Annotated in this window: 76 protein-coding genes, 2 tRNA genes and 1 pseudogene; 32 read left to right on the forward strand and 47 right to left on the reverse strand. The window is 71.3% G+C overall.

Translation table 11 applies throughout. The features are described from left to right. Nucleotides 1-262 precede the first annotated feature (262 nt). Genes AB0J66_RS14735 through AB0J66_RS14745 form a run of 3 tightly spaced genes read left to right on the forward strand, consistent with a single transcriptional unit; the run spans nucleotide 263 to nucleotide 4,552 of the window. Nucleotides 263-2,968, forward strand: a complete 2,706-nt coding sequence (locus tag AB0J66_RS14735) for an AAA family ATPase (protein ID WP_364659934.1) — start codon at nucleotides 263-265, stop codon at nucleotides 2,966-2,968. Nucleotides 2,969-3,020: 52 nt separating this feature from the next. Further along, nucleotides 3,021-3,812, forward strand: a complete 792-nt coding sequence (locus AB0J66_RS14740; RefSeq protein ID WP_364659936.1) for an alpha/beta hydrolase — start codon at nucleotides 3,021-3,023, stop codon at nucleotides 3,810-3,812. Next, the gene (locus tag AB0J66_RS14745) at nucleotides 3,809-4,552 is read left to right on the forward strand and encodes an MBL fold metallo-hydrolase (protein ID WP_364659938.1); all 744 of its coding nucleotides are present in this window, start codon (nucleotides 3,809-3,811) and stop codon (nucleotides 4,550-4,552) included. The genes AB0J66_RS14740 and AB0J66_RS14745 overlap by 4 nt, the downstream gene beginning before the upstream one ends. On the opposite strand, the gene AB0J66_RS14750 is transcribed toward AB0J66_RS14745, so the two are convergent. The 8 genes from AB0J66_RS14750 to AB0J66_RS14785 all read right to left on the reverse strand — a co-directional run bounded on the left by AB0J66_RS14750 (nucleotide 4,501) and on the right by AB0J66_RS14785 (nucleotide 10,301). After that, nucleotides 4,501-5,199, reverse strand: coding sequence for an MBL fold metallo-hydrolase (locus AB0J66_RS14750; RefSeq protein WP_364659940.1), 699 nt, complete (start codon nucleotides 5,197-5,199; stop codon nucleotides 4,501-4,503). The two genes, AB0J66_RS14745 and AB0J66_RS14750, sit on opposite strands and share 52 nt — an antisense overlap. 1,100 nt (nucleotides 5,200-6,299) lie before the next feature. After that, nucleotides 6,300-6,372: transfer RNA gene (locus tag AB0J66_RS14755), tRNA-Glu, on the reverse strand. Nucleotides 6,373-6,470: 98 nt separating this feature from the next. Further along, nucleotides 6,471-6,542 (reverse strand) — tRNA-Gln (locus tag AB0J66_RS14760). A gap of 87 nt (nucleotides 6,543-6,629) precedes the next feature. Beyond that, nucleotides 6,630-7,433 carry an NAD(P)H-binding protein gene (locus AB0J66_RS14765; protein WP_364659942.1) on the reverse strand — a complete coding sequence of 268 codons (804 nt, stop codon included), beginning with the start codon at nucleotides 7,431-7,433 and terminating at the stop codon, nucleotides 6,630-6,632. 26 nt (nucleotides 7,434-7,459) lie between these two features. Further along, a complete protein-coding gene (locus AB0J66_RS14770; RefSeq protein WP_364659944.1) occupies nucleotides 7,460-8,251 on the reverse strand; it encodes a fumarylacetoacetate hydrolase family protein in 792 nt (263 codons plus the stop codon). Between the two features lie 40 nt (nucleotides 8,252-8,291). Further along, nucleotides 8,292-8,513 carry a helix-turn-helix transcriptional regulator gene (locus tag AB0J66_RS14775; RefSeq protein WP_364660259.1) on the reverse strand — a complete coding sequence of 74 codons (222 nt, stop codon included), beginning with the start codon at nucleotides 8,511-8,513 and terminating at the stop codon, nucleotides 8,292-8,294. Nucleotides 8,514-8,550: 37 nt separating this feature from the next. After that, nucleotides 8,551-9,393 (reverse strand): ABC transporter permease, encoded by an 843-nt coding sequence (locus AB0J66_RS14780; protein WP_364659946.1) that lies wholly within the window; start codon nucleotides 9,391-9,393, stop codon nucleotides 8,551-8,553. Then, nucleotides 9,390-10,301 (reverse strand): ABC transporter ATP-binding protein, encoded by a 912-nt coding sequence (locus AB0J66_RS14785; RefSeq protein ID WP_364659948.1) that lies wholly within the window; start codon nucleotides 10,299-10,301, stop codon nucleotides 9,390-9,392. Before AB0J66_RS14785 ends, AB0J66_RS14780 begins: the two co-directional genes overlap by 4 nt. Nucleotides 10,302-10,475: 174 nt before the next feature. Here AB0J66_RS14785 and AB0J66_RS14790 point away from each other — a divergent pair, with 174 nt between their 5' ends. Next, nucleotides 10,476-11,417 (forward strand): 3-methyladenine DNA glycosylase, encoded by a 942-nt coding sequence (locus tag AB0J66_RS14790; protein ID WP_364659950.1) that lies wholly within the window; start codon nucleotides 10,476-10,478, stop codon nucleotides 11,415-11,417. Here AB0J66_RS14790 and AB0J66_RS14795 read toward each other — a convergent pair. Further along, nucleotides 11,404-11,673, reverse strand: coding sequence for a hypothetical protein (locus AB0J66_RS14795; RefSeq protein WP_364659952.1), 270 nt, complete (start codon nucleotides 11,671-11,673; stop codon nucleotides 11,404-11,406). The genes AB0J66_RS14790 and AB0J66_RS14795 overlap by 14 nt on opposite strands. Before the next feature lie 114 nt (nucleotides 11,674-11,787). Between AB0J66_RS14795 and AB0J66_RS14800 the strand changes: the two genes are divergently transcribed. Beyond that, the gene (locus AB0J66_RS14800; protein ID WP_364659954.1) at nucleotides 11,788-12,042 is read left to right on the forward strand and encodes a helix-turn-helix transcriptional regulator; all 255 of its coding nucleotides are present in this window, start codon (nucleotides 11,788-11,790) and stop codon (nucleotides 12,040-12,042) included. On the opposite strand, the gene AB0J66_RS14805 is transcribed toward AB0J66_RS14800, so the two are convergent. Then, complete coding sequence (locus tag AB0J66_RS14805; protein WP_364659956.1) at nucleotides 12,035-12,223, reverse strand: hypothetical protein; 189 nt, start codon at nucleotides 12,221-12,223, stop codon at nucleotides 12,035-12,037. The two genes, AB0J66_RS14800 and AB0J66_RS14805, sit on opposite strands and share 8 nt — an antisense overlap. Nucleotides 12,224-12,248: 25 nt before the next feature. Next, the gene (gene arfB, locus AB0J66_RS14810) at nucleotides 12,249-12,677 is read right to left on the reverse strand and encodes an alternative ribosome rescue aminoacyl-tRNA hydrolase ArfB (RefSeq protein ID WP_364659958.1); all 429 of its coding nucleotides are present in this window, start codon (nucleotides 12,675-12,677) and stop codon (nucleotides 12,249-12,251) included. 84 nt (nucleotides 12,678-12,761) lie between these two features. Here arfB and AB0J66_RS14815 point away from each other — a divergent pair, with 84 nt between their 5' ends. From AB0J66_RS14815 to thrS, 6 genes are all read left to right on the forward strand, one after another. Then, nucleotides 12,762-14,069 carry a pitrilysin family protein gene (locus tag AB0J66_RS14815; RefSeq protein ID WP_364659960.1) on the forward strand — a complete coding sequence of 436 codons (1,308 nt, stop codon included), beginning with the start codon at nucleotides 12,762-12,764 and terminating at the stop codon, nucleotides 14,067-14,069. After that, nucleotides 14,066-15,412 carry a pitrilysin family protein gene (locus tag AB0J66_RS14820; RefSeq protein WP_364659961.1) on the forward strand — a complete coding sequence of 449 codons (1,347 nt, stop codon included), beginning with the start codon at nucleotides 14,066-14,068 and terminating at the stop codon, nucleotides 15,410-15,412. Before AB0J66_RS14815 ends, AB0J66_RS14820 begins: the two co-directional genes overlap by 4 nt. A gap of 83 nt (nucleotides 15,413-15,495) precedes the next feature. Further along, nucleotides 15,496-16,503 (forward strand): endonuclease/exonuclease/phosphatase family protein, encoded by a 1,008-nt coding sequence (locus AB0J66_RS14825; protein WP_364659963.1) that lies wholly within the window; start codon nucleotides 15,496-15,498, stop codon nucleotides 16,501-16,503. A gap of 38 nt (nucleotides 16,504-16,541) precedes the next feature. Continuing rightward, nucleotides 16,542-17,480, forward strand: coding sequence for an endonuclease/exonuclease/phosphatase family protein (locus tag AB0J66_RS14830; protein ID WP_364659965.1), 939 nt, complete (start codon nucleotides 16,542-16,544; stop codon nucleotides 17,478-17,480). After that, nucleotides 17,480-18,028 (forward strand): GNAT family N-acetyltransferase, encoded by a 549-nt coding sequence (locus AB0J66_RS14835; RefSeq protein ID WP_364659967.1) that lies wholly within the window; start codon nucleotides 17,480-17,482, stop codon nucleotides 18,026-18,028. The genes AB0J66_RS14830 and AB0J66_RS14835 overlap by 1 nt, the downstream gene beginning before the upstream one ends. Nucleotides 18,029-18,169: 141 nt before the next feature. Continuing rightward, a complete protein-coding gene (thrS, locus tag AB0J66_RS14840; RefSeq protein WP_364660261.1) occupies nucleotides 18,170-19,369 on the forward strand; it encodes a threonine--tRNA ligase in 1,200 nt (399 codons plus the stop codon). Here thrS and AB0J66_RS14845 read toward each other — a convergent pair. Beyond that, a complete protein-coding gene (locus AB0J66_RS14845; RefSeq protein WP_364659969.1) occupies nucleotides 19,335-19,706 on the reverse strand; it encodes a RidA family protein in 372 nt (123 codons plus the stop codon). The genes thrS and AB0J66_RS14845 overlap by 35 nt on opposite strands. Beyond that, nucleotides 19,703-21,280, reverse strand: coding sequence for a citramalate synthase (gene cimA / locus AB0J66_RS14850; RefSeq protein ID WP_364659971.1), 1,578 nt, complete (start codon nucleotides 21,278-21,280; stop codon nucleotides 19,703-19,705). The genes AB0J66_RS14845 and cimA overlap by 4 nt, the downstream gene beginning before the upstream one ends. Before the next feature lie 229 nt (nucleotides 21,281-21,509). Between cimA and AB0J66_RS14855 the strand changes: the two genes are divergently transcribed. After that, a complete protein-coding gene (locus AB0J66_RS14855) occupies nucleotides 21,510-22,253 on the forward strand; it encodes a tyrosine-protein phosphatase (protein ID WP_364659973.1) in 744 nt (247 codons plus the stop codon). Here AB0J66_RS14855 and AB0J66_RS14860 read toward each other — a convergent pair. After that, nucleotides 22,243-22,623 (reverse strand): nuclear transport factor 2 family protein, encoded by a 381-nt coding sequence (locus tag AB0J66_RS14860; RefSeq protein ID WP_364659975.1) that lies wholly within the window; start codon nucleotides 22,621-22,623, stop codon nucleotides 22,243-22,245. The genes AB0J66_RS14855 and AB0J66_RS14860 overlap by 11 nt on opposite strands. An 81-nt stretch (nucleotides 22,624-22,704) precedes the next feature. Between AB0J66_RS14860 and AB0J66_RS14865 the strand changes: the two genes are divergently transcribed. After that, a complete protein-coding gene (locus tag AB0J66_RS14865) occupies nucleotides 22,705-23,457 on the forward strand; it encodes a helix-turn-helix transcriptional regulator (RefSeq protein WP_364659977.1) in 753 nt (250 codons plus the stop codon). Between the two features lie 22 nt (nucleotides 23,458-23,479). Here AB0J66_RS14865 and AB0J66_RS14870 read toward each other — a convergent pair whose 3' ends face one another. Together AB0J66_RS14870 and AB0J66_RS14875 are read right to left on the reverse strand one after the other, a co-directional pair. After that, nucleotides 23,480-24,577 carry a branched-chain amino acid aminotransferase gene (locus AB0J66_RS14870; RefSeq protein ID WP_364659979.1) on the reverse strand — a complete coding sequence of 366 codons (1,098 nt, stop codon included), beginning with the start codon at nucleotides 24,575-24,577 and terminating at the stop codon, nucleotides 23,480-23,482. A 139-nt stretch (nucleotides 24,578-24,716) separates the two neighbouring features. Further along, nucleotides 24,717-25,748 carry a 3-isopropylmalate dehydrogenase gene (locus AB0J66_RS14875; protein ID WP_364659981.1) on the reverse strand — a complete coding sequence of 344 codons (1,032 nt, stop codon included), beginning with the start codon at nucleotides 25,746-25,748 and terminating at the stop codon, nucleotides 24,717-24,719. A gap of 373 nt (nucleotides 25,749-26,121) precedes the next feature. On the opposite strand from AB0J66_RS14875, the gene AB0J66_RS14880 reads away from it, so the two are divergent. After that, complete coding sequence (locus tag AB0J66_RS14880; RefSeq protein ID WP_364659983.1) at nucleotides 26,122-26,484, forward strand: hypothetical protein; 363 nt, start codon at nucleotides 26,122-26,124, stop codon at nucleotides 26,482-26,484. On the opposite strand, the gene serA is transcribed toward AB0J66_RS14880, so the two are convergent. From serA to AB0J66_RS14910, 6 genes are all read right to left on the reverse strand, one after another. After that, a complete protein-coding gene (gene serA / locus AB0J66_RS14885; RefSeq protein ID WP_364659985.1) occupies nucleotides 26,471-28,075 on the reverse strand; it encodes a phosphoglycerate dehydrogenase in 1,605 nt (534 codons plus the stop codon). The genes AB0J66_RS14880 and serA overlap by 14 nt on opposite strands. Before the next feature lie 45 nt (nucleotides 28,076-28,120). After that, a complete protein-coding gene (gene mpgS, locus AB0J66_RS14890; RefSeq protein WP_364659987.1) occupies nucleotides 28,121-29,332 on the reverse strand; it encodes a mannosyl-3-phosphoglycerate synthase in 1,212 nt (403 codons plus the stop codon). A 123-nt stretch (nucleotides 29,333-29,455) separates the two neighbouring features. Continuing rightward, nucleotides 29,456-30,469, reverse strand: a complete 1,014-nt coding sequence (gene ilvC / locus AB0J66_RS14895) for a ketol-acid reductoisomerase (protein ID WP_364659989.1) — start codon at nucleotides 30,467-30,469, stop codon at nucleotides 29,456-29,458. 20 nt (nucleotides 30,470-30,489) lie between these two features. Further along, nucleotides 30,490-31,005, reverse strand: coding sequence for an acetolactate synthase small subunit (gene ilvN / locus AB0J66_RS14900; protein WP_097318253.1), 516 nt, complete (start codon nucleotides 31,003-31,005; stop codon nucleotides 30,490-30,492). Then, nucleotides 31,005-32,834 carry an acetolactate synthase large subunit gene (locus AB0J66_RS14905; RefSeq protein WP_364659991.1) on the reverse strand — a complete coding sequence of 610 codons (1,830 nt, stop codon included), beginning with the start codon at nucleotides 32,832-32,834 and terminating at the stop codon, nucleotides 31,005-31,007. Before AB0J66_RS14905 ends, ilvN begins: the two co-directional genes overlap by 1 nt. A 203-nt stretch (nucleotides 32,835-33,037) precedes the next feature. After that, nucleotides 33,038-35,140, reverse strand: a complete 2,103-nt coding sequence (locus tag AB0J66_RS14910) for a bifunctional diguanylate cyclase/phosphodiesterase (protein WP_364660263.1) — start codon at nucleotides 35,138-35,140, stop codon at nucleotides 33,038-33,040. Between the two features lie 311 nt (nucleotides 35,141-35,451). On the opposite strand from AB0J66_RS14910, the gene ilvD reads away from it, so the two are divergent. Then, on the forward strand, nucleotides 35,452-37,299 hold the full coding sequence (gene ilvD, locus AB0J66_RS14915) for a dihydroxy-acid dehydratase (protein ID WP_364659993.1): 1,848 nt from the start codon (nucleotides 35,452-35,454) through the stop codon (nucleotides 37,297-37,299). Nucleotides 37,300-37,428: 129 nt separating this feature from the next. Here the strand turns inward: ilvD and AB0J66_RS14920 are convergent, their stop codons facing one another. Both AB0J66_RS14920 and AB0J66_RS14925 read right to left on the reverse strand, forming a co-directional pair. Beyond that, complete coding sequence (locus tag AB0J66_RS14920; RefSeq protein WP_364659995.1) at nucleotides 37,429-40,350, reverse strand: MFS transporter; 2,922 nt, start codon at nucleotides 40,348-40,350, stop codon at nucleotides 37,429-37,431. A gap of 39 nt (nucleotides 40,351-40,389) precedes the next feature. Beyond that, entirely contained in the window at nucleotides 40,390-41,403 is a 1,014-nt protein-coding gene (locus AB0J66_RS14925; RefSeq protein WP_364659997.1) for a LacI family DNA-binding transcriptional regulator, read from the reverse strand. Nucleotides 41,404-41,703: 300 nt separating this feature from the next. Between AB0J66_RS14925 and AB0J66_RS14930 the strand changes: the two genes are divergently transcribed. From AB0J66_RS14930 to AB0J66_RS14945, 4 genes are read left to right on the forward strand one after another with little or no spacing between them, the layout of a single operon-like run. After that, nucleotides 41,704-42,990 carry an ABC transporter substrate-binding protein gene (locus AB0J66_RS14930; protein ID WP_364659999.1) on the forward strand — a complete coding sequence of 429 codons (1,287 nt, stop codon included), beginning with the start codon at nucleotides 41,704-41,706 and terminating at the stop codon, nucleotides 42,988-42,990. Nucleotides 42,991-43,045: 55 nt separating this feature from the next. Continuing rightward, nucleotides 43,046-44,029: a sugar ABC transporter permease gene (locus AB0J66_RS14935; protein WP_364660001.1), complete on the forward strand. Its 984-nt coding sequence runs from the start codon at nucleotides 43,046-43,048 to the stop codon at nucleotides 44,027-44,029. Further along, nucleotides 44,026-44,886 carry a carbohydrate ABC transporter permease gene (locus tag AB0J66_RS14940; RefSeq protein ID WP_364660003.1) on the forward strand — a complete coding sequence of 287 codons (861 nt, stop codon included), beginning with the start codon at nucleotides 44,026-44,028 and terminating at the stop codon, nucleotides 44,884-44,886. Before AB0J66_RS14935 ends, AB0J66_RS14940 begins: the two co-directional genes overlap by 4 nt. Nucleotides 44,887-44,905: 19 nt before the next feature. Then, nucleotides 44,906-47,365 (forward strand): glycoside hydrolase family 2 protein, encoded by a 2,460-nt coding sequence (locus tag AB0J66_RS14945; protein ID WP_364660005.1) that lies wholly within the window; start codon nucleotides 44,906-44,908, stop codon nucleotides 47,363-47,365. A gap of 345 nt (nucleotides 47,366-47,710) precedes the next feature. On the opposite strand, the gene AB0J66_RS14950 is transcribed toward AB0J66_RS14945, so the two are convergent. The 3 genes from AB0J66_RS14950 to AB0J66_RS14960 form a co-directional block, all read right to left on the reverse strand. Beyond that, nucleotides 47,711-50,338 (reverse strand): EAL domain-containing protein, encoded by a 2,628-nt coding sequence (locus AB0J66_RS14950; protein WP_364660265.1) that lies wholly within the window; start codon nucleotides 50,336-50,338, stop codon nucleotides 47,711-47,713. Nucleotides 50,339-50,438: 100 nt separating this feature from the next. After that, nucleotides 50,439-50,723, reverse strand: coding sequence for a MoaD/ThiS family protein (locus AB0J66_RS14955; RefSeq protein WP_364660007.1), 285 nt, complete (start codon nucleotides 50,721-50,723; stop codon nucleotides 50,439-50,441). Beyond that, nucleotides 50,723-51,784, reverse strand: a complete 1,062-nt coding sequence (locus tag AB0J66_RS14960) for an exo-alpha-sialidase (RefSeq protein ID WP_364660008.1) — start codon at nucleotides 51,782-51,784, stop codon at nucleotides 50,723-50,725. Before AB0J66_RS14960 ends, AB0J66_RS14955 begins: the two co-directional genes overlap by 1 nt. A 64-nt stretch (nucleotides 51,785-51,848) precedes the next feature. On the opposite strand from AB0J66_RS14960, the gene AB0J66_RS14965 reads away from it, so the two are divergent. Genes AB0J66_RS14965 through AB0J66_RS14975 form a run of 3 tightly spaced genes read left to right on the forward strand, consistent with a single transcriptional unit; the run spans nucleotide 51,849 to nucleotide 55,122 of the window. Further along, complete coding sequence (locus AB0J66_RS14965) at nucleotides 51,849-52,223, forward strand: PH domain-containing protein (RefSeq protein WP_364660010.1); 375 nt, start codon at nucleotides 51,849-51,851, stop codon at nucleotides 52,221-52,223. Nucleotides 52,224-52,271: 48 nt separating this feature from the next. Further along, nucleotides 52,272-53,453 carry a PQQ-dependent sugar dehydrogenase gene (locus AB0J66_RS14970; RefSeq protein ID WP_364660012.1) on the forward strand — a complete coding sequence of 394 codons (1,182 nt, stop codon included), beginning with the start codon at nucleotides 52,272-52,274 and terminating at the stop codon, nucleotides 53,451-53,453. A gap of 46 nt (nucleotides 53,454-53,499) precedes the next feature. Next, nucleotides 53,500-55,122: a metallophosphoesterase gene (locus AB0J66_RS14975; protein ID WP_364660014.1), complete on the forward strand. Its 1,623-nt coding sequence runs from the start codon at nucleotides 53,500-53,502 to the stop codon at nucleotides 55,120-55,122. A 27-nt stretch (nucleotides 55,123-55,149) separates the two neighbouring features. Here the strand turns inward: AB0J66_RS14975 and AB0J66_RS14980 are convergent, their stop codons facing one another. The 11 genes and pseudogenes from AB0J66_RS14980 to AB0J66_RS15030 form a co-directional block, all read right to left on the reverse strand. Then, nucleotides 55,150-56,271, reverse strand: coding sequence for an acyl-CoA dehydrogenase family protein (locus tag AB0J66_RS14980; RefSeq protein ID WP_364660016.1), 1,122 nt, complete (start codon nucleotides 56,269-56,271; stop codon nucleotides 55,150-55,152). 288 nt (nucleotides 56,272-56,559) lie between these two features. After that, nucleotides 56,560-58,059, reverse strand: a complete 1,500-nt coding sequence (gene gatB / locus AB0J66_RS14985) for an Asp-tRNA(Asn)/Glu-tRNA(Gln) amidotransferase subunit GatB (protein WP_364660018.1) — start codon at nucleotides 58,057-58,059, stop codon at nucleotides 56,560-56,562. A 14-nt stretch (nucleotides 58,060-58,073) separates the two neighbouring features. Next, entirely contained in the window at nucleotides 58,074-59,537 is a 1,464-nt protein-coding gene (gene gatA, locus AB0J66_RS14990; RefSeq protein ID WP_364660020.1) for an Asp-tRNA(Asn)/Glu-tRNA(Gln) amidotransferase subunit GatA, read from the reverse strand. Between the two features lie 2 nt (nucleotides 59,538-59,539). After that, nucleotides 59,540-59,839, reverse strand: coding sequence for an Asp-tRNA(Asn)/Glu-tRNA(Gln) amidotransferase subunit GatC (gene gatC / locus AB0J66_RS14995; protein WP_364660022.1), 300 nt, complete (start codon nucleotides 59,837-59,839; stop codon nucleotides 59,540-59,542). 64 nt (nucleotides 59,840-59,903) lie between these two features. Continuing rightward, nucleotides 59,904-61,763, reverse strand: a complete 1,860-nt coding sequence (locus tag AB0J66_RS15000) for an EAL domain-containing protein (RefSeq protein WP_364660267.1) — start codon at nucleotides 61,761-61,763, stop codon at nucleotides 59,904-59,906. Between the two features lie 695 nt (nucleotides 61,764-62,458). Further along, a complete protein-coding gene (gene ligA, locus AB0J66_RS15005) occupies nucleotides 62,459-64,765 on the reverse strand; it encodes an NAD-dependent DNA ligase LigA (protein ID WP_364660269.1) in 2,307 nt (768 codons plus the stop codon). 128 nt (nucleotides 64,766-64,893) lie between these two features. Continuing rightward, a complete protein-coding gene (locus AB0J66_RS15010; protein ID WP_364660024.1) occupies nucleotides 64,894-65,907 on the reverse strand; it encodes a methionine synthase in 1,014 nt (337 codons plus the stop codon). Nucleotides 65,908-66,130: 223 nt separating this feature from the next. Continuing rightward, a pseudogene (mnmA, locus tag AB0J66_RS15015) lies at nucleotides 66,131-67,195 on the reverse strand (tRNA 2-thiouridine(34) synthase MnmA); the annotation flags it as partial. Between the two features lie 411 nt (nucleotides 67,196-67,606). After that, entirely contained in the window at nucleotides 67,607-68,782 is a 1,176-nt protein-coding gene (locus tag AB0J66_RS15020; RefSeq protein WP_364660026.1) for a cysteine desulfurase family protein, read from the reverse strand. 70 nt (nucleotides 68,783-68,852) lie between these two features. Then, nucleotides 68,853-69,779 carry an electron transfer flavoprotein subunit alpha/FixB family protein gene (locus tag AB0J66_RS15025; RefSeq protein ID WP_364660028.1) on the reverse strand — a complete coding sequence of 309 codons (927 nt, stop codon included), beginning with the start codon at nucleotides 69,777-69,779 and terminating at the stop codon, nucleotides 68,853-68,855. A gap of 12 nt (nucleotides 69,780-69,791) precedes the next feature. After that, on the reverse strand, nucleotides 69,792-70,571 hold the full coding sequence (locus tag AB0J66_RS15030) for an electron transfer flavoprotein subunit beta/FixA family protein (protein ID WP_364660030.1): 780 nt from the start codon (nucleotides 70,569-70,571) through the stop codon (nucleotides 69,792-69,794). A 346-nt stretch (nucleotides 70,572-70,917) separates the two neighbouring features. On the opposite strand from AB0J66_RS15030, the gene AB0J66_RS15035 reads away from it, so the two are divergent. The 3 genes from AB0J66_RS15035 (at nucleotide 70,918) to AB0J66_RS15045 (ending at nucleotide 72,088) form a co-directional block, all read left to right on the forward strand. Next, nucleotides 70,918-71,307 carry a DUF202 domain-containing protein gene (locus tag AB0J66_RS15035; RefSeq protein WP_364660271.1) on the forward strand — a complete coding sequence of 130 codons (390 nt, stop codon included), beginning with the start codon at nucleotides 70,918-70,920 and terminating at the stop codon, nucleotides 71,305-71,307. Nucleotides 71,308-71,320: 13 nt separating this feature from the next. Continuing rightward, nucleotides 71,321-71,623 (forward strand): DUF202 domain-containing protein, encoded by a 303-nt coding sequence (locus tag AB0J66_RS15040; RefSeq protein WP_364660032.1) that lies wholly within the window; start codon nucleotides 71,321-71,323, stop codon nucleotides 71,621-71,623. 123 nt (nucleotides 71,624-71,746) lie between these two features. Then, nucleotides 71,747-72,088, forward strand: a complete 342-nt coding sequence (locus tag AB0J66_RS15045; RefSeq protein WP_364660034.1) for a PLDc N-terminal domain-containing protein — start codon at nucleotides 71,747-71,749, stop codon at nucleotides 72,086-72,088. A 1-nt stretch (nucleotide 72,089) separates the two neighbouring features. On the opposite strand, the gene AB0J66_RS15050 is transcribed toward AB0J66_RS15045, so the two are convergent. From AB0J66_RS15050 to AB0J66_RS15065, 4 genes are read right to left on the reverse strand one after another with little or no spacing between them, the layout of a single operon-like run. Further along, entirely contained in the window at nucleotides 72,090-73,712 is a 1,623-nt protein-coding gene (locus tag AB0J66_RS15050; RefSeq protein ID WP_364660036.1) for an acetolactate synthase, read from the reverse strand. A gap of 21 nt (nucleotides 73,713-73,733) precedes the next feature. Continuing rightward, the gene (locus tag AB0J66_RS15055) at nucleotides 73,734-75,389 is read right to left on the reverse strand and encodes an Hsp70 family protein (protein WP_364660038.1); all 1,656 of its coding nucleotides are present in this window, start codon (nucleotides 75,387-75,389) and stop codon (nucleotides 73,734-73,736) included. Nucleotides 75,390-75,415: 26 nt separating this feature from the next. Then, nucleotides 75,416-76,027: a hypothetical protein gene (locus AB0J66_RS15060; protein ID WP_364660040.1), complete on the reverse strand. Its 612-nt coding sequence runs from the start codon at nucleotides 76,025-76,027 to the stop codon at nucleotides 75,416-75,418. A 40-nt stretch (nucleotides 76,028-76,067) separates the two neighbouring features. Next, nucleotides 76,068-76,841 (reverse strand): enoyl-CoA hydratase-related protein, encoded by a 774-nt coding sequence (locus AB0J66_RS15065; protein WP_364660041.1) that lies wholly within the window; start codon nucleotides 76,839-76,841, stop codon nucleotides 76,068-76,070. 57 nt (nucleotides 76,842-76,898) lie between these two features. On the opposite strand from AB0J66_RS15065, the gene AB0J66_RS15070 reads away from it, so the two are divergent. Genes AB0J66_RS15070 through AB0J66_RS15085 form a run of 4 tightly spaced genes read left to right on the forward strand, consistent with a single transcriptional unit; the run spans nucleotide 76,899 to nucleotide 79,179 of the window. Continuing rightward, complete coding sequence (locus tag AB0J66_RS15070) at nucleotides 76,899-77,366, forward strand: DUF6232 family protein (RefSeq protein WP_364660042.1); 468 nt, start codon at nucleotides 76,899-76,901, stop codon at nucleotides 77,364-77,366. Then, nucleotides 77,363-77,719 (forward strand): hypothetical protein, encoded by a 357-nt coding sequence (locus AB0J66_RS15075; RefSeq protein WP_364660044.1) that lies wholly within the window; start codon nucleotides 77,363-77,365, stop codon nucleotides 77,717-77,719. Before AB0J66_RS15070 ends, AB0J66_RS15075 begins: the two co-directional genes overlap by 4 nt. Nucleotides 77,720-77,758: 39 nt before the next feature. Continuing rightward, nucleotides 77,759-78,292 carry a PAS domain-containing protein gene (locus AB0J66_RS15080; RefSeq protein ID WP_364660046.1) on the forward strand — a complete coding sequence of 178 codons (534 nt, stop codon included), beginning with the start codon at nucleotides 77,759-77,761 and terminating at the stop codon, nucleotides 78,290-78,292. After that, entirely contained in the window at nucleotides 78,292-79,179 is an 888-nt protein-coding gene (locus AB0J66_RS15085) for a methyl-accepting chemotaxis protein (protein ID WP_364660048.1), read from the forward strand. The genes AB0J66_RS15080 and AB0J66_RS15085 overlap by 1 nt, the downstream gene beginning before the upstream one ends. Here the strand turns inward: AB0J66_RS15085 and AB0J66_RS15090 are convergent. From AB0J66_RS15090 to AB0J66_RS15100, 3 genes are all read right to left on the reverse strand, one after another. After that, entirely contained in the window at nucleotides 79,176-80,069 is an 894-nt protein-coding gene (locus AB0J66_RS15090; protein ID WP_364660273.1) for a ribokinase, read from the reverse strand. The genes AB0J66_RS15085 and AB0J66_RS15090 overlap by 4 nt on opposite strands. Continuing rightward, nucleotides 80,069-80,878 (reverse strand): ABC transporter ATP-binding protein, encoded by an 810-nt coding sequence (locus tag AB0J66_RS15095; RefSeq protein WP_364660050.1) that lies wholly within the window; start codon nucleotides 80,876-80,878, stop codon nucleotides 80,069-80,071. Before AB0J66_RS15095 ends, AB0J66_RS15090 begins: the two co-directional genes overlap by 1 nt. 108 nt (nucleotides 80,879-80,986) lie before the next feature. Next, entirely contained in the window at nucleotides 80,987-82,177 is a 1,191-nt protein-coding gene (locus AB0J66_RS15100; protein ID WP_364660052.1) for an ROK family transcriptional regulator, read from the reverse strand. Between the two features lie 779 nt (nucleotides 82,178-82,956). Between AB0J66_RS15100 and AB0J66_RS15105 the strand changes: the two genes are divergently transcribed. The 3 genes from AB0J66_RS15105 (at nucleotide 82,957) to AB0J66_RS15115 (ending at nucleotide 84,747) form a co-directional block, all read left to right on the forward strand. Further along, nucleotides 82,957-83,379 carry a hypothetical protein gene (locus tag AB0J66_RS15105; protein WP_364660054.1) on the forward strand — a complete coding sequence of 141 codons (423 nt, stop codon included), beginning with the start codon at nucleotides 82,957-82,959 and terminating at the stop codon, nucleotides 83,377-83,379. A gap of 233 nt (nucleotides 83,380-83,612) precedes the next feature. Further along, a complete protein-coding gene (locus AB0J66_RS15110) occupies nucleotides 83,613-84,005 on the forward strand; it encodes a DCC1-like thiol-disulfide oxidoreductase family protein (RefSeq protein WP_364660056.1) in 393 nt (130 codons plus the stop codon). Nucleotides 84,006-84,114: 109 nt separating this feature from the next. Next, nucleotides 84,115-84,747 carry a TetR family transcriptional regulator gene (locus AB0J66_RS15115; protein WP_364660275.1) on the forward strand — a complete coding sequence of 211 codons (633 nt, stop codon included), beginning with the start codon at nucleotides 84,115-84,117 and terminating at the stop codon, nucleotides 84,745-84,747. A 495-nt stretch (nucleotides 84,748-85,242) separates the two neighbouring features. Here the strand turns inward: AB0J66_RS15115 and AB0J66_RS15120 are convergent, their stop codons facing one another. Continuing rightward, entirely contained in the window at nucleotides 85,243-87,462 is a 2,220-nt protein-coding gene (locus AB0J66_RS15120; protein ID WP_364660058.1) for a heavy metal translocating P-type ATPase, read from the reverse strand. A gap of 36 nt (nucleotides 87,463-87,498) precedes the next feature. Then, on the reverse strand, nucleotides 87,499-88,080 hold the full coding sequence (locus AB0J66_RS15125) for an alpha/beta hydrolase (RefSeq protein ID WP_364660060.1): 582 nt from the start codon (nucleotides 88,078-88,080) through the stop codon (nucleotides 87,499-87,501). Nucleotides 88,081-88,470 lie beyond the last annotated feature (390 nt).

The following is an 88,470-nucleotide window of genomic DNA, read 5'->3' on the forward strand; positions in this document are numbered from 1 at the left end:
CGGGCTGCGGGCTGCGGGCTGCGGGCTGCGGGCTGCGGGCTGCGGGCTGCGGGCTGCGGGCTGCGGGCTGCGGGCTGCGGGCTGCGGGCTGCGGGCTGCGGGCACACAACTACCCAACCCACAAGCCAACGCCGCGACCGAGCAGGCCGGGGCGGCGAGCACACAAGCCACGCCGCGATCGACGGGAATTCGGCCTCAGATACGGGGGATCGGAGACTTTCGGGCCTGTGATGGGAGCGCCGGTCGTCGATAAAGTCGCGGCGTGCGACTCTTCGGGCGGGAGGCGGAGGGCGCCGTTCTCGACCGGCTGGTGGCCGGGCGGCGGGAGCGGCGTAGTGCGGCTCTGGTGTTGCGGGGTGAAGCGGGCGTCGGTAAGACGTCTCTGCTTCGGCGGGCGCAGCGGGCGGACGGGCGGGCCCTGTGGGTGAGCGGGGTCGAGGCTGAGGCTGATTTTCCGTATGCGGCGTTGCATCGGCTTCTGGTGCCGATGCTGGGTGGGCGGGATCGGCTGCCGGAGAGGCAGCGGGTGGCGCTGGAGGTGGCCTGCGGGCTTTCCGATGGGGCGCCGGCCGATCTGTATCTGGTCAGTCTGGCCACGTTGACGTTGCTGGCGCGGGAGCCGCGGCTCTGCATCGTGGATGACGCGCAGTGGGTGGACAGCGAATCGTTGCGGGCGCTGGCCTTCGTCGGGCGCCGGTTGCACGCCGAGGGTGTGGTGTTGCTGTTCGGGCTGCGGGCGGAGCCGGGGGACGCGGATCCGTTGCCGGGGTTGCCGGTGCGGCGGATCGGCGGGCTGGAGCCGGAAGCGGCGGTGGCGCTTCTGGGCGAGGTGGTCGACGGGGCGGTCAATCCGGCGCTGGCGGCGCGGATCGTGGCGGTCACGGGTGGCAATCCGCTGGCGCTGACCGATCTGGGACGCGAGCTGACGGCCGATCATTGGGATGGGACCACGCCGCTGCCCGAGCCGATGCCGATCGGGAGCCGGCCGGAAAGTCATTACTCGCAGCGGATTGCCGCTTATCCGGCCGCGACCCGCACCTGGCTTCTGCTGGCGGCGGCCAACGCGGGCGGCGATGGGGCACTCGTGGCCGCGGCGGCTTCCCAGCTGGGCGCGGATGCGGCGGCGGCCGAGGCGGACCGGTTCGTCACCGGGTCGCCGCCGGTGAACTTCCGGCATCCGCTTGTGCTGTCGGCGGTCTACGGGGCGGCGAGTGCGGCCGAGCGCCGGGCCGCGCACCGGGCGCTGGCGGCGGCGGTGACGGATCCGGGTGAGGCGGACCGGCGGGCCTGGCATCGGGCGGCGGCCGCGGACGGGCCGGACGAGACGGTGGCGGCCGATCTGGAACGCTGCGCCGAGCGGGCCGGGGCGCGCGGCGGGCACACCGCCCGGGCCGGTTTTCTGGGGCGGGCGGCCGAGTTGACTCCCGATCCCGCGCTGCGAGCACGGCGGCGGGTGCGGGCGGCCGGGGCGGCGATGGCGGCGGGCGCACCGGCCCGGGCGCTCGCGCTGCTCGACGCGGTCGACGAACGGACGTTGCCGGGGGCGGCCCGCGGGGCGGCGCTGATGACGCGGGCCTACGCCGAGGTCGATGCGGGAGTGCCGGAGGGGCTGCTGCACGCGCCGGCCAAGTGCCTGGCCGCGGCCGAGGCGTTCGGGGACGACCGGGCGCGGGCGCGGGAGGCGGTCCTGCAGGCGATCGAGCACGTGACGACGGCCGAGCATCTGGCCGGGGTCGCCGAGGCGCGGATCGCGGCCGTGGCGGCGCCGCTGGCCGGCGACGACGACCTGGACGGGCTGCTGCTCGCGGGATACGCGGCGTTCACGGTGGGCGGCTACGAGTCGGGGGTGCCGGCGCTGCGGCGGGCGGTCACGGCGATCACCGATCCGAGGCGGCCCGAGGAGCAACTGCTCAACCGGCTCGTGGTGGGCGTCAACTTCTGCCATCTGCTGTGGGACGACGAGTCGAGGAGGACCATCCTCGACCGGGCCGAGCAGGTGGCGCGGCGTACGGGCGCGCTGCACCGGCTCGATCTGGTGCACTTCCTGGGCGCGACCACCGCGGCCATGCTGGGCCGGCTGGACGAGGCTGACCGGCACGACACGGCCGGTCAGCGGCTACGTCAGGCCATCGGTCTGACCGCCGCTCAGGAGCCGGTCTGGCAACATCCGGAGCTGCTGGCCTGGCGCGGCCCGGCCGAGGCGCGCGAGAGCATCCGACCCACCCTGGACGTCTTCGCGGCGTTGCATTTAGGTGGCCTGCATGGCACGACCCGGCTCAGCCTGGCCGTCCTCGACATCGCGGCCGGCGACTACGCCTCGGCCCGGGACACGTTGCGCGGGCTCGTCGAGCTCGGCCGGCCGCGACGGTACGCGTGGGCGCTGCCCGATCTGGTCGAGGCGGCGCTGCGGGCCGGCGACCGGAAGACCGCGGAGCAGGCGTACTCGGATCTGTCGCTGGCCGTGGTCGCCTCGGGCATGCCGCGGGTGATGGGCCTGCTGGAGCGCTGCTGCGCGCTGCTGTCCGGGGCCGAGGACGCGGAAAGGCACTACCAGCAGGCGATCATCCAGCTGAGCGGGACGATCGCCCATGGCGATCTGGCTCGGGCCCACTTGCTGTACGGGGAGTGGCTGCGCCGCCGCCGTCGACGGCGCGACGCCAACTATCACCTGACGTTGGCGCTGGAGATGTTCGACGAGGTGCGGGCCGGCGCCTTCGCCGAGCGGGCGCGCCAGGAGTTGCGGGCTCTCGGCGGGACGGTGCTCACCCCCGTACAGCCGGAGGACGAAACGGCCTTGACCCCGCAGGAGGCCGCCGTGGCCCGCCTGGCCCGCAACGGCGGGACGAACGCCGAGATCGCCGCGCACATGTTCCTGAGCACGAACACTGTGGATTACCACCTGCGCAAGGTCTACCGGAAGCTCGGGGTCAGCTCGCGCCGGCAGCTGCGGGAGACGTTGCACGACTGACTACGCGTGACGCGTGGTGCGCGAATGGACACGCTCCCACCACGATCTGGACATGACTACTCCGATCGTGCTCGTTCATGGTTTCTGGGTGACGCCGCGCAGCTGGGAGAACTGGAAAGCGCATTACGAGGCCAAGGGTCATCAGGTGATCGCCCCGGCCTATCCCGGCTTCGACGTCGAGGTGGAGGCGCTCAACGCCGACCCGACGCCGGTCGTAAACGTCACCGTGCCGCAGATCATCGCCCGCTACGAGGAGGCGATCAAGGCGCTGCCGGAGCCGCCGATCATCATCGGCCACTCGGCGGGCGGCGCGTTCACGCAGATCCTGCTCGACCACGGCTTCGGCGTGGCGGGGGTCGCGCTCAACTCGGCGCCGACCGAAGGCGTACGGGTGGTGCCGCTCTCGCAGTTGAAGTCGACCTTCCCCGTTCTGAAGAGCCCGGCCAACCGGAACAAGGCGATCCCGCTCAGCTTCGAGGAATGGAAGTACGCCTTCACCAACACCTTCAGCGACGAGGAGGCGCGCTACCTGTACGAGCGGTACGCGATCCCGGCCAGCGGCGGCATCCTGTGGGGCGGGGTGCTGGCCAACTTCCAGCCCGGCCACCAGGACACGTGGGTCGACTACCACAACGACAACCGGGCGCCGCTGCTGTTCGTCTCCGCCTCCGAGGACCACATCATGCCGCCGGCCATCCAGGAGTCGAACCAGAAGCACTACAAGTCGAACACCATCACCGAACGCAAGGAGTACGAGGGCTACGCGCACCTGCTCCCGGCGCAGAAGGGCTGGGAGGCGATCGCCGACGAGGTCCTCGACTGGGCGCTGGCCAACAAGAAATGACACTGGCCATCACCCACATCGGCGGGCCGACGACCTTGCTGGAGATCGGAGGCGTACGGCTGCTGGTCGATCCGACGTTCGACGACCCCGGCCGGCGTTACTCGTTCGGCTGGGGCACGTCGTCGCGCAAGACCACCGGCCCCGCCCTGCCGGCGTCGGCGCTGGGGCCGCTCGACGGTGTGCTGCTCACCCACGACCAGCACGCCGACAACCTCGACGACACCGGCCGGGCCCTGCTCAAACGGGTGCCGGTCGTGGTGAGCACCCCCGCCGCCGGCCGCCGGCTGAACGCCACCGGCCTGGCCCCGTGGGCGTCCACCAGAATCGGCGACGTCGAGGTGACCGCCACCCCGTCCCGGCACGGCCCGTGGTGGAGCGTGCCCATCGTGGGCCCGACCACCGGCTTCGCCCTGCGCCCCAAGGGCTCGTCCACGGTCGTCTGGATCTCCGGCGACACCGTGGACTTCCCCGGCGTACGGCAGGTGGCTGACCGCTTCGAGGTCGACACGGCCATCCTGCACCTGGGCAAGGTGCAGTTCGGCCTGACCGGCCCGGCCCGCTTCACCATGACCGGCCGCGACGCCGTGGCCCTGACCGACCACATCAAGCCGAAGCGAATCGTGCCCGTGCACTACGAGGGCTGGTCCCACTTCCACGAGGGCCGCGCCGAGATCGACGCCGCCTTCCCTCAGGGCAGACTGACCTGGCTGGAGCCTGGAGTCCACACCGCGTTGTCGTGAGCGAAGACCACCTGCCGCGGATCAAGCTCGAGCAGCCGGCCCAGCCAGGCCGGCTGCTCCCCCACCCCGGCGTGCCGCCCCAGCACGTCGCTGGTGAACAGATTCGCGTTGTCGTGACTCTGCCCGGCCACGATCACCGTGCCGTCCCGCCGCGTCACCACGACCGACTGATGCCCCGCGGTATGCCCCGGCGTGGGCACGATCCGCACCCCCGGCATGATCTCCACCTCGCCGTCGATCTCCTCGATCAGCGCCCCCTTGTGATCAACCAACTCCGGCAGCGTGTGACTCTCCGCCGCCCGCGCCAGCGCCAACTCGGCCCGCTGCGCGAACACCGGCGTCCCCGCCAGCTCAGGATTCCCCCCGCAGTGATCGAAGTGCAGATGACAATTCACCACAAACCGGATGCCACTGTGGTCGGTCCCCGCCGCTTTCAACGCATCACCCAGCCCCACCCGCGTCGGCCGGTAATGCCCGTCCACCCACGCATCCCGCCCCATCCCCGTGTCGACCAGCAGCCGCCCCGCCTCCGGATGCTCAACCAGGTAGCCGAACGTCGGCTCAACCCGCGCCGCCCCCGTCCCGGTCTCCTCCCCCGGCCGCACGAAGTAGCCATAGTCCACCCGCCTGACCGCAATGTCCCTCATCCCCCCACCGTATTGATTCCGCCCTCCCAGCCTTTACGCCCAAAACGAACACCCCCCAAAACCAGCCAGCACCAGCCGGGCGACCCCAGGCGACCGAGCCGCCCAGCCCCGCGAACGGTGTCAGCCAGCAAAACCACGCACGGCCCAGCAGGCGGGGCAAGCCCGGCAGGCCTGCGCGAGCCAGCACATGCCGGGCCGGACGGGGCTAGCGGGGCGGGGCCGGGCCGGGCGGGGCCGGGCGAGGCTGCGCCGAGCTGGGCCAGGCGGGGCTGGGCCACCGCGGGACGACCTGGGAGATCGCCGGGCGAGCTGCGCCGGGTTGGGCCGGGCGGGGCGGGGCCGAGCTGCGCCGCGCCCCGCCGGGCGAGGCTGCGCCGAGCTGGGCCAGGCAGGGCAGGCCGAGCCGGGCGGGGTCGGGCCGAGCGGGGCCGGGCGGGGCGAGCCGGGCGAGGCTGGGCCACCGCGGGACGACCTGGTAGATCGCCGGGCGAGCTGCGCCGGGTTCGGCCGGGCGGGGCTGCGCGGGGCCGGGCCGGGGCGGGGCTGCGCGGGGCCGGGCCGGGGCGGGGCTGCGCGGGGCCGGGCCGGGGCGGGGCCGAGCCGGGCGGGGCTGGGCTGGGCTTGGCCGGTTTGGGCCGGGCGAGGCGAGGCTGGGCCGAGCCGGGCGAGGCTGGCTGGGCCGGGCGGGGCCGGGCGAGGCTGGCTGGCTGGCTGGGCGAGGCTGGCTGGGCGAGGCGGGTCGGGCCGGGCGGGGCCGGGGCGTGGCCGGGTTGGGCGAGACGGGGCCGGGCCAGGTTGGGCCGGGCTGGGCGAGGCCGGGCTGGGCGAGGCCGGGCTGGGCGAGGCCGGGGCCGGACCAGGTTGGCCGGGCAGGGTTGGGTTAGGCCGGGCGGGGCTGCGCGGCGCCAAGCCGGGCTGGGAACCGTACATTCTCAGCCGACACGCCAGCCCCGGCGAGGGCCGAAGGCCCAACGCCCCCAAGCGCGACCAACTCCCCCACCGCGCCCACCGCACCGTGGGGGTCTGGGGGGTCGCCCCCCAGGCAGACATGCGAAATGACCCCTGTCAGCGCTTTCTGCTGACAGGGGTCAACCCGAATGTAGCCCCGAAGGGATTCGAACCCTCGCTACCGCCTTGAGAGGGCGGCGTCCTAGGCCGCTAGACGACGGGGCCGTGGACTCGCTGTACTGCTTTTCGCTTCGCTCTCGCGTTTGCGACGGGCCGAACTCTATCAGAAGTCCAGCGCCGCCTCTCCCGCGGGAGTTGTAGCGCTGGGGTACCAGGACTCGAACCTAGACTAACTGAACCAGAATCAGTCGGGCTGCCAATTACCCCATACCCCATTGGCTTGGCGTCGTGGTTTTCACCGCGTTGCCGTGCCGAGAAAGAACTCTACCCGACCCCCGCATGACCAACAAATCGGGTTCGGTTCATCGGAAGATGTCCTGGTGGCGGTGGGCCCACTGTTCGTAGGTGAGGGCGGGCCGGCCGAGCAGGTCGGCGACGGTGGTGACGGCCTGTTGGGGGTGGCCGACGGTGGCGGCTAGGCCGTCGAGGTACCACTTCGCGTACTCGCCCATGGTTTTTTCGAACTGCTTGAGGGCTTCGTCGTAGGGCAGTTCGATGTAGTGGAGGTCACGGCCTAGGGCGCGGCCGATGGCGGCGACTTTTTCGCGGCGGGTGAGGGTTTCGGGGCCGGTGAGTTCGTACGATTTGCCGTCGTGGCCGGGGTTGAGGATGACGTGGGCGGCGACGGCGGCGATGTCTTCTTGGGCGATGGCGGCGTTGGCCACGTCGCCGTAGGCGTCGCGGACTTCGTTGCCGGCGCGGATCTGGGGGGCCCACAGGTCGGCGTTGGCCATGAATTCGCCGGGTTCGAGGTGGGTCCAGGGGATGCCGGAGGCTTCGACGCCGTCTTCGATGGCCTGCCAGTGGTCGCCTTTGGCGCCGGCCAGGTCGACGATGCGGCGGACGCCGGCGTCGGCGGCCAGCCGGCAGGCTTCGTGGGCGGTGGGGATGTGCGGGGCGAGGTACATCACGTCGACGCCGTCGAGGGCGGGGCGCAGGGTTTCGGGGCGGCCGACGAAGCCGCGGGCGACGTCGACTCCGGCCGGGAGCGCTGCCCGGCCGGGGTCGACGGTCAGGGCCCGTATGTCGTCGGCGCCGGCGGCCAGGAGTTCGTCGACGACCATCCGCCCGATGTTCCCGGTGGCCCCGGTGACCAGGATTCTCATCTCCGTAGGGTATACGGAAATAGAGCTCAGTCGAGGGAGACGACCGGGTTCCGCAGCTCGCCGATGCCCTGGATGCTCACCGAGACGGTGTCGCCGGAGGTGATCTCGCTGACGCCGGCCGGGGTGCCGGTGAGGATGATGTCGCCGGGCAGCAGGGTCATGACGTGCGACACGTACGACACGAGGGTGGGCACGTCGAAGACCATGTCCTTGGTGCGGCCGATCTGGCGCACCTCCATGGCGTCGGGGTTGCGGCCGACCTCGCAGCGGATCTCGAGGTCGCTGACGTCGAGGCCGGTGACGATCCACGGGCCGATCGGGCAGAACGAGTCGAAGCCCTTGGCCCGGGTCCATTGGGGGTCGCTGCGCTGCAGGTCGCGGGCGGTGACGTCGTTGCCGATGGTGTAGCCGAAGATCGCCTTCTCGGCGCCGGCCCGGTCGACGCGGCGGGCGCCGGTGGCGCCGATCACGACGGCCAGCTCGGCCTCCTCCTCGACGCGCTGGGACTGCGGGGGGAGCCGGATGGCGTCGTTGGGGCCGATCACCGAGGTGGACGGCTTGATGAAGATCAGCGGCTCCTTGGGCACCTCGTTGCCGAGCTCGGCGGCGTGGTCGGCGTAGTTGCGGCCGACGCCGATGACCTTGCTCGAGAAGATCGGGGCGAGCAGCCGGATGTCGGCCAGGGCCCAGCGCTGGCCGGTGAAGCGGACCTCCTCGAACGGCAGGGAGGAAATCTCGGCGATGGTCAGGCCGGAGGCGTCACCCTCGACAACGCCGAAGGAGACTCCACCAGCATGGACAAAACGGGCGAAACGCACGATGATCTCCTGTTCGCGGCTTACAGCTGTGCCCCGAAATCTACGCCGGGCGCCGGACGTCGTCCGCCGTCGCGCCAAGACGCGGGAACGGATCGAGGGCGAAGATCACTTCGATCGGCACCTCGAAGTACCGCCCGATCTTGAGGGCGAGGTGAAGGCTCGGGCTGAACTCACCGCGCTCGATGTAGCCGACGGTCTGGTAGTGGACCCCGACGGCCTCGGCGAGCTGCCGCCGCGAGATGCCGCGCTCCGCGCGCAGCATGGCGATCCGGTTGTACGTGACCTCGTTGCCCAATTCCCTACCGCCCGACCGTGGTCATCATCCGCTCACGCCGCGCCGCGACGGCCGAACCGGACTCCCGGCGCGCCATCCGCCGCAGCAGCGCCGGCGCCAGCGCCAGGCCGGCCAGCGCCCAGACCGCGAGCACGCCGAACGTCTCCAGGTGGCGCCAGGAGTCGCCGATCTCGACCGCGGCCAGCGCATCCGGCAGGAACGCCGAGCGCATGCCCAACCCTAGCCAGTAGATCGGGAACATCTGGGCGACGCCCTGCAACCAGCCCGGCATGGCGGTGATCGGGTAGAAGACGCCGGAGATCGCGATGACCGCGAAGATCGGCAGCATGACCAACGGGAAGGATCGCGGGCTCTCGAAGAGCGAGCCGAGAGCCGCGCCGATCGGCATCGTGGCCAGCAGGGCGAACGGCACCAGCCAGAGCAGGGTCAGCCAGCCGCCGGCGTCGAGCTGCAGCCCGTCGACCAGGAAGGCCCCCGGGATCAGCACGGTGAGCAGGGCGACCAGCGTCATGCCGCCGACCGCGACCACCTTGCCGATCAGGTAGCCGCCCATCCCGTTCGGCGTGGCCTTGGCCCGCAGCAGCGTGCCGTCCTCCCGCTCGACGACGAGCAGCTGGGCGATCGTGATCAGGCCGCCGAAGGCGAGGTTCATGCCGAGCATGCCGGGCAGCGCGCTGGCGCCGAGCGAGAACGACGTGCCCGGGACCGTGGCGTTGCGCATGAAGAAGAGCGTCCCGAGCCAGAGGATCGTCGGGAACAGGTAACCCCAGAGGTCCAGCGGCGTGGTCAGCGTCTGGCGGAGCTCGATGAGCCCGCGGGCGACACCCAGCCGGAGCGTCTCGATCATCGCCCGCTCCCTTCGAAGTCGCGGACCAGCCGCATGTACGTGTCCTCGAGGCTGGTGCGCCGGACCTCGAGCTCGGTGACGTCGTCGCCGTACTGCACGAGCAGCTCGTGCAGGAACCGGGTCGGCTCCGCGGCCGAGTGGACGAAGCGCTGGCCGTCGCGGGTCCAGCGGATCTCGCTCTCCCGGGTGACCCGGCGCGACAGCTCGTCGGCCGAGCCGTCGGCGATGATCCGGCCGCCGGAGAGGATCACGATCCGGTCGGCGAGCTTCTCGGCCTCGTCGAGGTCGTGGGTGGTGAGCAGGATGGTGGTGTCGTCCACATCGGTCAGCCGGTGGACCAGGTCGTGGAACTCGCGGCGGGCCGCCGGGTCGAAGCCGACCGTGGGCTCGTCGAGGAAGAGCAGCTCGGGACGGCCGACGATGCCGATCGCGACGTCGAGGCGGCGGCGCTGGCCGCCCGAGAGCCGGGCCAGCCGGGTGCCGGCTTGCGCGGTCAGGCCGACGACCGTCAGAAGGTCGGCGACCGGCCAGGGGCGGCGGTAGCGCCGGTAGTAGCGGCCCAGATGCTCCAGGAGCTCGCCGACGCGCCACTTGCCGTGGTCACGCCAGGACTGGAGCACCACGCCGAGGCGGGAGCGCCACTGTTCGCCACCGCCGGCGGGATCGACTCCCAGGACCCGTACGTCTCCGGAAGAGCGCATCCGGAAGCCCTCGAGGATCTCGATCGTGGTGGTCTTGCCCGCCCCGTTGGGGCCGAGCAGAGCGAGGACCTCGCCGCGCCGGGCGGCGAAGGTCACGCCGGTCAGCACGTCTTTCGGCCCGTAGCGCATGTGGAGATCGTTGATGTCGATCACCCGCTCGCCGGCCGGCACCTCCGGGCCGGTCGTGAGCGCCCCCGCGAGAGTCATGTCCGGGACGTTATCAACGATATAGTAGATGTGCTACATAATTTTGCAGGTGTGCGGTGTCCGAAAAATTAACTTACCGAAATGGACGGATATGCCGGGAGTGAGCACCGTGGCGCGGCTCATTGGCGCGTGACGGTGATCGTGTTGATCGCCTCGGCTGGATACGCTGGTGCGATGGGGATCAAGCAGGTGAGGACGCTCACCACGACGCTGCCCTCGGTCACCTGGATTCCTATCGCCCGGGCGCATGCCGAGCGGGCCGACGAGATGACCGCGGGCCACCGTGCCCGCCGCGCCTCCGGCGAGAAGCACGCCATCGAGGACTTTCTGTACGACTACTACGGCACCCGGCCCTCGGTGCTGCGCCGATGGCACCCCGGGGTCGGCACCGGGCTGGCCCCGTCGCCGGCCGGGGTGGCCGAGCAGGCCTCGTGGAAGTTCTACATGACCTACCCGGACGGGGTGGTCACGCTCGACGAGGTCGCCTTCATGCACGCGCGCGGCGAGTCGGTGCGCTACATCCACGGCCTGCTGACGGCGACGGCGTCCCGCCCGGTCTTCTCCGGCTGCTTCGGCCTGCACGAGTGGGCCATGGTCTACCGCGACCGGGAGCACCGCCATCCGCTGCCCCTGCGGCTCGGCCAGGCCGAGACCGATCGAGTGGTCGAGGATCACCCGATCAGGTGTACGCATTTCGACGCCTTCCGCTTCTTCACCCCCGAGGCGGTCGGCCTCAACCGGCTCCAGCCCACCCGCGCGACCCAGGTCGACCTCGACCAGCCCGGCTGCCTGCACGCCGCGATGGACGTGCACAAGTGGGCGACCAAGCTCGGCCCCGCCGTCCCGGGCGCGCTGGCTCTCGACTGCTTCGCCCTGGCCGGCGACATCCGGCTGCTGGACATGCAGGCCAGCCCGTACGACCTGTCCTCGTACGGCTTCGACCCGGTCAAGATCGAGACCCCCGAGGGCAAGGCGGAGTACGTGGCCCGGCAGCGCGAGTTCGCCCGGCGCGCGGCCGCCCTGCGGGCCCGGCTCATCCGCGTCTGCGAAGAGCTGATGGGCCCGGAGGACGCCGCCCGCAACCGCGAGGCCGTCGCCCCGTTCAATCACCGCTGACCGGCCCCGCCCCGTTCGGCGGCCCGGCACCGCCGTCGAGCCCTTCGGGCGCCGGTCGCAGACCCGCGACCTGCACGAATATCGACCGCCGGTCCAGCGCGTCCCCGACGGCGTCGAGCTCGTAGCCGTCGAGCCACACCCAACCGGTGTAGGTCTGCCAGTCGTGCACCCGAATGACCCGGAACCGGATCGGCGTAGCGAATTGCACGCTCGCCGACCGGCCCACATCCAGCACATCCCCAGGCTGAGGCAGCATCACACAACCCTCACTCCACATCGGACTAGGCGTGCGACTATAGTTGCGAGACCAGTTGGCGCGCGTTGCCAGAAATCGGTCGTGAATTGGCAACACCCCGATGAAGGAGGAGCCGTGGAGACATTCGGCGAAATGGCCCGCAGATTGCGTGGCGACCGCTCTCTGCGGGAGGCGGCCCGCACCGCCCACATCGACCCGGGCCACCTCTCCCGCGTCGAGCGGGACCTGCGCCCACCGACCCCGGGGATCGCCCGCGCCCTGGACGACCTCTACGACGCCGAGGGCCAGCTGGTGACGCTGGCCGGCCTCTCCCCCGCCACCCGCCGCCTGATGTCCATCCTCGGCAAGCCCCTGGAGCTGTTCAGCTAGCGCGCAGGCGGGCGGCGGTGATCAGCATGGCGGCGGCGGTCAGGGCGCAGAGGGCGACCAGGACGTAGAGGACCGTGCGGTCGCCCAGGCCGAGGAGGGCAGCCAGGACGAGGATCACCGTGATGCTGGAGGTGAAGCTGCCGCCGGCGACGAGGGCGACGGTGAGGCGGGACGGGTTCACCGCTCGATTATCGGGGCAGAACGGGTCAATCCGTGGGGAAAGACCGGCGGTTCTGCTTCGTCTGGGCGCGGCGTTTCTTGCTGGCGATACGGCGTTCGACCGAGCCGCGGGACGGGCGCGTGGCCTTGCGCGCCTGCGGGGGCGGGGCGATCGCCGCGGCCACCAGGTGAGCCAGGCGCATGGCGGCCGCCTCGCGGTTGCGCAGCTGGGAGCGGAACTCGGAGGCCGTGATCGTCAGCACACCGTGCACCAGACGCCCCGACAGCGCCGCCATCGCCCGCTCCTTCAAGAAGGCGGGCAGGGCTTGGGAGCCGGCCAGATCCCAGGACAGCTCGACCCGGGAATCGGTGGTGTTAACACCCTGACCGCCCGGGCCGCTGGAGCGCGAGAAACGCCACGCGAGCTCAGCCGCCGGGATGCTCAGGCGGTCGTTCACGCGTACGTCCTCGGTCACGCAGGACAGCATGGCATCGGCCCGCGCGGACCGCCACGCGGTTATCGATCAAGAAAACGTTGACCCAGGGGGCAGTATGGGTGGGTGACGTCCCCAAGCGTGCCGGTTGTCACGACCGGCTATCCGTGGCCTATTGAAACCACGCGACTCGCCAACGGCCTGCGGGTCGTGGTGAGCGAGGACCGGACAGCACCGGTCGTCTGCGTCAATCTCTGGTATGACGTCGGCTCGCGGCATGAGCCGGCCGGGCAGACCGGTTTCGCGCATCTGTTCGAGCATCTGATGTTCGAGGGGTCGCAGCATGTGGCCAAGACCGAGCACATGCGTCTCGTGCAGGGCAACGGCGGGTCGTTGAACGCGACCACGAACCCGGACCGGACCAACTATTTCGAGACGATGCCGGCCGAGCATCTCGAGCTGGCCCTGTGGCTCGAGGCGGACCGGATGGGCGGGCTGGTGCCGGCGCTGACCCAGGAGACGCTGGACAACCAGCGTGAGGTGGTCAAGAACGAGCGCCGCCAGCGGTACGAGAACGTGCCGTACGGCGACGCCTGGCTGCGGCTGCTGGAGCTGCTGTACCCGGTGGGCCACCCGTACCACCACGCCACGATCGGGTCGATGGAGGATCTGAACGCGGCCGGCCTGGAGACGTTCAAGGCTTTCCATCAGCAGTACTACGCGCCCAACAACGCCGTGCTGACCGTGGCCGGGGACGCCGAGCCCAAGCAGGTGTTCGCGCTGGCCGAGAAGTACTTCGGGTTGTTGGAGCCGGTGCCCGGCATTCCCGCTGCGCCTAAGGGACATATCGGACAAGAATCCGCAAAACGCGAATTAGTCAAAGCCGCCGTCCCGGCGCCGAGGATCTACATCTCGCATCGGACGCACCCGTTCGGGACCAAGGGATACGACGCGATCACCGTGCTGGCCGCGGTGCTCGGCAACGGCCGGGGCAGCCGGCTCTACCAGCGGCTGGCCGACGGCAAGCGGATCGCCCAGCCCGACTACATCGGTTCGTACGGCGTCGACCTGGCCCACGCCCCGGCCCCGCTGATCATCACGGCCACGGCCAAGGACGGCGTGCCGGTCGAGGAGCTCGAGCAGGGCCTGGACGAGGTCATCGCGAGCCTGGTGTCCGAGCCGGTGACCGAGGACGAGCTGGCCCGGGCCAAGGCCCTGCTGACCACGGCCTGGTGGCGGCAGGTGTCCACGGTGGGCGGCCGGGCCGACACCCTGAGCCGCTACGCGACGCAGTTCGGCGAGGCCGAGGCGGCCGCGTACCGCCTGCCGCAGTGGCTCGCGGTCACCGCCGACGACGTGACCGAGGCCGCCGAGTTCGCATTGAAGCCCGAGTCGAGGGTCACCCTCACGTACGTCCCCGAGGAGCAACCATGACCCTTATCGCCACCCGTCCCGAGCCGGGCGAGGCCCGGCCGTACACGTTCCCGGACCTGCAGCGGGTCACCGTCGCCGGGGGCACGGTGATCGGCGCCCACATGCCCGGTCAGCTGCTGGCGACCGCGATGCTGATGCTCGACGCGGGCGCGGCCCGGGAGAGCCAGGGCCGTGAGGGCACCGCCACGGTGCTGGCCAAGTCGCTGGAGGAGGGCACGGCCCGGCGCGACTCCGCCGCGTACGCCATCGCGCTGGAGACCCTCGGGGCCGAGCTGGCCCCGTCGGTCGACTGGGACACGTTCCGGGTCGGGGTCTCGGCCCCGGTCCCGCAGCTGCTGGGGGCCGTGCGCCTGGCGGCCGAGGCCGCCCGCACCCCGAAGCTGGACCCGGCCGACGTCACCCGGGTGCGCGACGACGAGGTGACCGCGCTGCGGATGGACTGGGCCCAGCCCGGCCCGCGGGCCGACGCCGCGCTGCGGGCCGACCTGTTCGGGGTGGCCGAGCGCTTCGGCCGGCCGATGCACGGCGACCCCACTTCGGTGGCCGCCGTGACCGTGGACGACGTGCTCGCGTTCCACCAGAGCTGGATGCGCCGCCCGGGGGTGTTGCTGGTCGCGGGTGACCTGGACACGCTCGACCTGGCCGCGCTGGGTGAGGCCGCGTTCGCCGGCACCGAGGGTGACCCGCTGCCGGTCGAGGCCCCGCTGGGTGTGCCGGTGCGCGACCACCGCCGGATCATCCTGGTCGACCGGCCGGGCTCGGTGCAGTCGACGTTGCGGATCGGGCACCGCTCGGCCGAGCGGGCGACTCCCGACTACGTGCCGATGACGTTGGCCGCGACGGTGCTCGGCGGCGCCTTCACCTCGCGCCTGAACCACCTGATCCGCGAGGTCAAGGGCTACACGTACGGCATCCGGGGCTCGTTCGCGATGTCCCGCCGGTTCGGCCGGTTCGAGGTGGCGGCGGGGGTGCAGACGGCGGTGACCGTGCCGGCCATCGTCGACACGCTGGGCGAGATCGACCGCACCCAGCTCGACGGGGTGACCGAGGACGAGCTGGCGGTGGCCCGGTCGTGGCGGGCCGGTCAGCTCAGCGTGGAGATGCAGACGCCGGGCTCGATCGTCGGGGCGCTGAGCACGCTGGTGCTCTACGGCCTGCCCGACGACTACTACCCGCAGCTGCGCCGTAGCTACCTGGAGACGCCGCTGGCCGAGGTCTCCGCGGCCGCGGGCCGGCACCTGCACCCGCAGGGGCTGACGCTGGTGGTCGAGGGTGACGCCGCGGCCATCCGGGACGAGCTGGTGGCGGCCGGGATCGGCGAGATCGTGGACGCGGACATCTAACAGATCGTCGACGCTGACATCTAAATTGTGAGTTAGCGCGCGATCTCAGGGACCGGCAAGGTTGGCCCGCTAGTTTGGCCGCCATGACGATCACCACAACGCCGGCCGGGGTCCGGCCGGGTCGCCGGGTGAGGCGCACCGTGCTCCTCACCCTGCTGACCCTGCCGGGCCTGGTCTGGGCGGTCTTCCGGTCGCTCGGCTGGGAGCCCGGCTATGTCGTGATGGTGATGGCTTTCACGCCGTACGTGGCCGCGTGGACCCTGGTGCCGCTCATCGCGGCCCTGCTCGCCCGCAAGTGGTTGATCGCCGCCGCGGCCGCGCTCGCGGCCATCCTGCTGGGTGCCGCCGTCCTGCCGCGTGCGCTTCCCGATAAAGAGGGGGAAAGCGGCGTCCCGCTGACGGTCATGACGCTCAACACGTTCTTCGGGCGGGCCGACCCGGCGGCGGTGGTCAAGCTGGTCCGCGAGCACGACGTCGAGGTGCTGGCCGTGCAGGAGTTCACCCCGAAGGCGGCCGAGGGGCTGGCCGCGGCCGGCCTGGGCGATCTGCTGCCGTACAAGGCGCTGGCCGACGAGGTGGGCACGACCGGGTCCGGGCTCTACTCGAAATACCCGATGACCGGCGCCGGCTCGCAGCGGTTCAACGGCGACAACCTGCAGGAGGGCAACATGCAGGCGTACGCGACGATCCAGCCGCCCGGCGCGGCGGCGATCACCGTCGAGTCGGCCCACCCGCTCGCGCCGTACTCGAAGGAGGCCCTGCCCTCCTGGAAGGCCGATCTCGAGCAGGAGCCCCGGCCGGCCAGGAGCGGGACGCCGCGGATCCTGCTCGGCGACTTCAACTCGACCCTCGACCACGCCCCGCTGCGCGACCTGATCGCCGACGGCTACCGGGACGCGGCCGACGCCGCCGGTAAGGGCTTGATCGGGACCTGGGGGCCGTACGACGGCAAGCCGATCCCGCCGGTCACCCTCGACCACGTGTTGGTCGACGAACGGATGGGGGTACGTGATGTTCAGGTGCACGGCGTCGACGGCAGCGACCACCGCTCCGTAATCGCGTTTGTCACTGTGCCGGCAGCGCAAGCGTGACGGCTGGGATAGCACTACGACGAAAGGCCGCGCCGACCGTGCTCCTCTGGCTTCTCATCCTGCCCGGCCTGATCTGGGCGGTCGTCCGCCTCGGGGGCTGGGAACGCGGCCCGCTGGTGCAGCTGTTCGCCTTCACCCCGTACATCGCGGCCTGGTCCTGGCTTCCCGCCGTGTTCGCCCTGGCCACCCGTCGCTGGACGGTCGGCGGCGTCGCGCTCGTGGCCGCAGCCCTGCTGACCGTGGCCGTCCTGCCGCGCGCGCTGCCGAGCCGGGACCGCGGTCCGCAGCAGGGCGTGAAGCTGACCGTGATGACCAGCAACATGCTCTTCGGGGCGGCCGATCCAGCCACGATCGTCAAGCTGGTCAGCGAGCGGGACATCGACGTGCTGGTCGTGCAGGAGTTCACCCCGCAGGGCCGGGAGGCGCTGGCCGCGGCCGGGCTGGGCGCTCTCCTGCCGTACTCGTCACTGGCCGACGAGCCGGAGGCCGACGGCTCGGGGGTCTACTCACGCTTTCCGATCACCGAGGTGGGGGCCAAGCGGAACGGCGGCGGCTTCATGCAGGCGTACGCGACGGTGCACGCCCCCGGCGCGCGGCCGGTGAGCGTGACCTCGGCCCACCCGATCGCCCCGTACGCCCAGTCGATCCTCGGCCAGTGGCGCGAGGATCTGCTGGCCGAGCCGTACGCCGACACGAGCGAGACGCCGCGGATCCTGCTCGGTGACTTCAACGCCACGCTCGACCACACCCCGTTGCGGAAGCTGATCTCGCACGGCTACCGGGACGCGGCCGACGCCACCGGCAAGGGCCTGGCCGGCACGTGGGGTCCGTACGACGGCAAGCCGCTCCCGCCCGTCACCATCGACCATGTGCTGGTGGACGAGCGGATCGGCGTCCGCGACGTCAGCGTGCAGGGCATTCCCAAGAGCGACCACCGCGCCATCGTGGCCGAGCTGATGCTGCCCGAGGCGGCCTGATGGCCGTCACCACCCGTCTGACCGAGGAGACGGACGCGGCCGAGGTGGCGGCCCTGCTGCGGGAGAACCGCGACTTCCTCGAGCCGTGGGAGCCGGTGCGCCCGCCCGAGTTCTTCACCGACGACGGCCAGCGGCGCCTGATCCGGGAGACCCTCCGGCAGTACGAGGCCGGCGTCACCCTCCCGCACGTGATAGTCGACGAGGGCCGGATCGTCGGCCGGATCATGCTCACCGCCATCGCCCGCGGCCCGTTCGAGTCGTGCCACCTCGGTTATTGGGTGGCCGCCGCGGCCAACGGGCGCGGGGTGGCGTCGGCCGCGGTGGGCCGGGTCGCCGGTCTGGCCTTCGGCGAGCTCGGCCTGCACCGGATCGAGGCGGGCACGCTGGTGCACAACGCGGCCTCGCAGAAAGTGCTGGAGCGCAACGGGTTCCGCCGCTTCGGGCTGGCCCCGCGCTACCTGAGGATCGCCGGCGAGTGGCAGGACCACGTCCTGTTCCAGTTGCTGGCCGACGAATATTCGGATGCCGGCCGGAGCGGGCGGCCCTAGCATCGGCGGCATGAACTTCGGTCAGCAGCTGACGACGCCGGGACGACCCGGCGCGCGCTGACCACTGCCCCGGGCGAGATGCCCGGGGCTTTTTCGGGGTTGTCTCGCCCGGGCCGAGAACCCGAAGGAGACCCCGAAATGATCGTCGACCACCGCCGGCTCGGCCGCGAGCTGGACCTGTTCGACTCCGACCCGCTGATCGGCGCCGGCCTGCCGTTCTGGCTGCCCGGCGGGGCCGCCGCCCGCCACGCGGTCGAGTCCTACCTGTACGAATTGGAGCGCCGGGCCGGTTATCAGCACGTGCACTCCCCCGCGCTCGGCAAGCGCCAGATGTACGAGTTGTCGGGCCACTGGCGCAATTACGCGGAGGACATGTACCCGGCGATGCGCATCGGCGGGGACGAGCTGGTGCTGCGGCCCAGCCAGTGCCCGCACCACGCGCTGATCTTCAAATCGCGCCAGCGGTCGTACCGGGACCTGCCGCTGCGCATCGCCGAGCTGGGCCCGATGTACCGGGCCGAACGCTCGGGGGTGATCGGCGGCCTCGGCCGGGTGCGGTCCATCCAGCTCAACGACTCGCACGTCTTCTGTGCCGAGGATCAGGTCGCGGCCGAGGTGGCCGAGGTGCTGCGGCTGATGCGGCAGGCGCACGCCGCGCTCGGTTTCGAGCCCTCGTCCTACCGGCTCTCGCTGCGCGGCGAGGGCGGTAAATACTCCGGCGACGACGCCATGTGGGCCAAGGCGGAGGCCCTGCTGCGCGAGGGGCTCGAGGGCGTCGACTTCGTCGAAGCGCCCGGGGAGGCCGCGTTCTACGGGCCGAAGATCGACGTGCAGATCATCGACCCGGCCGGCCGGGAGTCCAGCCTGGCCACCATCCAGGTCGACTTCCACCAGCCGGCGGCCTTCGACCTGGAGTACGCGGACGCGAACGGCGGCCGCTCGCGCCCGGTCATGGTGCACCGCAGCCTCGTCGGCTCGATGGAGCGGCTCTTCGGGCACCTGATCGAGGTGCACGGCGGGGCCTTCCCGGTCTGGTACGCGCCGGTGCAGCTGGCCGTCCTGCCGGTGGCCGAGGATCAGGCGCCGGCCGCCTCGGCCGCGGCCGCCGCCGCGATCGAGGCCGGATTGCGGGTCGAGGTGCACCACGAGGGGTCGATCGGGGCGCGCATCCGGGCCGCGGCCGAGCGCAAGATCCCGTACGCCGGGGTGATCGGCCGCCGGGAGGCGCCGGACGGCCTGATCGCCCTGCGGCATCGCGACGGCAGTCAACTGGACGCGATGCCGCTGGCCGCGGCGATCGAGGTGATCAGCGACGCCGCGCGTCCACCTCGATCTCGATGAGCATCCGCGGGTCCGCCAGGCCGCACACCTGCATGGTGGCGGCCGGGCGGACATCGCCGAAGTACTTGCGCAGCACCGGCCAGCACGGCTCGAAGTCCTCGCGGTTCGGGAGGAGGTAGCGAACCCGCACGACGTCGGTGAAGTAGCAACCGGCCTCGGCCAGCGCGGCGCCGATGTTGCGCAGACACTGCTCGGCCTGCTCGGCGACGTCCTCCGAGATCGACATCGTCGAGTAGTCGAAGCCGGTGGTGCCGGAGACGTACACGCGGTCGCCGTCGACCACCGCGCGGGCGTAGCCGATCTGCTCCTCGAACGCCGAGCCGGAGAAGATCCTCACTTCGCCTCGGCCAGGCCGTACGTCAGCGCGTCGACCAGGGCCACCCAGGACGCCTCGATGATGTTCTCGTGCACGCCGACCGTGGTCCAGTCGCGTTCGCCGTCACCGGTCTCCAGCAGCACCCGGGTCACCGCGTTGGTGCCGTGGGTGCCCTCCAGGATCCGTACCTTGAAGTCGCTCAGCTCGAAGGTCTTCAGCTGCGGGTAGTGCGCGGTCAGGGCGGCCCGCAAGGCCTCGTCGAGCGCGTTGACCGGGCCGTTGCCCTCGGCCGTGGCGATCACCCGCTCGCCGTTCACACGGACCTTGACGGTGGCCTCGGAGACCACGGCGCCGTCCTCGCGGTGCTCGACCTGCACCCGGTACGTCTCCAGGCCGAACGGGCGGGTCAGGCCCGCCCCGGGCAGCTCGCCCCGCACCAGCAGCTCGAACGAGGCGTCGGCGGCCTCGAACGACCAGCCTCCCGCCTCCAGTTCCTTCACCTTGCGGGTGATCGCCGACAGGGTGTCCGGATGGCCGGCCAGGTCGATCCCGAGCTCGCGGCTCTTGAGCTCGATGCTGGCCCGGCCGGCCATCTCGGTCACCAGGATCCGCATGTCGTTGCCCACAACCGCCGGGTCGACGTGGTTATAGAGCAGCGGATCCACCTTGATCGCGCTCGCGTGCAGCCCCGCCTTGTGAGCGAAGGCGGCGGCCCCGACATAAGCCTGGTGGGTGTCGGGGGCGATATTGGCGATCTCGGCGAGCGCGGTCGAGACCCGCGTCGCCTTCTCCAGGCAGCCCTCCGGTAGGACCGGCAGCCCGAGCTTGAGTTGCAGGTTGCTGACCACGGCGAACAGGTCGGCGTTGCCGGGCCGCTCGCCGTAGCCGTTGGCCGTGCACTGGAAGTGCTTGACGCCCGCCTCGACCGCGGCCACCGTGTTGGCCACCGCGCACGAGGTGTCGTTCTGGCAGTGGATGCCGAGCTTGTCGGCCGGGACGCCGGTGCGCTCGACGACCTCGTGGACCGCCTTGGTGATCATCGAGGGCAGCATGCCGCCGTTGGTGTCGCACATGACGACCCGCTCGGCGCCGGCATCGATGGCCGTCCTGACCACGCTGGCGGTGTACGCGGGGTCGTAGCGGAAGCCGTCGAAGAAGTGCTCACAGTCGACGAACGCGCGGCGGCCGCTGGCCACCAGATGCTCGACGGTGTCGCGGACCATGGCCAGGTTCTCGTCGCCGGTCGTGCGCAGGGCCCGCTCGACGTGGCGGATGTCGCTCTTGGCGACCACGCAGACGACCGGGGTCCCGGCGTCGAGCAGCGCCTGCACCTGGGGGTCCTCTTTCGCCGTGGCCCCGGCCTTCCGGGTGGCGCCGAAGGCGACCAGGACGGCGTTCTTCAGGTCGAGCTCGGTCTTGGCCCGCTCGAAGAACTCGGTGTCCTTGGGCATCGCGCCGGGCCAGCCGCCCTCGATGAAGCCCACGCCGAACTCGTCGAGCAGCTTCGCGACCGCCAGCTTGTCGGCGACCGAGTAGCTGATCCCCTCCCGCTGCCCGCCGTCGCGCAGCGTGGTGTCGAAGACCTGGTACTCCATGACGCTTCCCTTCCGAGGATTTTTCCCGGCCCAACAAAAAGACCCCCCGCGGATGCGGGAGGTCTGCGCGTCGGCGAGTCGTCAGCCGGCGCGCTAGGTGCCAATAATCAGCACGGTGTGGGTCACGTAGCGAAGTGTGCCACGTACCGCTTTTGCTGGGACAAGAAATCCACCAGCTGGGACGCGGTCACCCGAGAGAGGGATCGACAGCGCGGGCTAGGTTGGGGTGGTGGCTGTGGACCAGTACCCCCGGAATCTTGGCTTCTCCGCTATCTACAACTTCAGGGACGTCGGCGGCTATCAGGGCCTCGACGGCCGGACGGTGCGCTGGCGGCGGCTGTTCCGCTCGGACAACCTGCACCGGCTCGGCGAGGCCGACGCCGCGGCTTTCTCGTCTTTGGGCCTCCGCACGGTCATCGATCTGCGGCGACCGCACGAGATCGAGAAGTTCGGCCGGGTCTCGGAGGACCACGGTCTCGACTACCACAACATCGTGCTCAAGCACATCGATTGGGAAGAGGTCGACCACCCCGACGACGTGGTCCACGAGCGCTGGCTGGCCGATCGCTACCTGGACTTCGCCGAGACCGGGCGCGACGGCCTGCTCGAGTCGCTGCGGCTGATCGCCGACCCGGCCGCGGCCCCGGTGATCGTGCACTGCATGGCCGGCAAGGACCGTACGGGCACGGTCTGCGCCCTGACCCTCTCCCTGCTCGGCGTCTCCGACGCGGACATCACCGCCGACTACGCGCTGACCACGACCGCGATGGCCCGGCTGACCGAGTACCTGCTGAAGACCAACCCCGAGGCGGTCCAGGGCAACGAGCACATGTTCGACTCCCCGCCCGAGGCCATGCAGCTCTTCCTCGACGACCTGCGCACCCGCCACGGCTCGATCGAGAACTTCGCCCGCGACCTCGGCCTGACCGACACCGAGCTCACCTCGATGCGCGCCCACCTGCTCACCCCGTAGCGGCCTCCCACCACCTCAGGTTGGCCGCGGCCTGGGCCACCGGCTCGATGAGCTCCCAGCCCTCGGTCACCCGGGCGTCGCGGACACGCCAGATCTCGGCCACGGCGATCGCCGGGCCGGCCGGCAACCCCCGGCGGGAGTGCATGATCACGCAGTCGCCGTCGGCCAGGAAATGCTCGATCTCCACCTGGAGACCGGCGGTCGGTCCCAGCGAGGCGGCCACGGCGGCCAGCCACTCGGTCTTGTCCCGGTCGGGCAGGCCGGGACGGTGGTGGACGAAGTCGTCACTCAGGAACGGGGCGAGACCCGCAGCATCGCCCGTCTCGAGCAGGGTGGTCAGGGCCTTCTGGACGATGTCCTTGTTGGTCATGCCGGAAGTGTCGCGGCGGCCGCGGCGGGTTGTCGATGACATCGGAGTTCATGGCGCTCGGCCCCACGATCAGTACGCTGCATGAGCGTGTACACCGTGGGTGAGCTTCTGCGGCAGTGGCGGCAGCGCCGCGGCGTCAGCCAGCTCGATCTGGCCATCGCCGCCGATGTGTCGGCCCGGCATGTCAGCCTGGTCGAGACCGGCAAGTCAAGGCCGAGCGCCGAGATGGTGCTCCGGCTGGCCGGGCAGCTCGACGTGCCGCTGCGTGACCGGAACCGGCTGCTGCTCGCGGCCGGTTTCGCGCCCCGCTACGCCGAACGCCCCCTCGACGACGACGCTCTGCGGGCGGCCCGGGACGCGGTCCGGCGGGTGCTGCGGGCGCACGAGCCCTATCCGGCGCTGGCCTTCGACCGCCGGTGGAACATCGTGACGGTCAACCGCGCGGTCGAGCCGTTCTTCGCCCGGGTGGACCCCGAGCTGCTCGAGCCCCCGGTCAACCTCGTCCGGCTGGGGCTGCATCCGCGCGGGCTGGCCGCGCTGGTGGTCAACCTCGACGACGTACGGGCCGTCTTCCGCGCCCGGATCGCACGCCAGCTCGCCGCCGCGCCCGACCCCGAGCTGACCGCCCTGTACGAGGATCTCCTGGCCGAAGGGGGAACGCCGAGCGGCGGGCACGACGTCGTGATCCCCATGGTGCTGCGGGTCGACGGGCGGGAGCTGCGGCTCTTCTCCACCATCACCACGTTCGGCACGCCGATGGACATCACCCTGGACGAGGTGGCCATCGAGTCGTACTACCCGGCCGACGAACAAAGCGCCGCCTTCTTCGCGTGAGCCGAAGGCGGCGCCTGAACCGTCAGAGGACGCGGTGGACCCAGCCGAACGGGTCCTCGGCGCGGCCGCGCTGGATGTCGACGAGCTGCTTGCGGATGCCGGTGGTGACCGGGCCGGTGCCGCCGTCGCCGACGGTGAACTCGGCGTCGGCGCTCTTGACCACGCCGATCGGCGTGATGACGGCCGCGGTGCCGCAGGCGAAGGCCTCGCGGATCGCGCCGGAGGCGGCGCCGGCGCGCCACTCGTCGAGGCTGACCGGGCGCTCCTCGACCTTGCGGCCGGCCCGCCCGGCCAGCTTGATGACCGAGTCGCGGGTGATGCCGGGCAGGATGGTCCCGGTCAGCGGCGGGGTCACCAGCGTGCCGTCGTCGAGGACGAAGAAGACGTTCATGCCGCCGAGCTCGTCGATGTACTTGCGCTCGATCGCGTCGAGGTAGACGACCTGGTCGCAGCCGTTCGCGATCGCCTCGGCCTGGGCCGACAGGCCGGCCGCGTAGTTGCCGCCGCACTTGGCCGCGCCGGTGCCGCCGGGCGCGGCCCGGGTGTAGTCGGGCGTCACCCAGAGCGAGACCGGCTTGACGCCGCCCGAGAAGTACGGGCCGGCGGGCGAGGCGATGACCAGGTAGAGGTATTCCATGGCGGGGCGCACGCCCAGGAAGACCTCGCTCGCGTAGGCGAACGGGCGCAGGTAGAGGCTGCCCTCCTCGCCCTCCGGGATCCACTGCCGGTCGGCCTTGATGATCTCGCGCAGCGAGCCCAGGAACGTCTCGACGGGCAGGGTGGGCATGGCCATCCGCTTGGCCGACTCGGCGAAACGGGCCGCGTTGGCGTCCGGGCGGAACATCGCGACGCCGCCGTCGGGCAGCGTGTACGCCTTCAGACCCTCGAAGATCTCCTGGGCGTAGTGCAGCACCGCCGAGGCCGGGTCCATCGGGATCGGCGCGCGGGCCTCGACCCGGTGGTCGTACCAGCCTTTGCCGTCCGCGTAGCGCACGGTGACCATGTGGTCGGTGAAGATGCGGCCGAAGCCGGGGTTGGCGAGCAGCGCGGCGCGCTCGGCGTCGCCCACGGGTGCCGGGTTCGGACGGATCTCGAAATCGAGGATGTCACCACCACTCATGACAGGTGGACCTGCTTTCTCTACAAAGATTTAGGCATGCGGAAGCACCCGTAGTGCTTCAAGAATCTACCCCGAACGGTCGTTAAAACGGAGACCGCGGGTGAGAGATCCGCCGTAGCAGATCAGGGAGTGACGAGAATCAGAGGGCCGCGGCGACGTGGTCGCCGACTTCGGCGGTACGCAGCGGCGCGCCCGCGGTGCGGGACGCGACCTCGGCCGCGACCGCCTCGGATACTCGCCGGGCCTCGTCGTGGTGGCCCAGGTGCTCCAGGAGCAGCGAGGCCGAGAGGATGGCGGCCGCCGGGTCGGCGATGCCCTGGCCGGCGATGTCCGGCGCCGAGCCGTGCACGGGCTCGAAGGTCGACGGGTACTTGCGCTCCGGGTTGACGGAGCCGCTGGCCGCCATGCCGATGCCGCCGGTAACGGCCGCGGCGATGTCGGTGAGGATGTCACCGAAGAGATTGTCGGTCACCACCACGTCGAACCGCTGCGGGTTGCTGACCATGAACATGCTGGCCGCGTCGATGTGCTGGTACTCGGTGGTGATGTCGGGGAACTCGGCCGCGACGGCGTTGAAGGTGCGCGCCCAGAGGCTGCCGGCCTTGGTCAGCACGTTCGTCTTGTGGACGAGGGTGACGTGGCGGCGGTCGCGGCGCTGGGCCCGGGCGAAGGCGTCACGGACGACCCGCTCGACGCCGTGCCGCGTGTTCAGGCTCTCCTCGGTCGCGATCTCGGCCGGGGTGTCCTGGTGCAGGACGCCGCCGGCGCCGACGTAGAGGCCCTCGGTGCCCTCGCGGACCACGACCATGTCGATCTCGCCGGGCTTCACGCCGGCCAGCGGGCTGGTGGTGCCGGGCCAGAGCTTGGAGGGGCGCAGGTTCACGTACTGGTCGAAGTCGAAGCGGAGCTTGAGCAGCAGGCCGCGCTCGAGGACGCCCGGCGGGACGCTGGGGTCGCCGATGGCGCCGAGCAGGATGGCGTCGTGGCCGGCCAGCTCGTCCTCGACGGACTGCGGGAGGACCTCGCCCGTACGGTTGTAGAAGCGGGCGCCGAGGTCGTAGTCCTGGAACTCCGCACCCGGGAGCACGGCCTCGATGACCTTGCGAGCCTGCGCGGTCACCTCGGTACCGATGCCGTCGCCGGCCACCACCGCGATCCGCGCCACGCTCACGTTCTGCTCCTCAAGTCGGGTACCTCTGAGAGGCTAACCCGCCCGTCCCGATCTTCGGTAAGCCAGTCCCACTTAATGGGCCCCATCCCACCACCCCGCCGCCACCCTTGTTCAGACTAAAGGCTGCCTGAACACCAACAGCCCCCGGGATCGCGGCAAACGATCACGGGGGCTGTTGCGACGAGTACGCGTGGCTCGGTCCCGCCGAATGTAACTCAACCGCACGGACGGTAGCGGACACGTCACCCGAAGACGGGCCCACCAACGCCTCACGGCAGGCCCAACGCTAGCGATGCGGACTAAAGACGCGCAAGACGCATCCCCCGCGTGTCGGGAACGTAGTTCGCAAGCGCCGGATGGCAGCATGCGCCGGGTGAGTTTCGACCTCGTGGTGTGGGCGATGGACCAGACGGACCTGCCGGACGCCGTGCGGGCCGCCAACGCGCGCTGTGCGCGCGGCGAGCACCCGCAACGCCCGGCCGACCCGCGTGTCGTCGCCTTCTATGACGCCCTGACCAGTGATTATCCCGACCGTGGCCCGCGCGCCTCGGCGCCCGGCTCACCCTGGGCGCACGCCCCGCTGCATGCTGCGGCCGACCACATCCAGATGAGGCTGGACGAGAACTGCCCGGACGTCGTGCTCGAGACGATCGAGCGGCTGGCCGCCGAGCTCAACCTGGATCTGCTCGACCTGCAGGACGGCACGGTCTATCCGCCGCCGGTCAGGAGCCGTTGATCCGGAGATCCACGACGTGGCCGCGGCTCGAGCCGAGGGCGGAAGCCACGGTGGAGAGCAGCTCGGCGTCGACCGAGGAGTCCACGGTCAGCGTCATCAGGGCCTCGCCGCCGGCCGTGCGGCGGGCCACCTGCATGGCCGCGATGTTCACGCCGGTCTCGCCGAGGATGGTGCCGATCGCGCCGACCACGCCCGGCCGGTCGCTGTAGCGGAAGAACAGCAGCACCCCGTCGGCGTTCAGGTCGAGGTCGAAGTCGTCGACGCCGGTCAGCTTGGCGATCTCCCGGGCGCCGGTGACGGTCAGCGTGCCGGACACGCTGACCCGCCGGCCGTCGGGCAGGGCGCCGAGCACGGTCACCAGGTTCTGGTGTTCGCAGGGCTCGTCGCTGACCACCAGCTCGACCTCGACGCCGCGGTCGGCCGCCAGCTGGGGCGCGTTCACGTAGGTCACCCGCTCGTCCACGACCGCGGTGAACAGCCCCTTGGTGGCGGCCAGGCGGAGCACCGCCACGTCGTGGGAGACGATCTCACCGCGTACCTCCACGGTGACGCTGGCCGCGACGCCCCCGGCCACCGCGGTGAAGACCTTGCCGAGCTTCTCGGCCAGCGACAGCAGCGGCCGTACGTCCTCGTCGACCACCCCGCCGGCCTGCACGTTGACCGCGTCCGGGACGAACTCGCCGTCGAGCGCGAGCTTGACGCTGCGGGCCACGGAGAGACCGGCCTTGTCCTGCGCCTCGGCGGTCGACGCGCCGAGGTGCGGGGTCGCCACGACGTTGTCGAAGGACAGCAGCGGCGACGAGGTGAGCGGCTCGGTCACGAAGACGTCGAGCCCGGCCCCCGCCACCCGGCCGTCCCGCAGCGCGGCGACCAGGGCGGCCTCGTCGATCAGCCCGCCCCGGGCCGCGTTCACGATCCGTACGCCGGGCTTGACCAGAGCCAGCTCCTTCTCCCCGATCAGCCCGGTCGTCTCGGGCGTGCGGGGCAGGTGCACCGAGATGAAGTCGCTCTCCCGGAGCAGTTCATGCAGACCCACCAGCCGTACGCCCAGTTGGGCCGCCCGAGCCGGCTGGACATACGGGTCGTACGCGATGAGCCGGGTCCCGAAGGCGGCCATGCGCTGGGCGAACAGCACGCCGATGCGGCCGAGCCCGACCACCCCGACGGTCTTGCCCTGCACCTCGACCCCGGTGAAACGCGAGCGCTCCCACCGGCCCGCCCGGAGCGCCGTCGCGGCCGGGACCGTGTGCCGGGCCACCGTGAGCAGCAGCGCGATCGCCTGCTCGGCGGCCGAGACGATGTTGCTGGTCGGCGCGTTGACCACCAGGACGCCCCGGGCCGTGGCCGCCGCGACGTCGATGTTGTCGAGCCCGACGCCGGCCCGCGCCACCACGCGCAGCCGCGCCCCGGCGGCCAGCACCTCGGCGTCGACCTTGGTGGCGCTGCGGACGATCAGCGCGTCCGCCTCGGCCACGGCCGTCAGCAGCGCGTCCCGGTCGGCGCCGTCGACCGCCCGCACGTCGTAGTCGTGGGCCAGGACGCTGACACCGGACGGAGCTAGCTCCTCGGCGACCAGGACGACGGGTGCCATGCGTCTCCATCCATCGCGGACTGTCGATGCCCGCGATGGTAATCGCTAAGCGACCCTGCGTGGTATCGAGGCCCGGTCGATGGGAGGGGCCGAGGGCCGGCCGGTCATCGCGAGGCCGTCCGGCTGGCGGAAGCTGAGCGCCTCGGCGTCCAGCGCGTCGTAGAGAAGGTCCAGGTCGAGCGTGCCCACCGGCGGGTAGACGCGCTCGCGGGGCGGCTCCTGGCCGATCTCCAGGGCGCCCTGCTCGACCATGAACTCGAGGATGGCCTGGCGGACCGAGGGCAGCGTCACCGGCGAGTGGTAGAGGACGTTGAGGGCCTGCATGCGCATGCCCTGCACGTGCTCCTCGCCCTTGTTGTCGTGGAAGTGCGGGTTACGGGTCTCGACCTGCAGCACCGGCACCGAGCTGGCCATCACGTCGGCGTCGGTGCTCTCCAGGACGCCGCCGAACTGCTCGAACAGGTCCAGGTACTCGTACGGCTCGACGGCGAAGCCACCGGCCAGCCGGAGCTTCAGCCCCAGGTCGAGGGTCATCGCGTGCTCACCGGCGTTGCCGGTGGCGATCACCTCGGTGCCGAAGCCGGAGTACTCGGCCAGGAAGCGGTTGAGCCACTCGTTGGTGATCTGCGAGCTGCGGCCCTTGCGGCTGAAGAAGAGCCGGCCGTCGCGGAGCTTCGGCTTGGAATGCCAGGAGATCCGGACCATGGCGTACGGGGAGTCGGCCATCTGCAGCCCGGCCGCGTAGACCTTGCAGTACTCGTGCACCGAGCCCGGCACGTAGTTGTCGGCGTCGACGTAGCCGATGTACTTGCGGCCGGTCATCGCGGCCAGCGCCAGGCCGAGCAGCATGGCCTCGCCCTTGCCGGCCCGCACGAGCCCGTCGTCGTCGATCAGCTCGGGCATGCCGGCCGCCTTGACGGCCGCCGCCACCCCGGGATCGCGCTGATGCACCGTGATCGCCGAGCGCCCGGCCAGGCGGCAGAATTGCTCGACCGTCTGCGCCTCGATCTCGTACCGGTCGACCGGCTGCCGGTCGCTGTTCGACACGAGCACGATAAGACAGTCGTGCGGAATGCCGGAGAGAACACCCTCGATGACGGACCGTGTCTCGTTCATGCACGGAACGACAACCACCATTTGCGATTCGATTTCGCGCAAGGCCTCCGAGCGGCCGGAGTCCAGCTCGATGACCCTCTGGAGCTCGTGGATCCGGACCGCTCCGAAACGCTCGCTCCGGAAAGAATCACCCAGTCTCATGTCGCGAGGTTACCCGCGTGAGTCCCTATTGGTATGACCGCACGTAAATGCCACGTAACAGAGCTGTTTCCGAATAAGAAATAGCCCGGCCCCGTTAAAGGGCCGGGCTATTTCGGGCCTGAATCAGGCGGTCTCGGTGATGGGCCGGTCGACCCAGCTCATCATGTCGCGCAGCTTGCGGCCGGTGACCTCGACCGGGTGGTTGGCCCCCTGCTCGCGGTACTTGGTCAGCAGCGGACGTCCGTTGTCGTCGTCCTCGATCAGCTGGCGGGTGAACTCGCCGGACTGGATGTCGGCCAGGATCCGCTTCATCTCCGCCTTGGTCTCGGCGTTGATGACCCGCGGGCCGCTGACGTAGTCACCGAACTCGGCGGTGTCCGACACCGAGTAGCGCATGCGGGAGATGCCGCCCTCGTACATCAGGTCGACGATCAGCTTGAGCTCGTGCAGGCACTCGAAGTACGCGATCTCCGGGGCGTAGCCGGCCTCGGTCAGCACCTCGAAGCCGGTCTGGACCAGGGCCGCGGTGCCGCCGCAGAGCACGGCCTGCTCGCCGAAGAGGTCGGTCTCGGTCTCCTCCTTGAAGGTGGTCTTGATGACGCCCGCGCGGGCCCCACCGATCGCCTTCGCGTAGGAGAGGGCGAGCGCGAGGCCCTCGCCGGTCGGGTCCTGCTCGACGGCGACGAGACACGGCACGCCCTTGCCGTCCACGTACTGGCGGCGGACCAGGTGACCCGGGCCCTTGGGGGCGACCATGGCCACGGTCACGTCGGCCGGCGGCTTGATGAGCTCGAACCGGATGTTGAGGCCGTGGCCGAAGAAGAGCGCCTTGCCCGCGGACAGGTGGGGCGCGATCGACTCGGCGTAGATCTTGCGCTGCGCGGTGTCCGGCGCCAGCAGCATGATCACGTCGGCCCAGGCCGACGCCTCGGCCGGCGTCTTGACCTCGAGGCCCTGCTCCTCGGCCTTGGCCCGGCTCTTGGAGCCCTCCTTGAGGCCGACCACCACCTCGACGCCCGAGTCACGCAGCGACAGCGAGTGGGCGTGGCCCTGGCTGCCGTACCCGATCACGGCGACCTTCTTGCCCTGGATGATCGAGAGGTCGGCGTCGTCGTCGTAGAAAACTTCCGCGGTCATTCTTCTGCAATCCTTCTTGGTTACGCAGCCCGGAGGGCTGGGCCGGTGGTGATGGAGCGGGAGCCGCGGCCGATGGCCACGAGGCCCGACTGGACCATTTCCTTGATGCCGTACGGCTCGAGGTCGCGCAGCAACGCGTCCAGCTTGTCGGGGTTACCCGTGGCCTCGATGGTGAGGGTGTCCGGAGCGACGTCGATCACCCTGGCCCGGAACAACTCGACCGTCTCGAGCACCTGGCTGCGCTGCGCGCGATCGGCGCGCACCTTGACCAGCAGGAGCTCGCGCTGGACCGACTGCTGCGGGTCCAGCTCCACGATCTTGAGGACGTTCACCAGCTTGTTGAGCTGCTTGGTCACCTGCTCCAGGGGTGAGGAGTCGGCGTTGACCACGATCGTGATGCGGCTGACGTCCGGGTTCTCCGTCTCGCCGACCGCCAGGGAGTCGATGTTGAAGCCGCGCCGGGAGAAGAGGCCGCTGACGCGCGCGAGCACGCTGGGCTTGTTCTCCACCAGCACCGAAAGAGTGTGCCGATTCATCAGAGGTCGTCCTCTTCGAAGGCCGGGCGAACGTCCCGGGCGAACAGAATCTCGTCGTTGCTGGTGCCGGCCGGGACCATCGGCCACACCATGGCGTCCTTGCCGACCGTGAAGTCGATGACCACCGGAGCGTCGTTGATCTCCATGGCCTGCTTGATGATCTTGTCGACGTCGTCCTTCGACTCGCACCGCAGGCCGATGCAGCCCAGCGCCTCGGCCAGCTTCACGAAATCCGGGATGCGGTGCTTGTGCGTGCCGAGCTCGGTGTTGGAGTAGCGGCCCTCGTAGAACAGGGTCTGCCACTGCCGGACCATGCCCAGGTTGCCGTTGTTGATCACGGCGATCTTGACCGGGATGCCCTCCAGGGCGCAGGTCGCGAGCTCCTGGTTGGTCATCTGGAAGCAGCCGTCGCCGTCGATCGCCCAGACCGGGGTGTCCGGCTTGCCGACCTTGGCGCCCATCGCCGCCGGCACCGCGTAGCCCATGGTGCCCGCGCCGCCCGAGTTGAGCCAGGTGGCCGGCTTCTCGTACTTGATGAACTGCGAGGCCCACATCTGGTGCTGGCCCACGCCGGCCACGTAGATCGCGTCCGGCCCGACCAGCTCGCCGATCCGCTCGATCACGTACTGCGGGGCCAGCGAGCCGTCATCCGGCTCGTCGTAGCCCAGCGGGTAGCGCTCGCGCAGGTCGTTCAGCGTGGCCCACCACGACTCGTACCGGCCCGGCTCGGGCGACGAGGCCGAGACCGCGGCGATCAGCTCGTCGATCACGTGCCGGGCGTCACCCACGATCGGGACGTCGGCGTGCCGGTTCTTGCCGATCTCGGCCGGGTCGATGTCGGCGTGCACGACCTTGGCGTCCGGCGCGAACGAGTCGAGCCGGCCGGTCACCCGGTCGTCGAAGCGGGCGCCCAGCGTGATCAGCAGGTCGCTCTTCTGCAGCGCGTACACCGCCGGGACCGTGCCGTGCATGCCGGGCATGCCCAGGTGCTGCGGGTGCGAGTCGGGGAAGGCGCCGAGCGCCATCAGCGTGGTGATGACCGGGATGCCGGTCATCTCGGCCAGCTTCTTCAGCCCGTCGGTGGCGCCGGCCTTGAGCACGCCGCCACCCACGTAGAGCACCGGGCGCTTGGCCGCGGCGATCAGCCGGGCCGCCTCGCGGATCTGCTTGCCGTGCGGGTGCAGCGTCGGCCGGTAACCGGGCAGGTCGAGCGTCGGCGGCCAGGTGAAGGTGGTCTGCGCCTGCAGCACGTCCTTCGGGATGTCGACCAGGACCGGGCCCGGGCGGCCGGTGGCGGCCAGGTGGAACGCCTCGGCCAGGATCCGCGGCAGCTCCTCCGGGGTCTGCACCAGGAAGTTGTGCTTGGTGATGGGCAGCGTGATGCCCTGGATGTCGGCCTCCTGGAAGGCGTCCGTGCCGATCGCCGGGCGGGCGACCTGGCCGGTGATCGCGACGATCGGCACCGAGTCCATGTAGGCGTCGGCGATCGGGGTCACCAGGTTGGTCGCGCCCGGGCCGCTGGTCGCGATGCAGACGCCGACCTTGCCGGTGGCCTGCGCGTACCCGGTGGCGGCGTGGCCGGCGCCCTGCTCGTGGCGGACCAGGATGTGCCGGACCTTGGAGTCGTAGAGCGGGTCGTAGGCCGGGAGGATCGCCCCGCCCGGGATGCCGAACGCGACCTCGACGCCGAGCGCCTCCAGCGACCGCACGAGCGACCCGGCGCCCGAGGTGGGGACCGGGGAGGCTACGGCCGGGGCGGAGGACGCGGCCGCCGCGACAGTGGCCGGGTTGGCTCGGTGGGCGAGAGTCTCAGGAGTCGGTCTCGTCATGGCTACTCACAAACCTTTACGGGTCAGTCGGTCCGGTACTTGAGCAACAAAAAAGGCCCTCGTGCGGGAAGCACGGGACCTAGCGCACTCGGGTCGGCAGATCGGCCGACGGGAGTGCGCTCACATAAGTACTCGGGACGCGAAGCACATGGGAAACACCTTCCCGCATCTCACGCGGTGAGTCAACTGATCCCATATTTTGATCACTCGGACGGCTCACCCGTTCGGGCGCCGAACGCCGGGTCGGTCGGCAGAACGGCCCTGAGCTGCCGCATCCCGGGCCCGAGGGCCACCATCTGGCTGCGCGCGGGCAGGTCGGCCGGCGGCGCCGGCTTGGGCGGGGTGGGCAGCGCGCGGGTGCCGGTACGCAGCGTCTGCAGCTGCGCCTCGAGGTGCTCGGCGGGCACGCCCCAGCCGAACAGGGAGCCCTGCCCGAGCCGGCAGCCCGCCTCCTCGACCACGGCCCGCTGGGCCGGCGTGCCGATCCCCTCGGCCAGCACCTCGAGCCCGAGCCGGTGGCCGATGCGCACCACGACGTCGACCAGCGGCGCCGCCGTGCCGGTGCGCGACTCCGGCTCGGCCACCAGGGCGTGGTCGATCTTCAGGATGTCCACCGGCAGCGTGCGCAGCTGACCCAGCGACGAGTAGCCGGCGCCGAAGTCGTCGAGGGCGATCCGCACGCCGGTGGCCCGCAGCTCGGCCAGGCGGGCGATCAGCTCCTCCATGTCGGTGGCGACCGCGTGCTCGGTCACCTCCAGCACCAGGCGCTGGGCCGGGACGCCGTGCTCGGCCAGCACGTCGGCCACCTGGCCGGCGTAGTCGACCGCGTGCAGCTCCTTGGGCGAGAGGTTGACCGAGACCCAGACGTCGTGGCCCTTGGCCAGCCAGTCGGCGAGCTGGATGACGGCCTGCTCGAGGACCCAGGCGCCGATCCGGTTGATCAGCCCGGACTCCTCGGCGACCGGGATGAACTCGTCCGGGCGGACGGCTCCCAGGGTCGGATGATGCCAGCGCAGCAGCGCCTCGGCCCCGACCGGGCGCATCGACGGCAGCGCCACCACCGGCTGGAAGACCAGGCGCAGCTGCTCGCGGTCGATGGCGTGACGCAGCTCGCTCTCCAGGGTGCCCCGGCGGCGCAGCAGCTCGTCGTAGCGGGCCTGGTAGCGCTCGACCCTGTTCTTGCCGCGCTGTTTGGCGTAGCGCAGGGCCAGGTCGGCGTCGCGGATCAGCTCACCGGTGTCGGCCACGCCCAGGCTGGCCGACAGGAAGACCGAGCCGCCGTCCACCTCGTACGGCTCGCAGAGCACCGCCAGCAGCCGGTGCGCGGTCAGCATGGCCTCGTCGGCCGTGCCCCGCATCAACACCGCGAACTCGTCGCCGCCGAGCCGGGCCGCCACGTCGCCGTCGAGCAGGTTGCGGCGCAGCCGCTCGCCCACCTCGACCAGCACGGCGTCGCCCACGTCGTGCCCGCGCATGTCGTTGACCGTCTTGAAGCCGTCCAGGTCGATGCCGACCAGTACCTGGGGCTGCTCGTCGTCGAGCAGCGCCTTGCGCAGCCCGCGCCGGTTGGCCAGCCCGGTCAGCGGGTCGGTGTGCGCGAGCTCGCGGAAGTGGGCCTCGCGCCGGCGCAGCTCGAGCGTGTACCGGCGTACGTCCCGCAGGGCCAGCCACTGCCGCGAGACCAGGGCGAGCCCTTCGACGGCAGCGCCGAGATAGCCGTACAGCCCGAACCCGCCGCCCTGGGCGAGGTGGTAGCCGAGCGCGACGATCATGGCGCCCATCGGGACGAACGCGTAGGCCGTGTTGCTGCGGTCGGCCACGTCGCCGACGACCTGGACGGGCCGGTCGGCCACCTCGACCGCGCGGGCGATCACGAACAGCCCCGCCGGCAGCAGGAGCGCGCCGGTCAGCACCAGGCCGTCGACGTCCTGGCAGATGCCCGAGGCGATGGCGACCGCGGCGAACGCGACCAGGGTCACGCCGGTGGCGACCCGGACCGTGATCAGCCGGGGGCGGTGCGCGTGCATGGCCAGCACGATCGTCAGGCCCAGCGAGATCACCCCGGCCCCGGCCGGGACCAGAACCGACGGGCAGGCCATGGGGGTGGCGCCGCCCAGCACGCGGGTCGGCTCGCTCAGCAGCACCCAGCCGACGAACCAGATGGCGGCGGCCACGACAAGCCCGTCGAGCAGGCGCCGGACGGCCACGCCCGGGCTCTCGGCCGCGCCCGGCAGCACGGCGGTGCCGGCCAGCAGGACGAGCACGCCGATCGCGGTGCCGACGGCGACCGCGGTGCCCAGGGCCATCCGGGGCGGGGCGGCCGTGGTGATCAACACACTGAGCACACCGGCCAGGGCGGCCCCGGTGGCGATGGCGCCGCCGGCGGCCAGGATGAGATGGGCCCGGCGGGCCGCGCCCGTGTGCCGGCGCCCGGAATTGCCCAGCAGGGCGACGGCCGGGACCGCGACGAGAAGGCCGGCGAGCCCCGCCAGCTCCACGCCGGACGGTGATTGCACGGAGACACTCTGCCTGATCTCGATCGATATAGCTATCGTTTCGATCCCGACCTGTGGACGCAAACGGCTGTTTACGTCTCGGCCAGTGGCACTATGAGGGGATGCCTGACCTGCGTTCCCGGACCTCGACCCACGGTCGGACCATGGCCGGCGCGCGTGCCCTCTGGCGCGCCACCGGGATGACCGACGACGACTTCGGCAAGCCCATCGTGGCCATCGCCAACAGCTACACCCAGTTCGTACCGGGTCACGTGCACCTCAAGGACCTCGGCGGCCTGGTCGCCGACTCGATCGCGAAAGCCGGCGGCGTCGGCCGCGAGTTCAACACGATCGCGGTCGACGACGGCATCGCCATGGGTCACGGCGGCATGCTCTACTCGCTGCCCAGCCGCGAGCTGATCGCCGACGCGGTCGAGTACATGGTGAACGCGCACTGCGCCGACGCCCTGGTCTGCATCTCGAACTGCGACAAGATCACGCCCGGCATGCTGATCGCCGCCCTGCGGCTCAACATCCCGACCGTCTTCGTCAGCGGCGGCCCGATGGAGGCCGGCAAGACGGTGGCCATCGAGGGCATCGTGCACGAGAAGCTCGACCTGGTCGACGCGATGAGCGCCAGCGCCAACGAGAAGGTCACCGACGCCCAGCTCGACACGATCGAGCGGTCGGCCTGCCCGACCTGCGGCTCCTGCTCCGGCATGTTCACCGCGAACTCGATGAACTGCCTGACCGAGGCGATCGGCCTGGCCCTGCCGGGCAACGGCTCGACGCTGGCCACGCACGCCTCGCGCAAGGCCCTCTTCGAGAAGGCGGGCTCGCTGATCGTCGAGATCGCCCGGGACTACTACGAGAAGAACGACGAGTCGGTCCTCCCCCGGAGCATCGCCAACCGCTCGGCCTTCGAGAACGCCGTCGCGCTCGACGTCGCGATGGGCGGCTCGACCAACACGGTGCTGCACCTGCTGGCCGCCGCCCGCGAGGCCGGGCTCGACTTCAGCGTGGCCGACATCGACGCCATCTCGCGCCGGGTGCCGTGCCTGTCCAAGGTCGCCCCGAACAGCCCGAAATACCACATGGAGGACGTGCACCGGGCCGGCGGCATCCCCGCGCTGCTGGGCGAGCTCCACCGCGGCGGCTCGCTCAAGACCGACGTCCGCTCCGTCCACTCGCCCGACCTCGACTCGTGGCTCGGCGAGTGGGACATCCGCGGCGGCAACCCGTCCGAGGCGGCGCTCGAGCTCTTCCACGCGGCGCCCGGCGGCGTCCGCACGACCCAGCCGTTCAGCACCGAGAACCGCTGGGCCACGCTCGACACGGACAGCGAGAAGGGCTGCATCAGGAGCGTCGAGCACGCCTACACCGTCGACGGCGGCCTGGCCATCCTCTTCGGCAACCTCGCCCCCGACGGCTGCGTGGTCAAGACGGCCGGCGTCGACGAGTCGATCTGGAAGTTCACCGGCCCCGCCCGCGTCTTCGAGTCGCAGGACGCCGCGGTCGAGGGCATCCTCGGCAAGCAGGTCGTCGAGGGCGACGTCGTGGTCATCCGCTACGAGGGCCCCAAGGGCGGCCCCGGCATGCAGGAGATGCTCTACCCGACGAGCTTCCTGAAGGGCCGCGGCCTCGGCAAGGCGTGCGCGCTGATCACCGACGGCCGCTTCTCCGGCGGCACCAGCGGCCTGTCCATCGGCCACGTCTCCCCCGAGGCGGCCGCGGGCGGCCTGATCGCGCTGGTCCAGACCGGCGACGAGATCACCATCGACATCCCGGGCCGCAGCATCACGCTCAACGTCCACGACGACGAGCTGGCCCAGCGCCGCCACGAGGAGGAGCGGCGGGCGAAGCCCTACTCCCCCGTCGACCGCCAGCGCCCCGTCTCGGCGGCGCTGCGCGCCTACGCCTCGATGGCGACGAGTGCCAGCGACGGCGCTTACCGGCGGGTTCCTGAGTAGGACGTACGCCTTTTCGGCTCACCCAGAAGCAAGCGACCGAACCCGGGGCCCCGCACCAGCTTGGTGCGGGGCCCCGGCCGTCGGCCGCCGCCGGGCCGGCGGGTGGTTCCCCTCGTCGCCGCCCGGCTCTCAGGCCGGAACCGGGCTGCCCAGCGTGATGTCATGGTCGGTGCGGTCGCCGTCGAGCTCGACGCGGGTGGCGACCGGGGCATGACCGCTGGCCGCGACCGTGTAGACACCCGGCGGCAGGTCGCGCAGCTCGTAGCGCCCGTCCGGCCCGGTCGTGGCCGCGCCGGCCACCGCACCCGTCCGGTCGACGGCCAGCACCGACGCCTGCGGGATCGGCTGCCCCGAACCGGCCGCCCGGACGTTGCCGGTGAGCACCCCGCCGACGGTCAGGACCAGGTCGGCCGGCTCGTTCGCCGAGACCGTCCGGGAGACGGCGGCGGCATGCGGCGCGGTCGCGGTCAGCGTGTACTCACGCCCGTCGAGTCCCGGCAGCTGATAACGCCCATCCGCCCCGGCCGTGGTGGTAGCGACGACGTCCCCGCGGGCCCCGGTGAGCGTGAGCGTCGCCCCCTCGACCGGCCGCCCACCCCGGTCGAGCACCCGCCCCAGAATCAGCCCGGCCCCCGCCAGCGACATGACCCGCCGAATCTCCCCCGCCCCCACATTGATCGTCGCCGCCGCCGGCTTGTGATTCTCGGCCGCGCAGATGAGCAGCAGCGAGCCACCTACGTTCAGCTCCATCCGGTACGCACCACCACCATCGGTGACCGCCCGCGCCAGCTCCCGCCCCCAGAAGTCCGTGATCGTCAACGTCGCCCCCGGCAGCGGCTCGCCACCAGGCCCATCGATCCGCCCCAGAACGACAGCCTGCGCAGCGCTCATATCGGTCGCCCTCCCGCTCGTCACCCCTCGCCGCATCGCATGCTCAACCCCAGCCGCCTCCCGGCCACCCGCCACACGCCCCGCCATGTCGTTCGCCCCCGCCGCCACCTCGGCAGCCCGGACACCCGCCTCGCGCCCTGCCGTGCCGTTCGTCCCCGCCGCGGCCCCCTCAGCACCACCCCGCGGGCCCGGCCCAGCGCCTACGTCGCCACGTCGCGCGATTCCTTCGGCACCCTCGTCGTCGCTCCGCCACACTCGTTCGGCCGCCGCGTCGCTTCCGGGCCAGATCTCCCGTTCCTCCGTCACCTCGCCGTTTCCTCCACTCTTCCGAGCCGCGGCCACCCCTCCGTCCCCGGCGGCCTCGCGACGCTCCGCGCCCACCCGCTCCGCGATCGCCTCGCGGCTGAGACCACCCAGTTGGCTCGCATCCACCCGCTCCGAATTCGCCGGCCCCGCATCAACACGCTGCGAACCCACCCGCTCCGGGCCTTGCTCCGCGACCGCCTCGCGACCTCGGGCGCCAACCTGCCCGGCGACCGTCCCGCCGCCCTCCGCGCCCGGCTGCTCGACAGTCGGCGAGTGCTCGGCGCGGCTTCGCAAGGGCAGGTTGGGCAGGAACAGGAACAGGACAAAGGCCACCACAAGTACGGCGGCGGCGATCAGGAACAGGGTGTCGATCGCCTCGGAGAAGCCCACTTTGAACGGATGGGCGAGCACCGGGGTCACACGCTCGAGGAACGACGTGTCGTCCAGCGCCGGCCGCCCGTTCAGCGCCTCCAAGATCGGCTTGTCGCCCGGGGCCGCGGCCTTGACCGCCGCTTGGAAGTCCGATTCGTCGGAGGCGTCGGCGAAGGCGGCGCCGATCTTGTCGCCGACCGTGGCGAAGAGGATGGACAGGAAGATCGCAGTGCCGGCCGTGGCGCCCATCTGCCGGAAGAACGTCGACGAGGCGGTGGCCACGCCGATCTCGGAGCGGGCCATGGCGTTCTGCACGGCCAGCGTGACCGGTTGCAGCACCCAGCCCAGCCCGAGCCCGAAGACCCCCATGAACAGACCGGTACGCCAGTACGGCGTCTCCACCCCGATCAGGTGCAGCAGCGCCAACCCGACGATCATGAGCGCTGCGCCGAGCATCGGGAAGATCTTGTAGCGCCCGGTCCGGCTGATCACCTGGCCCGAGACGAGCGACCCCAGCATGATCCCGGCGGTGAGCGGGAGGAGCTGGAGCCCGGACTCGGTCGGTGTCGCTCCACGCACGATCTGCAGATAGAGCGGAAGCACCGCAAGCCCCCCGAACATCCCCATGCCCACCACGAATCCGCCACCGGCGGTGAGCGCGAACGTCCGGTTGCGGAAGAACCGCAGCGGGATCAGCGCCTCCTCGCGCATGAGCCCCTCAACGAGCAGGAACATGAGCAGCCCGACCCCGCCGACCACGTAGCAGGCGAGGGACCGGGTCGAGGTCCAGCCCCATTCGCGGCCCTGTTCGGCCACCGTCAGCAGCGGGCCCAGGCACAGGCAGATGGTCAGCGCGCCCCACCAGTCGATCCGGTGGTCACGGCGCTGGTGCTTGATCTGCAGCACCCGGGCCACGACGAAGAGCGCGAGGGCGCCGATCGGCACGTTGACCAGGAAGACCCAGCGCCACCCGGCGATGCCGAGGATCTCGTCGGCGCCCGCGAAGAAGCCGCCGATCACCGGCCCGAGCACGCTCGCCGATCCGAACACGGCCAGGAAGTAGCCCTGGTAGCGGGCCTGCTCGCGGGGTGGCACGAGGTCGCCGACGATAGCCAGCGCGAGCGAGAAGAGCCCGCCCGCGCCCAGGCCCTGCAGCGCCCGGAAGCCCGCGAGCTGGTACATCGAGCCGGCGAAGGCGCAGGCGGCCGACCCGATCACGAAGATCGTGATGGCGGCCAGGAAGAAGCGCTTGCGGCCGTAGATGTCCGACAGCTTGCCGTAGAGCGGGGTCGAGATCGTCGCCGTGATCAGGTAGGCCGTGGTGACCCAGGCCTGCACGCTCAGCCCGTGCAGGTCGTCGCCGATGGTCCGGATGGCCGCGGTGACGATGGTCTGGTCCAGCGCGGCCAGGAACATGCCGAGCATCAGCCCGGCCAGCACCTCAACGATCTTGCGATGGCTCAGCCCCGTGCTTGTGCTCATGGATCGAGCAACGACGAAAGTTGCCCGATGGGAACGGCTTCAGCGAGGAGGGGCCGTACTTCCCCGGGGGGTGAGGTGGGCCGTGCCGGCCTCGACGTTGCCGACCTGCTTGCCGTCGATGGCCGCGAGCAGCTCGCGGGCGGCATGCGCCCCGTACTCGGCGATGTCGCGGCTCAGCGCGGTCAGCGGCGGGTGGACCAGGCTGCACAGCGGGGAGTCGTCCCAGGCCACGATCGACAGGTCGCCGGGGACGGCCAGCCCCATCTCCTGGGCCACGGCCAGGCCGGCCACCGCCATCACGTCGTTGTCGTAGATGATCGCCGTCGGCCGGTCGTTGCCGATGAGCAGCCGCCGGGTGGCCCGGCCGCCCTCCTCGCCGGTGTAGTCGGACGGCACGGTGACCGCCTCGTTGAGCCCGAGCGAGGAGCACACCGCGGAGAAGGCCTTCGTGCGTGTCTGGGTGTGCAGCAGGTCGGGCAGGCCGCTGACCCGGGCGATGCGCCGATGGCCGAGCGCCACCAGGTAGCGGACCGTCTCGGTGACCGCGCCGGCGTCGTCCGACCAGACCTGGGCTATCCGGCCGGTGTCGCCCGGGCCGCCGATCACCACGGCCGGCAGTTGGAGCTGCTGCAGCACGGGGATGCGGACGTCGTTCTCCCGGAGGTCGGTGACGATCACGCCGTCGATCCGGCGCTCGCCCCACCAGCGGCGGTAGACCTCGACCTCGAGCTCGGGGGTGGCCACGACCTGCAGGGTCAGCGCGTACGAGCGGGCGGCCAGCTCGGCCTCGAAGCCGCTGATCAGGCCCATGAAGAACGGCTCGATGCCGAGCATGCGGGCGGGCCGGCACAGGGTCAGGCCCACAGCGCGGGCGCTGGCGCCGGACAGGGCGCGGGCGGCGCTGTTCGGGTTGAAGCCGATCTCCTGGGCGATCGCGACGATGCGCTGCCGGGTCGCCTCGGAGACTCCCGGCTGCCCGTTGAGCGCGTACGACACGGCGCCTTTGGACACCCCGGCACGCCGCGCGATGTCGGCGATCGTCGGCCGCTTCACTCGCTCTCCTCTGTTCCCGCTGAGCTTACCGGCGCACCCCACTCCGACGTGGATCGGTAGAGCGCTCTCACGCGGACTTCCCCGATAGCAACCCGCCGACTTGATCGGTTAAGTGTCGCCGCCCACACACCGCTTTGTAAACGCTGATCGCCCTAACTTTCCGATTTGCCCCGCTTACCCTGTACTGACAACGATGACAGATCAACCCCGTAACAAGCTATTGACAGTCATCGAGCCCCGCTCTAGCGTCTCCACAACTTATCCGGTTCAGTGAATTCTTCTCTCCGCCATGGAGGCGTAATGGGACGGCTGGGCAAACGGACTCTGCGTGCCGCCGCTGCGGGCATCGCGGCCACCCTGGTGGTCGCGGGATGCAGCGGGCAGGCGCTCGAGGGCGGCAACGAGGACAACGCGAGCGGCGGTCAGGTGACGCTCAAGATCGCGTTCTGGGGCGACATGGGCCTGGACAAGCTCAAGGCCGCGTACGAGAAGGACCACCCGAACGTCAAGATCGTGCTCAACTCGGGCGAGTTCAACGCTCAGCACGAGGACCTGCAGAAGAAGCTCGTGGCCGGCTCCGGCGCGCCGGACATCTCGGCCGTCGACGAGGGCTTCATCGTTCAGTTCCGCAGCCAGGCCGACAAGTTCGTCAACCTGCTCGACAAGGGCGGCGCCGAGTTCGAGTCGAAGTACCTGCCCTGGAAGTGGAAGCAGTCGCTGTCGCCGGACGGCAAGCAGATCGGTCTCGGCACCGACGTCGGCGGCCTGGCCATGTGCTACCGCACCGACCTGTTCAAGAAGGCCGGCCTGCCCACCGACCGCGAAGCGGTCTCGAAGCTCTGGCCCAGCTGGGACTCGTTCATCAACGTCGGCAAGCAGTACGTGTCCAAGACCGGCAAGAAGTTCGTCGACTCCGGCACCAACATGTTCAACCCCGTGCTCGCCCAGCAGCCGGTCGGCTTCTACAACGAGCAGGACCAGCTGCAGATGGACGGCGGCCCCAAGATCGCCTTCGACACCGCGATGAAGGCGATCCAGGCCGACCTCTCGGCCGACCTGGCCAGCTTCCAGCCCAACTGGGACCAGGGCTTCAAGAAGGACCAGTTCGCCGTGCTGGCCTGCCCGGCGTGGATGCTCGGCCACATCCAGGACACCGCGCCCGACCAGAAGGGCAAGTGGGACATCGCCTCGATCCCCGGCGGCGGCGGCAACTGGGGCGGCTCCTGGTGGACCGTGCCGTCGCAGGGCAAGAACATCGACGCGGCCGTCGACTTCGTCAAGTGGCTGGTGCAGCCGGAGCAGCAGATCGAGGTCTTCAAGACCGTCGGCAACCTGCCCTCGCAGCCGGCGCTCTACAAGGACCCGGCGGTGCTCGACTACAAGAAGGAGTTCATGAGCAACGCCCCCACCGGGCAGATCTTCGCGGCCACCGCCGAGAACTTGAAGCCGCAGTACCTGGGCAAGAAGAACGGCCCGACCCGCGTCGCGGTCGAGAACGTCATCACCCGCGTACAGCAAGGGGGCCTGAAGCCGGAAGCGGCCTGGGCCGAGGCGGTCAAGGAAGCCGAGAAGGCCGCCAAGTCCTGACTTGAGTCAAGCGGCGGGGCGGCGTGGGCCGCCCCGCCCTTCCCTAGGAGTGGCCTTGTCCCTCACCCAGCTCCGGCCGGCGGCGCACCATCGGGCCCAGCCGCCCAAGACGCCGACCAAAGCCCGGCTCTGGCTCCACCGGTTCGACACCAAGACCGTCCCGTACGCGCTGATCGCGCCCTTCTTCCTGCTCTTCGGCATCTTCGGGCTGTTCCCGATCATCTTCAACGGCGTGGTGGCGCTGCGGAACTGGCGGCTCGACGACCCGACGCTGACCGGGTGGGCCGGCTTCGGCAACTTCACCAAGCTGCTGTCCGACGAGGACTTCTGGAACGCGCTGGGCAACACGTTCGGCATCTTCGTCCTCTCCACCGTGCCCCAGCTCATCGCGGCACTGATCATCGCCAACCTGCTCAACCGCAAGCTGCGCGCGACCACCTGGTGGCGCATCGGCGTGCTGCTGCCGTACCTGACCCCGGTCGTCGCCTCGACCCTGGTCTTCGCGGTCTTCTTCTCCCGCGACTACGGCCTGGCCAACTGGTTCCTGTCGCTGGTCGGCTTCGGCCAGGACGATCCGCTCGACTGGCGGGCGGCCAAGTGGAGCAGCTGGATCGCCATCGCCACGATGGTCAACTGGAAGTGGATCGGCTACAACGCGCTGCTCTACCTGAGCGCCATGCAGACCATTCCCAAGGACGTGTACGAGGCCGCGGCGGTGGACGGCGCCGGACCGTGGCGACAGCTGTGGCAGATCACCGTGCCCATGATCCAGCCGGTCGTGGTCTTCACGGTGATCCTGTCGACCATCGGGGGGCTGCAGCTGTTCAACGAGCCGATGATGTTCGACGAGAACCCGCAGTCGGCCTCCGGCGGCTCCGACCACCAATTCCAGACCATCGCCCAGCTCATCTACAAGGTCGGCTGGAAGGACCTGAACCTCGGCTACGCGGCCGCGATGTCCTGGGCCCTGTTCCTGATCATCCTGATCGTCGCCGGGGTCAACGCCCTGGCCACCAAGCGGATCGGAGGTGGCCGGTGAGCACCCACCGCTTCGCCTTGCGGGCGCCGCAGGACACGCCCGGCACGTGGAAGACGTACGCCGGTCTCGTCGCCATCATGCTGCTCTCGGCGTTCCCGGTGTACTGGATGTTCGTGATCGCCACCAGCACCGACGAGGCGGTCACCAAGATGCCGCCGTCCGTCATCCCCGGCGGCCAGCTGATGGCCAACCTCAACGAGGTCTTCACCCTGCAGGACGTCTACTTCACGGCGTCGCTGATCAACAGCTTCATCACCGCCACCGCGATCACCGCGGCCACGCTGTTCTTCTGCTCGCTGGCCGGCTTCGCCTTCGCCAAGCTGCGCTTCCGCGGGCGCAACGCGCTGATGATCGTGGTGATTCTGACCCTGACCGTGCCCAACCAGCTCGGCGTGGTCGCGCTCTACATCGTGATGGGCAAGCTGCAGTGGAACGGCACCCTGCTCGCGGTCATCGCGCCCGGCCTGGTCAGCGCGTTCGGCGTGTTCTACATGCGGCAGTTCATCGGGCACGCCGTGCCGGACGAGCTGGTCGAGTCGGCCCGCATCGACGGCGCGCTGACCATGCGCGTCTACTGGAACATCGTGCTGCCGGCGATCCGGCCCGCCCTGGCCGTCCTCGGCCTGCTGACCTTCGTCATGGCCTGGAACGACTTCCAATGGCCGCTGATCACGCTCAACGGCACCGAGTTCCCGACGTCCATGGTCGCCCTCTCCGACCTGGCCAGCGGCAACTACGTGATCTACCGGCGGGTGCTGGCGGGCGCCTTCGTGGCCACCGTTCCGCTGATCGTTCTGCTTCTGCTCGGCGGGCGGCAACTCGTCCGGGGGATCATGGAAGGCGCCGTCAAGTCCTGACCCGCTGCTAAGGAGAACCGTGACCTCGTACCGATCCCTGCACGAAGGCTGGACCGTCTCCGGGGGCGACGTCCCGGCGATACCGGCCGTCGTACCCGGCTGCGTGCACACCGACCTGCTCGCAGCCGGGCAGATCGACGATCCGTACCTGGACGAGAACGAGACCAAGCTCGCCTGGATCGGCCGGACCGACTGGGACTACGCGACCACGTTCTCCTTCTCCGGTTCTGAGGACGCCCGGACGGATCTGGTCTGCCAGGGTCTGGACACGGTCGCGGCGATCTCGCTCAACGGCTCGCCCGTCGGCGCGACGGCCAACATGCACCGGGGCTACCGCTTCGACGTCGGCCCCCTGCTGCGGGCGGGCGAGAACACCCTTCAGATCAAATTCACCAGCGCCTACACGTACGCCGAGGCGGAGCAGCAGCGTCTGGGGCGCCGCCCCAACGCGTACGACGAGCCGTTCAACTTCATCCGCAAGCAGGCCTGCAACTTCGGCTGGGACTGGGGTCCGACCCTGGTCACGGCCGGGATCTGGCAACCCATCGGGCTCGAGACGTGGTCGGTGGCCCGGCTGGCCGAGGTACGCCCGCAGGTGACCGTGGCCGGCGGCGTCGGCCGGGTCGAGCTGCGGGTGCGCCTCGAGCGGGCGTCCGACGAGCCGGTGACCATCACGGCCTCGATCGGCGGCCGCACCGCGCAGGCCACTGTGGACGGTGTCGAGGCGCTGCTGATCCTCACGGTCGACGATCCGGCGCTGTGGTGGCCGCGCGGTCACGGGGATCAGGCCTTGTACGACCTCGACGTGGTGGCCACCTGCGCGGCCGGCGAGCTCGACCGGTGGTCGCGCCGCGTCGGCTTCCGGTCGGTACGGGTCGACACCGCCGGCGACGGCTTCGTGCTCCACGTCAACGAGGTGCCGATCTTCGTCCGCGGCGTCAACTGGATCCCGGACGACGTCTTCGGCAACCGGGTCACCCGAACACGTCTGGCCCAGCGCTTCCGGCAGGCGGCCGACGCGAACGTCAACTACCTGCGCGTCTGGGGTGGCGGCCGGTACGAGTCGGCCGACTTCTACGAGCTGGCCGACGAGATGGGCTTCCTGGTCGGGCAGGACTTCCTGTTCGCCTGCGCGGCCTACCCGGAGGAGGAGCCGTTCCGCTCGGAGATCGAGGCCGAGGCGCGGCACAACGTCGTACGCCTGGCCTCCCACCCGAGCCTGGCGCTCTGGACCGGCAACAACGAGAACCTGTGGGGCCACGAGGACTGGGGCTGGAAGCCTCTGCTCAACGGGCTCAGCTGGGGCACGGCCTACTACTACGACCTCCTGCCGAAGATCGTGGCCGAACTCGACCCGACCCGGCCGTACTGGCCCGGCAGCCCCTACTCGGGCGCGCCCGACCGCTACCCGAACGACCCGGCCCGGGGCACCACCCACATCTGGGACGTCTGGAACACCGACGACTACACGAAGTACGCCGCCTACCGCCCGCGCTTCGTGGCCGAGTTCGGCTTCCAGGCCCCGCCCACCTACTCGACGCTGCGCCGCTCCATCTCCGACGAGCCGCTCACCCCAGACTCGCCCGGCATGGCCCACCACCAGAAGGCCGGCGACGGTGACCTCAAACTGGCCCGGGGCATCGCCAACCATCTCCCGGCGCCGCGCGACTTCGACGACTGGCACTACCTGACCCAGCTCAACCAGGCCCGCGCGCTGGCCTTCGGCATCGAGCACTTCCGCTCGCTGCGCCCGCTCTGCGCCGGCACCATCATGTGGCAGCTCAACGACTGCTGGCCGGTCACCTCCTGGGCCGCCGTCGACGGCGACGGTCACAAGAAACCCCTGTGGTACGCCTTGCGCGACGCCTACGCCGACCGCCTGCTCACCCTGCAGCCGCGCACCGGATCACCGTTGGTGGCCGGCGGCCCTTCGGCCGACATCGAGCCCGGCACGGTCGTCGCGCCCGACGGGGACCCGGCGCTCGTGGCGGTGAACGACAGCCGTACCGCCTGGGTCTTCTCCGCCACCGTGACCCGCCGCACCCTGACCGGCGAGGTCCTCGCCGCGGTTTCCCTCGAGGCGACAGCGCCGTCCGCCGGCGCCGTCACCCTGCCCCTGCCGGCCGACGTGATCACCCCCGGCGATCCCACCACGGAGTTCGTCGTGGCCGAGATCGACGGGCGCCGGGCGTGGTGGTTCTTCGCCGAGGACAAGGACATCCCCTGGCCCGCCGCCGACTACACGGTCGAGGTCACCACCGGCGGGTCCACAAAGGTCACGGTCACCGCCGCCTCGATCCTGCGCGCCCTGACCATCTTCCCCGACCGCCTGCACCCCACCGCCGAACCCGACCAGGCCGCCGTGACCCTGCTCCCCGGCGAGTCGGCCACCTTCACCATCACGTCCGACGCACCCTTGGACCCGGCCGCCCTCACCACCCGTCCGGTCCTCCGCTGCCTCAACGACGCCGCCCGCTGACCACCCGGCGCTCCCAGCCCCACCCTGGGAGCGCCGGGGTCCTACTCTTGCTCATCAACCACTCCCCGGGCATGACCCGCCGCACGGCCCCCACCGTCCCGGCCGACACCGCCCGGCACCACAACCACGTGCCGGCATCCGCCCGCAGGATCACCCCGGCCCCGCGAACCGCCTCATCGGCCAGCCACCGTCCAGAGCGGACAGTCAGGAATCGCGCGCTCGAACCGCTCCTCCAACACCCTCAGAGCGGCATCGTCCAGGTCACGGTTGTCGGCGAAATACCGGATGAACTGCCATGCACCGGCGGCGTCATGAGTGGCAGCGGCCAGGTTGTGGGGTAGACCGTCAAGCACGATGGCTTTCGAGGTAGGCCTCGATGCGTTCGGCGGGGCCGGGGTGGCCCAGGGCGAAGCCCTGGCCGTAGAGGCAGCCGGCCTGGGCGGCGCGCTCGATCTGGTCGGGGGACTCGAGGCCCTTGGCGACGATCTCCAGGCCGAGGCGGCGGCCCAGGCTGACCACGACGTCGATGACGGCGGGGCCGTGGCCGGGGGCGGGCTCGGGGTCGGTGTTGGTCAGGGAGGCGTGCAGCTTGAGCATGTCGACCGGGAGGCGGCGCAGGTGGGACAGCGACGCCTGGCCCGCGCCGAAGTCGTCCAGGGCGGCCCGGACGCCCAGTTTGCGCAGGCCGGAGAGTGAGGCGACGATGGCCGGCACGTCCTCGGCGATCCAGTCCTCGGCGACCTCGACGATCAGGCGATCGGGCGTGATTCCGTACCGCCGCAGGGTCGTGGCGACGCGGTCGGGGAAACGTGCCGTCAGCAGCTCGCGCGGGGACACGTTGATCGAGAGCCAGAAGCCTGTGTCGCCGGTGGACCAGGCCGCGAGGTGTTTGCAGGCCGTGTCGAGGACCCACTCGTCGAGCTCGGGGGCGATGCCGACGGCCCGGGCGATCGGGAGCAGCTCGTTCGGCATGATCGTGCCGAGGGTGGGGTGGCGCCAGCGCAGCAGGGCCTCGACGCCGGCCGGCTGGTCGTCGCGCAGGCCGACCACGGGCTGGAAGACCAGGTCGAGCTCGTAACGCTCGATCGCGCCGAGCAGCTCGCGCTCGAGGTCCATCCGGCGGTTGAGCTTCATCTCGACGTCCGGGTCGTACCACTCCACCCGGTCCAGCCCGAGCTGGCGGGCCCGTTTGCGGGCCAGGTCGGCGTGGCGCAGCACTTCGTCGGAGTCGCCGCCGCCGGCCAGCTCGGCCAGACCGATGCTGGTGTGCACCTCGACCACGGCCCCGGGGAGCTGGTGGGGCTCGGCCAGCACGGTCGCGATGCGGGTGGCCAGGGCGTAGGCCAGGACCGCGCCGTCGGCGGTGAGCACCGCGAACTCGTCACCGCCGAGCCGGGCCGGCACGTCACCGTCGCCGAGCAGGGTGCGAAGGCGCCGGCCGATCTCGATGAGCACGGCGTCGCCGGTCTCCCGGCCGCGCGCGTCGTTGATGTCGCCCAGCCCGTGCAGGTCGATCACGAGCAGGGTGCCCTGCCGGCCCGCGCGGCGACGGTAGGCGAGCAGGTCGCGCATCAGGGCCCGCCGGTTCGGCAGGCCGGTCAGCTGGTCGGTGTACGACAGTTTGTGCAGCGCCCGCTCGAGGTGGCGCCGCTCGCCGATGTCGCGCACATGCACGACCAAAGCCGCCACCTCGGGCACCGAGCGCTGGTCGGAGATGGTCGACTCGGTGTCGCGCCACAGCTCGGCGCCGTCCCGCAGCCGGGCCGTGACCAGCGCCGGTGGCCCGTCGGCGTGCTCGCCGGCCAGCACCGCGTCGATCGTCTCGCGGGCGTCGGCCACGTCGTCCGGGTGGATCAGGTCGGCGAACGCCTTGCCCACCACCTCGTCGTCGGTGAGCCCGAACAGCCGCGACGCGGCCGGGGACTGCCAGCGGATCCGCAGCTGCTCGTCGAGGACCAGGGTGAGGTCGGTGGCCCCGGCGACCAGCGAGCGGAAGTGCGCCTCGGCCGTCTGCAGCTGTCCCGCGTACCTCCGGATGTCGCGGACCACGAGCAGCTCGCGCATGGCGAGCACGGCGACCATGGCGATGCCGAAGATGATGCTGGTCGGGTCGAAGCTGCGGACCTCGACCAGATGCCAGATGGCCGCGATGACGCCGACCGCGGCCGGCACGGCGAGCAGCGGGTAGCTCGCCAGGTATTGATCCGGGTTGCGGGGCTCGAGCGGCGGCAGGGGCAGGCCGCGGCGGGCGCCGCCGTCGGCCGTCAGCGCGAGACCGGCCACGATCGGCAGGCCGATCAGGGCCATGTTGACCTCGGAGCCCATGGTGATCAGGGTGGCCACGACCGACAGGCCGATGAGGACGGTGATCGCGCCGGCTCCGCAGCGGATCGCGGGCCGCCGGTGCGGCGTGCCCCGCAGCACGGAGACCAGCACGATCGCGAGGCCGGTGGCGGTGATCAACGTGACCGGCAGGGTCGCCGGATGGGCCTGTTTGACCGGCGGGATGAGGTAGCCGGCGAAGGCGATGCTGACGCCGAGGCCGAGCCCGTCGAAGGCGCGCCGGCTGTGCAGGGCCCAGCCCCGCCCGGCCCCGGGCAGCAGCAGGGTGCCGACGGAGTAGAACGCCGCAGCCGCGCCGAGCCCGGCCGTGACCCAGACGGCGGCGCCCGGCGGCGACCAGGCCGGGACGGTGGCCGTCAAGGCCGTCGCGAGCCCGCCCATACCGACGAAACCGGCGCCGCGGCAGGCCACGAACGTGCCGTCGGCGTGGTGGATGTCCAGGGCGGCGCGGACGAGGATCGCCGCTGCGAACAGCCCGTAGCCGCCGACGGCCAGGGCCAGCGCGAGCCGGCCCGGGATCAGCCCGCCGGCGGCCGCGAGCAGGATCGCGGCCGCGGCCGCGGCGGGCACGCCGAGCAGCAACACCCGGCCCTGGGGCGACCGGGTGGCAGGTGCGGTGGGGGGCGGCACTGCCAAATCGACGATCCTCTGGGAATCTCGCCGGGTAAGGGGGGTTGTACAGGCGCTGTAGAGAAAACGACACGTCCCTCGAACAGGTTACGGTCGTCCGCTATGGACCGCACCCGCCGGCCACCGACGGCAGCACCTGGATCTCGGAGCCGTCGGCGACCGGCGTGTCCAGACCGGCCCCACGCCGGCTGTCCTCGCCGTCGACGTAGACGTTGACATAGCGCCGGACCGCGCCCTGCTCGTCGCGGATGCGCCGGGCCAGCTGGGGCCAGCGCTCGCCGACCTCGGCCAGCACGGCGGCCAGCGTCCCGGACGCGGTGATCTCCAGTCGGCGCTCGCCGCCCGCCTCGGCCCGCAGCACGCCCGGCACCAGCAAGGTCGGCATCAGACCGACACCGCCCGCACCGAGAGCACGTCGGGCAGATGCGTGGCCACCGTCGTCCACGTGTCGCCCTCGTCGCGGGTCGCGAAGACCTCACCGGCCCGGGTGCCGAAATAGACGCCGGCCGGGCTGCCGTCGTCGGCGCACATGGCGTCGCGCAGCACGACCGGGTAATAAGGCCCGTCCGGCAGGCCGGCCGCCAGCGGCTCCCACTTCTCACCGGCGTCGGTCGAGCGGAAGACGCGGCAGCGCAGGTCGGCGGGGTGCCGCTGGGAGTCGGCGATCAGCGGGAAGTTCCAGATCACGCCGGGGCGGGCCGGGTGGGCGACCATCGGGAAGCCGAAGTCGCTGGGCAGCGTGCCGGCGATCGACTGCCAGGAGTCGCCGCCGTCGGCCGAGCGGTAGACGCCGTGGTGGTTCTGCGCATAGAGCCGGTCGGGGTCGGCGGCGTCGCGGGCCACCCGGTGGACGCACTGGCCGAACTCGGGCCACGGGTCGGGCATGAAGTACGCCTTGATGCCCTTGTTGGCCGGAGCCCAGCTCTCGCCGCCGTCGGTGGAGCGGTAGACGCCGCCGGTCGACATGGCCACGAGCAGGCTCAGCGGGTCGGTCGGGTGGGGCAGGATCGTGTGGACGGCCTGGCCGCCGAAGCCGGCGCCCCACTCCGGCCGGTGCGGGTGGTCCCACAGGCCGCGGACCAGCTCGAACGAGCGGCCACCGTCGGTCGAGCGGAAAAGCGCGGACGGCTGGGAGCCGGCATAGATCACGTCCGGGCCGGCGGGGACGATCTGCCAGATCCGCTCGACCGACGCGCCGGCATCGGTGGGGAAGGCGATCGGCACTTCGTCCCAGGAGCGCCCCAGGTCGTCGCTCACGGCCATGCTCGGCCCGAAATGCGAGTTGTCCACGGCTGCGTAGAGCCGGGAGCCATTGGTGTCCACGCCGACCGTGTAGATCGCCGTGCCGGAGAACTGGGCCGGACCCACCTGCCAGGTCCGGCGGTCGTCGTCGCTGGTGGCCAGGAACAGCCCCTTCTGCGTTCCGATCGCGAGCAGCGTTGTCATGGCCCCGAGTATCCGCCCCGGGTCCGACAGAAACAGCGGACAACGCGGGTGGGACACTGGACGGGTGAGTTCCAAGCCCCTTCTGCGCGTCCGCAAGACCGGTGCCCTGCTGGTCGCGGCCGGTCTGGCCTTCCTCGGCGCCATCCCGTTCGCCGGCGCCCGGTGGGAGCTCACCCCGGTCCTGCTCATCCCGATCGTCTTCTTCGTCTGGGCCTGGCGCGCCGGCACCGACGTCTATGCCGACGAGCTGCGCGTCAAGGCGCTGGTCGGCAGCACCCGGGTGCCGTGGCCGCGGGTCACCGAGCTCGCCCCGGACGCGCGGGGCCAGGTCTCGGCCCTGCTCGACAACGGCAACGTGATCAAGCTGACCGCCGTGACCACGGAAAACCTGCCCCGCGTGCTCGAAGCCGGCGGGCAGGAGATCAAGGACGCCGACTGACTCAGGTTCCGCCGCTACCCTGGGGTGCGTCGAGATCGAGGAGGTCGAGTGATCGTGCGTTCCCGCCGAGGCCGGGCCGTCGCCGCGGCGCTGGCCGCCGTGCTCGCGCTGACCGCGGCGTGCAGCTTCGGGCCGCCCGATCCCGACCAGCAGGGCGCCCCGCCCAACCTGCCCAAACCCTCGGCGATCGAGCCGTCCGGCGACAGCAGCGGCGACCCCGGCGGCGGCAGCCAGGAGGTCGCCGTCACCGTGCTGGCCAAGGCGCTCGACATCCCGTGGGGCATGGCGTTCCTGCCCGACGGCACGGCGCTGGTCACCGAGCGCGACACCGGCCGCATCCTCAAGGTCGGCCCGGAGTCGAACGCGGACGGTCTGACCATCACCGAGGCCCAGCGGCTGAGTGAGGTGCAGGCGTCCGGCGACGGCGGCCTGCTCGGCATCGCGGTCTCGCCGAAATACGAGACCGACAAGACCGTCTACGTCTACTACTCCACGGCCAAGGACAACCGCGTCGGCAAGCTCACCCTCGGCGGCAAGCTCCAGCCCATCCTCACCGGCATCCCCCGCTCGGCCTCGGCCAACGGCGGGGCCCTGGCCTTCGGCCCCGACGGCTTCCTCTACGCGGGCACGGGCGACGGCACCCCCACCGGTACGCTCGCCGCGAACCCGAAAAGCCTGGCCGGCAAGATCCTGCGGATGACCACGGCCGGCAAGCCGGCGCCCGGCAACCCGGTCAAGACCTCCCTCGTCTGGTCCTCCGGTCACCACAACGTCCAGGGCCTCACCTGGGACAAGACCAAGCGGATGTACGCGACGGAGACCGGCCAGAAGAAGTCCGGCGAGCTCAACGTGATCGCCAAGGGCAAGAACTACGGCTGGCCCAAAGCCGACGGCCCCGGCAGCGACCCGAAACTGACCAACCCGATGTTCAGCTGGCCGATCGCCGACTCGTCGTGCTCCGGCGTGGCCGCCCTCGAGCAGACCGTGGCCACCGCCTGCCTGCTCGGCCAGCGCGTCTACCTGCTCACCGTCACCGGCAACGGCACGGTCCTGGGCACCCCGCAGGCGGTGCTCACCGGCGAGTACGGCCGGCTGCGGGGCATCGTGACCGCCCCCGACGGCTCGCTTTGGGTGAGCACGTCCAACCGGGAGGACGACGGCAACCCGGCCACCGACGACGACCGCATCATTCGGCTGGTCTTCTCCGATGGTGGCGCCGGGCGCAGTTGACCATGGCACGGTTTGACGGGAAGCGGGTGGGGGCAGGGAGCCGACGATGACCGAGCAGACGGCCTCGGCGGCGACGTGGCGCCGCCTGTGGGCAGCAGTGCAGCGATACGCGCGTACGACCGCCCGGGTCACCGGCCGGGTGCACCGCAACCAGTGGACCCGCCGGGTGCGTACAGCCGCCGCCATCGCCCTGGTCAGCGTCGGCGGCGTGGTGATCGGCACGATGCTGTTCGCGCACGCCGACCTCAACGTCGGCCCGTTCCGGGCCGAGATGTCGATCAGCCCGTCCCTGCTCGGCGGCACCGAGGTCGACCTGCCGCCGCTCGGCTCGCTGCACCTGGACAGCCACGACGGCCCGATCCACCTCAAGGTCAACCTGGCCTCGCTCGACCAGAGCCGCACCGAGGCGCTGATCGACGACCCGACGGCGCTCAGCTCGGCCGGCACGAACGCGGTCGACGACGTCCGCACCGGTGTGATCCGGCTCGGCGTGCGCACGCTCGGCATCTCGATCCTGGCCGCCCTGCTCCTGTCCGCCCTGATCTTCCGCAGCGTCCGGCGGGTGGCCGCGGCCGGCGTGACCGCCCTGGTCGTCACCGGGGGCAGCCTCGGCCTGGCCGCGGGCACGCTACGGCCCGACTCGATCGCCGAGCCCCGCTACGAGGGCCTGCTCGTCAACGCGCCCGCGGTGGTCGGTGACGCGCGGCGGATCGCCGACAACTACGGCAAGTACGCGGACCAGCTCCAGCAGATCGTCAGCAACGTCAGCCGCCTCTACACCACGGTCTCGGCCCTGCCCGTGTACGAGCCGGAGGGCAACACCACGCGCATCCTGCACGTCTCCGACCTGCACCTGAACCCGTCGTCGTGGGGCCTGATCCGCACGGTGGTGCAGACCTTCGAGATCGACGCCGTGGTGGACACCGGCGACCTGGTCGACTGGGGCAGCAGCGCCGAGACGGGCTACGCGGCGTCGATCCCGTCGGTCGGCGTCCCGTACATCTGGGTCCGCGGCAACCACGACTCGGCCGCCATCCAGGCCGCGGTGAAGCGCCAGGACAACGCGGTCGTGCTGGACAACCAGATCACCACCGTGGACGGGCTGACCATCGCCGGCATCGGCGACCCGGAGTTCACCCCGGACAAGAGCGAGACCCCCGCCGCCCAGGACACCGCGGCCGAGTCGCCGCTGCTGCGCTCCGGCAGCCAGCTGGCCGAGACGATCCGTACGGCCGGCAAGCCCGTCGACGTGGCCCTGGTGCACGACCCGGCCATGGCGCCGCCGCTGTCCGGCGTGGTCCCCCTGGTCCTCGCCGGCCACAAGCACCAGCGCGAGGTCAGCCTGCTACCGGCGCCGGCCGCCGACCCGGCCGCCTCGGCCTCGCCCACCCCGTCGCCGTCGGCCGGGGCCGCCGCCCAGGCGCCGATCGCCACCCGCCTGATGGTCGAGGGCTCCACCGGCGGCGCCGGCCTGCGCGGCCTGGAGAAGGAGGAGCCGACCCCGCTCAGCCTGTCGGTCCTCTACTTCGACGAGAACCACCAGCTCAAGGCGTACGACGACATCTCGCTGGGCGGCACCGGCGAATCCAACGTGGAGATGCAGCGCAACGTCATCGGCGCCGAACCCGAATCGCCCACTCCCTCGGCCTCGGTGGTCCCGCAGCGCTGACGGATCAGCCGCTCAGGTTCTCCTGTTTCAGATGAACGGCACCCCCGCGGGTTCGCCGAGCAGAATTCGGCCGCGCAACGCGAACTGAGCGGCCGACAGGTTGGCGGATTGGGCGGCCGCCATGCCGTCACGGAAGATACGGCCCAGGCGGCTCGGGGTGTACAGCGGGTTCGAGCCGCCGGCGGTGTACATCGCGGTCAGCACCGTGCGGGCCGTCTCGGCGACGTGGGCGATGGAGCCACGAAGGGCCGCCCTCTGCTCATCGGTGGGCTCGGTCGACGAGGCCAGCTCGGTGACAGCGGCCATCAGCAGGCCCCGAGCAGCGGCGACCTGGACGGTGGCGCGGCCGAGCGCATCCTGGACGGCCTCCGTGGCGGCCAGGGTCCCTCCGGACATGGTGGTCTTGGTCTTGGCCAGGGCCGCCAGCTCGTCGACGGCGCCTTGCGCCATGCCGATCAGGACCGCCGCGCCGCCGGGGTAGAGCAGGTGCACCGTCGGCAGGCGGTAGGCGGGCCGGTCCGCGAACCGGTTCGGGGTGGAGAAGGAGAAGATACTGTCCTGCGGCACGAACACCTCCTCGGCGACGACCGCGTTACTGTCCGACGACCGCATTCCGACGACGTCCCAGGTGTCCAGGACCGTCACCGACGACCGTGGGACCAAGCAGAAGTACCGGCCGGCGTCCCGCCCCGGGTCGGCCGGATCGGTCAGCACTCCGGCGAGCAGAAACCGCTCCGCCAGGTGGGCGCCACTGACGATCTGCCAGCGGCCGCTCAGCGTGAAGCCGCCGTCCGCGGCGACCAATCGGCCGGGCTTGCCGGAGTGGGCGATCAGCGGGTCACGGCCCGGCGCCCACACCTCGCGGGCCCGGGACTCGGCGAGCAAGCCGGAGATGAACCCCAGGTTCATGTTCCACAGGATCCAGGCGGTAGGCCCGTCGATGCGTGCGACCCTGCTCAGCACGTCGAGGACCTCGGCCGTGGAGGCCTCGAAGCCGCCGAAGTCCCGCGGCGTGGAGAGGCGGAAGGCGCCGTGGGCGACGAGCTCGCGGACAAGCTCCTCGGGCAGACGGCCGAGCGCCTCGGCCTCGTCTCGGTACTTCTCGATCGCCGGCCGCAGCAGCTCCGGCACCTCTTGCACGGTGGTCATGTTCACTCCCTATCGCCGGCCCGGGGTCCGGGCACGTTCCCCGATCGAGATGCACCGGAGGGCCGAGGAGTGCGTTGCCGAGTCGGTGAGCCGCACCACAGGCCGCCAGCGGGCTGCTGCGCGACGCTTGCTGGGAGCAGGACCGGCGCAAAATGATGCTCCGGCCGCGCGGGCTTTTGAAGGCTTCGTTGCAGGACAGCCCGGAAGCCGCGGCAGAGGGGCCGGGACGGCAGCGCCCGGGCTGGTCGGCCCGGGCGCTTTTCGACGAAGCGTACTTCCGCTTGGCTCTTATGCGACGCCGAGGCGCTGCAGGATCAGCTCGCGGACGGACTTGGCGTCGGCCTGGCCTCGCGTGGTCTTCATGACCGCGCCGACCAGGGCGCCGGCCGCCGCGACCTTGCCGTCGCGGATCTTGGTGGCGATGTCGGGGTTGGCGGCGATGGCCTCGTCGACAGCGGCGGTGAGGGCGCCCGTGTCGGAGACGACCCCGAGGCCGCGGGCGGACATGACGGCGGCGGGGTCGCCCTCGCCGGCCACGACGCCCTCGAGCACCTGGCGGGCCAGCTTGTCGTTCAGCTTGCCCTCGTCGACCAGCTTCTGCAGGGCCGCCACCTGGGCCGGGGTGGCGCCGACGTCGGCCAGCTCGACGCCGGTCTCGTTGGCGCGGCGGGCCAGCTCGCCCATCCACCACTTGCGGGCGCCCGCGGGGGACGAGCCGGCGGCGATGGTCTGCTCGATCAGGTCGACGGCGCCCGCGTTGGCCACGGACTCCATGTCGATCGCGCTGATGCTCCACTCCTCACGCAGCCGGGCCCGCTTGGTGCTCGGCTTCTCCGGCAGCGCGGCCTTGAGCTCGGCCACCCAGGCCGGGTCGGGCACGATCGGCACCAGGTCGGGCTCGGGGAAGTAGCGGTAGTCGGTCGCCGTCTCCTTGGAGCGGCCGGGCCGGGTGTCGCCGGTGCTCTCCTGGAAGTGCCGGGTCTCCTGGAAGATCCGGGTGCCCTCGTCGAGCAGGGCGGACTGCCGGATGATCTCGGAGCGGACGGCCCGCTCGACCGACCGCAACGAGTTGACGTTCTTGGTCTCGGTGCGGGTGCCCCACTCCTCGCCCGGCTTGTTGAGCGACGTGTTGACGTCGCAGCGCAGCGAGCCCTGCTCCATGCGCACGTCGGAGACGCCCAGCGAGCGGATGATGTCGCGCAGCTCGGCCACGTACGCCTTGGCGACCTCGGGGGCCAGCGCGCCCAGGCCGGGCACCGGCTTGGTGACGATCTCGACCAGGGGGATGCCGGCCCGGTTGTAGTCGACCAGCGACTCGGTGGCGCCGTGGATGCGCCCGGTCGCGCCGCCCACGTGCAGCGTCTTGCCGGTGTCCTCCTCGAGGTGCACCCGCTCGATGCCGATCCGGTACGACGTGCCCTCGACCTCGACGTCGACGTAGCCGTCGGTGCACAGCGGCTCGTCGTACTGCGAGGTCTGGAAGTTCTTCGGCATGTCGGGGTAGAAGTAGTTCTTCCGCGCCATGCGGCACCAGGTGGCGATGTCGCAGTTGAGGGCCAGGCCGATCCGGATGGTGGCCTCGATGCCGGCCCGGTTGGCCACCGGCAGCGCGCCCGGCAGGGCCAGGCAGACCGGGCAGACCTGGGTGTTGGGCTCGGCGCCGAAGTCGGTGCGGCAGCCGCAGAACATCTTGGTGGCCGTGCCCAGCTCGACGTGGGTCTCGAGGCCGATGACCGGCTCGTAGCGGGACAGGGCGTCCTCGTATGAGGGCAGCACGGTGGTGGTCATTCGTGAGCTCCCAACTACAGCGCGGGCGGGGTGAGGGTGCCGACGGCCGACTCCAGGGCGGCGGCGACCCGGTACATGCGGTCGTCGGCCATGGTCGGGGCCATCACCTGGAAGCCGACCGGGAGTCCCTCGGAGAGGCCGCACGGCACCGAGATGGCCGGGCCGCCGTAGAGGTTGGTCGGGATGGTGAACAGGTCGGCCAGGTACATCTGGTACGGGTCGCTGGTGCGCGAGCCGAACGGGAACGCGACGAACGGCGTGGTCGGCGAGACCAGCACGTCGACCCGCTCGAAGGCCGACTGGAAGTCCCGGGTGATCAGGGTGCGGACCTTCTGGGCCTGACCGTAGTACGCGTCGTAGTAGCCGGACGACAGCGCGTAGGTGCCCAGGATGATCCGCCGCTTCACCTCGGGGCCGAAGCCGGCCTCGCGGGTCAGCGACATGACCTCCTCGAGCGAGCGGTTGCCGTCGTCGCCGACGCGCAGGCCGTACCGGACGCCGTCGAAGCGGGCCAGGTTGGACGACGCCTCGCTCGGGGCGATCAGGTAGTAGGCCGGCAGTGCGTACTGGAAGTGCGGGCAGGAGACCTCGACGACCTCGGCCCCCAGCTTGACCAGGGCTTCGAGCGACTCGTGGAACGCGGCCAGCACGCCCGGCTCCGAGCCGTCGCCGGCGAACTCCTTGACCAGGCCCAGCTTGACCCCGGCGAGGTCGCCCGAGGCGCCGCGGCGGGCCGCGCCGACCACGTCCGGCACCGGCTGCGGGATCGAGGTGGAGTCGCGCGGGTCGTGGCCGGCGATCACCGAGTGGAGCAGGGCCGCGTCCTCGACGTTGCGGGCGCAGGGGCCCGGCGTGTCGAGCGACGAGGAGAACGCGATGAGGCCGTAGCGCGAGGTGCCGCCGTACGTCGGCTTGGCCCCGACCGTGCCGGTGACCGCGCCCGGCTGGCGGATCGAGCCGCCGGTGTCCGTGCCGATGGCCAGCGGGGCCTCGTAGGCGGCGATGGCCGCCGCGCTGCCGCCGCCCGAGCCACCGGGGATGCGCCCCAGGTCCCAGGGGTTGTTCGTGGGGCCGTACGCGGAGTATTCCGTCGACGAGCCCATGGCGAACTCGTCCATGTTGGTCTTGCCGAGCATCACCGTGCCGGCCGCGCGCAGCCGCTCCACGAGCGTCGCGTCGTACGGCGGGCGCCAGCCCTCGAGGATCTTCGAGGCGGCCGTGGTCGGCACGCCCTTGGTGGCGATCACGTCCTTGACCGCGACCGGCACCCCGGCCAGCGGGCCGGTGATCTCGCCCCGGTCGACCCTCTGCGCCTGGGCCAGCGCGCCCTCACGGTCGACGTGCAGGAACGCGTGCACGCTCTCGTCGACGGCGTCGATGCGCTCGAGGTGCGCCTGCGCCACCTCGACGGCCGAGACCTCTTTGGAAGCAATCTTGGCGGCGAGGGCGGCCGCCGACATCTTGATCAAGTCGGTCACGGTCAGTCCTCCTCGTCCAGGATCCGCGGCACCCGGAAACGGCCCTCGTACGGGTCGGGGGCGCCGGAGAGCGCCTCCTCCTGCGTCAGGCACGGCGTCGGGACGTCGTCGCGGTACACGTTCGTCAGCGGCACGGAGTGGGAGGTGGGCGGGATGTCATCCGCGGCCACGTCACCGATGCGCGCGACGGACTGGAGGATCACGTCGAGCTGCCCCGCGAACCGGTCCAGCTCCTCCTCGGTCACGGCGAGCCGCGACAGGCGCGCGAGATGCGCGACCTCTTCGCGGGAGATGGCGGCCATCCTGCCCCTACTTTCCTCGAATGCGACGCTGACCGGTGAAGTCTATTTCGCCCGGCGGGTTCTTCTACGGCCGGGGCAGAGACGCCGGTGGCAGCCGCACCGGGCGGTACCGGGACAGCCAGAGGCCCAGCTCGGCGGCGGGCATCGGGCGGGCGTGGAACCAGCCCTGGGCCGCGTGACAGCCGGCCTCGGCCAGCAGCCGCCAGGTGCGCTCGTCCTCGACCCCTTCGGCGACGGCCCGCAGCCCCAGCGCCTCGGCCAGGTCGATCACCGAGCGGACGATGGCGGCGTCACCCCGGTCGGTGGCCATGCCCAGCACGAACGACCGGTCGATCTTCACCTCGGCCAGCGGCAGCCGGCGCAGGTGCTGCAGGCTCGAATAACCGGTGCCGAAGTCGTCGAGCGAGATGGCGATCCCCATCCGGTCCAGCCGGGTGATCGTGTTGAGGACGCGGTGCGGGTCGGCCATCAACGCGCTCTCCGTGATCTCCAACTGCAGAAGGTCGGCCGGTACGGCGTACTCCCGCAGCAGATCCTCGACCCGGTCGGCGATGTCCATGACGTGCAGGTCGCGCGCGCTGACGTTGACCGCGGCCCGGATCGGCCGCCCCTCGTCGCGCCACTGGGCGAGCTGGGCGATGACCTCGTGCAGCACCCGCTCGGTGAGCAGCCGCATCACCGGCGTGGGCTCCGCCACCCGGATCAGCTCCTCCGCCCCGACCAGGCCGCGCGCCGGGTGCCGCCACCGCAGCAGCGCCTCCACCCCGACCACCTCACCGGTCGCGATGGCGATCTGCGGCTGGTAGAACAGCGTGATCCCGTCGTCGGGCGCGTCCTCCCGCAGCGCGTGCCGCAGGTCGGCCAGCAGGGTCAGCCGGTCCGGCGAGTGGTGCGCCGCGTCCGGCCCGTAGACGGCGACCTGGTCCCCGCGCTGCTTCGCGTCGTACATGGCGGTCTCGGCCTGCCGCAGCAGGGCAGCGCCGTCCCCGCCGGGCTCCCGCTGCAACGCGATCCCGATCGAGGCGGTCACGTCGACCGGCATCCCGTCGAAGGTGAACGGCCGGTTCAGCGCCTCGGCCAGGTGGTGCGCGATGCGGCGCGCGCCGGGCGCCCCGTCCACCCGCGTCGCCAGCACCGCGAACTCGTCCCCACCGAGCCGCACCACCAGATCATGGGCGGGCACGACGGCGGCCAGCCGCCGGGCCACCTCGACGAGGAGGCGGTCACCCACGCTGTGCCCCAGGGCATCATTGACCGTACGGAACCGGTCGAGGTCCAGAAGCAGAAGCGCCAGCCGCTTCCCACGCCCCTGCGCCTGAACCGAAGCGTGCAACGCCCGCCGATTCGGCAGCCCGGTGAGCGCGTCCACCCGGGCCGCCCGCTCGAACTCCCCCGCCGACCGAACCATCCGGTGCACGGCATGAAGAGCCAACAGGACCAGAGGTACGAAGGCCAGCCCGACCTGAGCCGTGGCCAGCACCACCGGCCCGAGCAGGAGCAGGGCCCCCGTGGCCAGCACCTCGACCCCACGCCGCCGCCCCGGCCGCTCGGCCACGAACCGCCCCACGATCGCCGCCAGCCCGTAGCGCCCCGCAATCCAGGCCGTGGCCGCGGCCACGGTGAGCAGCGCGTCCTCCCAGTCGAACCGCGGCCCGATCCGCAGCGAGACGACAGCCGCCATCCCGGCCGCCGCCCCCAACGCCACTGCATGCTGCACCGCTAAATGAACCGTCCGCCGCACCGGTTGCCGCATCCGCACCCCCGCCACAGCGACGGCGACCACCTGCACGGCCAGGGCCGCCCCGAACCCCCAGGCCAGCACCATGGCGAAGGTGAAACAAATCGACGGCAGAATCACCGAACTGGCCCGCCGCCCGGCCACCACGTAGGGCCGCGCATCCACCATGACAGCCAGCCCCGCCATCAGCCAGTAGGCCGCCGGCAGACCCGCGAACCCGTCCACGTCGACCACCCAGAGCAGCCCCGCAGCAACCAGAGCCCACGCCCCGGTGATGATGAGCGCCCGCCGCCGCCTGGGCCCGTGAAGCCGCACGTCCTTGCCCCCGAGCCCCGCCTCGAACCCACCACCGGGATCAGCGCCGCTCTCAGCGCGCCCGAACCCGCGCTCACTTCCACCATCGCCGGGCTTACGTTCAGTCCCGGCGTGGACTGACCCCCGCTCCTCCTCGGCGCGGACGAACCCCCGCTCCTCCTCGGCGTGGACGAACCCCGGCTCCTCCTCGGCGCGGACGGACGCACGCTCGCCCTCCGCGTGGACGTGCCCCCCTGTCCTTTCGGTGCGGACAGGACGATCGCTTTCCGGATATCCGGACGCGGACATGTGTTCGCTCCCGACGTGGCCGGACTCGGCCGAGCGGCGGTTCGCCGTGGAGTTGCGGGGGCGTGCGGCGTCCATGCGACCTCCACCATGGCGTGGATCAACCAATCGTTCCCACGATAGATCCACATGCCCATTTCACCGCGAAACCGCTTTGCCGTTATCAAATCGGCATAAGCCCTCAAACGTTCAATAAACCCAAATTACCCCGTTCGAGTGACACCTTTTCCGGCCACACCCTCGTCGCACCCCGCGCAGACGCATGGGGCCCGGCTGAGGTGTCAGCCGGCTTCGGGGGCGAACTCGGCCACCTCACGGGCGGCGTCGGGGCCGTCGGAGAGGAGAACGGCGAAACCGCTCTCGTCGAGGACGGGGACCTTGAGGGAGAGGGCCTTGTCGTACTTGCTTCCGGGGTTGTCGCCGACGATGACGAAAGCGGTCTTCTTGGAGACGGAGCCGCTCACCTTGCCGCCGCGGGACGTGACGGCCTCGGTGGCCTGGTCGCGGGAGTGGGTGGCCAGGGTGCCGGTCACGACAACGGTGAGACCCTCGAGGGGCCGGGGGCCCTCGTCGACGCGCTCGTCGGCCATGCGGACGCCGGCGTCGCGCCACTTGCGGACAATCTCGCGGTGCCAGTCGACGGTGAACCACTCGCGGAGACTCTCGGCGATGGTCGGGCCGACTCCCTCCACTGAGGACAAGATGTCCGGCTCGGCCTTTGTTTTCCCGGCTTTGCCGTTCTTGGCCGCCTCGCCGTCGCCCTCGCCCTCCCCCTCGCCGCCGGCCGTGAGGCCCTTGCCTTCCGAAGCGGCAGCGTCAGTGGTGGCGAGGGCCGGCGCGCCGGTCGACTCGGTAGCGGCTTCCACAGCGGCGGCCTCCTCGGCGCTGCCGGGTGGGGCGGCGACGATGGCCTCGATGGCGTCCATGGAGCCGAACTGGCGGGCCAGGGCCTGGGCGGCGGTGGGGCCGACGTGGCGGATCGAGAGGGCGACCAGGACGCGCCACAGCGGACGATCCTTGGCACCGGCCAGGTTCTCCAGGAGTTTGACGGCGTTGGTGCCGAGGCTGCCGTCCTGGTTGACGAAGAACGGGGACTGGCGCAGCTGTTCCTCGGTCAACGCGAACAGGTCGCCCTCATCGGTGATGACGTTCGAGTCGAGCAGGGCCTGGGCCGCCTTGTAGCCCAGCACCTCGATGTCGAAGGCGCCGCGGCCGGCCAGGTGGAACACGCGCTCGCGCAGCTGCGCCGGGCAGGAACGCGTGTTGGGGCACCGGATGTCGATGTCGCTCTCCTTGGCCGGCGCCAGCTTGGTACCGCAGGCCGGGCAGTGCGTCGGCATCACGAACGGGTGCGCGTCGCCGGGGCGCAGGTCGACCACCGGGCCGAGCACCTCGGGGATGACATCGCCGGCCTTGCGCAGCACGATGGTGTCGCCGATCAGCACGCCCTTGCGCTCGACCTCGCGCGCGTTGTGCAGGGTGGCCTGGGCGACCGTGGAGCCGGCCACCTTGACCGGCTCGAGCACCGCGAACGGGGTGACCCGGCCGGTGCGGCCCACGTTCACGGCGATGTCGAGGAGCTTGGTGGTGACCTCCTCGGGCGGGTACTTGTAGGCGATGGCCCAGCGCGGCGCGCGCGACGTCGAGCCCAGGCGGCCCTGGATGGCCACCGGGTCGCACTTGATGACCACGCCGTCGATCTCGTGCTCGACGTCGTGGCGGTGCTCGCCGTAATACGCGATGTACTCCCGGATGCCGTCGATCCCGTCGACCAGTTTCCAGCGGGAGCTCGTGGGCAGACCCCAGGCCTTCAAAGCCTCGTACGCATGGGACTGCGACGTCGGCGTGAAGCCCTCCCGCGCGCCGATGCCGTGCACGACCATGCGCAGACCGCGCGAAGCGGTGACCCGCGGATCCTTCTGGCGGAGACTGCCGGCGGCCGCGTTGCGCGGGTTGGCGAACGGGGCCTTGCCCTGCTCGACGAGCGACGCGTTGAGATCGGCGAAGGCGGACACCGGGAAGTAGATCTCGCCGCGCACCTCGAGCAGCTCCGGCGGGTTGTCACCGGCCAGCCGCTCGGGGATCTCGCGGATGGTGCGCACGTTGGAGGTGACGTCCTCACCCGTACGCCCGTCGCCGCGCGTGGCGCCGCGGACCAGGCGGCCCTTCTCGTAGGTCAGGTTGATCGCCAGGCCGTCGACCTTGAGCTCGCAGATGAACTCGACCGGCCCGCCGGCGTCGCGCACCGTACGCTCGACCCAGCCGTTCAGCTCGTCGTCGTCGAAGACGTTGTCGAGCGAGAGCATGCGCTCGGCATGCTCGACCGGGGTGAAGAGGGTGGAGAACGTGCCGCCGACGTTCTGCGTCGGGGAATCGGGCGTACGCAGCGCCGGGAACTCGGTCTCGATCGCCTCGAGCTCGCGCAGCAGCTTGTCGAACTCGGCGTCGGAGATGGTCGGCGAGTCGAGCACGTAGTAGCGATATTGATGACCGCGCAGCTCGTCGCTCAGCTCGGCATGCCGCGCGCTCGCCTCGGGCGTCGGGTCCTGGCCGGCGGCGGCCTCCTGCTCGGCGGTGGGACCGGCCACGACGGCCTCGTCGCTCTCCCTCGTGCTCTTGGAACTCGCCTGCTCAGGCACCGTGACCTCCCTGCTCGACTTCTAGGAGGAACGGTAGTCGCCACCTCTGACATTTTTGTGCCGCCGACGCGCCGGGCTCACTCTTCCGTCTCGGCCAGCCGCCGTGCGGCCTCCCGGCTCGCGGTGAGCGCCACTCGCGCGTACGGCTCGGTCGCGCCCGCAAGCCCACAGGCCGGAGTGACCACCACTTGCTGCGACAGCCGAGCCCGCGGGAACCCGAGGCGCTTCCACAGCGTGGCGACCCGCTCGGCCGCCCGTTTGGCCGGGGCAGCCGGATCGGCGGAAGCCGCCGCGGGCGCGACCGACGGCACCACCCCGGCGAAGAGACCAACCCCGGCTTCGATCGCCTCCCCCAGCGGGTCGAGATCTTTCAGCAGCGACAGGTCGATCGCGACGGCCGCGCTCCTCGCGTCCCGGAAAACATCGAGCGGTACGCCCGCAGCACAGCAATGCGTGATCACGGGCACCCCGACGGCCTCGACGATCGTTCGAAGCGCGGTCGCCGCGTCGGGCCCGTCGACCGCCCGGTACGCCCCGAAGCCGCTCTCGGTCGGCACCCGCCCGGCCAGCACCGCCGGCAGCGACGGCTCGTCGATCTGCAGCAGCAGACTCGCCCGCGGCAGTCGCTTGCGCACCTCGTCCACATGCCGGCGCAGGCCTTCGGCCAACGATTCGGTCAGGTCCCGAACGGCCCCGGGGTCGCGCAGCAAGCGCCCGCCGATCGGCCGGTCGATGCTCGCCGCCAGCGTCCACGGCCCCGCCGACTGCAACTTCAAGGTCCCGGCGAAGCCGTCCCCCTGCTCGGTGAGCTGGTCCAGGTCGCGTTCGAGCAGATCGGCCGTACGCCGGTTGTCCTGACCCGCCCGCGGCGCCACCTGCCACCGCCCGGCGTAGAGCTGCACCGGCAGATCGACCAGGAACCCGGCGCTCCGCCCGATCATGTCCGCCCCCGGCCCCCGCCCCGGCAGCTCAGCCAGATGCGGCAGATCAGGCAGCTCCCCGAAAACAATCCGCTGCGCCTCGGCGATATCCGCCCCCGGCAACGACCCGATCCCGGTAGCCGCCCCCACCGGCCATGGAAAATCAGCCACGACTGTCTCCAGCCACACCGGCGGCCACCGGCTCACCGGCCGCCGGTGAGCCCATGGCGACAGACGCCAGCGAGGTCGACGCGGTGGAAGGAGAAGCGGGGGATGTTGAGGCCCCCACCGGCTCACCGGCCATAGAGGCCGGGGTTGTCGAGGCCGAGGCCGCGGGGGTCGGGGCCGAGGTCGCGGTGGAGCGGGCTGAGGACAGCGATGGCGAAGCCGTGCCCGCGGTGATGGTGGCTGAGCCGAGGACGATGTCGCCGGCCGCGGGGTCGCGGCGGTAGGCAACTATGGCCTGGCCGGCGGCGACGCCACGGGCCGGGGAGAGCAGCTGGGCCGTCAGCGTGCCGTCGGTGACGGTCACTACGGCCGGGACCACCTCGCCGTGGGCGCGCAGCTGGACGTCACACTCGACGGGAGTGGCGGCGCCGTGCCAGATCGGGCGGGTCGCGGTCACCACGTCGACGGCGAGGTCTTCGCGCGGGCCGACGGTGACCGTGTTGGTCACCGGGGTGATCGACAGGACGTAGCGGGGGCGGCCGTCGGCGGCCGGGACGCGGAGGTCGAGGCCCTTGCGCTGGCCGACCGTGTACGCGTAGGCGCCGTTGTGGGTGCCGACCTTCTCACCCGTACGGCCGTCGACGATGTCGCCCGGGGCCTCGCCCAGCTTGCGCTGCAGGAAGCCCTTGGTGTCGCCGTCGGCGATGAAGCAGATGTCGTGCGAATCGGGCTTATCCGCCACGGCCAGGCCACGCGCGGCGGCCTCGTCGCGCACCTGCGCCTTGGTCGAGTCGCCGAGCGGGAAGACGGCCCGGGACAGCTGGGTGCCCGTGAGGACGGCCAGCACATAAGACTGGTCCTTGGCGTCGTCGACGCTGCGGCGCAGCAGACCGTCGGCCCCGAGCCGGGCGTGGTGGCCGGTGACGACCGCGTCGAAGCCGAGCGCGACCGCCCGGTCGAGCACCGCCTCGAACTTGATCTTCTCGTTGCAGCGCAGGCAGGGATTGGGCGTACGGCCGGCGGCGTACTCGGCGACGAAGTCGTCGACCACGTTCTCGTGGAACTGGTCGGCCATGTCCCACACGTAGAAGGGGATGCCGATCACGTCGGCCGCACGGCGGGCGTCACGGGAGTCTTCCAGCGTGCAGCAGCCTCGCGCGCCCGTCCGATAGGTCTGGGGGTTACGCGCCAGCGCCAGATGCACCCCGGTGACGTCGTGACCGGCGTCATGGGCACGCGCGGCGGCAACGGCGGAATCGACCCCGCCCGACATGGCCGCTAGAACTCGCATGCCCCAAGCCTATCCGCACCCCCCGACACTTCCCGCCGCGGTGATCCGCCCCCGAAGCCCCGAAGCCGCCAAAGCGGAAAGGGGCGGGCTATGGGAGGGGCCGCGCTGCGGGAGGGGCGGGCTGTGGGAGGGGCGGGCTGTGGGAGGAGCGGGGTGCGGGAGGAGCGGGCTGTGGGAGGAGCCACGCTCCGGGAAGGGCGGGCTGTGGGAGGAGCCACGCTGCGGGAGGGGCCACGCTGCGGGAGAGCCGCTGCGGGAGGGGCGGACCGCGGAAGGGGCGCGGCCAACCACAGCAGGGGTGGGCAGCGAGGGCGGCCGGCGAAAGGGGTGGGAACAACCGCAAGAGGGTTGAGGACAACCGCAACAGGGGTGAGAGCGGCGAGGGAAGCAAGGGCTGCCGGGTGGGGCTGGTCAGCGCGGGGTCTTCCAAGCCGTGGCTCGGCGGGCTCGCTCGACGGCGCCGGGGAGGGCGGTGAGGAGGGCGTCGATGTCGGCGGGGGTTGAGGTGTGGCCGAGGGTGAAGCGGAGGGAGGAGCGGGCGCGGTCGTCGTCGGCGCCCATGGCGACCAGGACGTGGCTGGGCTGGGCGACGCCGGCCGAGCAGGCGGAGCCGGTGGAGCAGCAGACGCCCTGGGCGTCGAGCAGCATCAGGAGCGCGTCGCCCTCGCAGCCGGGGAAGCTGAAGTGGGCGTTGCCGGGCAGCCGTTCGGTCGGGGAGCCGTTGAACACCGCGTCCGGCACGGCCGCTCGCACGCGGGCCACGAGGTCGTCGCGCAGCTCTCCGACCCGTACGGCGTTGGAGGTCTGGTTTTTGATTGTGGTCTCGACCGCGGTGGCGAAGGCGACCACGCCCGCGGTGTCGAGGGTGCCGGAGCGTACGTCGCGCTCCTGGCCGCCGCCGTGCAGCAGCGGGGTGCAGGCCACGTCGCGACCGAGGAGCAGGGCGCCGACGCCGACCGGACCGCCGACCTTGTGGCCGGTCACCGTCATGGCCGCGGCGCCGCTCGTGGTGAAGTCGACCGGGACCTGACCGACGGCCTGGACCGCGTCGGTGTGGAACGGGATGCCGGCCTCGGCCGCCAGGGAAGCGAGATCGGCGACGGGCTGGATCGTGCCGACCTCGTTGTTGGCCCACTGGACGCTGATCACGGCGATCTCGTGGCCGTACTGGTCGACGACCTCGGCCAGGGACGCGGGGTCGACCCGGCCGGCCGCGTCGACGGGCAGCCACGACACCTGGGCGCCCTCGTGGGCGCCGAGCCAGTCGACCGCGTCCATGACCGCGTGGTGCTCGACGGCGGACGTCACGACGCGGTTGTGGTTGAGCGAGGCCGAGCGGCGGGCCCAGAAGATGCCCTTGGTCGCCAGGTTGTCGCTCTCGGTGCCGCCGCTGGTGAAGACCACCTCGGACGGGCGGGCGCCGAGGGCCGCCGCGATCCGCTCGCGGGACTCCTCGACCAGCCGCCGGGCGTGCCGGCCGGCCGCGTGCAGGGACGACGGGTTGCCGACCTCGCGGGCGGCGGCGACATACGCCTCCAGCGCCTCGGCGAGCATCGGCGTGGTCGCCGCGTGATCCAAGTAGGCCATCACGATGAAGCTTATGCCTGACGACGGACGGCCCGGCGCACAGCGCCGGGCCGTCTCGACGTGAGGACCGTTACTTACGCTTACGGATCTCGTCGGCGGCCTGGGGCACGACCTTGAACAGGTCGCCCACCACGCCGTAGTCGGCGAGCTCGAAGATCGGGGCCTCGGGGTCCTTGTTGACCGCGACGATCGTCTTCGAGGTCTGCATGCCGGCCCGGTGCTGGATCGCGCCGGAGATGCCGAGCGCCACGTACAGCTGGGGGGAGACGGTCTTGCCGGTCTGCCCGACCTGGAACTGGTGCGGGTAGAAGCCGGAGTCGACGGCCGCGCGGGACGCGCCGACGGCGCCGCCGAGCAGGTCGGCCAGCTCCTCGACGAGCTTGAAGTTGTCCGCGTTGCCGACGCCGCGGCCGCCGGAGACGACGATGCCGGCCTCGGTCAGCTCGGGGCGCGAGCCCTTGGTCTCGGTGACCCGCTCGACGACCTTGGTCAGCTTGTCCGCCTCGGACAGCTCGACGGTGACGTTCTCCACGGCGGGGGTGGCCGGCTGGGGGGCCGGGGTGACCGAGTTGGGGCGGATCGTCACGATCGGCAGGCCCTTCGTGACCTTCGACTTGACGATCGTCGAGCCCGCGAAGGCGACCTGGGTGGCGGTGCCGTCGGCGGCCACCTCGACCGCGTCGGTCAGCAGGCCGTTGTCGAGCTTGACGGCCAGGCGGCCGGCGATCTCCTTGCCCTCCTGCGTCGAGCCGAGCAGCACGGCGGCCGGCTGCTTCTGGAGCACGAGCGACGCCACGGCGGTGGCCTTCGGCGCGACGAGGTAGTCGGAGGCGGGAACGACGTAGATCTTCTCCGCCCCGTACTCGGCCAGCTTGGCCTGGTCGGCGTCGTCGGAGAAGACGACGGCGGACGGCGAGCCCAGCCCACGGGCGATGGTCAGCAGCTCCAGCGTGACCTTCTTGACGGAGCCTTCCACGACGACAAGAACTTCAGCCATGACCGGCCCCTCTCAGACGAACTTCTCGGTGGCGAGGTACGACACGAGCTGCGCGCCGCCGTCGCCCTCATCGGTGATCCTGGTGCCGGCCGAACGCGGCGGCCGCTTCGAGAACTCGAGCACCTGCGACGTGGCGCCGGCGAAGCCGACCTCGCCCGCGTCGACGCCGACCTCGGCCAGCGTCAGGGCCTGCACCGGCTTCTTCTTGGCGGCCATGATGCCCTTGAAGGACGGGTAGCGCGGCTCGTTGATCGTGTCCCACACGGAGACGACGGCCGGGGTGGCCGCGGTGACGACCTCGTAGCCCTCGTCGGTCTGCCGCTCGGCGGTCAGCTGCGCGCCGTCCACGGTCAGCTTGCGGGCGCCGGTCAGCGCCGCGATGCCGAGACGCTCGGCGATCATGTGGGGCAGGACCTGCACGCGGCCGTCGGTCGACTCGGCGCCGCAGAGGATCAGGTCGGCGTTCAGCTGGCCGAGGGCGGCAGCCAGCACCTTGGAGGTGGCGACGGCGCAGGAGCCGTGCAGCGCGTCGTCGGAGATGTGCACGGCCTTGTCCGGGCCCATCGACAGCGCCTTGCGGATCGACTCGGTCGCCCCGCCCGGGCCCATCGTCAGCACGGTGACCTCGCCACCGTGCGCCTCCTTGATCTTCAACGCCTCCTCGATGGCGTACTCGTCCATCTCGTTGATGACGTTGCTGGCCGAGGCGCGCTCGACCGTGTTGTCCGAAGAGCTCAAGGTGCGCTCGGCACCGGAGTCGGGTACCTGCTTCACCAGTACGACGATGTTCATCGCGCTTTTACGACCCTCCTGTTATGACCGCCGGCCCATTAACGTCAGGTTACCCGTCAGTAAGTTGCACGTGTCGTGCACCTAGAGTGACTCACCTCACCCGCCTCACCTGCATGATCGATACGATCACGATGAGGAGGTGTCGCCACATGTCCGGCCAAATCACTCCGCTGGTGCGTCCGTCTGACTCACATACTCCCCCAGACGCCGTACGCGCCGCGCCGGACACCCATGGACGTGCCGGACCCGACAGTCCCTGGTGTCGATGCGGCCGCCCACGCGAGGCCTGCGTCAGTGACGAAGTCCGCATGCTGTGGGCCCGCCTTCTTGACCTCGACGGTCGATAATCAACCAGGTGTTACGGCAGTGGTTCGACCCGGAGAAGACGCCGACCGTCGGCCGCACCCCCGACTACCGGTTCTCGCTGGCCAACGAGCGCACCTTCCTGGCCTGGATCCGCACCGGGCTGGCGCTGATCGCGGGCGGGCTGGCCTGCGCCCAGTTCCTGCCGCCGCTGCCGATCACCTTTCTGCGCGAAGGCCTGGCCATTGCCCTGCTGCTGCTCGGCGGGGTGGTCGCGCTGCGCGCGGTCGACCACTGGGCCCGTACGGAGCGGGCCATGCGGCTCGGCGAGGAGCTGCCGGGCTCGAAGTTCCCGGCGATCCTGGCCCTGGTGGTGGCCCTCGGCGCCCTGCTGTTGATCGCCACCGTGTTGATCAACGCGATCAAAGAATAGACGCGATCAAGGCATGAGCGATGACCACGGCGCGGCAGCGGAGCGGACTCGGCTGGCGTGGCGGCGCACCGCGCTTTCCGGAGCGGCGGTCGCCCTGCTGGCGCTGCGGCCGGCCATCACCGACCCGACGAACGCCGGCAAGTGGGTCGGCAGCTCGCTCGTGCTGGTGGGTTGGGCCGTGATGGTCGCGATCGCGTACCGCCGGGCCCGGGGTCTCGGCGCCAGCCCGCCGAACCCGGCCCGCCGGACGATTCCCGCCTACGCCCTGCTGGCAGCGGCGTTCGCCCTGATCGGCGGCTTGATCGTGGTCATCTGACGGCCACCGGCAGCTCGGGCGCGAGCCGCGGCAAGGGACTTGAAAGGGGTCCGCCGACCAATTTGGTCCGGTTGTCACGCTCTGATCGTCGCCGGAACCGCCGGGGCGCGTCATCATTGCCACATGGTCCGGTTGTTCATCCTCCTGGCTGCCGTGCAGCTGATTCTCTTCGTGCTGGCGCTGATCAGCTGTTTGTCGGCCGATCGGGTGCGTAACGCCCCGCGCCTGGTGTGGGTTCTGGTGATCCTGCTGATCCCGCTGCTCGGCCCGCTCGCCTATTTCGTGTGGGGCCGGCCGCTGCCCCCGCCGACCGAGGGTGGCCCGGTGCGCCGCACCCCGTCGAGGCCCTCCTCCCCCGACGACGACCCGGATTTCCTGCGGTCGGTCGACGTCGAGAAATCCCGCCGCGACCGCGAGATGCTCGCGCAGTGGGAGAAGGACCTCAACAAGAGCGAGGACGACTAGATCAGGCCAGATTCGACGACCGCGGGTAGGCGTCGGCCGGGTCGGTGAGGACGTTGACCAGGTACGGCACGCCCGCGGCGAAGGCCCGTTCGAGCGCCGGGCCGATGCCGTCCGCCTTCTCGACCGTCTCGCCGGCGCCGCCGAGGGCACGGACCACCTCGTCGTAACGCAGGCCGGGCTGCAGGTCGGCGGCCACGTCGTAGCCGTACATGGCCTGCATGGGGTGTTTCTCCAGGCCCCAGATGCCGTTGTTGCCGACCACCATGACCACCGGGAGTTGCTGCCGGACCAGCGACTCCACGTCCATCAGGGAGAAGCCGGCCGCCCCGTCGCCGAGGAGCACGCAGATCTGCCGGTCGGGGTAGGTGACCCGGGCCCCCATGGCATATCCCATGCCGGTGCCGAGGCAGCCGTACGGGCCGGGGTCGAGCCACGTTCCGGGCTGGGACGGCTCGAGGTAGCGGCCCGCGTAGGAGACGAAGTCGCCGCCGTCACCGATGGTCACCGCGTCCGGCGCGAGGATCTTGCGTAGTTCGCCGTAGACCCGGGCCGGCTTGATCAGATCGGTCGAGGCGGCCATGGCCTCGGCGTCGCGGGCCTTGCCGGCGTCCTCGGCCGAGCGCAGCCCTTCGATCCACTCCGCGTGGTCCACGCGGTCGCCCGCGTGACCGGCCAGCGCCGAGAGGATCAACTTCAGGTCCCCGGCGGGCGAGACCGCCGGCGTCACGTGGGTGGCCCGCTGCGACGGCGCGTCCACGATGTGCACGACCTGAGCCTCGCCGAACTCGCCGAAGCCGAGCCGGAAGTCGAGCGGCGTGCCGATCACGCAGACCACGTCGGCCTCGTTGAGGGCGGGCCGCCGCGCCTTGGCGAAGGCGAGCGGGTGCGTGGGCGGCAAAGCTCCGCGGCCCATGCCGTTGGTGAACACCGGGATCTGCAGGTTCTCCGCGGCGGCGACCAGCTCACCGATCGCGTCGCCGCCCCACACGTCCGACCCCGCGATGATCACCGGCCGCGCCGCGGAGGCCAGCAGGCCGGCGGCCTTCGCAACGAGGTCGGGATCGGGCTCGATCACCGGGACGGCCGGCTCGCCCGGCGCGGTCGCCTCGCCGGTGGAGAAGATGATCTCGAGTGGCAGGTCGAGGAAGGCCGGACCACGGTGCGTGGTGAGGGCGGCGGTCAGCGCGGCCCCGATCTCGCCCGCGATGGCGTCGGTGTCGCCGACCGTGCCGGCGTACTTGGTGATCGTCCTGACCAGCGGCACGTGGTCGAACTCCTGCAGGCTGCCCGACCCCCAGCGGAACGCGGGCGCCCGCCCACCGAGCACCAGCACCGGCGAGGCGTTGAAGAACGCACTGGTCAGGCCGGAGATGCCGTTGGTCACGCCGGGGCCGGCGGTGAGCACGGCCAGGCCGGGACGCCGCTGCAGCTTGGCCACGGCCTCGGCCGCGAAGACCGCGGACTGCTCGTGACGTACGTCGTAGATCGGGAAACCGGTCTTGTGGGCCGCGTCGTAGAGCGGGAACACGTGCCCACCGGAGAGGGTGAACATCTCGTCGACCCCGTACGCGCGCAGGGCGGCCAGCGCCAGATCGCCGCCGTGCCCCTCGATCACCTCAGCCATGTCCAGCAAGTTACCGGAGAGTCAGATCCCGAGCAGCTCCCAGATCTCCCGGAACAGGTTCTCCGCGTCCACCCCGAGCGAGTCGCCGTTGCCGTAGCCGTACGCCACCACCAGCGCGAACAGCGGCACCACGATCATCAGCACGATGCTGAACAGGACCTGCAGGAAACGGACGAACCCACTGCGGCGCTTGCGCGGCTTGTTGCCTCGGGCCGGGGCCGGCGGTTGGTACGGCTGCGGGACCGGCGACATCGGCCGGCTCGGCGTGGCGACACCCCGGGGCGGTACGGAGACGGGCCGCTCGGTGCGTGGCGGCGCGCTCACCGGCGCCGGCCGCTCGTAGGCCGGCGCGGGCTTCGGCGTGGGCACCGTCGCGTGCGGGTCGATCGCCCAGTGGTGATGATCGGCGTCCGGCCACGGGTCGACCGGCGGCTGCAGCCCGGTCGTCCCGGGAATGTGCTCGGGGACGGGCATGGTCTTCGGAAGCGGCGGCGCCTCTTCCCGGAGCGGAGCGGCCTCGACCCGTACGGTCGCTGACTCGGCCTTGCCCGACGAGACCAGCCGCATCTCCGCAGTCGGCCCGGGCGCGGCCGGGCCCGAGGTCAGCAGGGCCGCCCCGGCGAGGATGCTGCCCTCGGCCACCACCAGCTCGGGCTGCTCGATGACCACCGGGGCCTCGCCCAGCTCGCGGTGCAGCAGCGTGGCGACCAGCGGGATCCGGCTCGCGCCACCGACCAGGAACACCCCGGCCAGCCGCCCCTCGGGCAGGTCGGCCCAGTCGAGCAGGCCCTTGGTGATCCGCACCGTCTGGTCGAGGATGGGCCGGGCCAGTTTCTCCAGCTCGTCGCGGGTGAGGTGGACCTCGGTGTCGAGCAGCGGCACCACGAAGTCGGCCGACTGGGTGCGCGACAGCCGCTCCTTGGCGATGCGCACCTCCTCCCAGAGCTGGCGTTGCGCCCGCCGCTCCTGGGCCGTCGACGGCTCCATCAGGCGCTGCCACTCGTCGGTCTTCAGGTGCTCGACGATGGCGGCGTCGATGTCGAGGCCGCCGATGTCGTCCCGGCCGTCGACCGCCATCACCTCGAACCCGGAGGCCGTACGGGCCACCACGCTGGCGTCGAACGTGCCCGCGCCGAAGTCGTGCACGACCACGACCGACCCGATCGGCACGTCGCGCCCGAGCACCTCGGCGAAGTAGGTGGCCGCGGCGACCGGCTCGGCCACCAGCCGGGCCCGGGTCAGCCCGGCCTGCGCGGCCGCCTCGGCCAGCAGCGTGCGGCGGGTCGCGCCCCAGGTGGCCGGGCAGGTCAGCGTCACCTCGGGCAGCAGCGGGCCGACCGCGCGGTGCCACTCCTCGGCCACCCGGGCCAGCACCGCGGCGATCAGGTCGCCGACCGGGATCTCCTGGTCGCCCAGGAGCACCAGGCCGTCGTCGATGCGCCGTTTGGGGTTGGGCTCGAAACGGGCCGGGTCGAAGCGGGCCGCGTGCACGGCGTCGCGGCCGACCACGAAGCTGCCGTCGGGCTCGGCGTAGACGGCGGAGGGGAGCAGCGGGGACCCGTCGACCAGGATCGGGCGGGCGCGGCCGTCGGGCCAGCGCGCCACCGCGACAGTGTTCGAGGTGCCGAAGTCCACGCCGAGGGCATGCCGCTTCGGCTCACCGGGGTCGATGGGCATGGACCGAGTCTAGGGGGTACCCGCCGTTAGACGATCTTCCAGCGCGGAGGGTCATTGTGGAAGCGCAGACAGCGAACGAGCCGGTCGTCGCGGGTGCGCCCGTACGCACCCTCGGGACGGCACCGGTCACCGACGGTCACATTTCGCTGCACCTCGTCGTCGAAGTCGGGTTCCGGCGAATAGCGCGGAGCGGGCGATTCGGTCGGCGGCATCGGTGGCAGCAGGATCAGTTCGCTCGAGGGGGTCGGGCTGGGCGCTGAGGACGGCGACGTGGTGGGCGGCGGGGCCGGCGCAGGCGGCTCGGTAGTAGATGCCGCCGGGCTGACCGTTTTGTCCGGTGAAGTGGCGGACGTCGTTGTCTTGGCCGGCCGGCGCGTCTTTTTAGCCGGGGCCTCGGCATCGCGTGAGGTCACGGCAGGCGGCGCGGGACGGGCGGCCGGCGGGCTCGGGGCCGGGACCACGGCCGGCGGTGGGGCGGCGGCCTGATCGACCGCCGCGCCGGAACCATCCGGGCCGGAATGGGCTCTTCCCAGCGTGAGCCAGCCGATCAGCGCGCAGAGCAGCGCCTGCCCGATCACCAGGGCCACGGCCATGCGCACGGTGCGCCGCACCCCTCGCGTGACCGGAACCGGTTCCACACCGCGTGACTTTATGGCAACTGATCGATATATGCGAGGGTCAGCGGCCCGTAAATGTGGGCTTACGCTTCTCGACGAAGGCGGTGGTGCCCTCGACCCGGTCGTCGGTGGCGAACAGCCCGGCGAACAGCTGCGACTCGAGGGCCAGTCCGGAAGCCAGGTCGAGGTTGAGCCCGCCGTCCACGGCCAGCTTGGCCGCCCGCAGGGCCAGGGACGGCCCGGAGACGTACGGCGTCACGAGCTCGACGGCTGTCCGATAGACGTCACCGGCCGGGACGACCCGGTCGGCCAGCCCGATCCGCAACGCTTCCTCGGCGTCGACCATCCGCCCCGAGAAGATCAGATCCTTGGCCCGGGCCGGGCCGATCAGCCGGGCCAGCCGCTGAGTGCCGCCGGCGCCCGGGATGATGCCCAGCTTGATCTCCGGCTGGCCCAGCTTGGCGTCCTCCGCCACCACCCGCCAGTCGCAGGCCAGGGCCAGCTCGCAGCCGCCGCCGAGCGCGTAGCCGGTGATCGCGGCCACGACCGGCTTGGGGATGCGGGCCACGGCGTCGAACGCGCTCGACAGCGCCTCGGCCCGCAGGGCCATGTCCTGGTAGCCGACCTTGGTGAACTCCGTGATGTCGGCCCCGGCGGCGAAGACCTTCTCACCCCCGTACACGATGACGGCCTTGACCCCCTCGTCGGCCGCGGCGGAATGCGCGACCGCCCGCAGCTCTTCTTGAAGTTGGGTGTTGAGGGCGTTCATCGGAGGCCGGTCGAGCTTGATGGTTCCTACACCGTCGCTGGTCTCCAGCGTCACGAAGTCGCCCACGGCAAAACCCTCCTGAGGTTTGGTTCAGGTCAGCCTACGACGGGTACGGAGACGGTGATGACCACCTACTACCGGGATCCCGATGTGACGATCACATCGACGGGCGTCCGGATGAACGGAGTCAGCCTGGGTCTGGACGACCTGATCCAGGTGTGGCACACGCGCGGGCGCCGCTCCTGGACGACCATCGCCGGCCGGGGCGCGCTGGGGCTGGCAATCCTGGTCCCGCTCGTGCTCGGCGCCCTGGGCATCATGGTCGCCCTGCTCATCGACGCCTCCACCAGCACCACCATCGCCCTCGTGGGCGGCGGCGTGCTGATCGGCCTGGCCACCCTGCCCCTGGCCGACGTGCTGCTGGAGCAGGTCGACCGCTCGTACGACCGGGGCAGCCGCACCCGCGAGATCTGGGCCCGGACCCCGGCCGGCAAGGTCCTGCTGCTCCGTACGCCCGACTCGGCGCGCTTCGGCCGCGTCTACCGCGCCCTGCAGCGGGCCCTGGAGCCCTCCGTTAAGTTGCGCGAGTGAGAAAAGACGCCGCGGGCCTGACCGCGCTGCTCGCGACCACCGGCGCGCTGCACTTCCTGGCGCCGAAGCCGTTCGACTCGATCGTGCCGCGCTCGCTGCCCGGCTCCCCGCGCGCCTGGACCTACCTGAGCGGCGCGGCCGAGCTGGCCGTCGCGGCCGCGATCGCTCACCCGCGCACCCGCCGCGTGGGTGCTCTGGCCGCCGCCGGGCTGTTCGCCGCGGTGTTCCCGGCCAACGTCAAGATGGCCGTCGACTGGCGGCACGCCCCGCCCGCCAGGAAGGCCATCGCCTACGGCCGCCTGCCGCTGCAGGTGCCGCTGGTTTTGTGGGCCCGGCGCGTTTTTTCGGATTAGCGAGCGCGCCCTTCCGCCGCCGGGTGACCATCGGAGACGATGCGAGCCACCCGAACCCGCCCCACCGGAGTCGAGCGCACGTTCGGCGCCGACGAGATCATCGTCACCAAGACCGATCCGCGCGGCGTCATCACGTACGCCAACGAGGTCTTCCTGCGGGTCTCGGCGCTCACCGAGGCCGAGGCGGCCGGGCAGCCGCACAGCATCATCCGGCACCCGGACATGCCGCGGGCCGTCTTCAAGCTGCTCTGGGACACCCTCGGGGAACGGCAGGAGATCTTCGCGTACGTGAAGAACCTGGCCGCCGACGGCGCCCATTATTGGGTCTTCGCGCACGTCACCCCCTCCTTCGACGCCGGGGGACGGCTGGTCGGCTACCACTCCAACCGGCGTCTGCCCGAGAAGCCGGTGATCACCCGGGTGAGCCGCCTCTACGACCACCTCCTCGCGGTCGAGGCGCGCGAATCCAGCCCCAAGGCGGCGACCGAGGCGGGCCGGCAGGCTCTCCTCGCGGAGCTCGGCGGGCAGACGTACGACGAGTACGTGTGGGCCCTGACCAGCGGTGCCCCCTGATGGCGGACGAGGTGCTGTCCCTGATCACCGAGGTGTGCCGCAAGGCCGCCGCCGGTGACCTCGAGGCCCGCCTGCCCTCGATCGGCGACACGGCCGAGGCACAGGCGGCCCGCACCGCGATCAACAACCTGCTCGACACCAGCGACGCGTTCCTGCGCGAGTCGAGCGCCGCCTCCGCCGCGGCCGCCGAGGGCCGCTTCCACCGGCGCATCCTGACCCGGGGCCTGCGCGGCGCGTTCCGGATGGCGGCCGAGGACATCTCCGCCTCGACCGCGGCCATGAGCGAGAACGCGGCCCGGGTGGCCCAGGCCGCCGCGGCCCGGGTCGCGCTCGCCGACGACCTCGAATCGGCCGTGCTCTCGGTCTCCGAGCAGGTGGCCACGGCGGCCACCGAGATGGGCGCGACCGCCAACGGACTGGCCGACTTCGCCCGCGACGCGGTGGCCGAGGCCGAGCGCGGCCTGTCCACGGTGACCTCGCTGCGGTCGGCCTCGGATCAGATCCGTACGGCGGTCGACCTGATCAACGCGGTGGCCAAGCAGACCCGCCTGCTCGCGCTGAACGCGACCATCGAGGCGGCCCGGGCGGGCGAGGCCGGCAAGGGCTTCAGCGTGGTCGCGGGTGAGGTGAAGAACCTGGCCACCGAGACCAGCGCCTCCAGCAACGAGATCATGGGCCAGGTCAACACCGTGCAGGAGGTGGCCAACGACGCGGTGACCGTCCTGGAGACGGTCACCAACAGCATCCGCGAGATGGCCGGCCTGGTGAACGGCATCGCCGCCGCGGTCGACGGCGGCGGCGACATGGCCAGCACCGGGCTCTCCCAGCTGGCCGAGGTGCTGCGTTCCGAGGTGAACCGCTTCGTCACCACGGCCCGCCAGAACTAGCTGTGGTAGATCTCGTCGATCTCGGCTCGGGTGGGCAGCGAGTTCGAGGCCCCAATCTTGCGAACGCAGGCCGCACCGGCCGCGTTCGCCCAGCGTACGGCCTCGATCAGGTCTCTTCCCTCGCCCCAGGCGACCGCCAGGGCGCCGGTGAAGGCGTCGCCGGCCGCCGTCGTGTCGGTCACCTTGACCTTGTACGACGGGACGTGCTCGTCGCGCCCCTCGCGGTCGGCGTAGCGGGAACCGGAGCCGCCCAGGGTCAGCACCACCCGCGGCACCAGCGCGAGCAGCCCGGGCACGTCGATCTCGTCGCCGCCGGTGATGGCCAGCGCCTCGACCTCGTTGACGACCAGCAGATCGACGTTCTCCAGCAGCTCGGCCGGCAGCGCGCGGAACGGCGCGGCGTTGAGCACCGTGCGGGTGCCGCCGGCGCGGGCCGCCCGGGCCGCCTCGACCACCGTCTCGACCGGGATCTCCTGCTGGCAGAGCAGCACGTCGGCGGCGGCGATGGTGGCCTTCTCACCCTCCGTCAGGCCGGTGAACGCGCTGTTGGCGCCGGGCGCGACCAGGATCGAGTTCTCCCCGGCCCGGTCCACCATGATCACGGCAACCCCGGAGACGCCGTACGTCGTCCGGACGTGGGTCATGTCGACGCCGGCGCCGTGGAGCTGGGCGTTGAGGTTGACCCCGAACGAATCGGAGCCGATGGCGCCCAGGAAACAGGTCTGGCCACCGGCCCGGGTGGCGGCGATCGCCTGATTGGCGCCCTTGCCGCCCGGCATCATCAGGAACTCGTCGCCCAGCACCGTCTCACCCGGCCGGGGCAGACGCTCGGCCAGCCCGACCAGATCCATGTTGGCGCTGCCGGCCACCACGATGCGCGGGGCCACGATCAGGCCGCCCGCGCCGTGTACCGGTCGCCGCGGCGCTCCACGATCAGCGGCAGGCCGAAGGTCTTGCCCAGGTTGTCGGCCGTCATCACCTCACCGAGCAGGCCGGCGGCGACGATCGAGCCCTCGCGCAGCAGCAGCCCGTGCGTGAAACCGGGCGGGATCTCCTCGACGTGGTGGGTGACCAGCACCATCGCCGGCGAGTCGGGATCGAGGGCGAGCTCGGTCAGCCGGGCGATCAGATCCTCCCGGCCGCCCAGGTCGAGACCGGCGCTGGGCTCGTCCAGCAGCATCAGCTCGGGGTCGGTCATCAGGGCGCGGGCGATCAGCGTGCGCTTGCGCTCCCCCTCGGAGAGCGTGCCGAACTCGCGATCGGCCAGCGAGCCCATGCCCAGCTGGCCCAGCAGCTGCCGGGCCCGGCCCTCGTCCTGCGGGTCGTAGCTCTCCCGCCAGCGGCCCACCACCGACCAGGCGGCGGTGACGACCACGTCCAGCACCCGCTCGTCGGCCGGCACCCGGTCGGCGAACTGGCCGGTGGCCAGGCCGATCCGCGTCCGCAGCTCGTTGATGTCGGTCCGCCCCAGACGCTCGGCCAGCACGTACGCCGTGCCGCGGGACGGGTGCAGGCGGCCCGAGGCGAGATTGAGCAGGGTCGTCTTGCCGGCGCCGTTGGGGCCGAGGACGACCCAGCGCTCGTCCAGCTCGACCTGCCAGGACAGGCTGCGAACCAGGAAGTTTCCGTTCCGGATCACGCTGACCCGGTCGAACGCGATGACAGTGTCGTCGTCGGGAGGGAGAGTCACGGCACCCATCCAACCACGCGATTTGCCTCAGCCCGGTGCAGACCCTCAGGCTGTCGCCGCCCCTCAGGCTGCCGTCGGCTCTCAGGCTGCCGTCGGCTCTCAGGCTGCCGTCGGCTCTCAGGCTGTCGTCGAGCCGAACACCTCGTCCCGTACGGCGTCGAGCGCGGTCCACAGCGCGCCGTGCAGGACCGGGTCGGCCTCCACCCCGGTGATCACGACCTTGGGGTGGACCAGGGTGATCGCGGCCACCTCCTGCTCCACCTTGTCGGCCAGCGCCGCGCCACCGGCCTGGCTGACCTCGCCGGCCAGCACGACCAGCGGCGGGTCGAGCACCACGCAGGTGGCCGCGACCCCGAGCGCCAGCCGGGAGGCGAGCTCGTCGAGCACCGGCTCGCCGGCCTCACCGGCCGCGACCGCGTCCCGGATCACATCGGCCCCCTCGGCGCCGCGGAACCCGTACTTCTTGCCGATCGCCTTGACCGCCTCGGCCCCGGCCAGGCTCTGGAACGCGCCGCGAACCCCGCCCTTGGCCGCCCGCTTGGACGAATGCCGCGGCACCTCGGCCCCCGGCACGGGCAGATAGCCGATCTCGCCCGCGGCGCCGGTGCTGCCCTGGTGCAGCCGCCCGTCGATGACACTGGCCAGACCGACACCCCGGCCGACCCAGATCAGAGAGAAGTCGCGTACGCCCGTGGCGGCACCCGTGCTCGACTCGGCCACGGCCGCCATGTTGACGTCGTTGCCGAAGACGACCGGGGTGTGCAGATCACGGCGCAGGTCGTCCAGCAGACCCCGGTGCCAGCGCGGCAGGTCCCAGGCGAACGAGATCTCGCCGCTCTGCGGGTCGACCAGGCCCGGGGTGCCGAGCACGACCCGCCGCACCGAACCCATGTCGGTGCCGGCCTCGGTGGCGGCCTGCACGACGGCGTTGTGCACCACGCCGACCGGATCGTCGGTGTCCTTCGTGGACTGCTCGTTCCGCCCGATGATCGTGCCGGTGATGTCGGCGCAGGCGGCCACGACCCGCTCCGGCCCCACCTCGACCCCGATGACGTGCGCGCTGCCGGGCGTCACCGCGTACAGCTGGGCGTTGGGCCCCCGCCCGCCGGCCTGCTCGCCCACCCGGCGCACCAGGCCACGCTGCTCGAGACGCTCCACCAGCTGCGAGGCGGTGACCTTGCTGAGGCCGGTCATCTCGCCGAGCTGGGCCCGGGTCAGCGGCCCGCGGGACAGCAGCAGTTCCAGCGCCGCGCGGTCGTTGAGCGCGCGCAACAGCCGGGGTGTGCCCGGGAGGCGGGTGGCGGCCATGTTCGATCCCCTACTTATTTAGGATTATTTCCTATTAGATTACCGGCGCCCAGCGAACATCCAGGCGCAGCGTAGCGGTCCCGGCGCGTCACCCTCACCCCCGCCGATCGACCCCGAGCGATCATGGCAGGTACACAGCGTGCAGGCCAGACCCGCCGCCCCAACGAGTCACCCGCATCCCGCTTCTCGCGCGGCCGTTGGCGACGCGCTCCCGCCCTCGCCATGCGACAGCCCTGCCCTCCCCTCCTCCGCACCGAGCCGCCTGGGGTAGCAATCACCCGCCCTGGGCCTTCGTCGCCCCCGCGGCAGGCGTCCTCCAACCCCACCGAACTTCCATCGCCACGGCCGGCCTCGTGGCCGCCTGGCCCGCCTCCCTCACCCGCCTCGCCCCCGGACCTCCACCGCCGCCACTCTTCGCGCCGCCTCCACCTCGCGCCTGGGCCCATCACCTCCACCCCGCCGCGCTTCCACGCCACCCTTCGCGCCGCCCCCACGTCGCGGCCTCGGCCCGTCACCGCCACCCCGCCGCGCTTCCACGCCACCCCTTCGCGCCGCCTCCACCTCGCGGCCGCGGCCATCACCGCCGCCCCGCCGGGCTTCCACTGCCGCCACCCCTACGCCGCCGCACCGATCACTTCCACTCCGCCGTGCATCCACTGCCATCGCCCAGCGCCTTGTCCTCGCCGTCGAGCGCATCACCTCAGGGGCTCTCTTGAACATGTTCAAGTTCGGGTTTACTCTCGGAAGCGAAGTTGAACGTGTTCAAGAAGGGTGGTCCGATGGACCCGAAGGTGTGGATGTACCTCGTTTACCTGGCGGTCAGCGTGGGCCTGACCGTCTGGGTGGCGACGACGCTGTCCCGGAACGGACTCGTCTTCCTGGCCGATGTCTTCGCCGACTCGAAGCTCGCCAAGGCGGTCAACCAGCTCCTGGTGATGGGCTTCTACCTGCTCAACCTGGGATATGTGACCGTCACGATGCGCTCGGGGCAGGCGATCGCGGACACGAGCGAGGCGCTCGAGACCCTCTCCATGAAGATCGGGCTGGTGCTGCTCGTCCTTGGCGTCCTGCATTTCTGCAATGTGTTCTTCCTGGGCCGCTACCGCCGCGGGCGCCTGCGCCAGCAGCAGGGCACGCCGCCCCTCCCGCCGGCCGGGCGGCTTCCGTTCCACCCGCAGACCCCACCCCCGGCCCGGGCATGACCACCCACCCTGTTCCCGACCCGGCCGGACACGGGGCCGGCCGGGTCGCCCGACCCGGCGGGGGCCCCTCCGGCACGGCCCCCGCCGGGACCGAAAACCCTCACCCGGCCGCCGAGGAAACGGCTCTTGCTGAGATAGAAGGGTCGGCTCTCGCCCGGGCGGAGGAGCTGGCCGCCGACGGGAACAGAGGGATCGAGACCGGGGCGGGAGCGGGGCGGATCGGTTCGTTCACCGTGTTGTTCGATGCGGGCTGCCCGGTCTGCCGGGCGGCTTGCCGGTGGCTGCGGGGGCGGCCGCAACTCGTACCGCTGGAATTTGTCCCTGCGGGGTCGAGCGAGGCCAGGCAGCGATTTGTCGGGCTCGACCACGAGGCGACGCTGCGGGACATCACGGTGATCGGGGATGACGGTTCCGTCTATGTGGGGGACGGGGCGTGGGTGGCCTGCCTGTGGGCGCTCGCGGACTACCGCGCGATGGCCGAGCGGATCAGTTCGCCGAGGCTGCTGCCGGGGGCGCGGAAGTTCATCGCGGCGGTGTCAGCAATTCGGGAGGCCACGCGGGAGACGACGGTGATGGGGGCACGGGTCGGGGACTACGGTGGCGGGTGTGACGACCGCTGCCGCTGAGCCGACCGGGCCGGACCACCCGGCGACCGCCGACGCCCTTCCGCTCACCGACGCCGGCGGGGCGGGGGCGGACAGGCCGCGACGGGCGCGCGGGGAGCAGACGCGGCAGCTGATTCTGGAGACGGCGCTGCGGCTCTTCCGGGAGCGGGGGTACGCGGAGACGACCATGCGCGCCATCGCGAAGGAGGCGGGGGTCGCGGTCGGGAACGCGTACTACTACTTCGATTCCAAGGAACACCTGATCCAGGGGTTCTACGACCGGAATCAGGCGGCGCACCGGGCGGCGGCCGAGCACGTGCTGGCCACGGAGAAGAATCTGGCGCCGCGGCTGCGGGGGGTGCTGCACGCCGGCATCGACGTCAACGCGCCGTACCACTCCTTCGCCGCGACGTTCTTCAAGAGCGCGGCCGAGCCGTCGTCGCCGCTGAGCCCGTTCTCGCGGGAGTCGTCGCCGGCGCGGGAGGCCGCGATCGCGATCTTCCGGGACGTGGTGGAGGGGTCGGCGGCCAAGCTCGACCCGGAGCTGCGGCGGGAGCTGCCCGAGCTGCTGTGGCTGGGCTGGATGGGCGTGATCCTGTTCTGGGTGTACGACAAGTCGCCGGAGCAGCGGCGGACCCGGCGGCTGATCGACGGCGCGGTGCCATTGATCGACCGGCTCGTCTCGCTCTCCCGCCTGCGGGTTCTGCGACCGGCGTTGCGGCAGGTCCTCGCCTTGATCGACAATCTCCGCCGGGACGATTGATCACCCGCGGTAGCGCCCGTCATTCATCACCGTTAGTAATCAGCCAACTCGTTATATGCCACAGTGTCCGGAGATTTCCGGATCTGTCGCCTGATTCGTGTGGGCCGAACGGCCATTTCGACCACCCAGAGGTTACGGCCGACAACCACCGGCACGTAGCGTTATCACCGCAGGTGGGTCTGGGGACGTCGCAACAGAGGACTCGAACTACGGGACCAGTCCGAGCCCTCGCGACGCAGACGGTGAGCCGGGCCCGGCCGCGGATTTCGGGAGCAATCCGCCGCCGGCCCGGCTCACGCTGCTTCCCGCCAACACCTCAACCCCTCCGGCGGTACGCCTGAAAGCCCGCCGACAAGCGCAGGCCCACCCCGCCGTCCGACCGCGCAGCCTCTATCCCCGCACGGAACACCCTCCCCCGCGCGAGCGTCACCCACGCGCGGGCACCCACCCGCGCGAGCACCGACCCCCCGCGCGTCCAGCCCGGCGCGGGAACGGTCAGGCGGCCTTGAAGGTGCGCAGGCGCAGGCTGTTGAGGACCACGAAGACCGAGCTCAAGGCCATCGTGGCGCCCGCGATCATGGGGTTGAGGAGGCCGGCCGCGGCCAGGGGCAGGGCGGCCACGTTGTAGGCGAAGGCCCAGAACAGGTTGCCGCGGATGATGTTCAGGGTGCGGCGGGACAAGCGGACGGCGTCGACCGCCGCGGTGAGGTCGTCGCGGACCAGGGTGAGGTCCGACGCCTGGATGGCGACGTCCGTGCCCGCGCCCATGGCCAGCCCGAGGTCAGCCTGGGCCAGCGCCGCGGCGTCGTTGACGCCGTCGCCGACCATCGCCACCGACTTGCCCTCGGCCTGGAGCCGCTTCACGACGTCGACCTTGCCCGCCGGCAGCACCCCGGCGAAGACCTCGGTGATGCCCACCTCGGCCGCCACCGCCTCGGCCACCGGCGCGGCATCACCGGTCACCAGCATCGGCTCGAGCCCGAGCCGCCGCAGATCCGCGATCGCCGCCTTGCTCGTAGGCCGCACCGCATCCCCCAGCGCCACCCACCCGGCCACCGCCCCGTCGACAGTCACCTCAACCCACGTCGCCGCGTCCGCCGAGTCCACGCCGACCCGCACCGCCGATGTGGCCCCGCCCAGCGACGCAGCCGAGCCGAGCGACACGGGCACAGGGACCGGGCCCGGCGGCCGTCCGGTTCCCACGGCGACCTCCACGCCGTCCACCCGGCCGCGGACGCCGACGCCGGCTGTCGCCCGGAAGTCGGCCACGGCGGGCAGTGCACCCTGCTCGTGGGCCGCGGCGGCGATGGCTCGGCCGATCGGGTGTTCCGAGGCCGCCTCGACAGCTCCCGCCAACCTCAGCAGCGAGGCCGGGTCGTGGCCCTCGGCGGCGACCAGCGACGTCACCGTCATCCGGCCCGTGGTCACCGTGCCAGTTTTGTCGAGCACGATGGTGTCCACGCGGCGGGTCGACTCGAGGGCTTCGACGCCGCGGATCAGGATGCCGAGCTGCGCTCCCCGGCCGGTGCCGACCAGCAGGGCCGTCGGAGTGGCCAAACCCAGCGCGCACGGGCACGCGATGATCAGCACCGCTACGGCCGCCGTGAAGGCCGCGTCGGTGCCCCGGCCCGTACCGAGCCAGTAGCCCAGCGTCCCGATCGCCAACGCGATCACCACCGGGACGAACACGCCCGAGATGCGGTCGGCCAGTCGCTGGACGGCCGCCTTGCCGTTCTGCGCCTCTTCGACCAGCCTCGCCATCTGCGCCAGCTGGGTGTCGGCGCCCACCTTCTCGGCCCGCACCACGAGACGGCCGCCCGCGTTCACCGTCGCCCCCGTCACCGGGTCGCCCGGGCGTACCTCGACGGGCACCGACTCCCCGGTCAGCAGGCTGACGTCCAGCGCCGACACTCCGTCGACCACCACCCCGTCGGTTGCGACCTTCTCACCGGGGCGTACGACAAAGGTGTCACCCGGCGTGAGATCACCGGCCGGAATGACCCGCTCGACGCCGTCCTTCAGGACGGTGACCTGCTTGGCCCCGAGCTCGAGCAGCGAGCGCAGCGCGTCACCGGCCCGCCGCTTGGCCCGGGCTTCCAGATAGCGCCCGGCCAGCAGGAACGTGGTGACCCCGGCCGCCGCCTCCAGGTAGATCGCGTCCCCGTCGCTCGCGGTCAGCGAGAACGGGTGCGTCATGCCCGGCATCCCGGCGTCGCCGAGGAACAGCGCCCAGATCGACCATCCGAACGCGGCCAGCGTGCCCATCGACACGAGCGTGTCCATCGTGGCCGCGCCGTGCCGCAGGTTGACGAAGGCCGACCGGTGGAACGGCCAGCCGCCGTACACCACGACCGGTGACGCCAGCACGAGCGACAGCCACTGCCAGTAGTCGAACTGCCACGACGGGACCATGGCCAGAACGATCACCGGAAGACTGAGCGCGGCCGAGATCAGCAGCCGATCACGCAACGCGTCCCGCCGCGCGGGCTCGGCCGGCGCCTCGGGAGCGGGCTCGGCCGCGGTGTAGCCGGTCTTCTCGACCACGGCGATCAGGTCGGCCGCGGAGATCGTGGCCGGAACGGTGGCCCGGGCTTTCTCGGTCGCGTAGTTCACGGTGGCGCTCACGCCGTCGACCCGGTTCAGCTTCTTCTCGATGCGATTGGCGCACGCCGCGCACGTCATCCCACCGATCTCAAGCTCGATCACCCGCTCCATGCCTCGAAGCATACCCCTCGGGGGTACGGGTATCCGTCAGCAGAAGCCCGAAATGGCCGCGGCCACCCGCTCGGGCGCGGTCCGCTCCGCCGTGTGCCCCACCCCCCGCATGGTCATCCGCGTCGCGTTCGGCAACACCCGCTCCAGCGCGTCCAGCCGCTCGGTCAGGTGCCGCGGGCTGCGCTCTCCCCCCAAGAGCAAAACCGGCACTTCAATGGCCTTGTACGCCGCCAAGCGGCACCCCAGCGCATCGATGGCATCGTTGTCATCCCACTGCCGCTCGACCAGCGGTCCGATCTCCGCCGCCCGCCGATTCATCGCAAACTTCGCCACCGCCACCATCGGCGACCGCATCCGCGCCACCTCCCGCATGAAGATCGCAAACGCCGTCCCCGGCTTACCCGCCGCGAGCGCCGCCCGAGCCCGCGGCCCCGCCCCGCCACTCAGCGGCCCCTCCACCACCAGCGGCGGCTCGTAGAGCACCGCCCCCGAGTAGAGCCCGGGATCCGCCACCAACGCCTCAAGCGCCACCACCGCCCCCGACGAGTGCCCCACCAGCACTGGCCGTCGTTCCACCGCCGCAACGCCGGCCAAACCCGCCGCAGCCGCCGACTCCACTGGGCACGCTGAGCCGGCCGGAGCAGCGGCGATTGCCGGGGCGGCCGGAATTGTCGGGGTGGCGGGAATTATCGAGGTGGCGGGAATTGTCGGTATGGCGGGAATTGTCGGGGCGGCAGGGTTGGGTTCGGAGGCCGGAGAAGCCGCCGGGACGCGGGTAGCCGCCGAGGCCGAAGAACCCGGGCGAGCCGCGGAGGCCGGCGCGACCGCGGAGGTCGCGGTGGTCGGTGGGGTCGCCGCGGGCGCCGGGGTCGCAGCGGGGGCCGGAGCCGCCGGGGAGGCGAGGGCCGCCGGGGAGGCGAGGGCCGCCGGAGAGGCGAGGGCCGCCGGAGAGGCGAGGGCCGCCGGAGAGGCGAGGGCCGCCGGAGAGGCGAGGGCCGCCGGAGAGGC

Source organism: Actinoplanes sp. NPDC049598 (assembly GCF_040675435.1).
Lineage (GTDB): Bacteria > Actinomycetota > Actinomycetes > Mycobacteriales > Micromonosporaceae > Actinoplanes.

What these genes read in the sequence shown, in the direction of transcription:
- AB0J66_RS14740 (WP_364659936.1), top strand. Translation starts at nt 3,021, where the DNA reads ATGACTACTCCGATCGTGCTCGTTCATGGTTTCTGGGTGACGCCGCGC.
- AB0J66_RS14745 (WP_364659938.1), top strand. Translation starts at nt 3,809, where the DNA reads ATGACACTGGCCATCACCCACATCGGCGGGCCGACGACCTTGCTGGAG.
- AB0J66_RS14750 (WP_364659940.1), bottom strand. Translation starts at nt 5,199, where the DNA reads ATGAGGGACATTGCGGTCAGGCGGGTGGACTATGGCTACTTCGTGCGG.
- AB0J66_RS14765 (WP_364659942.1), bottom strand. Translation starts at nt 7,433, where the DNA reads ATGAGAATCCTGGTCACCGGGGCCACCGGGAACATCGGGCGGATGGTC.
- AB0J66_RS14775 (WP_364660259.1), bottom strand. Translation starts at nt 8,513, where the DNA reads ATGCTGCGCGCGGAGCGCGGCATCTCGCGGCGGCAGCTCGCCGAGGCC.
- AB0J66_RS14780 (WP_364659946.1), bottom strand. Translation starts at nt 9,393, where the DNA reads ATGATCGAGACGCTCCGGCTGGGTGTCGCCCGCGGGCTCATCGAGCTC.
- AB0J66_RS14785 (WP_364659948.1), bottom strand. Translation starts at nt 10,301, where the DNA reads ATGACTCTCGCGGGGGCGCTCACGACCGGCCCGGAGGTGCCGGCCGGC.
- AB0J66_RS14790 (WP_364659950.1), top strand. Translation starts at nt 10,476, where the DNA reads ATGGGGATCAAGCAGGTGAGGACGCTCACCACGACGCTGCCCTCGGTC.
- AB0J66_RS14795 (WP_364659952.1), bottom strand. Translation starts at nt 11,673, where the DNA reads ATGCTGCCTCAGCCTGGGGATGTGCTGGATGTGGGCCGGTCGGCGAGC.
- AB0J66_RS14820 (WP_364659961.1), top strand. Translation starts at nt 14,066, where the DNA reads ATGACCCTTATCGCCACCCGTCCCGAGCCGGGCGAGGCCCGGCCGTAC.
- AB0J66_RS14825 (WP_364659963.1), top strand. Translation starts at nt 15,496, where the DNA reads ATGACGATCACCACAACGCCGGCCGGGGTCCGGCCGGGTCGCCGGGTG.
- AB0J66_RS14835 (WP_364659967.1), top strand. Translation starts at nt 17,480, where the DNA reads ATGGCCGTCACCACCCGTCTGACCGAGGAGACGGACGCGGCCGAGGTG.
- cimA (WP_364659971.1), bottom strand. Translation starts at nt 21,280, where the DNA reads ATGGAGTACCAGGTCTTCGACACCACGCTGCGCGACGGCGGGCAGCGG.
- AB0J66_RS14860 (WP_364659975.1), bottom strand. Translation starts at nt 22,623, where the DNA reads ATGACCAACAAGGACATCGTCCAGAAGGCCCTGACCACCCTGCTCGAG.
- AB0J66_RS14865 (WP_364659977.1), top strand. Translation starts at nt 22,705, where the DNA reads ATGAGCGTGTACACCGTGGGTGAGCTTCTGCGGCAGTGGCGGCAGCGC.
- AB0J66_RS14870 (WP_364659979.1), bottom strand. Translation starts at nt 24,577, where the DNA reads ATGAGTGGTGGTGACATCCTCGATTTCGAGATCCGTCCGAACCCGGCA.
- serA (WP_364659985.1), bottom strand. Translation starts at nt 28,075, where the DNA reads ATGGCACCCGTCGTCCTGGTCGCCGAGGAGCTAGCTCCGTCCGGTGTC.
- mpgS (WP_364659987.1), bottom strand. Translation starts at nt 29,332, where the DNA reads ATGAGACTGGGTGATTCTTTCCGGAGCGAGCGTTTCGGAGCGGTCCGG.
- ilvC (WP_364659989.1), bottom strand. Translation starts at nt 30,469, where the DNA reads ATGACCGCGGAAGTTTTCTACGACGACGACGCCGACCTCTCGATCATC.
- ilvN (WP_097318253.1), bottom strand. Translation starts at nt 31,005, where the DNA reads ATGAATCGGCACACTCTTTCGGTGCTGGTGGAGAACAAGCCCAGCGTG.
- AB0J66_RS14905 (WP_364659991.1), bottom strand. Translation starts at nt 32,834, where the DNA reads ATGACGAGACCGACTCCTGAGACTCTCGCCCACCGAGCCAACCCGGCC.
- AB0J66_RS14910 (WP_364660263.1), bottom strand. Translation starts at nt 35,140, where the DNA reads ATGGCCCTGGGCACCGCGGTCGCCGTCGGCACCGCGATCGGCGTGCTC.
- ilvD (WP_364659993.1), top strand. Translation starts at nt 35,452, where the DNA reads ATGCCTGACCTGCGTTCCCGGACCTCGACCCACGGTCGGACCATGGCC.
- AB0J66_RS14920 (WP_364659995.1), bottom strand. Translation starts at nt 40,350, where the DNA reads ATGAGCACAAGCACGGGGCTGAGCCATCGCAAGATCGTTGAGGTGCTG.
- AB0J66_RS14930 (WP_364659999.1), top strand. Translation starts at nt 41,704, where the DNA reads ATGGGACGGCTGGGCAAACGGACTCTGCGTGCCGCCGCTGCGGGCATC.
- AB0J66_RS14955 (WP_364660007.1), bottom strand. Translation starts at nt 50,723, where the DNA reads ATGCCGACCTTGCTGGTGCCGGGCGTGCTGCGGGCCGAGGCGGGCGGC.
- AB0J66_RS14960 (WP_364660008.1), bottom strand. Translation starts at nt 51,784, where the DNA reads ATGACAACGCTGCTCGCGATCGGAACGCAGAAGGGGCTGTTCCTGGCC.
- AB0J66_RS14975 (WP_364660014.1), top strand. Translation starts at nt 53,500, where the DNA reads ATGACCGAGCAGACGGCCTCGGCGGCGACGTGGCGCCGCCTGTGGGCA.
- AB0J66_RS14980 (WP_364660016.1), bottom strand. Translation starts at nt 56,271, where the DNA reads ATGACCACCGTGCAAGAGGTGCCGGAGCTGCTGCGGCCGGCGATCGAG.
- gatB (WP_364660018.1), bottom strand. Translation starts at nt 58,059, where the DNA reads ATGACCACCACCGTGCTGCCCTCATACGAGGACGCCCTGTCCCGCTAC.
- gatC (WP_364660022.1), bottom strand. Translation starts at nt 59,839, where the DNA reads ATGGCCGCCATCTCCCGCGAAGAGGTCGCGCATCTCGCGCGCCTGTCG.
- AB0J66_RS15000 (WP_364660267.1), bottom strand. Translation starts at nt 61,763, where the DNA reads ATGGCGGGGCTGGCTGTCATGGTGGATGCGCGGCCCTACGTGGTGGCC.
- AB0J66_RS15020 (WP_364660026.1), bottom strand. Translation starts at nt 68,782, where the DNA reads ATGGCCTACTTGGATCACGCGGCGACCACGCCGATGCTCGCCGAGGCG.
- AB0J66_RS15025 (WP_364660028.1), bottom strand. Translation starts at nt 69,779, where the DNA reads ATGGCTGAAGTTCTTGTCGTCGTGGAAGGCTCCGTCAAGAAGGTCACG.
- AB0J66_RS15030 (WP_364660030.1), bottom strand. Translation starts at nt 70,571, where the DNA reads ATGAACATCGTCGTACTGGTGAAGCAGGTACCCGACTCCGGTGCCGAG.
- AB0J66_RS15040 (WP_364660032.1), top strand. Translation starts at nt 71,321, where the DNA reads ATGAGCGATGACCACGGCGCGGCAGCGGAGCGGACTCGGCTGGCGTGG.
- AB0J66_RS15045 (WP_364660034.1), top strand. Translation starts at nt 71,747, where the DNA reads ATGGTCCGGTTGTTCATCCTCCTGGCTGCCGTGCAGCTGATTCTCTTC.
- AB0J66_RS15050 (WP_364660036.1), bottom strand. Translation starts at nt 73,712, where the DNA reads ATGGCTGAGGTGATCGAGGGGCACGGCGGCGATCTGGCGCTGGCCGCC.
- AB0J66_RS15055 (WP_364660038.1), bottom strand. Translation starts at nt 75,389, where the DNA reads ATGCCCATCGACCCCGGTGAGCCGAAGCGGCATGCCCTCGGCGTGGAC.
- AB0J66_RS15070 (WP_364660042.1), top strand. Translation starts at nt 76,899, where the DNA reads ATGACCACCTACTACCGGGATCCCGATGTGACGATCACATCGACGGGC.
- AB0J66_RS15080 (WP_364660046.1), top strand. Translation starts at nt 77,759, where the DNA reads ATGCGAGCCACCCGAACCCGCCCCACCGGAGTCGAGCGCACGTTCGGC.
- AB0J66_RS15085 (WP_364660048.1), top strand. Translation starts at nt 78,292, where the DNA reads ATGGCGGACGAGGTGCTGTCCCTGATCACCGAGGTGTGCCGCAAGGCC.
- AB0J66_RS15095 (WP_364660050.1), bottom strand. Translation starts at nt 80,878, where the DNA reads ATGGGTGCCGTGACTCTCCCTCCCGACGACGACACTGTCATCGCGTTC.
- AB0J66_RS15100 (WP_364660052.1), bottom strand. Translation starts at nt 82,177, where the DNA reads ATGGCCGCCACCCGCCTCCCGGGCACACCCCGGCTGTTGCGCGCGCTC.
- AB0J66_RS15105 (WP_364660054.1), top strand. Translation starts at nt 82,957, where the DNA reads ATGGACCCGAAGGTGTGGATGTACCTCGTTTACCTGGCGGTCAGCGTG.
- AB0J66_RS15120 (WP_364660058.1), bottom strand. Translation starts at nt 87,462, where the DNA reads ATGGAGCGGGTGATCGAGCTTGAGATCGGTGGGATGACGTGCGCGGCG.